Below are 113,262 nucleotides of genomic sequence, written 5' to 3'. Positions count from 1 at the left end.
TCCGCGTCGAAATCGCCCGTGTGGACGACGTGGTCGGCGTCGCGAACGAGGTCCGTGACCCACTCCGGGATGCTGCTCGCGCGAGACGGCACGTGCGTATCGCCGAAGACGACGAGTCGCATACCCGGACCTACGGCGAGTCGGAACTAAGTTCCCCCGGGCGGTCGAACGGGCGCGTATGACCGACGAGGAGACCCACGTCGTCACCGCGTTCGTCCGGCACGACGGGTACGTCCTGTTGTGTCGACGGAGCGAACACGTCGGGACGTACACGGGCCGCTGGGGCGCCGTCTCGGGGTACGCCGAGGGCGACCCGGACGCGCAGGTGCTCGTCGAACTCGAGGAGGAAGCCGGGTTCGAGACCGACGCGGTCGACCTGGTGCGCGCCGGGTCGACCGTGGACGTTCACGACGACGACCTCGGCACGCACTGGGTCGTGCACCCGTACCTGTTCGACGTCGACGACCGCGACGTCACCGTGAGCGAGGAGCACGACGCCTGCGAGTGGGTGCACGCGACCGAGATGCTGCGCCGCGAGTGCGTTCCCAAGTTGTGGTCGGCGTACGACCGCGTCGCGCCGTCGGTACGGTCGGTCACGGCCGACGACGAGCACGGCGCGGCGACGCTGTCGGTTCGCGCACTGGAAGTGCTACGCGACCGAGCGGGCGTCCTGCGTGCCGAGGATGCGTCGCCGGACGCGGCCGTGGACGAGGTCGGCGACCTGGCGCGGCGGTTGCAGCGAGCGCGTCCGAGCATGGCGGTCGTCGAGAACCGCGTGAACCGCGCGATGGCGACCGCGGACGCGGATGCGGCGAGCCTGGAGACGGCGGCGATGGACGGCATCAACCGCGCGGTCCGCGTCGACGTCGACGCCGCCGGACGGGCCGCTTCGCTCGTCGGCGACCGGTCGGTCCTGACGCTCTCGCGCTCCGGAACCGTCCTTCGCGCGCTCCAGGACGCGAACCCGACCGAGGTGTTCGTCGCGGAGTCCCGCCCGGGCAACGAGGGCGTCGACGTCGTGGAGCGACTGCTGGCTGACGCCCCGACGACGCTGCACACGGACGCGGCGATCGGGCACGTGCTCGCGACCGAGGACGTGGACTGCGTGCTCGTCGGCGCGGACGCGGTGCTCGCGGACGGGCGCGTCGTGAACAAGACCGGGACGCGGCTGGCGGCGGTCGCGGCGGCGCACGAGGAGGTCCCGTTCTTCGTGGCGTGCGCGACGGACAAGGTACGGGCGGACGATACCGTGAACCTCGAAACCGGGCGGCGGTCCGCGGTCTACGACGGTGACGCACCGGTCGACGTGACGAACCCGACGTTCGACGTGACGCCCGCGCATCTCGTGGACGCGGTCGTCACCGAACGCGGCGAGTTGGACCCGAGCGACGTGCGCGAGATCGCGGACGAGTTCGCGACGCTCGCGGCGTGGCGCGAAGACGTCGACGGTGAGCTCGACGGCGGAACCGGAGCTAGCGGCAGGGCCGACAGCGACGACGGAACCGGAGCTAGCGGCAGGGCCGACAGCGACGACGGAACCGGAGCTAGCGGCAGGGCCGACAGCGACGGCGGAACCGGAGCTGGCGGGAGGGCTGACAACGACGACGCGTCGGGAGCGAGCCGACGGTAGCGGTCGGTTCGCGGGCGGTCGCGCGACGGGACGTCGTCGGGTTTCGCGAGGCCGTCGCGCGGCGAGCGTCAGCGCACGTCGTTCGTCGCCGCGGTATCCGACTTGAATCCGCGGTGCCGGGCGCTCGGTGGACGCGGGTGTGAGTCGAAACGGGGAAGACGCGGCCGGGTGAACGTGTCGATGGCGGCAGTGACGAAGCGTTACCCCCACCGAGCCCCGTCTGACGAGGGATTTTCATCCGAGCCGCCATTCCAATCGACCGCGAGCGACGGCGCTCTCGTCGTGTGGTTTCGAACGGTGTGACAGGTGTGACAGTCGCGACCTGTAGGACCGCCGCTGGTTCTTGTACGGGTGTCGTTCGTGTGGGTATGTACGTACGACGCATGACGGACCTGGACCGTGGCGCGGTCGCGAACCTGCATCGGCGGTCGGCGCGCGAACTCGGCGCCGAGGCGTACGACGAAGCGACGGCGAAGGCGTGGGCGGGCGACCGCTGTCGCTGCGACTACGACCTCGCGGACGCGGACGCCGCGTTCGTCGTCGCGGTGACGGACCCGGACGTGACACGCGCGCCGCGCGTCGAGCGCTCGCCTGGCGGTGGCGAGGGCGACGTCGCCGGATTCGGGCACGTCGACGTCGCCACGGGCGAGGTCGAAGCGGTCTACGTCAGTCCGACGTACGCCGGCGAGGGCGTCGGGTCCGCGCTCCTCTCGCACCTCGAATCGCGTGCCAGCGACGAGGGCGTCGACGCCCTCACGGTCGCGTCCTCGCTGAACGCGGTCGGGTTCTACGAGCACCACGACTACGCGGTCACGGACTCCGCGTCGTTCGAGACGACGGGGAACGGCGTCACCGCGACGCTCGACGCACGCGTGCTGGAGAAGTCACTCCTTCCGGGCGACGACACCGACGAACAGACCGGTTCGAGTATGACTCAAGCAAGCCACTCGTGACCGCCACGTCGTCTCGTTTTCGTCGCAGCCGTCACGGCGAGGCTCTCGCGGGTCGACGCCGTGAACGGATCGGCGGTCCGCGACCCCGTCCGCTTCCGGTTCTCAGAAGAACTTGAAGAGGTCGTCGCGCTTCGCCTCGTGGAGGTGCGTGCGGACGGCGTCGTTCAACGACTGGATCTGTCCGCGTTTGGCGGTGATGGGCGCGACCGTGTCCTGCCACTGCTGCCACGGCGGGAACAGCCCGAGGCGGTCGCAGAGGTCGTTCAGGCGTTCCTCCTCGTCGTCGACCTTGTCCATCTTGTTCACGGCGACGACCGTCGGCACGCCGAGGTCCTCGAGCACGTAGAACATCTCGACGACGTAGGGGATCTCGTCCTCGCCGCTGTGGCGGTCGATGATGTCGACGACGCTCTTTCCGTCGACGACGATGACCGCGACGAGGAAGTTGTCGGCGTACGCTTCGAGGTAGTGCACGATGTCGTCCTTGATCTGCTCGCGGTGGTCCTCGTGGACGCCGGACATGAACCCGAACCCGGGGAGGTCGGTGAGGACGAAGTCGTCGCCCGCCCAATCGTAGTGATTCGGCTCCCGGGTCACCCCCGGCTTCTGGCCGGTATCGAACGTGTGCCCCGTTATCTCCCGCATCAGCGTTGACTTCCCGACGTTCGACCGGCCGACGAGGACGACCTCGTCCGAACGGTCGGGACGCGTCTCGAACATACCACTCGTACCCGACCGACGGGGAAAAGCATGTCTCGTTCCGTCCGACCGGAAGCCGGGGGCGGCGGACGAGGGTTCAAGCGAGAGGCCGCGGCCACCATCGGGGCGTGCCGTGAGTCGACCCCGGTCGCCCGAGGCGGGAGCGTGGCACAGCACCGGGGCGCGGACCGTGCCACCTGCTCGCCACGACGCCCAGCCGTCGGCGTGACCCAGCCCCAGCGCGAGGTCAGCCGTGAGACGGCACTCGTCGAACGACGAGGGACGGAACCGACGGCGGTGACCGACTCCGTCGAGTATCCCCGACATATTTCTCCGCGGGTCGCGTCGCGTGACTCGTGCGACTCGTGCAAGTGATGGTGCCGGCCGGGAAACGCGAGACGGTCCTCGGCGTGCTGGACGACGAGGGCATCGATTACGCCGTCACCGACGAGACCAGCGGGCGCGAGTACACCGCGGTCGTGTCGTTCCCGCTCCCGACGTCCGCCGTCGAACCCGTCCTCGACTCGCTCCGCGACGCCGGCCTGGAGCGCGAATCCTACACCGTCGTCGTCGACGCCAAGACGGTGCTGTCGAAGAAGTTCGAGGCACTCGAGGCGACGTACGAGGCCGACGAGGACACGACCGGAGACCGAATCGCGCGCGAGGAGCTCGCGACACAGGCCCAAGAGCTCGCGCCCCAGTTCTCGACGTACGTCCTGATGACGGTCGTGAGCGTCGTCATCGCGACCGCGGGCATCCTCTTGGACTCGCCGGCGGTCGTCGTCGGGTCGATGGTGATAGCGCCGCTCATCGGACCGGCGATGGCGACCGCGGTCGGGAGCGTCATCGACGACGACGCCTTGTTCGGTCGCGGACTGAAACTCCAGGTGCTCGGGTTCGCGACCGCGATCGCGGCCGCGGCGGCGTTCGCGTGGTTCGTGAAGACCGTGAACCTCGTTCCGCCCGGTCTCGACCCGACGACGATCGAGCAGGTCTCCTCGCGGCTGACCCCCGGGTTCCTGTCGCTCGCGGTCGCGCTCGGTGCGGGTATCGCGGGCGCGGTCTCACTGCGGTCGGGGGTGTCCGCGAGCCTCGTCGGCGTGATGATCGCCGTGGCGCTCGTCCCACCGACGGCCGTCATCGGCATCGGTATCGCGTGGGGGCTTCCCGTGGTCGTGCTCGGCTCGAGCGTCCTCGTCGGCGTGAACGTCCTCTCGATAAATCTCGCCGCGATGACGACGCTGTGGTACTCGGGGTACCGGCCGGACAACTGGCTGCGCCGCGATCAGGCGCGGTCGGCGACGCTGTCCCGCATCGGCGTGCTCGTCGGCGCAATCGTCGTCCTGTCGGTGTTCCTCGGCGGGACGACGTACGTCACGTACGCGACCGCGATCGCAGAGCAGGACGTCCGCGAGGACCTCGACAGCGTTCTCGACGGCGCCGCGTACGACGACGTCGCGCTCGTCGAGCTAGAGTCGGTGCACACCGATCGGCTCTGGGAGCGACCACTGGACCCGATGCCCGAACGCGTCGTGGTGACGGTGTCGGTCCCACCGGACACGGCTCATCCGGGGCTGGCCGCCGCCGTCCGCGAGGCGATCGCCGGGGACGAGAACGGCGTCGACGTCGAGGTTCGGTTCGTCGAGACCCAGCACGCGCCCAGCCTGAGTTCGACCCCGGCGACGTCACCGTCACCGTCGTCGACACCGACGAGTGACGAACGGTATCGACAGCGAGAACACGACCGCACGGGACAGTCCTCGACACGAGTCGGATTGGCTCGGTCGTCGCGTCAGTTCTCCTCGTAGGGGATGCCGGGCTCGTAGTCGATTACGTCCACCGCCATGTCCAGAACCGCGTCGACGTTCTCGTCCTCGGTGATGCTCATGTACGCGTCCGCGTCCACGTCCGTGGACCGGTCGCTCTTGTTGCAGATCGTGAGGACGGGGACGTCGTCGAAGCGCGACTCGACCTCGCGGAGCAGTTCGAGCTGTGAGTCGAGCGGGTACCCGCAGTCACCGCTCGCGTCGACGACGAACAGCACGCAGTCGGCGAGGTGCGTGAGTGCCGACACGGCCTGCGCTTCGATGTCGTTGCGTTCCTCCTCCGGGCGGTCGAGCAATCCGGGCGTGTCGACGATCTGGTAGCGGAGGTGACCGCGTTTGAAGTGCCCGACGCCGATGCCTTTCGTCGTGAACGGGTAGCTCGCGGTCTCGCCGCGGGCGGCCGTGACCTCGTTCACGAACGAGGACTTCCCGACGTTCGGGTAGCCGGCGACGACGATGGCGGGTTCGTCGGGGTCGATGTCCGGGAGCGTCTTCAGGTCGTCGCGTGCCTCGCCGACCCGCAGGAGGTCGTCCTCGATCTCCTCGACGACGTCCGCCATCCGCGCGAACGCTTGCTTCCGGTGTTTGCGCGCCGTATCGGTGTCGGTCTTCCGGAGTTTCGACTGGTACTCGTCGCGGATTTCCGCGGTCTTCCGGCTCGCCCACGTCACCTCGTTGAGGCTCTGGCGGACCGCGTCGACGTCCACGATGGCGTCGGCGAGCTCGTAGTAGAACGGGTCGATCGTGGAGAAGTCCGGCCACGCGGTGACGACGTTCTCGAGGTTGTCCGAGAGGATGTTCGACGCGGTCGTCAGCATCGACTGCTGGGCTTCCAGCCCGGACTTCGCGCGTCCGGAGCGCGCCGCCCGCGAGAACGCTTTGTCGATGAGTTCCTCCGACCGTGGCGTCGTGGGGAGGTTCTCGAAAATCATGTGCAATCGTACACGACTGCGACGTAAAAGCGCGTCTATCGGGGCGTGGGCGTGTCACGCCGAGGCGTGGTTGGTCTCGGTCACGTCACGCTGGTGCGTGATCGGTGTCGGTCGCGCGGAGGATGTCTCGTCGAGACCCGCGTATGTGATGTCCTCACGTACCAAGGTGTGGTTGGTGAGTCTTTTCGAACGCCGAGCGACGGGTCGGAGGGGCCCAGTGGCCGTTTCTGTTGGAAACGAATCCGGGGACTACCGGCGCGATGCCAGCTCGTCGCGGAGCGCCTCCAGGGGAACGTCCTTCATCGCGAGCAGTACGAGGAGGTGGTAGACGATGTCCGCGCTCTCGTGCGCCATCTCGTCGTGGTCGTCGTCCTTCGCGGCGAGCACGAGCTCCGTCGTCTCCTCGCCCAGCTTCTCAAGGACCGCGTTCTCGCCCTTCTCGTGCGTGAACAACGACGCCGTGTACGAGCCCTCCGGGAGCTCGCGCTTGCGGTCCTCGATGACCGCGAACAGGTCCTCGATGATCTCGTCCGCGGACTCCGCGTCCCCACCCGCTTCGAGTGCTTCAGTTGTGTCGCTCGCGTCGTGCTCGGGGTCGGTCACGGGTGCTCGGTCACCTCGCGGACGTCGTCGAACTCGTCGAACTCCGCCGGGTCGCTCCGGCCGCTCTCGAAGACGGCCTCGGTCATCTCGATGGGGACGTTCGTGCGCGCAGCCAGCGCCAGGCAGTCGCTCGGCCGCGCGTCCACCACCGTCTCGCCGCGGGGCGTCGCCACGTGGAGGTCCGCGATGTACGTCTTGTCCTCCACGCGACTGACGACGACCTTCTCGACGCGCCCGCCGAGTTCCTCCATCACGTCGAGCAGGAGGTCGTGCGTGAGCGGTCGCCCGATATCCGCCGCATCCATCCCGCGGACGATGGCGAGCGCCTCCTCACCGCCGACGAAGATGGGGACGACGTCCTCCCGGTCGTCGACCGCGAGAAGGACCACTGGTGCCGGCCCGTCGTGGGTCGCCGCCACGCGAACCGAATCGATCGTCGCATGCATACCCGTCTCGAAGCCCGCCAGCGGGAAAAACACACCTACTCCGCGTTGGCGTCCCGCCTCGTCGCCGCGTTCGATACCGCGAGGGCGTGCTCGAGCTCAGGCGTCGACCGCGACCGAGTCGAAGAACGCGAGGTCGTGGACCCGCGAGTCCGTCGTCAGCTCGGGGTGGAAGCTCGTGCCGACGACCGCGCCCTGCCGGACCGCGACGGGGTCGTCGTCCCAGGACGCGAGCACCTCGACGTCGTCGCCGACCGCGTCGATGACGGGTGCGCGGATGAACACCGCCGGGAACGGGTCGTCGAGCCCCGCGACCGAGAGCGGCGCCTCGAAGGAGTCCTTCTGGCGGCCGAACGCGTTCCGGTCGACGGACACGTCGAGCACGTCGAGCACGTCGACGCGGTCGTCCTTCGCGTCCCGCGACGCGACGATGAGGCCCGCGCACGTCGCCAGCAGGGGCTTCCCGGCGTCGACGTGCGCGATTATCTCCGGCGCGATACCCTCGTCGTGCAGGAGCCGCGAGATGGCGGTCGACTCGCCACCGGGGAGGAGGAGGACGTCGCAGTCCGGGACGGTCCCGGACTGTCTGATCTCGTGGACGACCACGTCCTCGTCGTGCGCACGACCCGCGCGGCGGATGGCGTCGGCGTGCTCGGAGACGTCGCCCTGAACGGCGACGACGCCCGCAGTCAGTGTCATGGTCGGCGCTAGGCGACGTGAGAACAAAAACGGACGGCATCCGTCGTCGACGGCCTCGACGGCAGGCGGGCGCGTCGGAGTGCGGCCGGCGGGCGCGTCAGAGTGCGGCCGACAGGACGAGGACGAAGACGCCGAAGAGCGCGCCGACGGCGACGACGGTGCGTGGGTCGATGCGGATTGCGTTACGGTCCTCGGCGTCGAAGTACCGGACGAGACCCGCACTGGACATCAGGCCGCCGGAGTTCTGACCACTGCTCATGGACGTTCCTCGGCGGCGGGACCCACTAAACCTTTCGACCCGTGGATGGGCGCGGTCGCGTCGCGTTCGACCGCGAGGCGGCAACGAGTGGGCCTTCCGAGCCGGTATCCGCGGTCGCCTGGACGGTGGAAGCACCCGTCAACCAAACCCTTAACCGGTCCGGTGGGCAAGGTCGTATAGACAGCATGACGGTTACGCTCAAGGACTTCTACGCCGATTGGTGTGGCCCCTGCAAGACCCAGGACCCCATCCTGGAGGAACTCGAGGAGGACTGGGAGGGGCGCTTCCAGGTCGAGAAGGTCAACGTCGACGAGGAGCAGGACGTCGCGAACGAGTATCAGGTCCGGTCGCTCCCGACGCTCGTCGTCGAGAACGACGACGGTATCGTCGAGCGGTTCGTCGGCGTCACGCAGCGCGATGACCTCGAGGACGCGCTCGAGCAGGCGGGCGCCTGAACGACTCGGCACGGACTCCTTCCGTTCTTCGCGTTCGGCGAGCGACGGCGTCGAGTCGTTCGTCGCCGGAACGGTCGCGACGGGGCGCTACTGGAACTTCACGCCGACGTCGTGCATGCCGTCGTTGTGGCGGGCGATGTTGATGACGAGCGGCGTCACCGATTCGACCTCGCTCGCGTTCGCGATGGGGCCGGCGTCGAGCGGCCGGAGGCCGTCGATAGCGGCGGCGAGCTGGGTGACGGTGTCCTTCGCGTCCGGGTCGTCGCCGACGAGGAGCGTGTCCAGGTCGAGGTCGACGTCGAGGTTCGCGAGCCGGTCCGCGCTGAGGTTGTGGAACGCGCCGACGACGGGGACGTCGTCGGGGGCGGCGCGCGCCGCGAGCGCGGTGACGCTCCCCGCGCTCGGCGCGTGATAGTGCATCCCGTCCTCGTCGCCCTTCATGCCGACCGCCGGTGAGACGAGGACCGTCTCCTCGTCGAGCTTGTCGGCGACGGCGTCGACGGTGTCGCCGACGTGATACGGTGGGACGGCGAGGACGACGACGTCCGCGCGGTCGGCGGCCATCGCGTTCTCGAAGCCGTTCACGGTGACGTCGCGGCCGCGCGAGTCGAGTTCGGTCTCGTACTCTTCGGCCTTCGTTCGCGCCTTCTCGGGGTCCCTGGAGCCGATGAGGACCTCGTGGTCGGTGTGGTACGCCCAGCGGAGCGCGAGCCCTTGCCCGATGTCGCCGGTACCGCCGAGTAGTGCGATTCGCATGAGTCCCCCTGCGTGTGGCGTGCGATTAAGCGTTTGGAACACGGTCGTCTCGTCCGCTGGCGTCCGGCCGGCGTCGCGTTCGCAGCTGTCGGGGTGTCGTTCGCGGCTGCCGGTGCGTCGACCCGACCGACGATGTCGGCAGCTGCCGGTACCCGGCCACTACCTCCCGGTAGATGACACCTAAAGTACTGGTTTAGGCTGGTCGGTGGTGTACGTTCGTCATGGAATCACCTCGAAACCCGGCCGTACGGGTGCTGCACGTCGAGACGACGACAAGCGTCGACGACGCCATCGACGCGCTCGAGGACGACGTCGATTGCATCGTCACCGACTACCGGATGCCGGGCGACGACGGCGTGTCCGTGTTCATCGCGGACGTCACCGACGAGCACGCCGCGAAGCGCGGTCGCGGCGCTCTCGGAGGAACTGGACGCCGCGAACAGCCAGTTCCGCCAGCTCCAGTCGCGGGTCGCGCGCCCGCCGCTCAAGTTCTAGCGACCGAGAGTCACTCCGCGTCGCCGTCGGCAGCGGAACGGTGCCAGGCGTACGCGTCGCGGTCGTACCAGTCGTACGCGTCGACCGCGCGCTCGCCGACGTGGACGGTCCCGTAGTACGCGACGGCGGCCGCGAGGGCGACCCAGACGACGGTCAGCGTCGGGGCGAGGTCGACGAGCGCGTCCGCCGCGAGGACGGCGATGGCGGCGACGGCGAGCTCTAACGTCCATCGTCGGCCTTCGACGGGGACGAGGAGGAGCGCGTAGCCGTCGCCGAGGACGAGCACGAGGGTGGCGACGGCGCCGACGGTCGCGCCCGGGAGGAGCGGGTCGACGTCGGTCGCGGCGGTGGGGTCGGTCGCGAGCGTCGTGACGGCGACCGTGGCGAGGACGCTGGTCGCGAAGAACGTGAGCGCAGCCCCCAGTGCGCGGTCGACGGGTGGCACCGGGGCGGCGTCGGACGACTGCACACGAGGACTCGCCCGAGCGCGAGTTATCAATCTTCCCGTCTCGGCGGTAGCGTTGAGGCTGACGACCACCGGTCGTGCTCAGCTGTCTCCCTCCCGGTAGTAGGCGTCGCGGTCGTACCAGTCGCGGGCGTCGGCGACGGCGTCGCCGAGCCAGCGCGTGCCGAGGAGCGAGCACGCGACGAGCGCGAGGACGAGGAGGTCGCTCGCGACGTCGGCGGTCTCCGCGATCCAGAGGGCGGCGACGACGAGCACGAGTGCTGCGGCGAGTTCGACCGTCCAGCGTCGGCCTTCGACCGGTATCAGGAGCCGGTCGTAGCCGCCGGCGACCACGAGGACGCCGGTCAGGACGGCGCCGGCGAGCGCGCTAGCGAGCGGGACGACGAGCGAGGTCGGGTCCGGTGCGAGGAGGATGCCGAGGACGAACCCGAGGACGGCGCCGGCGACGAACGTGACGAGCGCGCCGAGGACGCGGTCGACGCGAGGGACGGGCGCGACGGACGAGGTGGGGGACATACGCATCACTCGCGGCCACTGTGGCGTAAACCTTGTCCGAGAGTGACGCTTCCAGCGCGTCAGTCCTCGAGGAACGCGGGGAGGTCCTCGATGGAGTCGAGGACGGCGCTCGCCCCCGCGCGCTCGTACTTCTCGCGGCCCGAGTCGCCGGTGAGGCCGCCCGTGAGGACGCCGATACCGTAGTAGTCGCGGGTCGGGTCGGTCTCGGCGGCGTTCACGGCGGTCTCGACGTCGTCGAGCGTGTCGCCGACGAACGCGACAGAGTCGGCGGCGAAGCGCTCGGCGAGCGTCGTGAGCGCGTACGGATGGGGCTTCCCCTCCTCCCAGTCGTCCATCGTGAACCGGTGCTCGGGGGAGAGGTCGAGGCCGACGCGGTCGAGCGCGATGCCGGCCTCGGCGGCGGGGCGGCCGGTGACGACGCCGACGTCGAACCGCCGCGTCAGGTCGTCGATCGTCGCCCGCGACGCGAGGACGGGTTCGTCGTGGATGAACCCCTCGCCCGCGATATCGGGGTCGGGTTCGGCGTCCTCGATGCCGCGGTAGAGGTCCGCGCCGAGGTACAGCTGCTGGAAGACCTCGCGGAGGCGCTCGCGGTCCCACTCGCGGCGCACGCGCTCGGTCGCGTTCCCGCCCAGTTCCGCGCGCACGACGCGCTCGGCGGCGTCGACGCCACCGCCCTCGCCCGCGATGCGGTCCGTGTACTCGTCCATCGACAGGTCGAGGCCTTCGCCCTTCGCGAGCACGAACAGGGCGGCGGCGTCCGTCAGCTCCCAGTCGTTGTTGAACCCGCCGGCGTCCTTGAACCGCTGGATGTCGTCCTTCCGGATGGTGCGCCCGTACACCGTCTCGATGCTCTCGACGATGGCGCGCCGGTACGAGTCCGCGACGTCCACCAGCACGCCGTCCACGTCCAGCACGACCGCGTCCACGTTCATGCGCGGGACGACGCGGGGCGAGGCAAAGAGCGTCCCGACTCTGGGCGAGCGCGCGACCCCCTGATGGACGCACTTAACGGCGGTCACGACGCACCCGCCAGTCGTGCCACTCCAGATACGCGAGGGCGTCTGGCAGATCGACTGTCGGACGCTAGACCAGCCGAACCCGTACGTCGTCGACGACGGTGACGTGACGCTCGTCGACGCCGGCTGGCCCGGCGACGCCGACACGGTGCGGGCGGGGGTTCGCGACGCGGGCTTCGAACTCGCGGACGTCGACCGCGTCCTCCTGACGCACTTCGACGCCGACCACGTCGGCTCGCTCTCGAGGCTGACCCCGGAACTCGACGCGCCCGTCTACGTCCACCGGCTGGAGGCGCCGTACGTCGCCGGGGAGCGACTACCGCCGTGGACGGGACGTTCCGTGATCGAAGCCCTCCACCGACTCTACTACCGGCGACTCATGCTCCCGGACCTCCCGATCCGCGCGTTGGAAGACGGCGACACAGTCGGCGGGTTCCGGGTGCATCACACGCCCGGGCACACGCCCGGTCACCTCGCCTACGTCCACGACGCTCGGTCGGCGGTGTTCCTCGGCGACCTCGCGTACGGGCTCGGCGAGTCGCTGCGCGCGTCCGGGCGATTCCAGAGCTACGACCGCGGCCAGGTCACGGAGAGCGTCCGGTCGCTCCGCGACCGGATCGACGACGTCCGCTACGTCTGCCCGGGCCACGGCCCGCATCTCGAAGACGCCCACGACCGACTGTCCGAGTTACTCGACTGAGCAGCGACACGGGAGCGGCAGCGAGCGTAGTCGTCTGCGAGAACGGAACCGCCGACCTGGCGGTCGGCGGATGCTCGTGCGGCCAGTTCACTCCGCGGTCCTTTTGCCCGAGCGCGGCCTCGCTCGCGGTATGGAGGTCACGGAGGGTGCGGTGACGGTCGAGGTGCCCGAACAGGAGGGCGAGGGGAAGACGGACGCGGTGTTCTTCAATCCCGTCCAGGAGCTGAACCGCGACCTCACCGTCGCGGCCCTTTCCGCGTACCGAGAGCGCGAGGAGCGCGCGGAGACGTACCTGGACGCGATGACCGCGACCGGCGTCCGCGGCGCTCGGGCGGCGGCGCAGGGGTGGGACGTGACGTGCGCGGACGTCGACCCGGACGCGGTCGCGCTCGCCGAGTCGAACCTCGACCGGAACGACCTGGACGGGCGCGTCGTCGAACGCGACGTGAACGCCTTGCTGTGGGACGAGTACGTCGACGTCGTCGACGTCGACCCGTTCGGGTCGCCGATGCCGTTCGCGGACGCGGCGTTCGCGAACACCAGGGACCTCGTCTGCATCACCGCGACCGACACCGCGCCGCTGTGCGGCGCGCACTTCGACTCCGGCGTCCGCTCGTACAGCGCGACGCCGCGGAACACGGACTACCACGCCGAGATGGGGCTGCGCATCCTCCTGGGCGCGCTCGCGCGGACCGCCGGCCGGTTCGACGTCGGCGTCGACCCCATCTTCACGCACGCCACCAGTCACTACGTCCGCACCTACCTGGACTGCACGCACACCGCGACCGCCGCGAACGCGAGCGTGCAGGACGCCCAGGGGCACCTGTATCACTGCGAGGACTGCCTCTACCGGGAGGCCGACCGCGGCCTCGTCGCGCACCCCCCGGAGACGTGCCCGCGCTGCGAGGGCAACCGGATCTCGGCGGCGGGCCCGCTCTGGCTGGACTCGTACGTCGACCGCGAGTTCGCCGCGAGCGTCCGCGACCACGTCACCGACGACATGGGGACCGCCGAGGACGCCCGCGAGCTCTGTACGACGCTCGAACGCGAACTCGACGAGCCGAGTCACTACGACCAGCACCGCCTCTGCAAGCAGTGGGGCGTCGGCGCGCCCGCGATGGACGCGTTCCTGGACGCCGTCCGCGACGCCGGGCACGACGCCTCGCCGGCGCACTACGGCGGGACGACGTTCAAGACCACCGCGAGCATCGACGCGATGGAAGCGGCCGCCAGCGACCTCGGGCCCTGACCGCTCGACCCCGCCAGTAGCGCCGTCGGCCGTGCACCACCGCGACCCCGTCACGTCGGGCGGACCCTTTTTACCGTCGTCGTCGAACGATACCGCGTGCTCTCGATGCCACGCATCCGTCGGACCGTCGACGTCGGGCGGGCGACGGTCTCGCTCGCCCAGAGCGAGCAGATCACGTTCCTCGCCGCCGCCATCGCGTACTACGCGTTCGCGTCGATCGTGCCGCTCTTCGTCCTGACCGCGGTCGTCGCGAGCGTCGTCGGCGGCGACGCGCTCGCGACCGACCTCGTCGAGTTCCTCGGTTCCACCCTCACGCCCGCGAGCCAGGACGTCCTCCTGTCGACGCTCACGACCACCACGGGCCGCGGGAGCGCGACGCTCGTCGGCGTGGTCGCGCTCGCGTGGAGTTCCCTGAAGGTGTTCCGTGCGCTCGACACCGCGTTCTCGATCGTCTACGGGACCGAGGAGACGCCCGGCTTCCTCGAAGCGGTCGTGGACGGCGTCGTCGCGTTCGGCGCGGTCGCGCTCGCGATCGGCGTGAGCGTCGGCGTCGTCGCGGCGCTCACGGTCGTCGACCTGCCGTTCCTCGACGAGGTCGGGTTCGTCATCGAGGTGTTCGTGCTCGCCGCCGCGTTCTACCCGCTCTACTACCTGTTCCCGGGGGTCGAGATGACGTTTCGCGAGGCCGTCCCCGGAGCGGTGCTGGCGGCCCTCGGCTGGACGACCCTCTCCGGACTCTTCCAGTTGTACGCCGAGAACGCGGAGACCCTCGCCGTGTGGGGCGTCCTCGGCGCCGCACTCGTCGTCGTCACGTGGCTGTACGTCGGGTCGCTGCTCCTCCTCGTCGGCGCCACGGTCAACGCGGTGCTCGCGGACAGACCGCTTCCGGCGGTCGGATCGGACGACGCCGCAGCCGTCGACCGGCACCTTCAAAGTGCGGGCTTGCGACACACCGAACCAGCAATGGGGGACGACGACCGCGACGACTCTCGGGACGTCGGCACGACCGACGAGCCACAGGACGACGTCGATACCGGTGTCACCGACGAGCCACGCGACGGCGTTGAGGACGCCGACGCGGCCGGCGACCAGCAGGACGGCGGGGACGGTGGCGCGTCTGCCGCCGCGTCGAGCACGTCAGGCGACGAGCCGGACCCCGAGGCGTTACGCGAGGAGATAGAGGAGCTCCGCCAGGAGCTCGAGGCGTTCGAGGACGACGTCGACGACCGGACCCTCCACCGGGACGATATCGAGCGCGACCTGAAGCGGTACGTCCGCCGGCGCGTCCGCCGCGGGAAGGCCCGCGGCTGGGGCCCGTACCTCGTCCTCCTGTACGGGACCGTGATGACGCTCGGCGCGTTCTACACGGAGTTCCTGACGGACGGCTGGGCGATATTCGCGATGATCGTCATCTGGCTGTCGACGCTCGGGCTGTACGCGCTCATGCTCCTCGTCGGGCTCGGCGTGAACGCCGTCCGCGTCCCGGGACGGCTGCGGGACGCCATCGGCGACTGGCGCTCATGAGTCGGGGCGTCGGCGTCGCGGAGTTCCTCGCCGGACTCGTCCCGGCGTGGGCGCTCCCCGTCGTCCTGCTCGCGACGACCCTCGCCGAGGCACCCATCGTGCTCGCGGTCGTCCTCGGCAGGTACTGGTTCCGGGAGCGCCGCGCGGGGATGCGGCTCGCGATAATCGCGGCGACCGCGTTCGCGGCGATGCTCGCCCTCAAGCACGCGTTCGCGCTCCCGCGACCGCCGGCGTCGATACGCGCTCCCGTCTCCGCGGTCCCCGCGCCGTTCGACCAGATATATCAGAGTTTGCTCGACACGGACGAGTCCGGGTTCCCGAGCGGGCACACCACCATCGCGGCGGCGGTGTACGGTGGCGCGGCCCTGGACGCAGAGAACCGGCGGCGGTGGCTCGGCGTCGCGGCCGTCCTCGTCGCGCTCGTCGGCGGGTCGCGGCTGTTCCTCGGCGTGCACCACCTCGCGGACGTCGCGGGCGGTATCGCGCTCGCCGCGGCCGTCATCGGCGCCACCCGGTTCGCCGACGGGTGGCTCGACGCGCCGAAGGGCGCGGTCGCGGTCGGGGCCGTCGGCGTCCTGCTGTCGGTCGCCGTCGTCCCCGGGTCCACCGCCGCGGTCGCCGCGGCGGGCGTGGTCGTCGGCGTCGGCCTCATGTGGTTGAGCGTCGACGTTCCCGAGGAACCGTGGGCGATGTCCGTGACGACCATGGAGCGCGGGCTCGTCCCCGTCGGTATCACCGCGCTCGCTGCGACGCCGATGTTCGTCTTCGGGAATACGCCGGTGCTCGCGTTCGTCGTCGCGGTCGTCGGGACGGGCGCCGCCGTCGCCGTGCCGGCGTTCGACGACCTGGAGCGCTAGGCGCGGTCGGTGTCCTCGTCGCGCGACCCCGCTCGCCGAGCACGCGGCGTGGTGCCGCTACCCAAACGACGATGGCGGTCCGTGGCGCTGGTTCCCGCATGAGCGCGTACGACGACCTCCTCGACCGGTATCGACGGTACTCGAACCTCGGGAACGCCGCGTCCCTACTGAGCTGGGACCAGCAGGTGACGATGCCCGAGGGCGGAGCGCCCGCGCGCGCCGAGCAGTCCGCGGCGCTGTCGGCGGTCCGCCACGAGCACTTCACGGACGACGAGACCGGGCGCCTCCTCGACGCGGTCGACGAGCGCGACCTGGACGACGCCGAACGGGCGACCGTCCGCGAGATCAGGCGCGACTACGAGCGCAACGCCGAGGTGCCGAGCGACCTCGTCGACGACCTGACGCAACTGCAGAGCGAGGCCCAGGAGACGTGGCAGGACGCGAAACGCGACGACGACTTCGAGGCGTTCGCGCCCTCGCTCGTCGAACTCAGGGAGCTGCATCGGGAGCGCGCCGCGCACATCGACCCCGGGAAGTCCGCGTACGAGGTCATGTTCGAGGACGGCGAACCGTACCTCCCCTTGGAGCGCGTCGAGACCGTGTTCGACGAGCTCCGCGAGGGCCTCGTCCCGCTCATCGACGCCATCCGCGAGAGCGACGCCGCGGTCGCGTGGCCGTTCGACGGCGAGTACGACCCAGAGGCTCAGGAAGCGCTGTCGCGGGACGTCCTCGACTTCCTCGGGTACGACTGGAGTCGGGGACGGCTCGACGAGGCCCCGCATCCGTTCATGTCCGGCACGCAGTTCGACGCGCGCATCACGACGCGGTACAGCGACGACGAGCCCCTGGACGCGCTCACCGCGACCGTCCACGAGTTCGGACACGCGACCTACCAGCTCGGCCTGCGCGACGACGCGTACGCCACCCCCCTGGGCGAACCGCGGTCCTCGGGCGTTCACGAGTCCCAGAGTCGGTTCTACGAGAACCACATCGGTCGCACGAAGGCGTTCTGGGACGCGAACCGGGACCTGTTCGTCGAGCACTTCCCGCGCCACGACGGCGTCTCCGCGCGCGAACTCTACGAGGCCGCGAACAAGGTCCGGCCGGACAACCTGATCCGCGTCGAGGCGGACGAACTCACGTACCACATGCACATCATCCTGCGCGCCGAGATCGACCGCGCGTTCGTCGACGGCGAGATCGCGGTCGACGAGATACCGCAGGTGTGGAACGAGAAGATGGACGACTACCTCGGCGTCGTCCCCGAGACCGACCGCGAGGGCTGCCTGCAGGACGTCCACTGGAGCTACGGGTTCGCCGGGTTCCAGAACTACACCGTCGGGAGCGTGCTCGCCGCGCAACTCGACCACGCGATGCGAGAGGACCTCCTCGTCGACGCGCTCGTCCGCGACGGCGACCTCGAACCTATCCACGACTGGCTCACCGAGCACGTCCACGCGCACGGCCGCCGGTACACGACGCCGGAGCTCGTCGAGGAGGCGACGGGCGAACCGCTCACCGCCGAGTACTTCCTCGACCACGTCACCGAGAAGTACACCGACCTCTACGACATCTAGAGTCGTCGCGAGCGACCGCCCTACAGGAGTCGGTCGATGCCGACCGCGAGCAGGAGCAGGCCGCTCGCACCGACGATGGCGGCGACGATCTCCGGACCGTGCTCGCCGAACGGCGACGCCGCCCAGTCGGTGTGCTCGTGGCCGGTCCCGACCTGGACCGCGACCACCGCGAGCATCACCGCGGCCGTCGCCTCCGACGCCGCGAACGCGAGCGACCCCGCCGGGTCGAGGACGTTCGCGAGTGCGAGCACGAGGTTCGCGACCGCCGCGAGCGCGAGCGTCCCACCGAGCACCTGGTACCTGTTCACGCCGAGACCCGAGACGCCCCCCGGACAAAAACCCCACGCGACGACGCCACCCGACGGCCTACTCGTCGACGACCGTCACCGTGAACACGAGCAGTTCCATGTCGCCGTCGTCGTCGTACAGCGGTGCGCCGTTGACCGACACCGTCAGTCGTTCCCCGTCGTCGCGCACCACCGAATGCAGGATCTCCTCGACGTGGACGTCGTCGCCGGGACTCGACCCAACCGCCTTCGACCTGAGCCGCTCGAACGCGGTCCGCTCCGCCGGAAGCGGCTCGCCGTCCGGCGTCTGGAGCGCCCACTCGTCGTCGTCGTACGTCCGGTCCAGCGCCACCTCGCGGGTCGTCCCGAGGATGTCGAGCGCGCGGTCGTTGATGAGACGGTACGTTCCGTCGAGCTCGTTCACCATGATACCGACCGGGCTCGTCTCCAGGAGCTGCCGGGTGAGGTCGCGCTCGCGACGCAGCTCCTCGCGGAGCTCGCGTTCCTCGGTCACGTCCGTGATGACGCCCTCGAGCGCCTGCAGCTCGCCGTTCCCGAACACGCCACGGCCGCGTTCCCACACCCACTTGCGTTCGCCGTCGGCCGTCCGAATCTCGTACTCGACCTGGAACGGCTCGCGCGCGTCCACGGCCGCCTGCACGGTCTCCCAGATGTCGTCGCGTTCGCCTTCGACGATGACGTCCTGCTCCCAGTTCACGGCGTCGGCCTTCAGTTCCGCGGCCGTGTACCCCGTCAGTTCCTCGGCGCCGTCGCTCACGAACGTCATCGGCCACCCGCGCTCGTTCGCGCAGCGGTACACCATCCCGGGGAGGTTCGAGACGAGCGTCCGGAACCGCCGCTCGCTCTCGCGGAGCTGGTCGACGCGACGTTCCAGCTCCCGCTCGGTGCGATACCCGTCGACGGCGTTCTCGATGCGGTTCGCGAGCACCGCGTACTGCTCGGTTCCCGTCTCCTTCTGGAGGTAGTCCGTGACGCCCTTCGAGATGGCGTCGCTCGCCACCTCCTCGCTTCCCTTCCCCGTGAAGAGGATGAACGGCAGGTCCGGGTACTCCTCGCGGACCGCGTCGAGGAACTCGAGCCCGGTCATCCCCGGCATGTCGTAGTCGCTGACGACGCACTCGAACTCCTCGGCAGCGAGCCGGTCGAGCGCGCACGCCGCGTCCTCGACGTGCGTCACGGACAGCTCGCCCGCGCGCTCCAGGAACTCGCCGGCGAGCGCACCGAGTTGCGCGTCGTCCTCGGCGTGCAACACCCGGACGATGTCACCCCGATCGCGCTCGGTCCCAACGGTCATCGCTCCGTGATTGACGGACGAACCGTGTAAGTGTTCTGTCCAGGGGCATCGTCGTCCCTGACGCCAGCTTAGAGGAATTCACGGACCTCGGAGTACCACATGTCGTGGTACTCGGCCGCGTCGACGGCGTCCGCGATGACGGCGGCGAGCGCGTGCCAGCAGCGCTCGGTCGGGTCCTCCGGGTCGAGGTTGTACTCCGCGTCCTTGCACGTGCAGCCGTCGCCCTCGACGACGTACTCCTCGCGATGGCCGACGACGACGACGAAGTCCCGGTACTCCTTCACCCGCCCCTCGCTGACCGCTTCGATCGCTCGCTGCCCGCGGTCGCCGTGGACGTCCACGATGCGACCGACGACGTCCGGCGTCAGCTCGCCGGCTGCGTCGAGGTCGCGACGCCACTCGTCGAAGGGATTCGTCATGACAACCACCCGACGCGGGCACTCACGCCCGAATCGTAGGCCGTCCATCGCCAAGTACGGTTCGGTCCGCCGACACCTCCACGCCCCGAAGTGGGCGGGACGGCGACGCGAACGGACGGGCCGGCGGCTCGACCGGACTCGGTCGCGGTCACTCGTCGGGATTACAGACCGACATCGCCTCGCGGACGCCCTCGCGGCGCCCGAGGAGCGTTATCGAGTCGCCGCGTTGGAGCGTGAAGTCCGCACCCGGAACTTCCGTGTTCCCGTCGCGTTCGACGAGCGCGATGAGACAGCCATCGGGGAGTTCCGGCCCGATCTCGCGGACGGTACGGCCGGCGAGTCGTTCGCTCGTGATCTGGACCTCCTGAACGTCGCCGTTGTCGCCGATGTGCGTCATCCAGTTCGCGAGCGCCGGCCGCTCGATCTGGTTGTCGAGCGCCCACGCGGTCGCCATCGTCGAGGAGATGGTGCGGACGCCCAGGTCCTCGAACGCCTCGACGTTGTCCGGGTTGTTCGCGCGAGCGAGCACCTTCTCAACGTCGAACTTCGACGCTGCGAGCTGGGCGACGAGCAGGTTCACGTCGTCGTCGCCGGTCGCGGCGACGACGGTCTTCGCGTTCTCGGCGCCCGCAGCGCGCAGGACGTCCGTGCTGGTACCGTCACCCCTGTGCACGGTGAACCCGGCGTCGCGAGCGGTCTCGATGACTGGTTCGTCGTTCTCGATGAGGACGACGTTCTCTCCACGGTCTTCGAGGCGTTCGGCGAGCGTCCGACCCACCTTGCCGCCTCCGACGACGAGTACACGCATTGGTATCACATCTAGGTATTCCGCGATCTGCCTGGCGAGGCCGCCCTGGAACACGACCGTGACGAGGATGACGAGGAAGACGGTGCCGACGAGCACCTCGGAGCTCTGCGCGAGCAGGTCCGCCTCCGCGAGGAGCGCCTGCGCCTCCGCACCGGACGCCGACTCCGCGGCGGTGCGTGCTTCCTCGGCGAGGTTCTCGAGTTCGAGCGCGAACAGCGTCGCGACCGAAGCCGGGATGATGCCGCGCGGCCCGACGAGACTCACGAACATGCGTTCGCCGAACGACAGGCGGTCGCCGGTCGTCGAGGCGAACACGAGCAGGGGCCGGAGGACGAGCGCGACGACGAGGACGACCACGAGCCCCTGCCAGCCGAGGGCGAGCAGCTGGTCGAAGTCGAGGAGTGCGGCGAGCGCGATGAAGACGAACGAGAGGACGAGCAGCGTCACGTCGCCCTTGAACTCCTCTATCTGTTCCTCGTAGGGGATGTCGAGGTTCCCGAGGACGAGCCCGGCGGTCGCGACGGCGGCGACGCCGGCTTCGGTGAATATCTGGTTCGCGGCGGCGAACGCGACGATGGCGCCCGCGATGGTGAGCAGGCGCGCGTTCTGCGGTGCGTTGTCCGGCGACAGGTCGACGTATCGGATGAGGTAGTAGAGCGCGCCGGCGACGATGAGTCCGACGAGCACGCCCGTGCCGAGGCGTTCGGCGAACAGGCGGACGTAGTCGGTGACGGTCGGGTCGTCGAGCCGCAGGGTCTCGAAGATGACGACCGCCATGATAGCGGCGGTGACGTCGTTCACGATACCTTCGGTCTCCAGCGCGGCGGCGACGCGGTCCCGGACGGGGACGACGGCGAGGATCGGCGTGATGACGGTCGGCCCGGTCGCGACCAGGAGTGCGCCGATGAGGAAGGAGATGCGCCAGGAGACGTCGAGGAGGAAGTGGACGGTGACGCCGGTCCCGACGAACGCGATGATGGCGCCGACGGTCACCAGTCGGAGCGTCGCGGTCGGGGCCTCCTGTAACTTCTCTATCTTCAGGTGGAACGCGCCCTCGAAGACGATGATGGCGACGGCGAGCCCGACGATGGTCGAGAGCGGGCCGGCGCCGCCGAACGTCTCGAGCGTGATGATGCCGAGGACGGACGGCCCGACGATGATGCCGGCCGTGATGAGGAACAGGACGCTGGGGACGCGAAAGCGTGCGCCGAGCACCTGCGCGCCGACACCGAGCGCGACGATGATGGCGACGAAGGTCAGGAGGTTCACGCCCTCGCTGCCCGCGGCGAGCACCGGCGCGATCTCGAAGCCGAGCATGTATCGCCGACAAACAGCGCCGGCCTCTTAAAGGGGTCGTTTGCGGACGCAGTGATACCAACGATTAGTGGACGTTCGTCCAGTTATACCTGTTTGGGGAGGGGTGCGTCTATGTTCGACAGCAGTATCCGGCAAAACTGGCCGAGCGACTGGTTGTGACGCCTGCCAGTCAGTCGTCCGCGGCGACCTGCGACCGCCGGTCGGCGTCACCGTATATCTCCTCGACGAGCGCGTCGTACCGGTTCTCGATGTTCCGACGCTTCTTCTTCATCGTCGGCGTCAACAGGTCGTTGTCCTCCGTGAACTCCTCCGTGACGAGCCGGAACTCCTTGATCCGCTCGTGCTTCTCGAAGCGCTCGTTCACCTCGTCGACCTCCTCCTGGACGACCTCGACGACCCGCTCGTGGCGCACCATCTCCTCCGGGTCCGCCGGCAGGTCGACACCCTCCCGTCCGGCCGCCTCGCGGAGGAACTCGAAGTTCGGGACGACGAGCGCGCCGATGAACTTCTCCCCGTCGCCCGTCACCATCACCTGCTCAACGACCTGCGAGGAGGCGAACGCGTCCTCGATGGGCGCCGGCGCCACGTTCTTCCCCGTCGACAGCACGAGGATCTGTTTGGCGCGCTCCCGGAACACGATGTAGTCGTCCGGCCGCTGCTGGACGATGTCGCCCGTCCGGAAGTAGCCGTCCTCCGTGAACGCCTCGTCGGTCTCCGTGGGCTTGTTCCAGTACCCGTCCGTGACGTTCGGCCCCTTCACGAGCAACTCGCCGAGTGTCCCGAGCGCGTCCACGGACGTGTCCTCCGGAACGACGCTCGTGTCTATCTTCACGTCGATGTCCACCAGCCGCCGACCGATCGTCCCGATCTTCACGTCCTCCGGCGGGTTCGTGCTGACGACCGGCGCCGCCTCCGTCAGCCCGTACCCCTCGAAGATCGGGAGTCCCATGCCGTGGTACAGCGTGCAGAGTTCGTCGCTGAGCGTGCCACCGCCGGAGATGAGGAACTCGATGTTCCCGCCGAGCGCCCCCCGGACGTCGCTGAACACGAGTTTGTCCGCGAGCCAGTACCGCGTCTTCAGTCCGGCGCCCGGGCGGTCCGCGCGGTAGTACTGGCGTGACACGTCCGTCGCCCAGTTGAACACGCGTTCCTTGAAACTCGACTCCTGGGCTTGCTCGCGGATCGCTTCGTAGATCTTCTCGTACACGCGCGGAACGCTCGTCGCCATCGTCGGCTCGACGGCCTGGAAGTCCTCCTGGAGGGTGTCGACGCTCTCCGCGTACCCGACGCAGGTGCCGACGCCGAACTGGAGGAAGTGCCCCGTGAGGCGCTCGAACACGTGCGCGAGCGGCAGGTACGACACCGTCTGCATGTCCGGCGTCACGGTCGGCGTGCTCGCGTCCTTGTCCGGCCGGTCGGCGAACCGCTTGTACGTCTGGTTGACGTTCGCGCGGAAGTTCCGGTGCGTGAGCTTCACGCCCTTCGGTTGTCCCGTCGTCCCGCTCGTGTACACGAGGCTCGCGAGGTCCTCGGGGTCGCAGTCGTCCAGCCAGGACTGGTACTCGGCCTCGTCGAACCGTCGTTTCCCTTGCTCGTAGACGTCCGCGAGCTCGTACACGCCTTCGGTGTCGTCGTACTCGGCGGAGAGTTCGTCGAGCGAGACGACGAAGCGAACGTCGAGCGAGTCCGATACCTCGAGCACGCGCTCCAGGAGCTCCTCGTTCTCGACCACGACGCCCGTCGCGCTCGGGTCCCCGAGCAGGTACTGCACCTGCGCCGGCGAGGAGGACTTGTACACGGTCGTGACGACCGCGCCCGCGGACAGCAGTCCGAAGTCGCACTGCGCCCACTCCATGCGTGTCCCGGCGAACATCCCGACGCGCTGGCCCGCTTCGAGACCGAGCGCGCGAAAGCCCGCGGCGAGATGCTTGACGACGTCGTGCATCTCCGCGTACGTCAGCGTCGCGTACTCGCCGTCGGGCGCCGCGTCGACCGCGTCCGTGTCCGTCAGGGACCGCGCGTACACGCCGCCCTTGTACTTCTGTGCGGGTTCGTCCGGTTGGCGTCTGGCCGTCGCGTCGAACATCTCCCCGAGCGTGTTCGTCCCCACCACCTCGTCCTCGAACTCCCGTTCTGCCTCCACCCAACTCATGTTCGATAGGAACAGTATGCCCGCGCTCATAAATCAAACCCCTCGTTACCAACTCGCATGGTCGAAAGAAATCGCAAGGTGACGCCGCGGCCACAACCATCAAGTCGCACGCCACCGCGCCAGATAACCGATTCGAGAGCGCTGACGCGGACGCCGACCGGTCAGGCCGCTCCCCGGGGGCTACCCGACCACCGTCAGTCCTCGACGTACATCGAGTCGATCTCGTCCGCGTACCGCTCCTTGATGTTCCGACGCTTCTTCTTCATCGTCGGCGTCAACATGTCGTTGTCCTCCGTGAACTCCTCGTGGACGACCCGGAACTTCTTGATCTGCTCGTAGGACTCGAACGCCGGATTCACGTCGTCGACCTCCGCCTCGATGCGGTCGCGTACGAACTCGTGCTCGGCCGCCTCCGCGTCCTCCGCCGGCAACTCGACGCCCTCCTGTTCGGCGGCCTCTCGCAGGAACGCGAGGTTCGGCACCATCAACGCCCCGACGAACTTCTCGCTGTCGCCGACGACCATGCACTGCTCGACGACCTGCGAGGAGGCGAACGCGTCCTCGATCGGTGCCGGCGCCAGGTTCTTCCCCGTCGACAGCACGAGGATCTGCTTCGAGCGCTCGCGGAACTCCACGTACCCGTCCTCGCGCATGTGCACGACGTCACCCGTCCGGAACCACGGGTCGCCGCCGTCCTCGGCCTCGGTGAACGCCGCATCCGTCTCCTCGGGCTTGTTCCAGTACCCGTCCGTGACGTTCGGCCCGCGCGCCAACAGTTCTCCGACGTCACCCGGGTCGTCCGCGAACGGCTCCTGGTCGACCGCGTCCTCGTCCACCCGTAGCTCCACGCCAGGAAGCGGATACCCGATCGTCCCGATCTCGGGTTGCTCGGGGGGATTCACCGTCAGCACCGGCGACGTCTCCGTCAACCCGTACCCCTCAAGGATCGGGAGCCCCATCCCGTGATAGAGCGCGCAGAGTTCCGCGGAGAGACTCCCACCACCCGAGATGAGCATCTCGACGTTCCCGCCGAGCGCATCCCGGACCTGCTGGAAGACGAGCCGGTCCGCGACGCTCGCCTTCGCGCGCAACGCGACCCCGGGATCGTCCGTCGTATGGTACTCGACGCCGACGTCCGTCGCCCACTCGAAGATGCGTTCCTTCACGCTCGACTCCGTCGCCTGCTCGCGGATGGCGTCGTAGATCTTCTCGTAGACCCGCGGGACGCTCGTCGCCGCCGTCGGCGATACGAGCGAGAAGTCCTCCTGGAGCGTGTCCGGGTTCTCCGCGTAGGCGACACACGCCCCGGACCCGAACATCAGGAAGTGCCCGGCGAGTCGCTCGAAGACGTGCGCCAACGGCAGGTACGACACAGCTCGCGTGTTCGCGTCGATACACGGCTCGCCCTCGCGGTCCGGTCGCGGCCCGAACCGCTTCCGGATCATGTTCACGTTCGACCGGAAGTTCCCGTGCGTGAGCTCGACGCCCTTGGGCTGGCCGGTCGTCCCGCTCGTGTAGATGAGACTCGCGAGGTCGTCGAACTCGCGGTCGTCCACCCACTCCAGGTACGCGTCCTCGTCGAACTGCTTCGCCCCGAGGTCGTGGACCTCGTCGAGCGTGTAGACGTCGTCCCGGCGCTGATGCCGGCGTTCCTCGAGCGTGCTCATCGACACGATGAACTCGAGGTCGAGGTCCTCCTCGACCGAGAGCACGCGCTGGAGCATGTCCTCGTTCTCGACGACGACCGACGTCGCGTCCGGGTCCGAGAGGAGGTACCGGACCTGGCTCTTCGAGGACCCCGCGTACACGGTCGTGACGACCGCGCCCGCCGACAGGAGCGCGAAGTCGCACTGCGCCCACTCCATCCGCGTATGCGAGAACAATCCGACGCGGTCGTCCGGTCCGACGCCGAGCTCGCGGAATCCGGTCGCGAGGTGCGCGACGATCGTCCGCATGTCCTCGTAGCTGATCGCGCGGAACTCGCCGTCGGGCGCCCCCGGCAGCACCGATTGCGTCATCGCACGGTCGTACACGCCGCCCTTGTACATCTGCGCCGGACGGTTCGCGTTCCGCTGCGCGCTGTCCTCGAACAATCGTGCGAGGTTCGTCTCTCCGATGACCTCGTCCTCGTACTCCGTCTCCGCGTCCCGCCAGTCCATACCACACGATTATCCACCCAGGTACGATAAAACCCCTGAACCGAACGACCGTTTACGCACCGGGCTTCAAGACGGAAGCCGCGGCGAACGCCGTGTATGCGCTGACCGGTCACCGCGCGTCGACAACACCCCCTGCCGCGAGGCGAGCGAACGCGACCCTCGACGCCCACCCGGGCCAGTGCGACCGCTCGACGCGCGACCACAGCACGCGACACGACGGTCGCCCGCACGCCACCATCAGTCAGCGACAGCGGCGGCGTCGAGGACCGGCCACGCTTCCTTTCAGGGAGAATCGGTCACTCCTCGTCCGCGAGTCGCTCCTGCCACGCCTGCACTCGCGACAGCAACTCCACCGGCGCCGTCTCCGCCACGTCGACGTCCGCGAGCTCCGCGAGCACCTCGCGCTCGCGGTCGGTGACCCCTTGGTCGCCGTCGCCGACGGCACCGGCAGCGACCGGGTCGTCGCCGGCGTCTCCATCGCTCGCACTGCCGGCCGTCGCCCCACCGTCGGCGGACGCCGGCGCTTCCCCGGCCCCGTCGTCGCTCGCACGGAGCCGCGCGTCGTCCAGGTCGAACACGACCTGCTGGGTGCCACCGCCAGCGTCGGCACCGTCGCTCCCGCGCGCTTCGATGGCCTCGTCCTCGCGCAACCGGTCCAGCACCTCCCGGGACCGGTCGACGACCGGCCCCGGAACGCCGGCGAGGTCCGCGACGTGCACGCCGTACGACCGGTCCGTCGGCCCCTCGCGGACCGTCCGGAGGAACGTCACGTCCCCGTCGCGTTCGTCCGCGGCGACGTGCACGTTCACCACGCGCTCCAGATGGTCTGCGAGCGTCGTCAGCTCGTGGTAGTGCGTCGCGAACAGCGTCTTCGCGCGCACCTCGTTGTGGAGGTACTCGGTGGCCGCCCACGCGATACTGATGCCGTCGTACGTCGCCGTGCCACGCCCGACCTCGTCGAGGATGACCAGCGAGTCCTCGGTCGCGGTGTGGAGGATGTTCGCGAGCTCGGTCATCTCGACCATGAACGTCGACCGGCCCTGCGCGAGTTCGTCGAGCGCGCCGACCCTGGTGAAGACGCCGTCGACGACGCCCACCGTCGCCGCGTCCGCCGGCACGAAGCTCCCCACCTGTGCGAGCAGCACAATCAACGCGGTCTGCCGCATGTACGTGGACTTCCCGCTCATGTTCGGGCCGGTGACGACCGCGAACCGCCGGTCGTCGTCCAGCTGGAGGTCGTTCGGGACGAACTCGGTGGTCTGTTCGACGACCGGATGTCGGCCGGCGTCGACGTCGAGCACGTCGTCGGTGGTGAGTTCGGGGCGCGTCCAGTCGTTCGCGACGGCGTGCTCGGCGAAGCTCGCGAACGCGTCGACGCGCGCGAACGCTCGCCCGACGTCCTGGAGGAGGGCCGCGTGGTCGGCGACGTCGGCGCGCAGTTGAGCGAATCGGTCGCGTTCCAGGTCGCTCCGACGGTCCTCGAGCTGGACGAGGTCGCGCTCGCGCTCCTCGAGTTCGTCGGTGACGAACCGCCGCGAGTTCTTCAGGGTCTTCACCTCCCGGAACCGCTCGGGCATCCCGTCGGCCTCGCTCTTCCCGACCTGGACGTACCAGCCGTCGGTCTTGTTCCGGTCGACGGTGACGTGCGTGAGCCCTGTCTCTCGTTTGACGGTCTCCTCCAGGGTGTCGAAGTACTCCTGGGCGGCCTCGTGGCGGTCGCGGGCGTCGTCGATGGCGTCGTCGTAGCCGCGAGCGAAGATGCCACCCTGTGTCGTGGTCTGTGGTGGGTCGTCGACGAGTGCGGCGTCGAGTTCGTCGCGGAGAGCGGCGGCGCGTTCGCGCGTGTCGGCGTCGAGAACCGATGCGAGCGGGCTGTCGGCGAGCGTCGGGTCGTCGGCGACCCGCTCGTGGACGACGGGAACGAGCGAGAGGGTGTCGCGGACGCGTGCGAGGTCGCGCGGGTCGGCGCTCGCGCTCGTCGCCTTCGACGCGAGCCGTTCCAGGTCGTACGCGTCGCCGAGTGACTCGCGGAGGCCGTCGCGTGCGAGTGCGGCGGTCGCGAGTGCGTCGACGGCGGCCTGGCGGTCGCGGAGAGCGTGGACGTCCCGCCGAGGCCGCTGGAGCCACGCGGCGAGGCGGCGCCGGCCGGCGCTCGTGACGGTGTGGTCGACGGTCGCGAGCAGCGACCCGTCGGCGTCGCCCTGCATCGTCTCGGTGAGTTCCAGGTTCCGCTGGGTGGTGGCGTCGAGCGTGACGCGGTCGTCGTCGGCGAGCGTCCGCACTCTGGTCATCGAGGCGAGGACGCCGGCGTCGGTCGCGTCGACGTACGCGAGGACGGCGCCGGCGGCGCGGACGGCGGCGTCGGTGGCGCCGACGCTGTCGAACGTCTCCCGGCCGAAGTGCTCGCGGGCGACGTGGGTCGCTCGCCCGGGTGCGAACGCGTCGTCGTCGTGGAGCGTGAGGCGGGCGTCGGTGTGGTCGCGGAGGCGGTCGAGGGCGTCGTCGTCCCTGATGTCGGGGCCGGGGATGACCTCGGCGGGGTCGAACCGGTAGCATTCCGAGAGGGCGGCGTCGACGTCGTCAGTGCTGGTGACGACGAACTGTCCGGTGGTGACGTCGGCGAACGCGAGGCCGTACGCGTCGCCGTCGTCGACTATCGCGGCGAGGTAGCGCGCGTCCGCGTCGGTCGTCTCGAGGAGCGTTCCGGGCGTGACGACGCGCGTGATGGCGCGTTCCGGGCCGTCCGCGCCGTCGTGTTGGTCCGCGACCGCGACGCGGTAGCCGCGTTCGACGAGGCCCTTGAGGTACGGCGTGAGGTCGGCGACGGGGACGCCAGCCATCGGGTACGAGCCGCCCTGGCTTGACTTCTCGCTGGTCTTCAGGTCGAGTTCGTCCGCGACGAGTTCCGCGTCGTCGCCGAAGAACTCGTAGAAGTCACCGACCTGCATCGCGAGCACGTCCGCGTCGGTTTCGTCCTTGAGCGCGAGGAACTCGCCGACGATTCCCGTCGCCGCTGGCATACGCGTCCCTGAATCCCGCCGCGCGTAAAACCGCTCCGTTCCGCGGGACGCCCGTTCGCGCTGTGGTTGGGGCGTGCACGAGCCCGTGCGAAGTAGTCACAGGAGTTAACGCGGGTTCGAGCCCCGGGGGGAGGTCGGTATCTCGGTCCTGATGGGGGATGCGCTCGGTATCCGTCTGGTGGTGACGACGTTCGTGCTCGCGTCGACCGGCTCTGAGGCGGTCCGCTCGCGTGCGCCTGCGCCGGTCGGGATAGCTGCGGTGCTAGAGGGAGTCGGCGAGCGTGGTGAGTCGGTCGAGGAGCGCGTCGGGCGTCTCGGTCGCGAGTTTCGTCATCGGTTCCTTGCCGTGTGCGCCGCGGTCGACGACGGCGACGGGCCGGTCGTCGCCCCGGTAGGCCTGGTCGGCGCCCCAGTCCATCGTCCCGGGCGCGTCGTCGGGTTCGTCGCCGCGGTCGTACGCGGTGACGGGCCAGTCGAGCGCGTCGAGTGCGTCGGCGACGCGGTCGTCGTAGCGGACGTTGACGGCGTACCGGAGCTCGGGGTGGTGTTCGCGGGCGGCGAGCAGGTATCGTGCGACGTGACTGGAGGCACCGGGGCGGACGCCGCCGGTCGCGCGGACGCCGCTGTGGGTGGTCGCGAGCCGGCCGTCGACGGCGACGGTGTCGGCGACGCGGTCGGCGTGCGGTGGGGCGCCGACGACGTTCGTGCCGACCTCGGGGAGGAGTGCCGCGACGGGCGCGGTCGCGTTCTCGAGCGTGGCGACGACGCGGGAGACGTCCCGAGCGACCGTGGAGACGTCCCTGCTGGTCCGGGCGTCGACGAGATGCTGGACGCATCCCGGGCCCTGGCCGACGTCGTGGTGGTAGCGGACGGCGCGCTCCATGTGGTCGGTCGCTGCGTCGACCGCGTCGACGAGTGCGCTCTCGGGGACGTCGTCGGTGGCGTGCCGTGCGAGGTGTGCGGTGATGGCGGCGGAGAGCGTGCAGCCGGAGCCGTGGGTCGCCGCGGCCGCGACGCGTGGGTGCTCGAACGTGTGGACGTCGCCATCCGTGACGAGGACGTCGGTGACGGTGTCGGTCCCGTCGCTCCGACCGCCGCTGTCCTCGCTCCGACCGTCGCTGTCGTGGAGGTGGCCGCCGGTGACGAGGACGGCGTCGACGCCGGTGTCGCGGACGGCGAGTGCGGCGTCGCGGGCGTCGGCGAGGGTGTCGACGTCGCGGCCGGCGAGCACCTCGGCCTCGTCGACGTTCGGCGTGGCGACGGTGGCGTCCGCGAGGAGGTCGTCGTACGCGCGTTCGGCGGCGCGGTCGAGGAGGCGGTCGCCGCTGGTCGCGACCATCACGGGGTCGACGACGACGGGCGCGGACAGCGCCGCGAGCCGGTCGTGGGCGGTCTCGACGACGTCGGCGGTCGCGAGCATCCCGGTCTTCGCCGCGCCGACGGCGAAGTCGTCGATGACGGCGTCTAGCTGCGCGGCGACCTCGTCGGTCGGGAGGACGTGCGTCGATTCCACGCCGCGGGTGTGCTGGGCGGTCGCCGCCGTGACGGCGCTCGTGCCGTGGACGTCGTTGGCGGCGAACGTCTGGAGGTCCGCCTGGACGCCGGCGCCGCCGCCGGAGTCGCTGCCGGCGACCGTGAGAGCGACCGGTCGGGTGACTGGTGCGGGCGTACGCATACGTTGAACACTGAGTGGTACCACCTTGTCATTACCGGTTCCGGTGGTGGTGCGCCGACCGGTGACGTGGCCACTCGCAGACGTCCCTGACCGTCCCAGGAGCGACGAGAACGCCGACGGTCGTGAAGACCGGCACCGCAGCCCGTGCTTTCGACAATCCGGTAACGGCGCGCCCGACCCGCCCTCGCGCTCGCTAGCCGTCGCCGTGCTCGGCCGCGAGCGCCTCGAACGCCGCCCAGGACGGGTCGACGTCGGGATGTTCGAGGCGCTCGTCGTCGACGTAGACGCCCGCGCCCTCGCTGATGCGCCCGACGTCCGCCGCGGTCGCGCCCTGCTCGCGGAGCGCCGCGAGCGCGTCGTCGACCGCGTCCGGGGGGACGGTCGCGACGAGCGTCCCAGAGGACGTACACGCCCACGGGTCGACGGCGAGGTCGCGACACGCCGCCTCGACGCCGGGCATGAACGGAACGCGGTCGCGGTCGACGTCGATGCGGACGCCAGCCCCCGCCGCCATCTCGTTCAACGCACCCGCGAGTCCGCCCTCGGTCGCGTCGTGCATCGCGTGCACGTCCGTCGCCGCGGCGAGTCGAAGGGCTTCGCGGACGCACGACGCGTCGTCGAGCCGGGACTGCGCCGCCGCGAGCGTCGCGTCGTCGAGGTCGAACCCGTCCGGGTAGAGCGTCGTGAGGAGCCCCGTCGCCTCGGCCGCCGGCCCGTTCGTCACGACCACGCGGTCGCCCGGACGAGCGCCGTCGGGCCGGACGACGTCGTCGTGCTCGCCGACCGCCATCGCGGTCGCCGCCCCGACCCACGGGAACGAACAGTCCCCGTACCGCGCGGTATGCCCGGTGAGGATGCTCACCCCGAGGTCACGGCACTCCGCGTCGATGGTCTCCCAGACCGCCGCGAACGCCTCGTCGGTCATCTCCGGCGGGAGCGAGAACGATATCGCGAGGTGACTCGGCGGGATACCGGAGACGGCGACGTCCGCGAGCACGACCGAGAGCGCGAACTTCGCGGCGCGCTCCCAGCCGAGCGCGGGCAGTATCGACACGGGGTCCGTCGCGGCGACCAGCGCCGTCCCGTCCACGTCGAGCACGCCGAAGTCCACGCCGTGAGTCGGGCCGCGCGCGACGTCGTCGCGCTCGGCACCGAGGTGGTCGAGGACGTGAGCGTCGAGGAACGCGCGGTCGACCTTCCCGAGGTCCATGCACGCACTCGAACCGGCGGCCCGATAGCCGTGGCGGTTCCCACGCACGCAGAGAACCGTCCGGAAATCACGGGAACGCGACCGTCTTCGACCTCGTAAGGGGGAATACGTATCACGCCACGACTCCTCACTCTAGGAATGAGCGTCATCGCAGAGTTCACGGCCGGCGACGACGACTTCGTCGTCGGTCGGGCGCTCGCCGTCTCGCACGGCTCGACCGTCGACCTGGAACGCATCGTCCCCATCGACGACGGACTGTTCCCGTACTGTCGCGTTCGCGGCGAAGCCGACCCAGCGGCGTTCGCCGAGACGGTCGCCGCGAACCCCGCGGTCCAGTCGGTCGTGCACGTCCCGGACGCGGACGACGGCGAGCTCTACCACGTCACGTGGACGGGAGCCGCCGTCGACGACCTCCTGAAGGTCCTCGTCGAGCACGAGGGACAGGTGCTCGCCGCGAGCGCGCGCGCCGGCCGCTGGCGCTTCCGCCTCCGCTTCCCGTCCACGGGACTGCTCGCGGACTTCCAGCGGACGACGACGGCCGCCGACCTCCCGCTCGAGGTCGGTCGGGTCTACGCCGCGACGGAGTCGCTGGACCCCGAGTTCGGGTTGACGACCGCGCAGGTGGACGCGCTCGTCACCGCCGTCGAGACCGGGTACTTCCGCGTTCCGCGAGGCATCTCGACCGCGGACCTCGGCGTCCTCCTCGGTATCAGCGACCAGGCGGTGTCCGAACGCATCCGCCGCGGCGTCGAGACCCTCGCGCGGAACGCGCTGAACGTCGACGAACGCCGACGGAACGCCGACCGCTGACCGCGCGACCCCCGCGGGTCTCGGCCGCAGTTCAGGGCGCGGTTTCGAGCTCGTCGAACAGCGCTGCGACTCGCGCCGCTATCTCGTCGCGGATCGCGACGGCCTCCTCGCGCGTCGCGTCGTCCGGGTCGTCCAGCCCCCAGTCGCGGTTCTCGCCGGCCCACGACGCCGGGCAGACGTCTTCGGCCGCACACCCCATCGTGACGACGTAATCGCACGACTGGATCTCGTCGAACGTCACCGCTCGCGGCACGCGGTCGGCCATATCGACCCCGACGTCGGTCATGACGTCCACGACGACGTCGTGCACGTGGTCGGCGGGGTCGGTGCCGCCGGTGACGAGTTCGACGTCGTCGAGGCCGCGTTCGTCGCGTTCGCGCTCGGCGAACGCGGTCGCCATCTGACTCCGGCCGGCGTTCTGCACGCAGACGAACCCGACCGTCGTCCGGGCCGCCGCTTCCTCGGTGTCCGACTCGCTGGCGCTCGCGTCGTCGCTCATCGGTCGCCCGCCGCGGTCGCGTCCAGCGCGGACAACAGGGCCGTCGCGCGCTCGGTCGGCTCGTAGTACCGCCACCGGCCGTCCTTCCGGCGCGTCACCAGTCCGGCGGTCGTGAGGTCCCCGAGCGCGTGGCTCACCGCGCTCTCGCTCACCGAGAGGAACGGCGCGAACTCGCAGACGCAGAGCTCGCCGTCGGCCGCGTCCAGGATGCGGACGATGCGGTAGCGCGTGTCGTCCGCGAGCGTCCGGAGCACGTCGAGGTCCCGCGCTCGCGAGCGCTCGTCCGCCGTCGCCGCGAGCTCCGACAGTTCGCGACGGCGCTCCTCGACGTCCGCCGGACAACAGTCGTCGTCGGCCGCCGCCACGAACCGCTCCAACCTCCCTGAGGACATACCTAAACACTTGCACAGTCGTTCAATCAAGCTGCCGGTTCGCCGTCACCCACAGTCGCACCCACAGCCTTCCACGCCTCCGAGCCAGTGCGACGCAGACTCCCGCAACCCTCAACTCCCGAGGACGCCTCCAGGACTCGAAGGAGGTGAAGCAACCAATGACGTGTCTCCGATGCACCCATCCCGCCGACCAGACGGGCGGGTCCACACACTGCACGCGCTGCGGCTGGCGCGAATCCGCCGGCGCCGACTGACGACCATCTTTTTATTGCGGGGGTCGCCAGAGGCGACCCTCCGCGGCAAAGAGATGGGTGGAAAACGACCCGGGCCTCGCAGGGCTCGGCCCGGCGAACCGGCGGCCGACGGCCGCCGGACGCTTCTCCACTACCGCAACCGCCCAGCGACCGCTTAGCGACCGCACCTTGACCGCTCAGCCACCGTACCACACCAATCAGCGACCGCACAGGTTTACGTCTCGTGTAAACCTCGCGGTCGGGGACGCGTCACGGGCGCGGAATGCCGGGGGCGGTCACTTCTCGGGCCCGGACGGGTCACGCTTCGGGGTCGACGACCTCGGTCGCGTCGTCGAGCGGCGTGCGTCGGCCCGTCACGCGCTCCGCGTCGAACCGGTACAGCGCCGCGTCGAGGTCCTGGACAGTCTCCCCGAAGATACGCATCGGGCCGAACCGTTCGTTGATCGCCGTCGCGGACGCTTCGCCCTCGCGGACGAGGTCACCGCGGAGGAGCACGCTCCAGGACTCCGCCGCACCCGCGTCGTACACCACCAGTGACGCCGACGTCGTCGACTCGAGGAACGCGAGCTTCTCGCTCCCCTCGTGCTCGCCGAGTCGCACGAACACGTCCTCGCCGTCGTAGTGCACGTGCACGGGGACCCCGTAGGCCTCCCCGTCCCGAGCGAGCGACAGCACGCCCGTCTCCGCTCGCGACAGATACGTCTCGACCTCCGACTCGTCCATCCCGAGCGTGTACACGTACTCGACGTTCTGCATGCCACTCGATACGCTCGCCACGACCATAGCACCACCCCACGACCCCACCTCGCGAGAACCATCGACCGGACGGGAACCACCGCACGAACCCGACCGAACACACGAAGCCGCAGGAGAAGGAATCGCGCCACACGAAACCGCACCGCAAGGAAGCTGGTCGGCAGAAACGGCTGCCTGACGGCGGCCGGACGCTTGGACCGGAAACGGCCGCCTGACGGCGGCCGTATGCTTGGAGAGTCAGTTACCGCTCGTCGAGCGCGACGAAGTCCTCGTGCTCGCTGCCGACGTAGCGGGCGCGCGGCCGGATGAGGCGGTTGTCCTCGTACTGTTCGAGGACGTGCGCGACCCACCCGCCGACGCGACTCATCACGAAGATGGGCGTGTAGATGTCGATGGGAATCCCCATCTGGTAGTACGTCGAACTCGAGTAGAAGTCGACGTTCGGCGCCAGGCCCTTCTCGCTCATGATGTACTCCTCGATGCTCGACGAGTACTCGTACCACTTCAGGTCGCCGGCGGCCTCGCCGAGTTCCTTCGAGCGCTCGCCGAGGATTTTCGCGCGCGGGTCCTTCACGTTGTACACGCGATGCCCGAACCCGGGGACGCGCCGGCCCTCGTCGAGGAGGTGCTCGACCCACTCCACGGGCTCCATGTCCGTATCGTCGAGTTCGAGGAGCGCCTCCATGACGTCCTGGTTCGCGCCACCGTGCAGGCTCCCCGAGAGCGCGCCGATGGCGCCCGGGACCGCCGAGTGGAGGTCCGCGAGCGTCGACGAGATGACCATCGACGTGAACGTCGACGCGTTCAGGCCGTGGTCCGCGTGCAGGACGAGCGCCATGTCGAACGTCTCCGCGAGCACCTCGTTGGGCTCCTCGCCGTTCAGCATGTACAGGAAGTTCGCGGCGTGGCTGAGGTCCTCGCGGGGCTCGACGACCTCGTTCCCGTTCCGCACGCGGTCGTACGCCGCGAGGATGGTCGGGATCTTCGCGGTGATGCGCCGTCCCTTCCGGAGGTTCGCCTCCCGGTCCGTCGGGTCCGCGGCCGCGTCCGGGTCGTACGCGGACAGCTGCGAGACGCCTGTGCGAAGGGCCGCCATCGGCTCCTCGTCCTGCTCCGCGAGCTCGCGGACGGTCTCGATGACGCCGTCGTCCACGTGGCGTTCCGTCGCCATCGTATCACGGAACTCGTCGTACTGCTCCCGATTCGGGAGCTCCCCGTGCCAGAGGAGGTAGAGCACTTCCTCGTAGCTGGCGCCGCGAGCGAGATCCTCGATCTCGTAGCCGCGGTAGATGAGTCGCCCCTCGTCGCCGTCGATGAAGCTCAGCGCCGATTCAGCGACCAAGACGCCCTCCAGCCCCTTCTTCAGGTCGTCAGACATACCGTGAACCTTGACGGGGGTGGCCGAAAAGGGTTGTCGTTCACGACGTAAGCCCCGCGAAGTCGGTTGTTCTGGGTTTCACTACGAACCCAGTTCTCGCTCGTTCGTCGCGGTCGCCGACCGCTCGACGCGCGGGCGAACGCTTTTTTCGCGGCCCGGCGTTGGTCCACGTATGACGGGGAGCGTCGAGTACGAGCCGGTGAGCGTGAAGGCGGTGCTCGCGGAGATGAAGGACACCGCCGAGCTCATGATAGACCTGTCGTACTCGGCGGTCCTGTTCGGGAGTCCGGCGGTCGCCGAGGAGGTCCTGGCGCTCGAGGACCGGATGGACGTCCTCCAGATGCGAGCGCGGATGAGCCTGCTCGTTGCGGCGCGGAGCCCGGAGGACGCGGAGGCGCTCGCGCCGGTGCTCGCGGTCGTCGGGGCGACGGAGAAGATCAGTGACGCGGCCGGCGACATCGCGAAGGTCGTCCTCGAGGAGATCGGGCTCCCGGACGCGCTCCGGTCGGTGCTCCCGGAAGCGGTGGAGACGGTCGCGCGTACGGACCTCGTCGCGGGGTCGGAGTACGTGGACCGGTCGCTCGCGGACGTGAACCTGGAGACGGAGACCGGCGTGCGCATCATCGCCATCCGGCGTGGTGGCGGGCGAGCGCACGAGAACGACGGTGCGTCGACGACCGCCGAGGGCGAGGTGGCGTCGACGACGCGGGAGGCGGCGAGACACCGGGGTGCGCGCGGGGAGTGGCTCCTGAACCCGGACCGCGATACCGTCCTCCAGGCGGGGGACGTGCTCGTGCTCCGGGGGCAGGACGACCAGGTCGCGGCGGTGTCGGAGACGGCCTCGGGCGAGGCGTACGAACCGCCGGGTGACGTCGAAGCCGGTATCGCGGACCTGGAGCGAGCGGTGGACGCCATCGTCCTGATGAAGAACGTGAGCGAGGTCGCGGTGGATCTGGCGTACGGCGCGGTCCTGTACGACAGCACGGCGCTCGCGGAGGAGGTCGCGGAGCTGGAGGCGGAGGTCGACGCGCTGGAGTCGCGGTTCGAGGCGTGGACGCTCCGCGCGGCGGCGCGCGTCGACGACCCCGTGTCGCTCCGCGGGCTCGTGCACCTCGCGGGGTCGACGGAGGTCATCAGCGACGCGGCCCTGGAGATAGCGGAGGGCGTCCTCCGCGGGCTCGGCACGCATCCCGTGGTCGCGGAGGCGGTGTTCGAGAGCGACGAGGTCGTCGTTCGCCTCGAAGTGGCGCCGGGGAGCGCGCTCGCCGGGGCGTCCCTCGGCGAACGCGAGGTGGCGACGGAGACCGGGATGCGCGTCATCGCGGTCCGCCATCAGGACGCCGACGGCGACGAGTGGGAGCCCTCGCCCGGCCCGAAGACGGTCCTGCACGCCGGCGACGTGGTCGTCGCGAAGGGCACGCGAGCGGGCGCGGACCGGCTCGCGTCGCTCGCCGGCGACGAGTCGCTTGACGTGGACGACTAGACGGGGCGTTCGGGGTACGTTCCGGGGTCACGAGCGATGGTGACGCCGAGCGCGAGCCACGCGAGACCCGGGAGGACGAGGACCGCGATGGCGGTGAGCAGTGGTTCCGTCGCGACGAGGCCCGCGAGTCCGACCGACGCGCCGGCGAGGGCGCTCGCGCCGGTCGTGAGCGCCCTCGCGTCGGTCGTGCGGTGGACCGCGAGCGCGAGGGCGGCGGTGCCGGCGGCGAGCGCGAGCGCACCGCCGACCAAGAACCCGCTCCCGGTCACGTTCCCGGGAACCGTTCCGAGGAACGCGTCCGTCTGGAGGAACGTCGCGGTGTGGACGGCAGCGATACCGGCGAGCGCGAGCGCGGCGCCGACGTTCGCGACTCGCGGGCGGGCGTGGACGTGGTCGAACGCGTCGCCGTCGGTCGCGTCGGCTTCGGTCGCGCCGCTCCGGGCGAGCGCGCTCCACGCGCCGACGGCGAGGACGAGCACGGGCAAGGGGAGGGTCACGAGGACGAGCGGTTCCGCACTCGCCGGAACGCCCGTCTCGGTCGCGATTCCGAGGGCGAGCACGCCGGTGACCGCCCACCACGCGCCCCCGACCGCGCTCGCGACGGCGCCGCGGCGAACCCACTTCGCGTAGGCCATCACGCGCCCGGCGACCGCCCGAACGGCGAGTGCGCTCGCGACGAGGAGCGTCGCGGCGGTCGCGGCGACGAACGCGAGCGCGAGGTACAGCAGCGGCGACTCCGCGCGCGCCGGCGTCCCGGGGTCGACGAGCGGGAGGACGACGAAGAACCCGAACACGACCGCCGCGAGCGCGAGCCCGACGACGAGCCCGCGCTTGGCGTGGTCGACCACGCCGAGCGCGTCGATGAGGCGCGCACTCGGCGGTCGTTCCGGACGGTCGTCGACCGAATCGGTCCCGCCGTCGCTCGCCGCCGTCTCCCCCACGTCCGTCCCGCCGTCGCTCGCAGCCGGGTCCTCGGCGTCCGACGACGACGTCGACGAAGCGTCTGGCACGCGCGACGGTAGGACTGGCGCGCACAAAGCCCCGACGATTCCCGAGCCCCCGACGACCGCGCGACGCACGCCCCCGACGCCCCCAGGGCATCCGAACAATAAAGACGCGTCGTGCGTTCCGTTCCGGTAATGACGACGCTGGGCAGCGCGACGGCCGGCCCGGGCGAGGTCGACACCGGGCGGTTGACCGTCGGCGAGACGCGGGACGGGAGCCCCATCGGACTCCCCGTCTGCGTCATCAACGGCGCCGACGACGGACGAACGCTCTACATGCAAGCGGCGAGCGACGGCGACGAACTCAACGGCGTCGGCGTCCTCCGCGAGGTCGTCCCCCGAGTCGACCCGAACGAGCTCGCGGGCGAGATACGCATCGTCGGAATCGTGAACTATCACGCGTTCCAGGTCGCGAAGCACCGGAATCCCATCGACGACACGAAGATGAATCGCGCGTACCCCGGCGACACCGAGGGCTCCTCGAGCGAGCGCATCGCCGCGGCGACGTTCGACGTCGCTCGCGACGCGGACCTCGCGCTCGACCTCCACCAGGGGTCGACGAGCCGGATGATAAACGAGGCGCGCGTTCGCTGCGGTCGCCGACATCGCCTCCATCAGGAGTGCCTGGAGCTCGCGAAGGTGTTCGGCGCCGGCCACATCCTCGACCAGAAGGGCCCGGACGGCCAGCTCGCTCGCGCCGCGCCCGACGAGGGCGTGCCCACCATCGACCCGGAGCTCGGCGGGAGCGTCGGGTTCGACGAGCACTCAGTCCAGGTCGGGGTCGACGGCGTGTTCAACGTCCTCCACCACTACGACTTCCTCGACGGCGGCGCCGAGCAGGTCTCGCAGACGCGCGCGAAGCGCTTCGACCAGTACGGGTCGCCGGCCGGCGGCCTCGTCGACTTCCACGTCGACCTCGGCGAGGACGTCTCTCGGGGCGACCGGCTGTTCACCGTCACCGACCCGTTCGGGACGCGGAAGGCCGAAGTGACCGCCGACTCCGCCGGCGTGTTCTGGCGGACGCGACGCCTCCCACAGGTCGCGTCCGGCGAGTACGTCTGCTCGGTCGGCACCGACATCGACTCCTACTAGCCATGGTACGCGACCTCATCTGTCCGAGCTGCGACGCGACGTACGACGCCGGCGTCGACGAACCCTGGCGGTGCTCGTGCGGGCACAGCCTGGACCTCGTCGACCAACCGATTCCGGGTGGCGACCCGCTTCCGATCTCGCAACTGGACACGCGCCGCGGCCTGTGGACGTTCCACGAGTTCCTGCCCGTCGAACGCCGCGTGAGCTTCGACGAGGGGTTCACGCCGCTCGTCGACGCACCCGAGTGGGGCGCCGACTTCAAGCTCGAGTACCTGTTCCCGTCGGGGTCGTTCAAGGACCGCGGCGCCACCACCACGCTCTCGCGCGCCGTCGACCTCGGCGTCGAGAAGGTCGTCGAGGACTCCTCGGGGAACGCGGGCGCCGCGATCGCGACGTACGCCGCCCGCGCCGGTATCGAGGCGGACATCTACGTGCCGGCGGACGTCAAGCAGTCGAAGCTGATGGCGATCCAGCGCGCCGGCGCCCGCCCGGTACGCATCGAGGGCAGTCGCGAAGACGTCACGGCCGCCGCCGTCGACGCCGTGGAGGACGGCGACGGCTGGTACGCGAGTCACGCGTGGAACCCGGCGTTCTACGCGGGGACGATGACGTTCGCGCTCGAGGTCGTCGCACAGCGCGACTGGGAGGCACCGGACGCGGTCGTCCTCCCCTGCGGGCACGGCACGCTCTTGCTCGGCGCGTACCGCGGGTTCGACGTCCTCGCGAAGGCGGGGATAATCGACGAGATACCGCCCCTGTTCGCCGCCCAAGCCGCGGGATACGCGCCCGTCGTGGAGGCGCGTCACGGCGGGCTCGGGACGACCGAGGTCCACGACGACGACGAACCCGAAACCCCGAACGAGATCGCGGACGGCATCCAGATCCGCGAGCCGGCGCGCGTGGACGAAATCCAGCACGCCATCGAGACGTCCGGTGGGGACGCCATCGCCCTCGGCGAGAACATCGTCGAGAACACGCTCGACGACCTCCACCGCGACGGGTTCTACGTCGAGCCGACGTGCGCGGTCGCGCCCGCCGCCCTCCGGAAGCTCCAGGACGCCGAGGTCCTCCACCCCGACCACGACGTCGTCGTCCCGCTCACGGGAAGCGGCCTGAAGACGCTGTGAGTCGCGATCGAGCCCGGTCTATTCATCGATGACGACCTATCAAGCGACGTACTGTCCGCGCTGTGGCACCGAACTCGGAGCGAAGCACGTGGACGGCCGCGACCGCCAGTACTGCGCGTCCTGCGACCGCGTCGAGTGGCGTAACCCCGTGCCGTGCGCTGGCGTCGCCGTCGTCGACCCCGAGCGCGGCGCGCTCCTCACGCGCCGCGACGTGGAACCGGGCGTCGGGAAGTGGACGCTCGCCGGCGGCCACATGGAGGTCGACGAATCACCTCCGGAGGCTGCCGCCCGCGAACTCGAAGAGGAGACGAACGTCCGCGTCGACCCCGCCGACCTCCACCTGCTCGACGCGTACACGATATCGCGAACGACGGAGAAGCACGTCGTCTCCATCGGGTACGTGGTCCCGGCGGACGCGACGGCCGGGACGCCCGAACCCGGACCCGAGGTCCAGACGGTCGAGTGGCTGACGCCGGGCGAGTTCGCCGCCAGCGACCGCGTCTACCTGGAACCGCACGACCAGCGGTTCGAGCGCGCCTGGACGCACGTCACCGCGGACTGACCGACCGCGAGTTCAAATAGCGGGACGCAGCCAGCGTCGGCATGCACTGACGAGTTGCTCGCGTCGCCCACGACGGGAGCGTGAACCAGCGACGCGACACCACGCCACGGTTCGCCTGCACGCCAACGACGAGAGACGATGGACAGCGACGCGCTCGCACACCTAGCGCTCGGGGTGCGTGGGTGCGTCGAACCCGCCCCTGACGAGTGGCTTCGCCAGGTGGCGGCGAGCGCACGGCGGGACCTCGTACCAGCCGCGTTCGAGGTCGCGTTCGATGGGAACCTCGACCTTCCCGGGTGCGCTCGTCGAGCAGTCCCGACAGCGATACCCCTGGTCGCGGCCAGCGGACTTCATCGACCGACCGCAGTCCGGACAGTCCGGGGTCGCAAGCGTCGTCTCGACGCGCTCGCGGAGTGCGAACTTCTCCAGTTTCAGCGTCCCGTCGCTCACCTCACCGCAGACCGTCACGCGGTCGCCCGGCATCAGCGACCGCACGCGATCACGGAAGTGCTTCGTCGGCTCGAACGCCGCCGCCTCGCGGCCCACCGACTCGTCCGCACCAGTACCCACGGCCGCGTCTGTCTCCGCGAGGCCGACGAAGACGTGGCCGCCACGGCGCGTCTCCGGCTCGCCCGCGACCGTCGCCTGGACGCGATACGCGCGGTCGTCGTCCAGGTCCGCGAGCGACGCCACCGACCGCAGGTGCGCGTCCGTCCCCTGGTTCGTGACGAACGTCTCCCGCGACCGCACGGGCTCGGTCCCGTCGGCAGCGACGGTATCGTCGACGACGCGCCGGCACGCCCCGGGGTCGTCGCCACGGACCGCGAGCAGGATGGGACAGGGCGTCCGCGGGACCGCCACGAGGTCGCCCGTCACGCCGTCGACCGTATCCCACGCGCCGGGGTAGGCATCGTCTGCGGCCGCGAACAGCGCGTCGGCGTCCACGTCGCGGTCGGTCCCCCAGCGGCCGCGCTCGCGGTACGCGATGTGCTCGGTCGTCCACTCGTCGAACGCTCGCCACGCACCGACCGACGCGAGCGCGCCGACGACGCCACGGCCGTTCCCCCACGACTCGACGAGGTATCCGGCGTCGGTCGCGAGTCCCCGAGCGTGCTCGGGGTCGTGGAACTCGCGGACCGCGTCGCTCGCGAACGCCGCGACCGCGTCCGGGACCGCAGCAGCGGCACCGGGTCCGCCAGCGGCAACGACGACGCCCGGGTTCGTGCCGTCCGCACCGACCTGCGCGAGCCGCTCGACGACGTCGCGAGCGGCGTCGCGAGCGACCGCGGCCGGTGCGTCCGTGTGCACGGCCAGCGCCGCGTTCCCGCGCGTCTTGTGCGGGACCGCCGGATTCAATCGAACGAGCACCACGCGAGCGACGTCGAACTCGCGCTCGCGCAACGCGGTCGCTAGCCGATGCGCGACGTACGTCGTGCACATCCCGGTGACCCGCGAGTCCGTATCGTCCACGCCGACGACCGTCATCGCGAGACCGTACGGGCCCGCGCCGACAAACCCGTTTCGGGCCGGAGTCGCCCATCGCGCTCGATCCACCACCAGCCCGCACGACCCTATTTAAATGATTCGCCGTCTCGAACCGGGAATCGCCCGACTGGACGCGTCTGCACGCGTCACAACGCATATATGCCATCGCCAGCTTACGTATGGGTATGTCCCGGGAGGCACTACTGGGGAACATCACCGCGATGCTCGGCGACGCCGGATTCGTCGTGAGCGACCGGTGCGCGGTCCGCCCCAAGAGCTTCGACCTGGTCGCCCGACGCGGCGAGGAGATCCTCCTGGTGAAGGTGCTCGCGAACGTGGACGCGCTGGACGCCGCGACGGGCGCGGAGCTGCGTCGTCTCGGCGCGTACCTGAACGCGACACCGATTGTCGTCGGGTTACGGACGCGCGACGAGGACCTGAAGCCGGACGTGACGTACTTCCGGCACGGCGTCCCCGTCATCTCGCCGGACACCGCCGTCCAGTTGTTCGTCGACGGTATCCCGCCACTCATCTACGCCGCACCGGGCGGGTTGTACGTGACGCTGGACGGTGATCTGCTCGCTGACGAACGCCAGGAGGCGGAGATGAGTCTCGGCCAGCTCGCGAAGGAACTCGGCGTCTCCCGCCGGACCGTCTCGAAGTACGAGGACGGGATGAACGCGAGCGTGGAGATCGCGCAGCGCCTCGAGGAACTGTTCGACGCGCCGTTGACGGCGCCGGTGGACGTGATGGACGGTGCGGAGGAGGTCCGCGAGGCCGATCCGATGCCGGATGACCCGGAGGCGGACCCAGACGATGCACCGGTCGTCGCGGTCCTGCGTCGTGCCGGGTTCAGCGTGCATCCGACGGTCCGCGCCCCGTTCAAGGCCGTGAGCGAGGACGAGGAGCGCACCGGTAGCGACGACGTGGAGTCGACGGTCCTGACGGGCCACAGCGAGTTCAATCGAACCGCGGAGAAACGCGCTCGCATCATGGCGTCCATCGGGAACGTGACGCGGACGCGTTCGGTGTACTTCGTCGACCGGTCGAAGCGCGAGAGCGTCGAGGGCACTGCCATCATCGAGATGGACGAAGTCGAGAACGTGGACGACACTGACACGCTCCGTGACATCATCCGGGAGCGCTCGGACGTCGAGGAGCCTGCCTGACTCGCGGCCGGTTCCGGTGTTTCTCGTGAGTCGCTTCGCTCGTCGAGAGCGGTCGCTGTCGCGCGAACCGTCTCGCTGAGAACGCTGTGGTCGACGCGTCAGGCGGACGCCTGGCCGTAGGTCTTCTCGAGGTACGCGACGATGTCGTCGGACTCGGGCATCCCGTCGACGTCGTGCTCGGTGTCGACGAGCACCGGCACGCCCGTCTGGCCGCTGATGGCTTCGACCTCGTCGCGCTGCCCGTGCGAGCTCGGGACCTCGTGACTGACGTAGTCGAGGTCGAGTTCGTCGAGCTTCGTCTTCACTTTCGCGCAGTACGGGCAGCCGGGGAGTTCGTAGAGTTCGAGCGTCATGCTCGAAGCCACGGGTTCCGGAGACAAGAGGAGCGTGGTCGCGTGCGTCGGGCGTGCCCGAGCGCTGGAACTCGACGCGGTCAGCTCGCGAGCCGGGTCCGGATGCGGGCGAGGCGCGCGCGCTGCCAGTACGCGAGTTCGCCGACGGTCCACGCGACGCCGAGGACGCCGGCGACCGCGAGGCCGACGAACGCCCACGGGTCGAGCCAGACGGGCCGCACCCACTCGGAGACGACGTCCCACTGGTCGGCGAACGCGTCCGCCGGTCCGCCGACGACCGGGAGGCCGCCGAACGTCCGCGACACCCAGTCGGCGAAGCTCAGCGACCCGCCGGTGCCGGGGACGAGGCCGGCGCTCCCGGACAGTCGGTGCGACCCGCTCGCGTTCATGTCGCGGATGGTGGGGCGCGACGCGTTCATCGCTTCGTCGCCGTACGCGGCGCGTTCGACGTCGTACGGCGCCCACGGCGCGAGCGTCTCCCAGACGATCTCGCCGCTCGGCGTCACCTCGACGACGCGGTGGTTCTGGGTGTCGACGACGAGCGTGTTCCCGTTCGGGAGGCGGTCGGCGTCTCGCGGCCAGTCGAACTGGCCGTTCCCGACCTCCCAGACCTGGTTCCAGTCGCAGGTGCCGTTCGCGTGTCGGGACTCGCAGGCGTACTCGACGACGCGGTCGTTCTCGGAGTCGGCGACCAGTATCGTGGGCGTGCCGTTCTCGCTCTCGAGGTACGTCGGGTTGTGCTGTTCGTCCATGACGTCGTGGTTCCCGTCGGCCCCGAGGCGCATCGTGACGTTCTTCGTGGACTTGTTCACGACGATGACCTGGTCGAAGTTCCGCGGGGAGAGCATGTACTCGCCGGGCGCGACCTCGTCGATGTCGTTGACGTGCGACCAGTCGCCGGTGTTCGAGACGCCTTCGTCGGTGCTTTCGGGGTAGTGGTCGGCGAACTTCCACTCCCAGGTGCGTTCGTCGGTCGTGAGGTTGTAGATGAACGCGCCTTCGTCGCTCGTCGAGCCCTCCGACGCGCGGAGGTGCGCGACGAGGAGCTGGTCGCCGTTGATGAGGTCGACGTCGTGCGTGTCCGTGATGTTCAGGGTCTCCTGCCAGACGCGCTCTCTGGTCTCTGGGTCGAGTTCGTAGACGAGCGTCTTCCCGGGTTTGGTGTTGACGGCGAGGAGGTTCCCGTTCGGGAGCGGGTCGACGTCGTAGAACCACGAGACGCTCTGGCCGCCGTCGTACACCCACTTCGTGCTGGCGCGTTCGTCGAACGCGACGAGGCGCGCGGGCTTCTTCCGGTTGCCTTCGCCGTCGAAGTGGAAACCTTGCACGGCGACGTACGTGGTGCCGTTCGCCTCGCTGTCGACGGTTCCGGCTTCGAGTTCGGGGGGTTCGTAGTTCGCGCTCGTGACGCCGGCGCCGACGACGAGGGCGAGGACGACGACGGCGAGGAGCGCCCTGAGCTTGTGGCGGCGTGGCGCGTCCACGAGGGCGGAGCGGGCGGACATTAGGCGAAGGAAGCGGTACGGTCGGTATAAGCCTCGTGGTATCCGGTGACGGTGACGGGAAACGGGGCGTCCGCGGCGGTGTTCTCAGGCGAGCGTGTTCGTGCGGACGACGTAGTACGCGACGACGGCGACGGCGAGCAGCCACTGGCCGAGCTGGACGTCCTCGAACTCGCCCTGTGCGGTCTTGACGAGCGGGTACGAGAGGAGGCCGGCGGCGATGCCGGTGGCGATGGAGTGCGTGAGCGGCATGAGGATGATGGTGAGTGCGCCGGGGATGGCGTGGGCGTTGTCGTCCCACGCGATGTCGGTGACGTTCCGGAGCATGAAGACGGCGACGACGAGGAGGGCGACGTACGGCGCGTACGAGGGGAGGAGGCCGAGCAGGGGGATGAGCGGGAGCGTGAGGAGGAAGAGGCCGGCGACGACGAGCGTCGTGAACCCGGTGCGGCCGCCTTCCTCGATGCCTGTCGAGGATTCGATGAACGTGGTGACGGTCGAGGTGCCGAGGATGCCGCCGACGGTGGTGCCGACTGCGTCCGCCATGAGTGGCTTGTCCATCTCGGGGACCTCGTCGTTCTCGTCGGTCATGTCCGCGGCGCGGGAGAGGCCGACGAGCGTGCCGGCGGTGTCGAAGAAGTCGACGAAGAAGAACGTGAACAGCACCATCGCGAACGTGAGGCCGGTGACGTCACCGAACCCGTCGAGGAACGCGCCGGCGAGCGGCGTGATGTCGTAGGACGCGGCGTCGAACGCGAGCGCGCTATCGATGATGCCGCCGACGTCGCTCGGTGCGAGTGCTTGCGGTTGGAGGTCGTAGGTGTCGCCGACCTCGTTGGCGGCGGCTTCGAGGCCGGCGGCCGCTGCGACGTAGCCGAGGGCGCTCGTGCCGAGGACGCCGATGACGATGGAGCCGCGCGTGCCGCGAGCGTAGAGGACGAACGTGAGGAGGATGCCGAGGACGGAGACGACGGCGACGGGGTCCTTCGCGAGGATGGGGTTGAACGAGAGGATGTCGCTCGTGTCGAACGCGGTGATGCGCATGAACTGGAGGCCGATGATGGCGAGGAACAGTCCGATGCCGGGGCCGACGCCGGCTTTGACGGGTTCGGGGAAGAGGTTGATGACGTACTCGCGAGCGCCGACGGCGGTCAGCGCGATGAACAGGACGCCTTCGAGGAAGACGGCGGCGAGCGCGGTCTGCCACGAGATGCCGAGCCCGGGCGAGAGGACGACGCTCACGAAGAACGCGTTGAGGCCCATGCCGGACGCGAGCCCGAACGGCCGGTTCGCGTAGAGCCCCATGACGAGCATCCCGGCGACCGCGGAGAGGATGGTGGTGACGGCGAGCAGCTGGACCGCCATGCCGTCGCCGACGCCGAGTTTCGCGTCGGTGATCGCGATGTTGAGGATGTACGGGTTGACGACGATGATGTAGCTCATCGTGAGGAACGTCGTCAGGCCCGCGAGCAGTTCGGTCGAGTAGTCTGTCCCGTGGTCGTCGAAGCCGAAGAACGCGGCGACGCTATCACCCGGAGCCATGATTCACGTTCGACCAACTCAAGACCATTATCTTAAATACTTTCGATTAGGATGCGGTTGTTATATGCACGTATCTGCATAGAAGTGGGTTATCGGACAGATTCCGCTTCGAGACGTGTCTGAGGAATCGGAAGTGACGGCAGGAACTCGCGTGCGGGTGGTTCGGAGACCGGTCAGTCCACGCGCCGGCTTCCGGTCGCGGTGACGTCGACGCCGGGACTGTAGTAGTGCGGGCCCTCGCGGTCGGGGACCGGGAAACCGTTCGCCTCGAACACCCAGTTCTGGCGGACGTCGACGTCGACGGTCGCGAGCGGCCAGCGCGGGTGCTGGATGCCCGCGGAGCGGAGGTCGCCGCCGGGCGTCTCGGTGTAGTACCGGTACCGTTCGGTGAGGAACTCCGCGAGCGTCCCCGGGCGCGCGTCGAGCGGGTCGTCGGGGTCGCCGCCGAGGCCCGCCGCGGGCTCGCTCGTCGGGCGGTACGTCGCGTCGAACGTCGCCGGGCGAGCGCCGGGATGCGTGCGGCGGGACGCGAAGCGAACGCCGCCCGTACCGTCGGTGTCGAGCGAGACGTCCGCGCGGTAGTACGGGAGCTTATGGAATATCCTGGCCGCGGCGACGCCGAGGTCGCCGTCCGCGTCCAGGCTGTAGAAGTACACGCCGGGTGCACCATCGCCGTCCGCGTCCGTCCGCCGGACGTACGTCCGCAGGTTCAACTCGGGGAGTGCGAACCCGAACTGGCTCGGGAGGCCCTTCGGGCGGACCGCGACGTTCGTGAACGGCACCACCGACAGCCACGCGTCGCCGTCGTACGTGTCCACGGCGAGCGCGTCCGGGAGGCGGTCCGCCACCGTCGCCGGCTCCACCGGGTAGTTCAGGAACGCGAGGTTCCGCCACCCCATCGCCACCGGCAGGTCGGGGAACATAATCGACGGTAGGGGCCGGAGGCCCGTAAGGAGGCCGCCCACCGAACCCGGCCCAGACGACTCTTTATACGTGACGACGCCGAATTCGCGGCCAGATGGACGTCGCCGACCTCCCGCTCGCCGACGAGTTCGTCGCGCACTTCCAGTCCCAGGGCGTCGAGGCGCTGTACCCGACGCAGGTCGCGGCCGTCGAGGCGGGCGTCTGCGACGGCGATCGCGTGCTCGCGGCGATTCCGACGGCGAGCGGGAAGACCCTCGTCGCGCAGCTCGCGATGCTGACCGCGGACGGCCCCGCGCTCTACGTCGTGCCGCTGCGAGCGCTCGCGAGCGAGAAGTTCGAGGAGTTCGACGCGCTCCCGGGAGTGAGCGTCGGGATGGCGACCGGCGACTTCGACGCGACCGACGAGGACCTCGCCGAGCACGACGTCGTGGTCGCGACGAGCGAGAAGGTGGATTCCGCCATCCGGAACGGCGCGAGCTGGGTCGAGCCGCTGTCGTGCGTCGTCGTCGACGAGATACACCTCCTAGACGCCGAGGGCAGGGGGCCGACGCTGGAGGTGACCATCGCGAAGCTCCGGCGGTTGACGCCGGACGTGCAGCTCGTCGGGCTGTCGGCGACCGTCGGGAACGCGCGCGCGATTGCGAACTGGCTGGACGCCGAACTCGTCGCGTCGGACTGGCGGCCCGTGGACCTGAAGACGGGCGTGTACGCCGACGACGCGATGCGGTTCTCGGACGGCGAGGTCCGGCGGGTGCCGGCCGGCGAGGACGGGGCGGCGCGGGCGCTCGCGACGGACGTGGTGGAGGGCGAGGACGGGCAGTGTCTCGTGTTCGTGAACTCGCGTCGCGGCGCGCAGGACCTCGCGAGCACGCTCGTCGACGAGTTCTACGCGACGCCGGCGGCGGTCGCGGAGGAACTGCAGTCGACGGCGCGGACCGCGACCGGCGTGGAGCTGGCGCGGTGTGCCGCACACGGCGTCGCGTTCCACCACGCGGGGTTGGCGAGCGAGCAGCGTCGGGTCGTCGAGCGCGCGTTCCGCGACCGCGAGCTGAAGGCGATCGTCGCGACGCCGACGCTCGCCGCGGGCGTGAACGTCCCCGCGCGACGGGTCGTGGTGCGCGACCACGAGCGCTGGAACGGCGCGGAGATGGAGCCGCTGTCGGTGCTCGAGGTCCACCAGATGTTCGGTCGCGCCGGCCGCCCGCACCTCGACCCGTACGGCGAGGCGGTCGTCGTCGCGGACGCCCGCGAGGTCGACGCGGTCCGCGAGCGCTACGTCGAGGCCGAGCCCGAGCCCGTGCGGTCGAAGCTCCGGAGTCAACGCGCGCTCCGCACGCACGTCCTCGCGAGCGTCGCGTCCGGGTTCGCGGACTCCCGGGCGGCCATCCTGGAGCTCCTAGACGAGACGTTCTACGCGCACCAGCGGCGCGAAGGCGTCGAACGCGACCCAGTCGGCGATGACGAGGACGGCACCGCCGAGGGCGAGACCGCTGACGATGGTATCGACGACGTCGTCGACGACGTGCTGACGTACCTGGACGCGGTCGGGATGCTGGCGCGGACCGGGCAGTCCGTGGAGGCGACGCCGCTGGGCGACCTCGTGTCGCGCGTGTACGTCGACCCGGTCACGGGCGCGAGCGTCGTCGAGGCGCTGGAGCGGGCGTCGGCGCTCCCGCACGTCACCGCGCTCACCGTCCTCGAACTCGTCTGTGACACGCGAGACATGCCGACGGTGTACGTGCGAGACGACGAGGCCGGGCAGGTGAGCGACGCGGCGATGCGGCGTCGCGACGAGCTCGCGCGGGACGTGATGGACTTCGACGGCGAGTTCAACGCGTGGTTGGACTCCCTGAAGACCGCGCTCCTCCTAGAGGACGTCGCCGACGGCATGGACGTGGAGGGAATCAGCGAGCAGTACGGCGTCGAGCCGGGTGACGTCCGGCGGTCGGTCGAGCGCGCCGAGTGGTTGTTGACGGCGACGGAGTCCCTCACGGAGCACGTGGACGCGGACCTGTCGAACGTGGCGGCGGTCATCCGCGAGACGCGCGACGAGCTCGTCGCCGTCGACGTCTGAGTCACCGTTCAGCCCGCGCTAGTCCGCACTCGCGCGCTCAGAACCGCGTGAGGGCGCCGACGGGCGCGTCGGTGTGCTCGCGGGCGCGGTCGACGCCATCGTCGCCGACGGCGATGAGCGCGAACACCCCAACGACGTCCGCGTTCGCGGTGTGCGCGATGTCGAGGAGGAGTTCCTGGGTCTCGCCCGAGCGGATGAGGTCGTCGACGACGAGCACCGAGTCGCCGTCGTCGAGCGCGCGCTCGGGGAGGTAGTACGTGAGTTCGATGCCGGACTGGAGGCGCTGGCGCGCTTCGACGAACTCCTCGACGGCGGTCTCCTTCGTCTTCTTCGCGTACGCGCAGCGGGCGCCGAAGTAGCTCGCCATCGCCGCGGCGAGCGTGATGCCGTCGGTCGCCGCCGTCAGGACGACGTCGGGCGCTTCGAAGTCGAACGCGTCGGCGGCGACGGGCGCTGCGAGGTCCAGAAAGGACTGGTCGAAGACGGCGGCGGAGTTGTCGACGTACCCCTCGTCGTCGACGCGCACGCGCTCCTCGAGTTCGGCGGCGAGTTCGTCGCGGCCGACGCCCTCGACGACCTCGCGGGCGCGGTCGGCGCTCGGGAGGACGTGCCCGTTCACGTACCGGTTCAGGTCGCCGGCGGGCAGGTCGGTGAGGGCCGCGAGCTCGTCGTACGTGCGGGTCTCCTTGAGCATGCGGAGGACGGAGACCGCGCGGAGCTGCAGTGCGGCCTTCTCTGCTCGATTCATGCCGGATATGCGCGGTTGCACAACTATGAATACATCGAATCGAAGAGCGGCGTCTGTACGCACGTCCGTGCACGCTCCTTGCCGGGTCGGGTGCCGCGTGGGGTCGGGGTCGACGCGCTCGCCGTGGTCGTCGGTCGCGGTCGTCAGTCGAGGACGAGCGCGAGGACGAGCGCGACGGCCGCGACCGCGGCGACGCCCGCGACGACGGGAGCGCCGCCGGCACCGGCGAGGAACGCTGTGGCGGCGACCGCGAGTCCGGCCGCGCCGACGAGCGTCGCGTCCCGGACGTGCGCGAGCGCGACGCCGCGGTCCACGACGGCGCCGACCTGGGCGTCGACCGCGAGCGCGTACGTCGCGGCGTCCCACGCGACGAGCGCCGCCCACGCACCCAGCGCCGTCGCGACCGGCGTTGCGCCGCCGAGCCCCGCCAGTGGCGACCCGGCGGCGAGCGCGACGCTCCCGGCGCTGACCAGCGGTCGGCTGCCGCGGCGAGCGCCCGCAACGAGCACCAGCGTACCGCTGCCCGCGGCCGTCGTCGCGAGCCACGACGCCGGTGCGACCGCCGCGAACGCCACGACCGCGGTCAGGGCCGCCACCACGAACCCCGGGTTCGTCGCCGCGAGCCCCCTAGTCTCGCCCGGCGGTGCGACGGCCCCTTCGACTGGAGCGGTCGACTCCTCGCCGGTCATCGACCGTCACCTCGGACGGAGGTCCGCGAGAGCGCGACGCCGAGGGGTTCGTCCCACGCCCAGTCGACGACGCGGACGCCCGACCCCCGGAGTCCGATGACGCGGAGGCGTCGGCCGACGCGCGCGAGCCGGTGACTCGGCGTCCGCGCGAGCGTCGGGTCCGGACTCAGCACCGTCACCGCGCGCCCGCCGGCCTCGAACCGGCGCGCGATGGTCGCGGCGCGGTCGTCGCACAGCGGCGTCAGGAAGAACACCTGCGCGCCGTCCGGGATGCGACGCCGAAGGCGGTCGACGGACTGGGTCACGCGGAGGTTCCGGTCCGCCGGAACCGGCGACAGCGCGGGGTTCGTCGCGAGGAGGTCGCGGACGCGCTCGCGGTGCCCGCGCCCCGACCCCGGCGGAAGCCAGCACTCGCTCGTCGACACCGCCGCGACGCCGACGCGGTTCCCGCTCGCGACGAGCGCGTCGTAGAGCGACCCCGCGGCGTCGACCGCCCGGTCGAGCGCGTGCGGGCCGCTCGAATCCGGCGCGACGTACCCCGCGGCGCGCCCGTCGACGACGAGCACCACGGACGCGGCGCGTTCCTCGCGGAACTCGACCGTCGAGAGCGCGCCGGTGCGCGCGAACCGGTTCCAGTCGACCCGGGAGAGCGGGTCGCCGCGGCGGTACTCGCGCGTCTGGAAGAACTCCAGGCCCGACCCGCCCTCGTTCGTGTCGACGTTCCCCGCGTACCGCGTCGTGTGTTCGCGGAGCGGGACGTCGCGGGTCGCGTCGCCGAGCGCCGGGACGCACGCGAGCTGGTCCGGCGCGTGGAGGACGTGGCGTTCCTCGACCGCGCCGGCGCGGTCTGCGACGACCGCGAGCGCGCCCTCGTACGCGTGGACGCCGCGGCGCGCCGCGACGACGTACTCGAACTCGACGCTGTCGCCGGGAGCGAGCGAGCAGTGCGCGCGCGCCGTCCCGTCGACGACCGAGAGCGCCGCCGGGACGCCGTCGACGACCCGACACTCGCGGAGGGCGTCGTCGCCGACGTTCTCCACGGTCACCGCGACGCGGACGCGCTCGCCGGGGTCGGGGTCGGTCGTCGAGAGCGAGCGCGACACCGCCAGGTCGACGGTCGGCACCGACGCGGCCGCACCCCACGCGACGTACGCGGCGGCGACGGCGCCCGCGAACGCGGTCGCGGGGGACCCCGCGAACGCGCCGGCGGCGAGTGCGACCAGCGCGAACGCACCCGCCCCGCGGAACCGGCCGGTTCGAGCGCGCTCACGGCGCACCGACCGCCCCTCGACCAGCCCCCCCTCGTCGCCGCCGTCCGCGACGCCCGCGGGCAGCGAGACGGTGTGCGGGACCGCGCCCAGGCCGGCCGCGGGCGGGAACCACGACGACGCCGGCGCGTCTTCGTCACCACGAATCCCGGCACGCGCGGCGACCGCGTCCGCCGCGTGCCGCGCCGCGACCACCACCGGCCGGTCGCCGCCGACGCCGACCGCGTTCCGGACGCGGTCGCCGAACGACGCCGCCGGGAGCGACCACTCGCTCGCGAGGAATCGCGCGGCGACGCCGTCGTCCGTCCACGAGCCGTCGTCGACGCGGTCGCGCGCCACCGCGCCCGGAACGCCCTCGCGGACGGAGACGACCGCCGTCGCCGCCCGCCGGAGCGCGTCCCGCACACCACGCGGCGTCAACTCGACGTGCGCTCGGCCGACGAGCGACCCGAGCGCGACGTTCAGCCGCGCGCCCGGCGGGTCGCTCGCGACCGAGGACTCGACCGCCGGCAGCGGCCCGAGCCGGTCACCACCGCCGGCGTACGCGACCCACGCCGCCGCCACCACCGCCACCGCCGCCGCGACCGGAGCGAGCACGCTCCCGGCGGTCGACTCGCCGACGGTCGCCGCGACGACGACCGCGGTCGCGAACGCGCCGACGCCGACCGCGACCAGCCACCGCCTCACGACGACCCACCCCACCCATCGCCCCGGTCGCGCTCGGACACCGCCGGCGTGGCCACGTCGGGGTCGCTCCCCGCGTGTTCGGCCTCGATGCGTTCGAGCGCCGCGACGGCGCGCGCCGCACGCTCCCCGCTCGCGTCGCGGTCGCCGTACCGGACCGCCTCGAACAGCGCGGTGAGTTCCGCGACCGCCTCCGGGTCGACGCCGGCGGCCGTCGCCGCGTCCGCGAACTCGCGGGGCGTCGACGTCGCCGGCCGGGCGACCGGGAGGACCGCCGCGAGCTCGCGCCACGCACGCACCACGTCGTTCTCCGGCGGCGACCCTCCGTCGTCGAGGTGCGCGGCCGCCCGTCCCGCCGCCGACCCCAGCGCGGTCCCGTCCACCGCGTCCGATTCCACCTCGTCGTCCTCGTCGGCCCCGGACGGTGACGGCGCCTCGGTCGCGTCCTCGTCCGACCCCCGCCCGCGGAGCCGGCGTACCGCGACCCAGCCACCGACGACCAACGCGAGCGCGACGAGCACCGCCAGAATCAGGTCCGGCCCCGGGCCACCCGTCGCCGGCACGCGCTCGGGCGACCCCTGCACGAGCGGCCCGCCGACGCCGTCCGGTCCACCGGGCCCCTCGCCGTCCTCGAACACGCGCACCGCAACGAGCAGGACGCCCGCAACCACGACCGCCACCGCGAGCACGAGCGCGACGAACCGCCGCCGCATCCGCCGCCCGCCACCACCCGACCGCAGTCGCTCGACGAGCAACCACGCGCCGCCCGCGACCAGCGCCACGAGCACCACCAGCCAGAGCACGCCACCGAGCGCACCGCTACCACCGCTCGCCCCCGCGCCGAACGTCACACCACCGCCCGTAGCGGGCGCTGTCGACGGCGACACCGCACCAGCCGCGAACGCCACCGACGCGACCGCCAACACGCCCACGACCACCCCGCGTCGCTCCATCACCCGCCGCTACGCCCGCCGCACACGAAAACCCTTCAACTCCCGGCACTCGCGACCGACTCCTCGACCCACGACCTCACCCACCCCAGCGCCACCGCTCACCGAGAGCGAGCGAGTGAACCGTCGCAGAATCCGCCCGTCGACCACACCGAGCCGAACCGCATCGAATCGAACCAGGCCGAACCGCATCGAACCGGGACCCGTCGGTCGCGGCCGCGGGTCAGTCCGCGAGGAAGTCCGGGTCCAGTCGCTTCTCGGCGTTCTCCGCCTGGAGATGCTCGAGGAACGCCTCGCGCGCCACGTCGTACTCCTGGCGCTCCATCCGGTCGCGCACCGAGATGTTGCCCGCTTCCTCCTCGTCGTCACCGACGATGATCTGGTACGGCACGCGGTCGTCGTGCGCCTGCCGGATCTTCCGCTCCAGGGTCGCGTCCCGCGTCGACACCTCCACGCGGAACTCGTCGAACTGCTCCGCGACGTCGTACGCGTAGTCGAGGTTGTCGTCGCTGATCGGGAGGACGCGAACCTGCTCGGGCGCCAGCCAGAACGGGAACTTCCCCTCGAAATGCTCGATGAGCACCATGAAGAACCGCTCGTAGCTCCCGTAGATACCGCGGTGGATGACGACCGGCCGATGCTCCTCGTTGTCCTCGCCCACGTAGGAGAGGTCGAAGCGCTCGGGCATGTTGAAGTCCAGCTGGACCGTCGGCCCGTCCCACTTCCGCCCCAGCGCGTCCTCGAACGCGAAGTCGATCTTCGGGCCGTAGAACGCCCCGTCGCCTTCCTCGATGACGTACTCGTCCTCGTGCTCGCTGAGGACGCGCTCGAGGATGGACTCCGCGCGTTCCCAGATATCGTCGCTCCCCATCGACTTGTCCGGCCGCGTCGCCAAGGCGACCTCGTAGTCGAGCTCGAACGTCTCCAGGACGACGTCGATGGCCTCCATAATCTGCTCGACCTCCTGCTCGATCTGGTCCGGGCGCACGAACAGGTGCCCGTCGTCGATCGTGAACGACCACACCCGCGACAGGCCCGACAGCTCGCCGCGCTGCTCCTTGCGGTACACCTTCCCGTCCTCCGCGTACCGCACCGGGAGCTCGCGGTAGCTCCACGAGTGGTTCTGGAAGATGGCGGCGTGGCCCGGACAGTTCATCGGCTTCAGGCCGTACTCGTCGTCGCCGACGTCGAAGAGGAACATGTCGTCCTCGTAGTTGTCGTAGTGCCCGGACTGCTTCCAGAGGTCCGTCTTGAAGACGTGCGGCGTCTCCACGTACTCGTAGCCCGCGTCGAGGTTCAGGTCCTCGATGAACGCGGAGAGCTCGCGGAGCACCGTCTTCCCCGGCGGATGATACAGCGGGAGCCCTGGCCCCGTGACCTCCTGAATGGAGAACAGGTTCATGTCGCGACCGATCTTCCGATGGTCGCGGCGCTCAGCCTCCGCCTTGCGCTCCAGGAACGACTCGAGCTTGCTCTCCTTCTCGAACGCCGTCCCGTACACGCGCGTCAGCATCTCGTTCTCCTCGTCACCGCGCCAGTACGCCGCGGCTATCTCGCGGAGGTCGAACGCCTCGACGGCGCCCGTCGACGCGACGTGCGGGCCCGCGCAGAGGTCCTCGAAGTCGCCCTGCGAGTAGAACGTCACCGTCTCGTCCTCCGCGGCGAGGTCCTCGAGGAGCTCGAGCTTGTACGGCTGGTCCGCCAACCGCTCCTCGGCCTCCGCGACGCTCACGACCTCGCGCTCGATGTCGTAGTCCGCCTCGACGATCGCCTCCATCTCCTCGACGATACCCGGGAGGTCGCCCTCGTCGATGTCGACGTCGTCGAAGTCGTAGTAGAACCCCTCGTCGGTCGGCGGGCCGATAGCGAGCTCCGCCTCCGGATACTCGCGGAGCACCGCCTGCGCGAGGACGTGCGCCGCCGAGTGCCGGAGGACAGTCCGGTACTCGTCGCTCCCGTCGGTGACGATCTCTATCTCGGCGCCGTCGTGTACCGGTGCCTCCTTCGCGACCAGGTCGCCGTCGATCTTCCCGGCGACCGTGTCTCGGCCGAGACCCGGCCCGATCTCGTACGCGACGTCCTCGACGGACGCGTCCGCGTCGACCGCGAGCTCCGTGCCGTCCGGGAGGACGACCGTTATCTGTGACTCTGATTCTGATTGTGACATTGTTGTGACTGGGAATCCACGAGCTGGTTGGCGTCTGCGAACGCGGAGAACGGTAGAGTGGGGGAGTTAGCGGGCGAAAGCCCGGCGTGTAAAGCAGACACCTACCATCGTGACTCAACGTATCCGCGGTGCCAGCAAAAGGGTTGCGATGCCTCTTGAACGAGTTACGTCCTTCGCGTCGCGCCGTCAGACGTCCGAGCCGTACTCGCGGCGGAGGCTCTCGATGCGCTTCTCCGTGGACGGATGCGTCGCATACAGGCGTTCGAGGATGCCGTCGTGTTCGCCGTACACGCACAGTGCCTGGACGTGCTCGGACACCTGGTCGTCGCTAGGGGTGTCCTGAGTGGCGACCGTGTCGAGTGCGCTCGTCATGGCGTCCACGTCACCGGTATGTTCGACTGCTTTCGAGTCCGCGAAGTACTCACGGTGCCGGGAGAGCATGCGCTGGAAGAGCGCGAGGACGTTCGTGACGAGGAACACGGAGACGCCGACGAGAACGAACTGTAGTCGCGCCCACTTCTGGGACCGGTCCCCCTTTCCGAGGCCAACGAACGAGAGCGCGAACTCGACCGAGAACGCGAACACGGAGACGAACAGCGCGATCGTGTACCGTACGAGCAGCGCCACCATCACGATGGCGCTCTGGGCTGCCGCCATGACGACGACGTCGTAGCTGTCGAGATGCGCAAGTTCGTGCGCGAGGATGCCCTCCATTTCGTCCATCGTCAGCGCCTGGATGAGCTGCGGGGTCAGTACGACGAAACCGTTCCCCGGGCGACCGAGCGCGAACGCGTTCATCATCCCGACATCACCGACGAGAAGCGTCGGTTTCGGGAGGTCCATGCGGTCGCAGAGCACTTCGACGCGCTCGTGAATCTCGGGGTGCTCGTCGGCCGAGAGTTCCTGCGCGTCGATCAATTGCAGGATGATCTGTCTGCTCCCGACGTACTGGAGCGCGACGAATCCCGTCGTTATCACCGCCGCGAGGAGGAGTGCAAGCAGGTCGTTCCCCCCGACGAGTCCGACGACGAGAGATGCGACGATCACGACTACGAACAGGTAGACAGCGAGAAGGACCCCGCCAGTCAACGCCATGCGGAGTTTCAGGCCTTTCTTCTCCATACCATCGAACACACTGTTCAGAGGATTAAAATTACCTGTTTCTCTCTGAATTATATCCAAGTGGTCAGTCGTCGACGTGCGCGAGGAGTTCGTCCGCGGTGACGAGCGCCTCCAGCTCCACGCCGGCGTCGGCGAGGTTCTCGGTCCCGCCCTCCTGGCGGTCGACGACGACGAGTGCACGATTCACCTCGGCGCCCGCCTCGCGGAGCGCCTCCACGGCGTCCACCGCGGACTGCCCGGTCGTCGCGATGTCCTCGACGACGACGACCTCCTCGCCCTCGTCGAGTCGGCCCTCGACGAGGTTCGCCGTCCCGTACTCCTTCTGGCTCTTCCGCGCGATGACGTACGGCACCTCGGCCTCCAGCGCGGTCGCCACCACCAGCGGCACCCCGCCGAGCGCGACGCCAGCGGGCTTCTCGCCGTCGAGCCGCTCCGCGAACGCCTCGCCGATGAGCGCGAGCGGCTCCGGGTTCGTCTCGAACAGGTACTTGTCGACGTAGTACTCGCTCGTGCCGCCGTGCGCGAGCTCGAACTCCCCGAACTGTACCGCGTCCGCCGCCACCAGCGCCTCGATGAGGTCGTCGTTCGTCATTGCGAGAACTCCCGCCGCGGACCAGTATAAGCGAACTGGAATCCGCGTCGCCGACGGCACGAACCCGACCCCGACGGTTCAAGTACGAGAGCGCGGCGAGGCCCGGCGTGACGTAGTCACGGCCTCGTCGCGGCCGAGACCGGAGCGCGACCACCCGCACGAGGCAGCAGTCGGGTCGCCTGTCAGCAATTCCGGTCAGCGACGCGACCACCACGAGCTGCTGGATACGCGACGGCGACGGGACCTACCAGGGTTCGTCCTTCAGCCCGAGCTGGTACGCGATCGCGTTCGTCCCGACGTGCAGGAGCGGCGTCAGGACGACGACCACGGCGAGCACCGGGAGCGTGAACCACGTCCCGAACCACTCGGGCGCGACGAGCGCCGCGAGCGCGAGCGCCACCACGACGAAGTCCAGTTGATCGACGAGCGGGAACGCCGCACCGCGCTCGCGGCCCGTTCGACGCTTCAGGAACGACGCGAGGACGTCGCCGAGCATCGCACCGAACGCGAGCGCGACCGCTGCCGCGAGCGGGAACGTCGGGACCGCGACACCGAGCGCGTCCCCGACCGTCGGTGCGACCGCGGACAGCGCGAACGCCACCACCACGCCCGTCGCCGTCCCACCGGCCGTCCCGCGCCACGTCTTCCCGTCGCCGAGCAGTCGCCGGTCCCCCCACGTCCGCCCGCCGTCGATCGGCACCCCACCACCGAACAGGACGGCCGCGTTGTTCGGGACGTACGCCGGCAGCATCGCCCAGAACGCCACGGCGACCGTCGGAACCAGGTCCATGCTCGGGGAGATTCGGCCCGGGTTCTTAACGCCCCGTGATTTCGGCGAGGCGGCCGGGGACGGACGTCGACGCCGCATCGGTCGCGACCGAGACGCCTTCCGCGTCGAGGAGGTCTACCTCGCGTTCGACGGTCGTGTTCGACGACGGGACGAGCACGCCGAGTCTCGTGTGGTGTTCGGGCACCATCACACCTTGTCGTCCGCGCGGTCGAGTTCGCGCGCCGCCTCGTCGCGGTCCGCGGGGTCGCCGTGGCCGCCGCCGCCCGGCGTCCGGACGGTGACGGTCGTTCCGGCTGGGACGTCGCGCGTCGTCTTCGCGGGGACGTCCTCGTCGTCGATGCGGTTCTCGCCGGTCGCTCCGGGGTCGCCACCGGCGACCCCCTTGGGTGGGTGTCGGCGCCGTTCGGTGAGCAGCGACACGGTCGCGTCCGTCTCGACGGTCACGGAGCGCACGATTCCGAGGCCGCCGCGGTGCTCGCCGTCCCCGCCGCTGCCGTCGCGGAGTCCGTACGCCTCGACGCGCAACGGGTATTCGGCTTCGAGCGCCTCCACGGGCGTGTTCAGCGTGTTCGTCATGCCGACGTGCACGCCGTCGGTGCCGTCGCCGGTCGGGCGACCGCCGGCGCCGCCGCCGATGGTCTCGTAGTAACTGAAGCCGTCGGCGTCCCGGCTTCCGACGACGAGGTTGTTCATCGTCCCCTGGCCCTGCGCGGGGATGCGTTCGGGTGCGGCGTCGGCGAACGCGGCGAGGACGACGTCGGTGACGCGTTGACTCGTCTCGACGTTCCCGCCGACGACCGCCGCCGGTGCGGACGGGTTCAACAGCGACCCGTCGGGCGCGTGCACGTGGATTGGGTCGTAGCAGCCCTGGTTCGGGGGGATGTCGGGGTCGGTGACGCAGCGGACGACGAAGTACACCGCGCTCGTCGCGACGGCGAGCGGCGCGTTCACGTTCCCGTCGACCTGGTCGGCGGTCCCCGCGAAGTCGACGGTGACGCCGGCGCCGTCGACGGTGACGGTCGCCTCGATGGGGACGTCCTCGTCGGTCTGTCCGTCGCCTTCGAGGACGTCTCGCGCGTGATATTCGCCGTCGGGGAGCGCGTCGAGTTCGGCGGTGATGCGGTCGCGCGAGTACGCCATGACGGCGTCGAACGCGCTCTCGATGCGGTCGCGGCCGTGTTCGGCGACGAGGTCGCGGACGCGGTCCTCGGCGCGGTCGTTCGCGGCGAGTTGCGCGCGGACGTCGGCCTTCCGTTCACCGGCGTTCCGGACGTTCGCGAGGATGACGTCCATGACGTCGTCGTTCACCTCGTCGTCGACGACGAGCCGCACGGGTGGGAGCCGTAGCCCTTCCTGGTATATCTCGCGTGCGCCCGCCGGCATGCTTCCGGGGCTCTGTCCGCCGACGTCGGCGTGATGCGCTCGAGAGACGGCGTACCCGAGGACGTCGTCGGCGTCGTCGTCGGTCGTGATCGGCGAGACCATCGTGACGTCGGGGAGGTGCGTCCCGCCCTGGAACGGGTCGTTGAGCACCCAGACGTCGCCGGGTTCCGGGTCCTTCGCGAGGACGGCATCGACGGCTGCGGGCATCGCGCCGAGATGCACGGGGATGTGTTCGGCTTGCCCGACGAGCCGACCGTCGGCGTCGAAGAGCGCGGTCGAGCAGTCCCGGCGCTCCTTGATGTTCGGCGAGTACGCGCCGGTGACGAGGACCTGCCCCATCTCCTCGGCGACGCCCTCGAACTGGTTCCGGAGTATCTCGAGCGTGACCGCGTCGAGGGACTGCTCGCCGTCGACGTCGGCGTCGGTCACTGCTCGTCACCTCCGTTCGTCATGACGAACGTCCCGTCCGGCTGCACGGTCCCGGTCCAGGCCGGTGGGACGACGACCGTGCTCTCGTGCTGTTCGAGGATCGCGGGCCCGTCGACGGTCTCGCCGACAGGGAGTGCTTCGCGGTCGTACACGGGCGTCTCGTGGTAGGCGTCGTCGAAGAACGCCTGCCGTCGGCCTTTGAGTGGGTCGCCGCGGGATTCGTAGTGAACGGTGACGTCGGCGCGGTCGACGACGGCGGTCGTCCGGGCGTTCACGAGTTCGAGCGGGTCGTCCATCCGGTACCCGTACGTGGATTCGTGCGCGTCGTGGAACCGTTCGGCGACCGCGTCCGCGTCGAAGTCGTCGGCGACGGGAACGGTGAGTTCGAAGCTCTGGCCGGCGTACCGGACGTCCGCGGCGCGTTCGACGGTCGCGTCGTCGCGCGTGCCGTCGTCGCTCGCCCCGTCGGTGACGTCCGCGCGGACGTCCGCGGCGAGGTCGTCGTAGGCGGCTTCGACGCGGTCGTGGTCGAGCGAGTCGAACGGTTCCCGGAGCGTGCGGACGGCGTCGTGCTTCTCGTCGGCCGCGAGGAGACCGTACGCGGAGAGGACGCCGCACGCCCGTGGGACGACGACTGTCTCGACGTCGAGGCGGTCGGCGAGCGCGGCGGCGTGCATCGGGCCGGCGCCGCCGAACGCGACGAGACCGAACTCGCGGGGGTCGTGGCCGCGTTCGACGGTGACGGCGCGGATGGCGCGGGTCATGTTCGCGTTCGCGACGCGGTAGACGCCGCGGGCCGCGTCGAGCGCGTCGTCGAGACCGGCGGTTCCGGCGAGGCCCGCGAGCACGTCCTCGGCGGCGGCTTCGTCGAGCGAGAGTTCGCCGCCGAGTGCGGAGGACGCGCCGATGTACCCGAGGACGACGTTCGCGTCCGTCACCGTCGGGTCCGTGCCGCCACGGCCGTAACAGGCCGGGCCGGGTCGGGCGCCCGCGGACGCGGGGCCGACGCGGAGTGCGCCGCCGTCGTCGACCCAGGCCTTCGAGCCGCCGCCGGCGCCGACGGTGTTGACGTCCACCATCGGGACCTTGATCGGGCGACCGTTGATCTCGGCGTCCGTGGTGCGTTCCGCGTCGCCGTCGCGGACGAGACTGACGTCGCTGCTCGTCCCACCCATGTCGAACGTGACGAGGCCCGCGAGGTCGTCGCGTGCGTCGCTCGCCGTCGCCGCGGCACCGACGACGCCCGCCGCCGGCCCGGACATCGACGTGGTGACGGGGCGGTCGCGGACCGTTCGGGCCGCCGCGATACCGCCGTTCGCCTGCATGATGCGCGGCGCGGGGACGTCGAGGTCGGCGGCGCGCTCCTCGAGCCGACCGAGGTACGCGTCTATCGCGGGTTTGACGTACGCGTCAACGACGGTCGTCGACGTGCGCTCGTACTCGCGGAACTCCGCGAGGACCTCGTGGCTCGCCGACACCGGCACGTCCAGTTCCTCGCGGAGGACGTCCGTGACGCGGCGCTCGTTCTCCGGGTGCTGGTACGCGTGCAGGAGCGAGACGGCGACGCTCTCCGCGTCGCTCGCGCGGATCTCGTCGACGACGTCGCGCACGTCCGCTTCGTCGACGGCGTCCTCGACGCCGTCGTTCGTCGTGCGTTCGGGCACCTCGAACCGGCGGCGGCGCGGGACGAGCGGGTCGGGTCGCGTCTCGTCGAAGTCGTAGAGGCTCGGGCGGTCCTGTCTGGCTATCTCGAGGACGTCCCGGAAGCCGTCGGTCGCGACGAGCGCCGTCTCCGCGCCCGCCTCCTCGAGGAGCGCGTTCACCGAGACCGTCATCGCGTGCGTGAACTCGTCGACGTCGCTCGGATCGAGGCCGGCTTCGGCGCAGGCCTTCTCGATGCCGTCGACGACGCCGACGCTCTGGTCGGCCGTCGTCGGCACCTTCGCGGTGACGAGGTCATCGTCGGTCGTCGACAGCGCGACGTCGGTGAACGTCCCGCCGACGTCGACGCCGACGTGCGTCCGGTCGGTCATCGTCCGTCACTCGGGCACGTCCCGGCAAAGGACTTCCCCCGGTCGCCCCGCGTTCGCGCGGCGAACCATCAATCCATTAGTACTCGCGCTCCGGAGTTCCGGACATGATTCCCCCCATCGCCTCGCGGTTCGTCGCGGGCGAGACGCCAGCGGAGGCGATCGACCACGCGCGAGCGCTGAACGACGACGGTGTGTCCGCCATCCTGAACCTCCTCGGCGAGCACTACGACGACCGCGCCCCCGCCGCCGCCGACGCGGACGCGTACGTCGAACTCGTCGCCGACGTCGGCGCGAGCGACGTCGACGCGTGCGTCTCCGTGAAACCCAGTCAGATCGGGCTGGACGTCGGCGAGGACGTCTTCCGTGACCTCCTCGAACGGGTCGTCGAGGCGGGCGACGAGCACGACGTCTTCGTGTGGGTGGACATGGAGGACCGCCACACGACGGACGCGACGCTCGACGCGTTCGAGGACTTCGCCCGCAAGTACGAGGGCGACGTCGGCCTCTGCGTGCAGGCGAACCTGAAGCGCACGCCCGAGGACATCGAACGGCTCGCCGACGTCCCCGGGAAGGTCCGGCTCGTGAAGGGCGCGTACGACGAACCCGAGGACGTCTCCTACAAGCAGAAGTCGAAGGTCAACGAGCAGTACCGCGAGCTCCTCGAGTTCATGTTCCGGGAGTTCGAGGACGGCGTCGCGGTCGGCAGTCACGACCCCGCGATGATCGAGTACGCGAGCGAGCTCCACGACGAGTACGGGACGCCGTACGAGGTCCAGATGCTCATGGGCGTCCGCGAGGACGCCCAGCGCGACCTCACCGACGACGACGTCGAGGTCTGGCAGTACGCGCCCTACGGCGGCAAGTGGCTCCAGTACTTCTACCGGCGGGTGCGAGAGCGCAAGGAGAACGTCCTGTTCGCGGCGCGCGCCGTCCTCGGCGTCTAAGCGAACGACCGTCGTCGTACCGTCGGTTCGAGGGGCCGCCGTCGCGACTCGTCACACCCAAGACCCCGCCCCTACATTCGTCGGGCATGTCCTCCTGGAAGCGCGACTTCGCGTCGGGCCTCATCGTCATCGTGCCCGTCCTCGTCACCGCGTTCGTCATCGCGTACCTCTACAATAGAGTGTCGGCAGTCACGCCGAGCTTCGTCACGGTGGAGCTCCTCACGGAGCTCGGCGTCCCCTACCCCGAGACCGCCCAGCAGCCGATCCTGGTGCTGTTGGTCATCATGGTGTTCCTCGTGCTCGTCCTCGCCGTCGGGTACCTGATGCGGACGACCGCCGGCGGCCTCTTCGAGGGCGTCATCGACGACCTCGCGAACAGCGTGCCCGGGCTGCGCGTCATCTACAACGCGTCGAAGATGGCCGCGGAGACCGCGCTCGGCGGCACCGACTCCCTCCAGACCCCGGTGAAGATAACGATGTGGGGCGACAAGCGGATGACGGCGTTCAAGACCGGGAAGACGACCGACGACGGCCGCGAGGTCCTCTTCCTCCCGACCGCACCGAACATCACCACCGGGTTCGTCCTCGAACTCGAACCCGAGGACATCACGGAGACCGACGAGAAGGTCGAGGACGCGCTCACGCGCATCCTCTCCGCCGGCTTCGGCGACTCGGAGACGATGGGGAACACCGTCGACGTCGAGGAGCTCACCGGTGGCAGCGACGACGAGGACGAGAAGTGACCGCCGCCGGGAGCGCCGGCTGGCGTCGCGGACGGTCGATAGCTCTCCGAGCGCTCGCGTGAACGCTCCTCGAACCGGCTAGTTCGGAACGCTGACGTTGATCGACGTCCCGTCCTGGACGACCCGGACCTCGTAGCTGTCAGACGGCGGGAGCAGCCAGATACGTCCGTTCTCGCCCGTCCGACCCACCGTGTGGTCGTTCACGCGAACGACCGCGTCGAGCGGCGTCGCGGACCCGTTCCCGACAGCGGGCCGCGTGACGTTCACCAGGACCGGGCCGTCCCCGAGCGTCGACGTCACGCTCACCGAGACGTTCTCTCGTATCGCACGAACGCTCTCGGCTCGCGGCACGCGATCCAAGAGCAGAATCTGGTTCTCCCGGTAGACGTCTCGCGTCCCACCGTCGGCGTACGCCGTGAGCGACCCCTGCGGGTGTCGTCCGGTCGCTCGGTAGAGGTTCCAGCCCGGGTAGACGTCGATATTGATACCGCCCTGGAACTTCGGTTGCGACCACGTGTAGAGTTCGCTGATCCGGTTCTGGAAGTCGACGTAGTCCTCGAACTGGTCGACGGCACCGGGAGCGCGGTTGTCGAACCGGATGGCGTTCCGATGGTACTGGCCGCCGTCGAGCATCTCGACGACCACGCCGTCGGTCGACGCGGCGACGTGCAGCGGGTTGACGCCGCCTTTGAGTTCGCCGGTCACAGCCATCGCGACGTGCTCTCGGACCGGCGTCTTGAAGCTATCCAGTCCCAGTCCGACGTTCCGGATGCGGTCGCGCGTCGACCGCCCGAGCGGGGTGCCGGCGTTCTCGATGCGCGTGAGGCTGTCGTCTATCGCTCGTGCACGCCGGTCGATCATCGCGAGTTTCACGAGCAGCGTCTCCGCGGTGATGGCACCGCTTCGGTACCGTTCCACGGTGCGTTCCTCGGCCGCGCTCAGTGCAGTGAGTTCCTCGGCGGTGGCGTCGAGGTACCTGCCGACGATAGCGTCACGAGCACGCTCCGTCTGCACTGCTTCGAGTTGCAGTTCGACGAGCGACACCTGGTACTGGCTCGCGACGCGCTCGGCGGAGAGCGCCATCGACGCACCGAAGTCGAGGCCGACGGTCGTGTAGTTCTCCGTGACCGGGCCGTCGATCTGGAGTCGTCGCGTGGTGTTGTTCGACGGCGACGCCGTGTCGTCTTCGGGTGTCCGTTCAGTGAGAGCGGTTGCGTCACCGGCTGCTGGCGTCGAGGGCCCAACGGATGTGGCCGTCGACGCGTCGGCCGCGACGGCCGGTGCGACACCGGCCGTGAGGAGGAGGGCGGCGACGGCGAGAGCGGCGGAGCGACTCATTACCGGATGGTTACGCGTGCCGATACAAAAACCGGTCGACGTTACGTGCTCGCCCGAGAGCGCCCCCGAGACGTCCCGATATCGTTCATAACGTCCGCTGACGTTTTATCGGGATGGAAAGCGTTTTTTCCTCGGGGGGTGCAAGGTCGGGATATGCGGTTTCGCCCCGCGTTGGTCGGAATCCTCCTCCTGTTGGTCGTGTCAGGGGCCGTGGTCGCCGCTGGAACGACCCGTAGCGACGGGGTCGGGTCGACTGCGACGGTCGACTCGACCGGGTTCGAGCGCGCGGACCCCGGGCTCGTCGTGACGGTACAGTTACGGGAGGACGGCGACGCGAGGTGGCACGTCACGCACCGGTTCCTGGTGAACGGGACGAACGAGACGCGAGCGTTCGACCGGTTCGTTGACGACGTGCGGTCCGGAGACCGCGACCTCGGGGTGGGGCGTGACACGTTCGCGCGGTTCGCGGCCGCGGCGAGCGAGACGACGGACCGCGAGATGCAGATCCGGAACGCGAACTGGACGGAGTCGACCGTCGAGAACGGGACGGGGACCGTGACGTACTCGTTCACGTGGACGAACTTCGGGCGCGTGGAGGACGATTCGTTGTTCGTCGGGGACGCGTTCCAGAGTCCGGAGGGGACGTGGTTCCCGCGGCTCTACGACGGCCAGCGGCTCGTCATCCGCCCACCGGAGGGGTTGAACATCGTCGGGACGCCGCCGGACAAGGGACTCGATCAGCGAGCGCTCGTGTGGGACGGCTACCGCGAGTTCGAACCCGGATACCTCTCGGTCGCCCTGGAGCGTCCGTCGGACCCAACGACCACGACGACGTCGGTGAACACGTCGACGGCGGAGCCGGTCCAGCCGGACGATTCGTTCCTGCTGGGCGTCGGGTTCGCGCTCCTGCTGGTGTTCGTCGGCGCGGGGAGCTACTTCTTCGCGCGCTGGCAGACCCAGCAGGACGACGGTGACGACGCCGGTGGTGTCCCGGAGGCGTCCGACGGCGGTAGTCCACCGGGCGGTGGTGGGACGGCGGACGCGGGGTCGGCGACGGCGGCGGGGTCGGACGCTGCGTCGACACCGCCCGACGCCGACGCGACCGGTTCGAGTGCGTCGACGGCGGAGCCGGACGTCGGCGACGCGACCGGTGGGGCGACTGCGGCGGCGGGCTCCGCCGGCGCGACGGTCGACGACGCCGAGAGCGACGACGGTATCGACGAGGCGTTGCTCTCCGACGAGGAGCGCGTGCTTCGACTGCTCGAGGGGAACGGCGGTCGGATGAAGCAGGCGAACATCGTCACCGAGACGGGCTGGTCGAACGCGAAGGTCTCCCAGCTCCTGTCGGGGATGCACGACGACGACGAGATACAGAAGCTCCGTATCGGCCGGGAGAACCTCATCGCGCTCCCCGAGGAGAACGTCGCCGACTTCGGCGACGACGAGTGACGAGCCGGCCGGGGTCGTCGGGCGTGCTCGGCCCCGAGTCAACGGTTCTCGTAGCAACACGTGTTTCCGTAACTATTACCCTGACTGCGGGGTAACGCTCGGACGATGAAGGTTCTCGTCACCGTCAAGGAGGTGGCTGCCGTCGAAGATGAATTCGAGATCGACGGAACGGCCATCGACGAGGCGTACCTCGAGTACGACCTCAACGAGTGGGACGACTACGCCGTCGAGGAAGGCGTACAGATAAGCGAGTCCGAGGACGACGTGGAGGTCGTCTCGGTCACGATCGGCCCGGAGCGCTCCGAGGAGACGATCCGGATGGCGCTCGCGAAGGGCGCGGACCGCGCGGTCCGCGTGTGGGACGATTCGCTCGAGGACGCGGAGATGCTCGACGTGGAGGCGAAGACGAAGCTGCTCGCGGCGGTCGTCGAGGAGGAGGACCCGGACCTCGTGCTGTCGGGCGTGCAGGCGGACGACGACGGGTTCGGTGCGACGGGCGTGTCGCTCGCGGACGAGGTCGGGTTCGAGTGGGCGGCGGTCGTGAACGGCCTCGACCTGGACGTGGAGGAGCGCGTTGCGAGCGTGCGCCGCGAGCTCGAGGGTGGCGTCGAGGAGCTGACGGACGTGGAGCTCCCGGCGGTCCTGACGATCCAGACGGGTATCAACGAGCCGCGGTACGCGAGCTTGCGCGGTATCCGGCAGGCGCAGCGGAAGGAGATCAAGCCGCAGACGCTCGACGACCTCGGCCTGTCGGCCGACGTCGCCGAGTCCGATCTCGAGATTGTGGACATGTACGAGCCCGAGACGGAAAGCGATGCGACGCTGTTCGAAGGGAGCGCGGAGGAGACGGCGGGACAGCTTGCGGAGGTTCTCCGTGACGGAGGTGTCGGGCAATGAGTGACGTGCTCGCGGTCGCCGAGCATCGCCGTGGGGAGCTCCGTGACGTCTCCTACGAGCTGGTGACGGTCGGGAGCGAGGTGACGGATGCGACGGGTGGCGACCTCCATCTGGCGGTCGTCTCGGGTGACGTGGACGCGCACGCCGAGGCGCTGAACCTCGAGGGCGTCGACGCGATTCATACGGTCGAGTACGGCGAGGAGTTCAATCACGACGTGTACGCGCAGGTCGTCGAGCAGCTCTACGACGCGGTCGACCCGCAGGTGCTCTTGACGCCGAACAGCGTGAACGGCCTGGATTACGGGCCGGCGGTCGCGAACGCGCTCAACCTGACGTACGTGAGTGACGCGGTGGACGTCGAGTTCGACGGGTCGACGTTGACGGCGACGCGAGAGATGTACGGTGGGAAGGTCGAGACGACGACGGAGGTCGAGGCGGAGTCGGTCGCGGTCTCCATCCGGAGTGCGGAGTGGCCAGTGACGGAGTCGCCGGGTGACGCTGCGGTCGAGGCGTTCGATGCGACGGTCGACGAGGCCGCGGTGAAGTCGACGGTGAAGGGCTTCGAGGAGGTCGGTGGCGGTGACGTCGACATCACGGAGGCGGACGTGCTCGTCTCGGTGGGCCGTGGTATCGAGGAGGAGGAGAACCTCGATCTCGTGCGTGATCTGGCGGATGCGCTCGATGCGACGTTGTCGTCGTCGCGGCCGATCGTTGACAACGGCTGGCTCCCGAAGAACCGGCAGGTCGGGCAGTCGGGGAAGGTCGTGACGCCGGACTTCTACATCGCTATCGGTATCTCCGGTGCCGTCCAGCACGTCGCTGGGATGAAGGGCGCGGAGAACATCGTGGCGATCAACACGGACCCGAACGCGCCGATCTACGACATCGCGGATTACGGTATCGTGGACGACCTCTTCGAGGTCGTGCCGGCGCTCATCGAGGAGTTCGAGGGCTGACGCGACGCGGGCTGCCGTGGTCGGCGTTTCGCTCACGTTTTGCGGTGGTCGAGGTGCGAGCGAAACGAGCGACTGCGTCGACTCGGTGGAGAACGGGTCCCGTCCGTGAGCCGAAGCGAGCACCGAGGCCGGCGGGAGAAGGTGGTCGCAGGTCGTGCCGGCGCTCGTCGAGGAGTTCGAGGGTGAGCGGCCGTCTGACGTGGGGGGGTCGGTTGTGGTTTCTGGTGGTCGTTGCGATGGTGGCGTTTCGTTTTCGATTTCGTACATTTCTTGGAAGGTCCCGGAGGATGTTGCCGGCTAATGCAGCCGATGTAACAGTTCTTTGTTTCTAACCATTCCGACTACAGAAGAGGTCGAGGCCGACGCTTGCGTCCGGTTCCGTCCACTCAGCACGTCGACAAAAACCATGGGTGAGGATGTCCCACACCGTCGGTCGCGGCGAGTAATCTTAAGTGATACACTTGTATAGCATGCTCCGTCATGAAGTCCAGACGGGCCGTCCTGGCAGGAAGCGGAACTGTCAGTGCAGCCGCATTGGCGGGGTGTGCGTCGCGGCTACCCGGGGTGGGTGCTGGCGGCGACGACGAGGTACCGACGACGACGACCGAACAGTTCGACGACGGCGACACCTACGTGGGGATGGTGTACGCGACCGGTGGCCTCGGTGACGATTCGTTCAACGACATGGCCAACCGCGGCATCAAGCGCTCGCGCGTCGAGTACGGCGTCGAGTACAGGAACGAGGTGCCGGACTCCCCCGGCCAGATGCAGGCCCTCCAGAGCGAGTACGCGTCCTCGTCGAACCCGAGCTTCGACCTCGCGGTCTGCGTCGGGTTCCTCCAGACGGACGCGCTCAAGCAGACCGCGGAGGCCCACGGCGACCAGCAGTTCATGCTCATCGACTCGGTCGTCGACCGCGACAACGTCGCGAACTACGTGTTCAAGGAGCACGAAGGGTCGTTCCTCGTCGGCCACCTGTCGGCGCTGCTCACCACGCGCGAGTTCGCCGCGGGCGCCGGGAGCACGAACCCCGACGCGACGACCGTCGGGTTCGTCGGCGGCATCGAGTCCGACCTCATCAGGAAGTTCGAGGCCGGGTTCAGGGCCGGCGTCGACCGGGTCGACGAGCAGGTCGACGTGCAGACCGCGTACGTCGGTGCGTTCGACGACGTCGAGGGCGGGAAGGAGGCGGCCGCGGCGATGTACGACGACGGCGCGGACGTCGTCTACCACGCCGCCGGTGGCGCCGGCCTCGGCGTGTTCCAGGCCGCGCAGGAACGCGGACGGTTCGCGATGGGCGTCGACTCCGACCAGTCCGAGAGCGACCCGCGGTACGCGAACGTCATCCCCGCGAGCATGGTCAAGCGAGTCGACACCGCCGTCTTCCAGGCGGTCGGGAACGTCGTCGACGGGAGCTTCCAAGGCGGGAGCGTGAACTCGCTCGGACTCGCCGAGAACGGCGTCGAGCTCGTCTACGGCAGTGCGCTCGGGGACGAGATGCCGAACGACGTGACCGACGCGGTCGCGGCGTCCCGGGAGAGCATCGTGAACGGCGACATCAGCGTCCCGACGACGCCGGAGGGGAACTGACATGGGAGACGACGACAGCGGTTCCATCGCGGCGACGGTGACGCCGGAGTTCGTCCGGCGGCGGTACTCGGTGAAGTTCGCGGTGTCCATCCTCATCGTCGTGCTCGTCATCGGCGCGGCCGGGTTCTACGGCTACCAGCAGACGAAGGACACCGTCGAGACGAACACGAAGTCCCAGCTCCGCGAGGCGAGCGACCTGCGGGCGGCGGCGCTCTCCGGGTGGACGGAGAGCATCCGCGACCAGACGCGGTCGGTGTCCGCCGGTGAGTCGCTCCGGGCGAGCGGCGACGCGGACTCGTACCTGCAGACCGAGCAGTCGCGGTTGTCCGACGACATCCTCGGCATCCACCTCGTGAACAGCTCCACGAACAGCGTGATGGCGAGCACCGACCCGATAGCCGGGTTCGAGCTGTCGAAGCTCGGGGTGCCGTGGGCGAACGCGCAGGTGACGTCGGGGTCGGCGGAGGCCTCGGACCGCGTGTGGGTGTCGAGCAGTTCGTACGAGTCGCCGCTGATGCCGTACACGCGCGGCCAGGTGGTGGCGTTCGCGAGCGCGGTCCCGAACGCGGACGACCGGTACGTGGTCGTCGTGACGCGCATCCAGTCTCGCCTCGATACGGTGAAGGGCGGTGAGACGGCGGGACGGACGCAGATCGTGAACGCGAGCGGTGGGACGGTACTGGACTCCGGCAGTCAGGTCGACGGGTCGCTGCACGAGAGCGCGCTGTCGGCCGCTCGCGAGTCCGGCGACCCGCAGTTCCAAGAGGCCGGCGGGGAGGTGCACGCGTACTCGCGCGTCGACGGCACCGACTGGGTGGCGATGACGAGCGTCGACACGGCGCAGGCGTTCCAGGTGCGGAACGCGGTCCTGCAGTACGTGGCGTTCATCGTGCTGTCGGCGCTCGGGATGCTCGCGGTCGGCGCGGTCGTGCTCGGCCGGCAGACGGTGACGCCGCTGGCGCGACTCCGCGACCGGGCGAGCGAGATGGAGGACGGCGAGTTGAACGTCGACCTCCAGTCGAACCGGGTCGACGAGATCGGGCGGTTGTACGGGGCGTTCGCGTCGATGCGGGACTCGCTCCGCGACCAGATCCAGGAGGCGGAGATGGCTCGCGAGCGCGCCGAGACGGCGCGCGAAGAGGCCGAGCAGCTGAACCGGCATCTGGAGCGGAAGGCCGACGAGTACAGCGACGTCATGGGCGCGGTCAGTGACGGCAATCTGACCGCGCGGATGGACACCGCGTCGGAGAACGAGGCGATGACGGAGATCGCTCGGGAGTTCAACGAGATGATTGCGGAGATCGACCGGACGGTCGCGAACCTCCGGACGTTCGCGACGGAGGTCGCGGGGTCGAGCGAGGAGGTGACGGCGTCCAGCGAGGAGGTCCAGAGCGCCAGTCGCCAGGTCAGCGAGTCCGTGCAGTCCATCAGTGACGGTGCGGAGCGCCAGAACGAGCAGTTCCAGGCGGTCAGCGGCGAGATGGAGTCGCTGTCGACGACGACCGAGGAGATCGCGGCGACGACGAACGAGGTCGCTGACATCGCCGAACGCACCGCCGAGACGGGTCGCGAGGGGCGTGCGGCCGCGGAGGCGGCGATCGACGGGATGACCGAGCTGGAGTCCGGGTCGAAGTCCGCGGTCTCGGCCATCGAGGACCTGGAGGCGGAGATGGCGCAGATCGACGAGCTCATCGAGTTCATCGCCGACATCGCGAAGGAGACGAACATGCTCGCGTTGAACGCGAACATCGAGGCGTCCCGCGGTGGGAGCGAGGCGGCGGCCGAGGACGAGGGGTTCGCGGTGGTCGCGCAGGAGGTCAAGGAGCTCGCGAGCGAGACGAAGGAGGCAGCGGACGACATCGAGGCGCGCCTGGAGAGCATCCAGCATCAGACCGACGAGACGGTCTCGGAGGTCCAGTGGACGGCGAATCAGGTCGCGGCGAACACGGAGCGCGTGGAGGAGGCGGCGAGCGCGCTCGACGAGATCGCCGAGTACGCTGCGGAGACGAACCGGGGCGTGCAGGAGATCAGTGCGACGACCGAGCAGCAGGCGGCGAGCACGCAGGAGGTCGTCGCGATGGTGTCGGAGGCGGCGACGATCAGCGAGGAGACGACGTCGGAGGCGGAGAACGTCGCGGCGGCCGCCGAGGAGCAGACGGCGTCGCTCTCGGAGGTCACGGAGAGCGCGGGGCATCTCGCGCAGCGTGCCTCGCAGTTGAGTCGGGCGCTCGACCGGTTCGACACGCAGTCCTCGGAGTCGGCCGACGACGGGTTCGTCGCGGAGACGGAGGCTGCGGTCGAGTTCGACACGGACGCGGTTGCGGCCGACGATGCTGACGGCGACGGGGCGTTCCCGGACGACGGCGAGCGCTCCGACGCGAGCGCGCTGGCGGACGCCGCCGGCGACGCAAGCGCGGACGGCAGTGACGCGACGGTCGAGAACGACGACGACGCGACCAGCGACGACGACGCGTCGGCCGAGGACGGCGACGCGCTCGACGACGACGCGTTCGAGTTCGGCACCGGCAACGACGCCTGAACGTCGGCGTTCCGACCGCGTAGCGGCTTCGGTTCTGTTTTCTTCGCGCACCCTGCGAGCGACGACGGTCGTGCTGCGACGTGCGCATCCGCGGGTTGGTCCGGGGACTGACGCGCTCAAGTCCAGTAGCGTGGGGACTGCCGCGTTCAGGTCCGACTGAGTCGGGGAGCGACGAGGAGCTGGATGCGTCCGTCGCCGTCGGCGACGTCGTACGAGAACGCGACGGGGGCGTCCTCGTCGAGGTGGACGTCGACGGGTGCGTCGTCGGGGAGGACCGGTGTGAGTGCGGTGAGGTAGCCGACGGAGAACAGCGACCCGCCGGGTGCGGGGTCGAAGGCGTGGCAGTCGCTCGCTGCACGGTCGAAGTCGACGGTGTCGGCGTCGCCGTCGGCGTGGGCGTACAGGCGGTCGGGGTCGGTCGCGAGCCCGAGTTCGAGGGTGTCGGCGACCATGTCGGCGGCGTCGATGGCGCGCGCGAGGACGCGGCCGTCGACGGTGACGGTTCCGTCGAGGTCGGCGGCGATGGCGACGGTGTCCGGTGGGGAGCGGACGGCGTCGGGGTCGATGAGCGCGAGCTGATAGGCGAGTTCGCCGATGCGGACGTGGAGTGTTCGGGTGGTCGCGTCGACGGCGAGTTCGACGGGGTCGTCGCGGTCGGCGAGCGCGAGGACGTCCTGGAGGCGGTCGAGGGCGACGCCGAACCGCATGGCCGTGGCGTCGTAGGCGTCGAACGCGTCGGCGCGGAGTTCGAGGTCGACCATGCCGACGGTCGCGGCGTCGATGGCGGTTATCGCGAGGCCGTCCGCGGAGACGTCGACGATGCACTCGTCGACGACGACGCTCGCGGCGTCGAGGACTGCTGCGAGCGTGCTCGCTGGGGCGATAGCGTGGAGAGCGACGTCCTCGACGTCGAGTCGACTGAGTGGGTCGTCCTCTGGTCGGGCAGTCGGGTCGTCGCCCGCGAGTCGGCTGGTCGGTCGGTCGCTGTCGGTGCTCGGGCTGCCGTCGGGTGCTGTGTCGGGTTGCATGTGCGTGTTCCGTGGGTCGCGTCGACGCGGCGTGAGGGCGGGGCGGGCGGCGGCTGCCGCCCTGCTTGGGTAAGCGATAAGCCGACGGCTACGGGAGTCACGCACGTGGTGCGGGACTCGGCTCGTACCACGACGGCCGGTCGTGCACTCGCGAGCCTGCCAGGGTGGGCGAGTGCGCGACGACGGTTCGGTGCCGCGCTCGTCCGCGCCGACCGCGACCTGTACGGTCACGAACGGGAACTCACGCATAAGGATTACCTAGCCGCGCCGATACGAACCGAGACAGATAATCGGTATCGAATTATATTTCTACCCAGGCGCATAAATTCGTAATCGGTTATTAGTTATGTCTGATTCGTCGGCTCGCGACCGAGGCGTCCTCACGAGCGCGGACCGCGCGTACCTCCGCGGCGACCGCGAGTTCGGAAGCGTACAGGCCGAACGGAACGCTCGCGCCCGCATCCGCCAGCGACTTCTCGACGCCCTGCTCGACTTCGAGGTGCTCGTCGAGGGACTCGAGGACCGGGACCTCGACCTCGTCTTCGAGTCGTCGTTCGCGGACCGCGACGGCACCGAGGCGTTCGACGCGCTCGTCTCCGCCGTCGCCTTCCTCTACCGCGGCGTCGATCGCACCGACCTCGACTTCGAGACCGTCCTCCGGGAGGGCGTGAACCTCGCCGAGGCCGCCGACGACCGCGCCGCCACCGTCTCCCTCGACGTCACCAACCACGACCTGGACGTCGACCACCTCACCGGGAAGCTCGACGCCGGCGAGTCGCTATCGCTCACCGAGATCGCGTACCTCTACGAGTCCACCGAGGTCGGCCGCGACGAGCTCGCGACGTACTTCGACGACGACGCGGGCGAGCTCGACGACGGCCGCGTCCAGGCGAAGGTCACCGACTACTGACCGGAACGACCGCTGCCGGTCGAGCGACCGGGTCGGTCGCCCACGAGACGGGCTCGACCGCCCGCGAGCGGGACTCGGCCGAAGTAGAGGGGGAAGACACTTTCCGGTGGGCGTCGCGCGTCCGACCGTCGGATGGTCGCCGCGCAGGTCTCCCTCCCGTCGAGCGTCGAGCGGGCGGTCGCCGCGGTCGCGAGCGCGCAGCGACGCGTCGACGTCGCCCTCGCGGGGCGCTGGCGCGTCCTCGTCGTCGCCCTCGCGGCGCTCGCACAGACCGTCTCCGCGCTCCGCGTGCTCTCGCGGCCGGGGTATCCGCGGCTGCGGGACTCGCGAATCTTCGAGTACGTCGGCTGGCAGCTCGCGCGCGGCACGACGCTGTACGTGGAGACGTTCGAGGTGAAGCCACCGCTGTCGTTCGAGACGACCGCCGCCCTCTCCATCCTCGCGGGCGACGACCAGTTGCTGTACCACCACCTGAACGTTGCCCTGACGTGCGTCGCCGCGGTGGTCGCGGTCGCGCTCGTCGCGGAGTTCGCGTACGCGTTCACCGGCGAGCCGGCGGCCGCGGTCGCCGCGGGACTGACGCCGTACGTCCTCCCGCAGTTCGCGCTCCGCTCCGGCTTCGGGTTCAAGGCGAAGTACCTCGTGCTCGCCGCCGGGCTGCTCGCGCTCTGGCTGGCCCACGACGAGGGCGACGGGCTCGGTCGGGTCACGGGCGGCGCGCTCGGTCGCTCCGCGAGCGACGTCCTCGCGGGCGCGGCCGCGGCCGCCGCTGTCGGCTACTGGCAGCTCGCCGCCGTCGTCCCGCTCGTGGTGCTCGGGATGGCGGCGCGGCGCGGTCGCGGCGCGGTCGCGCGCGTCGTCGCCGGCGGCGCCCTCGCCAGCCTGGTCGTGCTCGCGCCCGTGCTCGCCGCGGGCGTCGACGGCGTCGTCGCGATGCTGAACCAGACCGTCCTCGTCTCGCAGTACGCCGCCCAAGGCGGGAGCGCGCTCGACCGAGCGGTCCGCGCACCGAACATGCTGCACTGGGGTCGCGGGCTGTTCGCCGCGGGGCTCGTCGGACTCGCGGTCGCGGGATGGCGGGAGCGAGGGCGGGACGGCGCGTGGCCGGTGGCGGCGTGTGGCGCGTGGTTCCTCGCCGTCGTCGTCGCGTTCGACCTGGACGCCGCCCCGGACCTGTTCCCGACGCTCGCGTTCGTCGCGGTCGGCATCGGCCTCGTCGCCGGCCGTCGCGGGCCCGCCGTCCGCGGCGTCGTCCTGGCGGTCGCGGTCTGGGCCGCGGTCGTGAACGTCGCCTTCCTCGGCGGGTTCGGCGTCGTCGTCGAGCCGTTCGACCTCGCCGACGGGCCGCCGCCGGTCGCCGACCCCGGCGACGTCGAGGCGCCGTACTCGACCGCCGAGCACCACGCGCTCCTGTGGTACGGCATCCCCGCGGAGACGTGCCACGTCTTCTACGGGCCGACCCAGCAGGCGTGGGTCGAAGCCGTCGACGGCGACCCGCTCGCGGAGCGCTGCCGGACGACGTTCCCCTGACCGCCGCCGCGGGACTCTCCCGATTCGTCACCTACTTGCCGAGGACGCGCCTACGCGCTGGCAATGGAGTTTCTGGAGCGGCGTCAGGGGCTCGTGAACGACCGGCTCCGCGAGGTGCTGTCGGGCGTGGAGCCGGGAGCGCTCCGCGAGCAGGTCGAGCACGTGTCGCTCTCGGGTGGGAAGCGCGTGCGACCGGTCGTGACCGTGCTCGCGTGCGAGGCCGCGGGCGGGACCGCGGAGGACGCCGTCGATTACGGCGTCGGCATCGAGCTCGTGCACAACGCGTCGCTCGTCATCGACGACATCATCGACAAGTCCGACCTCCGGCGGGGGACGGGGTCGGCGTGGACCGAGTACGGGCACGGGCCGGCTATCGTCGCGAGCGACGGCCTGCTCGGGGAGGCGTTCGCGCTCTTCAGTCAGGACCCGCAGGCGACGCAGGTGGTCGCGGAGGCGATGGTGGAGCTCGGCGAGGGCGAGGCGACCGAGCTGGCGGCGATGCCGACGAACGAGGAGGAGTACATGGAGCTGGCGCGCCGGAAGACCGGGGCGTTGTTCCGTGCGGCCGCGGAGCTCGGGGCCATCGCGGCGGACGCGGACCCGTACACGGTCGAGAAGCTCGGGGAGTACGCCGAGCGCGTCGGCGTCGCGTTCCAGATCCGGGACGACGTCCTCGACGAGACGGCGGACGCGGACGACCTCGGGAAGCCGACCGGGATCGACGAGGCGATGGAGCGGCCGTCGGTCGTGCAGGTCACCGAGCTGTCGCCGGCGGAGGCGACCGAGCGCGCGGAGGCGGAGTCGGAGGCGGCGCTCGACGCGCTCGCGGCGGTGGACGCGGACGACACGGAGGCCGGCCAGTACCTCCGGGACCTGGCGCGGTTCGTGGTCGTCCGCGAGCGCTGACCGCGCGGTTCGTCGACGTCCGCGACAGACGACTGGCGGCGACAGCGTCGAGTAGCACGCCGTTCCCGAAACGCGAGGGAGCGCGTCGGTCTCGAACCGCTGTCAGTTCGCGGGGTCGACGCGTTCGGGGTCGTCCTCGGCGTCGCTCCCGAAGTGCGTCTCGGCGACCGCGAACGCGAGCGTCGACGCGAGCCCGAGCAGCGTCCCGCCGAGGAGCGTCACCGCGAGGAACGGGAGCGAGACGAACTCGAGGAAGTACGCGCTCACGCCGTACAGCACCATCCCCATCGCGACGACGTAGAACGGCGCGTTCAGGTACCGCCACTCCAGGCGGCCCGCGATGTACTCGTCCGTTATCTGGCCGAGGCTGGTGGTGACGCCGGCGGCGGCGAACCACTGGACTGCGCCGTAGACGAGCGCGGCGAGCACCTGGAGGACGCCGAGTTCTCCCGCGGTCCGCGCACGGACTGCGTCGAGCGTCTCCACGCCCGTGACGCCGCCGACGCCGAGCAGCGCGGCGGCGACGACGTAACTCAGGATGGTCATCCGGCCGGCGTACAGCGACGACCGGACGCGTCGAACTGCCTCGTCGAGGCGGTCGCCGACGCCGAGGCCGCGACCGAGGACGTAGAAGCCGATGGCGGCCGAGGACAGCCCGAGGACCTCGCCCGGTAGCTCGAGGAGGTCCGCGAGGATGGCGAGCGGGTAGATGAGCAGCAGGATTCCGAGCGGGACGAGGATGGTCCCGCGGGTCTCGGGGTCGTTCATCACCTGCTTGAGCGTGTAGTACATCGACTCCAGGTCCTGTGCCTGGCGGACGACGACGCGTCGGACGCCGTCGACGGTGACGCGCGAGCGGATGACGGGGATGACGGACTCGTCCTGCGCACCGTCGGTGACGATGAGCGCCTTCACCTCCTCGCTCGTCGCGAGGCTCGCGAGCACCTCGTCGACCTCGTCGCCGACCGCGCGGTTCGCGCGGACGTCGCCCTTCTCGTTGCCCGTGACCGCCGCCACCTCCACGCGCTGGTCCGTGATGGTGTCCGCGAGGTGGACGCCCTGGAAGAGCACGTTCACGTCGGAGTCCTCGGGGTCGGCGGTCGCGAGCTTGACGGCGGCGTCCTCGACCGCGTCGCGTCCGACGACCGGCGTCTCCACGTCGGTCTTCCGACCGACGTCGTCGTCCAGGTCGACGCAGACCACGAGCAGCATCGTCGGTACCTTCGCCACCGCCGTTTATCTGCTTTTGGTTGCTACGAGGTCGACGGAACCGCGTCGCGTTCGCGATTCCCGGGACCGTGGCGGGTGAACCGCGTCCCGTTCGCGACCCACTGTCCATGGCGGGTCGTGACCGCCAGGAGCCGGGATTCCGACGCGTTCATGGCGCCGCAGGCCCGACCACTCGCGCATGAGCACCGGCGTCGCGAGCGGACGAGACGAACTGGCCGGCGGCGACGTGATCCGGCTCTTCGAGCAGGCTCGCGTGGAGCGCCGCATCGAGAACGGGACGCTGCCGGCGTGGGCACGACGCCAGTACGAGGCGTTCGACGAGAAGCTCCTCGGCGACCGCAACGGCACGGACTTTCCGTGTCACTTCGGCGTCGAAGCCCAGCAGAACGGCGGCGCGCTCTACACGTTCGTCCCGCTCGACGGGGACACGGACGCGGCCGGCGCCGACGCGTTCGACGTGACCGCCCTCGACGCGCTCGCCGACGTCGTCGAGGCGTACCTGGCGACGCGCGAGATGCACGGAACGCGCACGAGCCTCGTGACGTTCTTCGAACCGCCCGCCGACTCCGACGCGTGGACCGAAGCGGACTACCGCGAGGCGTTCTGGGGCGTCCTCCAGCACCTCCACGACGTCGACACCGCGCCGTGGCCGGCGGACATCGCTACCGACCCCGCCCACCCGCAGTTCGAGTTCTGTTACGCGAACGAGCCGATGTTCGTCACGGGTGCCGCACCGTTCTACGGCGAGCGCGCGAGCCGGTACAACGGCGTCGGCCTCGAGGTGACGTTCCAGCCGCGGAGCGTGTTCGCGGGCATCACCGGCGACACCGACGCCGGCCAGCGCGCCCGCGAGCAGATACAGGACCGCATCGACGGCTACGACGACGTCCCACCCCATCACCACATCGGCGACTGGGAGGACGACGACAGCCACGAGTGGAAGCAGTACCTCCTCCCCGCCGGCGACGAGACGTTCGCGGACGACGCCTGCCCGCTCGACGTCCACCCCGTCGCGGTCGACGAGGACCCGGACGAGTCATCGACCGGCGGTGAGGAGGCGTGACGATGGACGCGACCGAGAGCGAGGAACGACGCCGCCCGGACCGCGGGACCGCGCTCGTCCTCGTCGACGTCCAGGAGGGGTTCGACGACCCGGCGTGGGGCGAGCGGAACAACCCGAACGCGGAGGCGCGCATCGGCGACCTCCTGTCGGCGTGGCGGCGACGCGGCTGGCCGGTCGTCCACGTCAAGCACGACTCGACCGAACCGGACTCGCCGCTCCGCCCGGACGCCCCCGGGAACGCGTTCAAGAGCGAGGCGGAGCCGACCGACGGCGAGCCCGTCCTCCACAAGTCCGTCAACGGCGCGTTCGTCGACACCGACCTCCAGGGTTGGCTCGAGGACCGCGGCATCGACCGGATCGTCTGCTGCGGGCTCACGACCGACCACTGCGTGTCCACGACCGCGCGGATGGCCGAGAACCGCGGGTTCGACGTCACCGTCGTCGCGGACGCCACCGCGGCGTTCGACCGCACCGCGCACGACGGCGACGCGCTCCCCGCCGAGGACTCCCATCGCGCCGCGCTCGCGCACCTCCGCGGCGAGTTCGCGACCGTCGTCGACGCCGCAGCGCTCCTCGACTGACCGGCGACCGCACCGTCGGCAACCGGTCTCTCCGGCAGTACGGCTACAACCGTGGAGCACGTCGTCCACTCGCATGGACGGCATCAGCGGGAAGACCGCGCTCGTCACCGGCGCAGGGTCGGGTATCGGCCGCGCATCGGCGTATCGGTTCGCGGAGGAAGGTGCGAACGTCGTCGTCGCCGACGTCACCGAGGACGCCGGCCGGGAGACCGTCGCGCGAATCGAGGCCGCCGGTGGCGACGCCACGTTCGTCCCCGTCGACGTCGCCGACGTCGCGTCCGTCGAGTGGATGGTCGAGACGACCGTCGAGACGTACGGGAGCCTGGACTTCGCGCACAACAACGCCGGCATCCTCACCGACTTCGTCGAGACGACCGGCATCAGCGAGGAGAACTGGGACCGCATCATCGACGTGAACCTGAAGGGAATCTGGGCCTGCATGAAGGCGGAGCTCCCCGTGATGGAGGCTCAGGGGCACGGTGCGATAGTCAACACCGCGTCCGAGGCCGGCCTCGTCGGCATGGGCGGGCTCTCGAGTTACTCGGCGAGCAAGCACGGCGTCGTCGGGTTGACGAAGTCCGTCGCGCTCGAGTACGCGAACCGCGGCGTCCGCGTCAACGGTATCGCGCCCGGGCCGACGGAGACGAACATCCAGTCCGGGATGCTCGGCGGCCAGGGCGGGTCGTCGTCGCTCCTCGGTCGCCTGCGGTCGGCGTATCGGTCGCTCCGGCTGGTCGTCCGGACGATGCGCGCCGAGTACGACACGTCCGCGATGCGGGACGTCCCGATGGACCGCATCGCGGACCCCGAGGAGATGGCGGGTGCCGTCGCCTTCCTCTGCTCGTCGGACGCCTCCTACATCACCGGGCACACGATACCGGTCGACGGTGGACAGGCCGCCGACTGACCGCCGCCGCGACCCCGTCGAGCGCGTTCGGGGCGCGACGACCGCGTTCCGCACGCTTTTTCCCGCTCGACGCGGTCCCTAGGTACAACGAATGATATCGAAGGGCTGCGAGCAGTGCGCCAAGGGCGGCAAGATGGTGATGTTCGTCTACGGGTACTGCGACCAGCGCGATTGCTTCTACTGTCCGCTCGGCGAGAACCGGAAGAACGTCACGGACGTGTACGCGAACGAACGGCTCGTCGAGGACGACGAGGACGTCATCGAGGAGGCAAATCGCATGGACGCGCTCGGGACGTCCATCACGGGCGGCGAGCCCCAGGAGGCGATGGACCGGACCTGTCACTACCTTTCGCTACTGAAGGACGAGTTCGGCGAGGACCACCACACCCACCTCTACACGGGCATCACGGGCGGTCGCGAGAACATGCGGCGGCTCTCGGAGGCTGGCCTGGACGAGATACGGTTCCATCCGCCCGTCGAACTCTGGGGCGACATGCACGGCACCGAGTGGGAGGACATCCTCTACGTCGCTCGCGAGGAGGGCCTGACGCCCGCGTTCGAGATTCCCGGTATCTACGCCGAACCGGAGTTCCTCGAGTTCCTCGACGAGGGCGCCGCCGACTTCTGTAACATCAACGAGTTCGAGATGAGCGACGGGAACTACCGCCGCATGCAGGAGGAGGGCTTCGAGCTGAAGGACGGCCACATGAGCGCCGTCGAGGGCTCGCGCGAGGACATCTTGGACGTGATGGGCGACCACGAGAAGGTGTACTTCTGCACGAGCGTCTTCAAGGACGCCGCCCAGCATCGCCGCCGGTTGAAGCGGATGGCGCGGAACATCCGCCGGGAGTTCGACGAGGTCACCGACGACGGCACGCTCGTCTACGGGAAGACCACCGTTCCGCCGGAGCGCTTCGAGGCGCTCGGCGTCCCCGAGGAGTTCTACACGGTCAAGTCCGACCACGTGGAGGTCGCGTGGTGGCTCTTGGAGGAGATGATCGAGGACGGCGACGTGGACGAGGGCGAGATCGTCGAGCAGTACCCGACCGTGAACGGCACGGTCGTCGAACGCACGCCGTTAGCCTGAGAGCGTCCGGCGGCCGCCAGGCCGCCGGTTCTTCGTTGTCTGCTCGCGGTCGCTCTTTCTCGCGGTCGTCGCGATTCACACCGGATGCGAGCGGCGTCGCCGTTCGCGGGTGCGGAAGGCAAGTCCGACGGCGGCGAGACCGCTGACGGCGGTCGCGATGGACGCGACGCCGAGGTCGGTCCCGGCGTCGAAGTACGTGCGGCGCGTGAACGCGTGGTGCTCGCCGGCGTAGAAGACGGCGATGGAGCCACGACCGGGCCCGGGGAGTGCGCCGAGGCTGTCGGTGACGAAGGCGTCGCCGGCGATGGCGGCGGTGACGAGCTCCTTATCGGCCGACGTGAGGTCGCCGTAGGAGAGCACCCAGTCGGCGTCCCCGGGCGTCGCGGTGACGCCGACGTACGCGAACTCGAAGCGGACGGCGCCGACGCCGAGGACGACGGCGGCGACGACGAGGCAGACGCCGAGGGCGAACGCGAGCGAGGGGACGTGCGGCGGGGGACGCATGCGACATGTAGGCGTCGCGGAACGATAAGGACTGCGTGCGGGCGGCGGAATCGGCGCGGAGCGGGGTCGACGTTCGTGCGCGCGGCGGTCGAATCGGTCGGCCAGCGGTTTCATGTGCGTCTCTCACCACGAATCCGTATGAGCAGGCGACGTCGATTCCTGGCGGCGCTGGGCGGGGGACTGTCGCTCGCGGGCTGCCTTCGACTGGAGGGCGGCGAGGGGACGACCGTCGAGCGGACCACGGGGACGGCGGGACCGTCCCCGTCGTCGACCGCGGCCCCGACGACGGAGGCACCGACCGAGGAGCCGACCGACGAACCGACCGAGGGGGACCCAGAGCCGGTGACGGCGCTATCGGGGACGTGGGAGCAGTTCCGTGGTGACGCGCGCAACACCGGCGTCTCCGGGGAAGCGTCGGGGTTCTCGGGCGAACCCGCGGAGACGTGGCGAGCGCCGGCCGGGAACCACACGCTGCTGAACTCGTCGCCGGTCGTCGCGGACGGCCTTGCGTACGTCGAGGTGGACACGGGGATACTGCGGGCGTACGACACGGCCGACGGGTCGGTCGCCTGGGAGCAACCGTACCCCGATGGCGACGCGGAGGGCCTCGGGTCGGTCGCGGTCCGGGACGGGCTCGTGTACGGTGGGCCGATCGACGACGACGTGTTCTACGCGTTCGACGCCGCGTCGGGCGCGTACCAGTGGCGGGCGTCGCTGTCGACGGGGACGTTCGCGTCGCCGACCGTCGCCGGCGACGCGGTGTACGTCGCGTCGACCGACGGCGTCGTGTACGCGCTCGACGCCGAGGACGGCGGCGAACGCTGGCGGTACGACACCGGCGGCGAGACCGTGCTGGGGACGCCGGCGGTCACGGACGGGTCGGTGTACGTCGCGAGCACCACGCCCCAGGAGCGACCGGACGGCGTCTCCGACCTCGTCGACGAGTACTTCTACTACGACCAGTTCTACCAGTGGGGTGACCTCGAGGAGGACCCGCTCGCGACCGTCGTCGACCTCGACGCGTCGGGGACGGTGCACGCTGTCGACGCCGCCACCGGCGACGTCCGTTGGTCGACGACGCTCCCGGACTTCGTGGTGTCGTCGCCGGCGGTCGTGAACGGCACGGTGTACGTCGGGTGCTGGGACGGGAACGTGTACGCGCTCGACGGCGCGAACGGGAGCGAGCGGTGGCGTGCGGCCGCTGACGCGCCGGTGAGTTCGTCGCCCGCGGTCGCGGACGGGTCCGTGTACGTCGGCGACTGGAGCGGGTCGCTGCACGCGTTCGACGCCGCGTCGGGCGACCGCGAGTGGTTCCTGCCCGTCGGAAGCCACGTCGGGTCGTCGCCGGCAGTCGTCGACGACACGGTATACGTGGTCGGCGACAACAGCGCCGTCGTCGCCGCGTCCACGAGCGGCCGCGTCGAGTGGCGGTTCGAGGGGCCGCGCGGGGACTTCAACGCCTCGTCGCCCGCGGTCGTCGACGAGAGCGTGCTCGTCTGCGGTGACTATCCGGACCCGGACGCGCCCGACGACCGCGACGAGAGCGGCGCGCTCTTCCGGCTCGACGCCGCGTGACGGCGTCGAGGCGGGCCGCCTGGGGTGTCGGCGCTGTCGACGCGTGGTGCGGTCAGTCGACGAGGAACTCGCGGACGGCGTCGCGAGCCTTCGTGGTCGGTTCGAGCCACGGCGTGTGGCCGTGGTCGTCGAGCACGACCATCTCGCCGTCGGGCATGGCGTCCGCGACCGGACGGCCGACGGCTGGCGGCCAGAAGAAGTCCTCGGTCCCCCAGACGAACCGCGTCGGTATCGCGCTCGCGGCCACCTGGTCGCGGACGACGAACCGTTCGTGCATCCCGCCGCGGAGCGTCCCCGCGTTCGTGTTCAGCGAGACGAGGCTGTCGGTCTGTCCGGGGACGCGCTCGCCGGCGAGTCCGACCTCGAGGAGCGCGTCGTCGAGCGCGCCGTCGTCCTCGACGTTGATGAGGGTCCACTGCTCGCGGGCGTCAGCGAGCGAGTCCGCTATCGACCGTCGGAACAGCCACGGGCCGACCTTCGGGGCGTACGTCGCGCGGAACGTCCAGGGGACCTTCCGTGAGAGTCCGCCGGGGGCGCCGACGAGGCACGTCCGCTCGACGCGCTCGGGGTGGTCGACCTGGAGGTGCAGCGCCTGCATCCCGCCCAGGGAGTTCCCGAGGACGCGCGTCGCGTCGACGTCGAGCGCGTCCAGGAGGCCGGTGACGTAGTCGACGCCGAACTCGCGGAGGTCGACGGTTGCGTAGTCGACGGGCGCCGACAGGCCGCGACCGGGCCTGTCGGGCGCGACGACGCGGAAGTGCTCGGCGAGCGCGTCGAACAGCGGGAGCCACGTCGCGGCGGTCGTGCTGAGACCGTGCAGGCAGAGCAGCGGTGGGCCGTCACCCGCTTCGAGGTAATGGACGCGGTCACCGTCCACGGTCGCGGTCCGGGACGCGACGTCGACGTCGACCGTCGCCGCGTACCCCTCCAGCGCGTCGACGAACGCGCGTTCGGCGGGCGCTGGCCGCTCGAGCGGAGTGGTCGTGAGTGGCATACGCGGACCGACCCGCGCCGCGGCAAAAACGCTACCGGCGACGTTCGTCCTCGGTTCGAGGCGTGGAGCGAGACGACGCAGCCGGTAGCGAGGACGAACGCGGGAGTGCGAGCGCGGGAGCACGACCTGGCGAGCCAGAACGCAGTCACGAGTCGCTTCGGACGGGTGTTTGACGTGCGTATCCCATATTTCATTCATTCTTGTATCGTCCGGATTCAGCTGTCGTCGTGTTCGAGAACTACGGGAGTGGTCGTCGTGGAGGCGCGTCACTGACGTCGGCCGCCTCAACGCAAGCGTTTAGGCCTGCGGCCCGCTACACGGTTGCATGGCGGACTGTCCACTGGCCGACGACTGCCCTCGATTCAGCGAACGAGTCGAGGGGATGGGGTGCCAGTCCTACGGCGACCGGAGCGGTATGGAGTGGTGTAAGGACTACGACCAGCCAATATCCGACCTGAAGACCCAGCCGGTGAAGGTCGGCGAGGAGGTCGTCGTCGAGGTGACGGACATCCACGAGAGCGGTGCTGGCGTGGGACGCACGGAGGACGGGTTCATCATCATGGTCGACGGCGTCCTTCCGGACGCGAGGTCGAAGGTGAAGGTGACGAACGTCCACTCGAACCACGCTCGCGCCGACGAGATCGAACGCCTCCCGATGGACGAGGAACTCGACGACGACGACGGCGACGATGCGGAGCTCGGGTACGACGACCCCGACGACCCGGACGACGCCGGTGACGAGGACGAGGACGACGACAGCGGCCGGCGCGTCGACCGCGAGCGCCTCGGGAGTCGCGAGAACTTCTGGGGGAACTAGCCGCCCACCGCGGGCAGCCCATCGACCTGGACAGTCCAACTGCCATCCGTCGTTTCTGCGGACGTCTCTCGAACCGCCACGAGTCGCGATTCTGGCGACCGTCGGTCGCGTCCAGCGCTGCTGCCGACTCGTCGTCCCGGTTCCCGTCCAGCGCTGCCGCCGGCACATCGTATTAGTTCGCGCCGGCCGATGCCTCCGGCATGGACCTGCATCTTGACGGTGACGTGGCGCTGGTGACGGCGAGTTCGAGCGGGCTCGGGTACGCGAGCGCCGAAGCGCTCGCCCGGGAGGGCGCGGACGTGGCAATCTGCGGTCGGGACGAGGAACGGCTCGCGGCCGCGGAGACCGAGCTCGAGGCCGTCGGGGACGGTCGCGTGCTCGCACGGTCCGCCGACCTGACCGACGCCGCGGCGGTGACGGCGCTCGTGGAGGCGACCGTCGACGCGTTCGGCGGTATCGACCACCTCGTCACGTCCGCGGGCGGCCCGCCCTCCGGTGGGTTCCGGGACATGAGCGACGAGGACTGGTACGGCGCGTACGACACGCTCGTGATGAGCGCCGTCTGGACGCTCCGGGAGGCGTCCCCGCACCTCGACGCGAGCGAGCAGGGGACGTGGACAGCCATCACCTCGCGGAGCGTGCGCGAGGTCATCGACGACCTCGTCCTCTCGAACGCCGTGCGTCGCGCGGTCATCGGGCTCGTGAAGTCCGTGAGTCACGAGTTCGGCCCGAGCGTCCGCGCGAACGCCGTCCTCCCCGGCGCGCACGAGACGAGCCGCATCGAGGAGCTCGTCGAGGACGCGGTCGAGCGCGGCGACCACGACACCTACGACGAGGGGCTCGCCGAGTGGGGCGAGGGCGTCCCGCTCGAACGCATCGGCGACCCCCGGGAGCTCGGGGACGTCGTCGCGTTCCTCGCCAGCGACCGCGCGAGCTACGTGAACGGCGTGAGCGTCCCCGTCGACGGCGGGAGCCTCCGGAGCTGAGGAGCCGGGGGCGCTCGGTCGGGAGACTGGCGCACCCGGTCAGAACAGGTCGCGGTCGCGGAGGTCGCTGACGACGTCGCGGACGCGCTGACTGGATTCTCGCGGGAGAACGAGGACGCGGTCGTCGAACGCGGCGACGACGACGCCCTCGCAGTCGACGACCGCGACGTGCGTGTCGTCGGTCGCGACGACGCTGTTCGTCGTGTCGACGAGCGTCGGCGCACTCGCCGGCCCGCCGGCGTCGCCGTCGGACCCCGTGGCGAGCACGGCGTTCCCGGCGTCGTCGGTGTCGAGGATGCGCGCGATGGCGTCCCACGACCCGAGGTCGTCCCACGCGAAGTCTGCGGGGACGACGTACGCGTCGTCGGTGCGTTCGAGGACCGCGTAGTCGACGCTCACCGCGGGCGCGGCGTCGAACGCCGATTCGAGGTCGAGCGCGTCGTCCGCGAGCGGTTCCAGGGGCGTGCCCTCGCACTCGCGGAGGAAGGCCGTGGGCGTCCACGCGAACACGCCGGCGTTCCAGAGACAGCCGAGGTCGACGAGTTGCTCGGCGGTCTCGCGGTCGGGTTTCTCGCGGAACGCCGCGACCGGCGCGTACTCGCCGCCAGCGGGTTCGTCGGGGGCGTCGGCGGCCGCGTACTCGCCGCCTGCTCGCTCCCGGAACTCGCCGGGTTCGACGTACCCGTACCCGGTCGCCGGCCGCGTCGGCTCGACGCCCATCGTCACCAGCCCGTCCGTCTCGACCGCGACCGCCGTCGCGTGACGCGCGACCGCCGCGAACTCGCCGTCGACGTGGTGGTCAGCGGGCACGCAGAGCAACGCGCATTCGCCGAACGCCTCGCGAGCGCGTCGCGCCGCGTACGCGAGCGCCGGTCCAGTGTCCTTCGCCTCCGGTTCGACGAACACCGCGGCGTCGGGCGCGTGCTCGCGGACCGCGTCCGCGTGCTCGCTCCCCGTGAGGACCACGGTCTCGTCGGCGAACGCGACGCGGTCGACCGTCTCGCGGAGGAGCGAGCGCTCGCCGTCGAGCGCGAGGAACTGCTTCGGGCGGTCGCGCCGGCTCGCCGGATACAACCGCGTGCCGGTACCGCCAGCGAGCACGCACGCGACCGTCGTCACCACGTCTCTATCCGACCTTCCTCGATGTCCTCGAGGCAGCCTTGGCAGTCCACCCGTTCCGGGTCGAAGCACGCGGGCGCGCCGTTCTCGTCCAACCGAACCGCACGCTTCTCTGCTTGCAGACGGCAGACGATGCGCACGCGGCCGTGTTCGTCGCGGGGTAGCTTACTCGCCTGCTTGCCCGTGGCGAAGTTCCGCCGGGTCTTGGCGTACTTGCGGCCCGCCGACCGGAGCGTCTTGCGGACGAACTGTCCGATAGAGTCGTCTCTCTCGTCGCTCACTGCGGGCACCTCTCGGAGACGAACGCTCCCATTGTCGTTCGGTTGTAACGGCGCAAACCACTAAGGTACGTTGGTGCAACCGGTCCGTCCTCGGTCCCGGCCGAAACCGGAACGACGTCGAGGTCACCACCCAGAGAGTTGGCAGCTCGAGAACCAATAAAAATCGAGTGACAGAAACACCATGACCACTAGATTCGATAGATTATGAACTTATTTAAGAAGCAGAAACCGAGGATATATCACGATCAGTATGTGGTCCCCAATCGAACGATGGCGAGAACCCATCGACGGTCGACTGGAATCGACGCTCCCTCCCACGATGACCGACGAGTTCCTTCGGGAATGCATCGGCCCGCCACGCGAGCAGTACGACGTGACGGCCGTCCAGGAGACCCTCGCCGACCCCGTCTGGGACCTCCTCGACCGCGGTGGGAAGCGCTGGCGCGCGGTGCTCGCTCTCGTCTGCTTCGAGGCGTTCCGGGCTGACCCGCACGCGCACCTCGACTACGCGTGCATTCCGGAACTCGTTCACAACGGCTCGCTCCTGGTCGACGACGTCGAGGACGAAGCCGCGCTGCGGCGTGGAGGTCCGGCGATCCACCGCGAGTACGGACGGGACGTCGCTCTCAACGCCGGCAACGCACTCTACTTCCTCCCGTTCCACCTGCTCGAACGGACCGCCACCGACCTGCCCTCGGCGACCCAGTGCGAGCTCTACCGGCGTCTGACGACTGAGATACTGAGTCTTCACCTCGGACAGGGGATGGACATCCACTGGCACTCGTCGACACACCCCGAGGTATCGCCGGCGACCTACCTTGAGATGACCGTCCGGAAGACGGGGAGCCTCGCCCGACTCTCGACCGAGATTCCGGCCATCGTCACGAACCAGCCGCCGGCCGTCCGCGAGACCCTCCGGGCGTACGCGACCGACATCGCCATCGCGTTCCAGATAAGCGACGACGTCCTCGACGTCGAGACGGCCGCCGAGCACGGAGGGGACTTCGGGAAAGAGTTCGGGAACGACATCAAGGAAGGGAAGGTGACGCTGTTGACGATTGCGGCACTGGCGGAGGCGGGTCCGGCCGACGCGCGCTTCCTTCGCGAGGTACTGGCCGACGACGACCCGAACCGCGACGACATCGACGACGCGATCGCGGTGCTGCGCGAGACGGGGAGCGTCGAGTACGCCCGCGACCAGGCAATCACGTTCAGCGACCGGGCCTGTAGCCATCTCGAGGAAATCGATCTGCCGGCGGAGTCGCGAGCGGAACTCGAGTCGTTCGCGGCCTTTGCCGTCGAACGCGTCGTCTGAGATCATCAGTCGGCGTTCTGGGCGATGGAGGCGTCGACCTCGAACGTCCCCTGCTGGCGGTAGAGGACGACGAGTGCGACCATCCCGGTTCCGGCGAGTACCGTCCCAGCACCGAGGAACAGCTTCGCGATGCCCGTTGCGCTGCTCAGTACGCCCATCACCGCCATCGCGACGATCTGCCCGATCTTGTTGATGCTCCGGTAGATCCCGATGAGCCGACCGGTGAACTCCGAGCCGCCGTACCGCTGGACGATGGTCGTCCCGCACGACACGACGATGGCGATGGCGACACCGAGGACCGTACTCGCGGCGACCGCCACGGGGACCGTCTGGGCGACGACGAGCGACAGGAAGCTCACTCCAGCGACCGGGAGCGTCAGCGTGAGTGCAAGCGTCTCCGTGATCGACTCCTCGTAGTGCGACATCGCGAGACCGCCCGCGACCGCGCCGAACGAGGTCACCGCGGTAAGGACGCCGTAGGTGGCCTGGCCGAGCGCGAGGACGTCTCTGACGTAGAGCGGCAGTAGTGTCTTGTACGCGTCGATGGTCCCGTACCCGAGGGTACTGACCGCGGTGACCAAGAGCAAGACCGGGGCGGTGTAGAACTGCTGGAGACCGTTCTTGAACTCCACGGAGAATCTGGTCGACGGGTCGGTGTCGACGGTCGACGTCGGCAGTCCGAGGAGGACGAACGCCGTCGCTCCGTAGAGCACGGCCACGGTCCCGAGGAGGAGCTGCCGGGAGAGGGCGGCGAGCGCGACACCGGCGACGCCGGGAGCAATCATCGAGGTGAGTTTGAGGACGACGTTGGCCCTGAGCAGGCGCGAGTTCGGGACGAGTTCGGTCACCATCGCACGCTGTGCCGGCTTGAACACCTCTGCGAACAGCGCGAGGCAGAAGAACGCGAGGTACAGCGCCGGCAAGGACTCGAGGACGAGGAAGCTGGCGGCGACGACGGCGCTGAGCAGTTGCGTGACGACCATCAGCAGGCGCCGGTCGACGCGGTCAGCCAGCGCGCCGGAGAGGGGACTCACGACGACGGTCGGCACGAGACCGATGATGGTGATGCCCGCGACCGGGAGTGCGCTGATTCCATCTTCGAAGACGAATCGGCTGCTGAGTGTTACGAACGAGAACCACCAGCCGAGCGACACTGAAATATTTCCGAGTACAAGCCGGCCGAACTTCGCCGAATGTCGCCGACAGAGTACAGAGGAGACCATGTAATAGAATCACCATCCTCATAATTTAAGTATTTATATATAGTAATCAGTTACTGATTATAGGTTGAATTGAAGTCGGGCGATACCATTTCAGCCACCATGATCGACAGTGCACCATCGACGATGTGGAACAGAGAAGCAGGGGCGGATGAGTCGGCTATCGACAGTGAAGGCGACCCACGCGAGTGTTCGACGCTGATGTGACCGCGGAGGCGTGGCATATCGCCCGTCGTCCTAGGGACGACCGATTCGAGAGGACGGCGAGTTCCGACACCACCCGGAGGACGCCACCCCGTGACACGCCCGCCACTCGACGTTCGACCCGGCAGCCGATGCGTCCTTCACTAGACGAACCGGTACTGGCGCTCGCCCATCGGCCCCCAACCGTCGAAGACGAACTCCGATGAAGGCGTGGTGAATCGAGTTCGCGGAACGTCCTTGTCGTAGTTGTGGACGTCGTGAATCGCTTCGTACTCTTCGAAGGAGAGATCGTGCCGGTCCGCGATCTGATCGTCGATAGTCAACTGCCGGATTTCGTTCTGCCATCCGTCCATCACGGTCTCGGCGTGCATCTCCGCCTGTGCGCCGCTCCCGTACGAACCGACGAGCAGGTGGTCCCCAGCGAGGTCCTTCCCGGCCGAGTACGCGTCGAGGAGTGCGCTTACGCGGGCGATGTGAACCGAGCCGGTGTACCAGTTGCCCACCTTCCGCGAGAGCGCGAGGGTCGGTTCGATGCGGTCTGCGTACCACCCCTCGTACTCGTCCGTCTGCCGTAGATCGTCCATGTAGTCGCGGATGGCCGCCTCGTACGCATCCCGGTCGTCGAACTCCGTCTCGCGGGGCTGGAGACCGATGTCGTCAGCGAGATGTTCCTCCATCGGCGTCCCGCGGACAGTGTGCCGAAAGCCGAGCAACGCCACCTTCCGGACCATCCCCGGGAACGGCGTGTGGAAGGGAATGTACGCGAAGTCCGTCGGGTGGACGGACGACGTCTGCGTCTCGAACTGCTGACCGGCCTCAAGCATGCGGTCGAGGTACACCTGTATCGACCGCTTGCCGTCGACGCTCGGGAACTGCTGGTTGGGCTTCAGGAAGTCCGTCTCGTCCGCGCTCCCGTACCCTTGCTCGGGTGAGAGCGCCACCAAGGACGGGTCCTCGTCGACGAGCATCGCGATGGCGCCCGCACCCTGGGTCGCCTCGCCGGCGTCGCCGCGCGCGTACAGCGCCGTGTCCGTCGCCACGACCAGTGCGGCCCGTCCGCGGTTCCGGCCCGCACGGATCCAGTTGTACGCGTCGTTGAGGCTCTGGGTGCCCGCGATGCACGCGAACTTCCGCTCGCCCTTGTTCGCGTGATGGAAATCCCCGTCGTACACCTGCTCCAGACATCCCGCGATGTACGTGGAGACCGGCTTCGAGTTGTCGAAACTCGACTCCGTCGCCACGTCGATCCGACCGACGTCCTCGGGCGCCAATTCCTTCCGGTCCATGAGTCGCTGGGCGGCGTTCGCACCCATGGTCACGATGTCTTCGTACGCGTCCGGGAGAGAGCTAGCGTGCAGTCCGAGTCCCTTCGCGTACTTCTCGGGGTCGTCTCCCTTCTCGTCGGCGAAGGTCGTCGTGAGGTCGAGTTCGAGGTTTCCACTCCAGATCTCGACTGCATCAATACCGATGGAGGACATGAATCAGCAATTCATATGCTGAATTAAATACTTTTTCCTGTCTATGCCGTTTCCGTCTCCTGAGAAAGACATATAGACTTCCAATCATGTGAGAGCCACACTTTCCAAATACCGTTGACATTTCGGCCGCTGGATGGTGGCGACGACCCAGACGGTGCAGTTTCACTTTCACTCCGCCACCGGCAATTTAAATACCATCACGCGCGAAGGTCGATGCGTCTCCCACGAAACACACGCGGAGACAGGAACCCACAATGAGCGATCTGCGAGACCACGCCGAAGACATACACGAACAGTTCTCGGACCACATCGAAATCAGCGTCGACGACGTCGAGGAGCGCCTCAGCACGCTCGTCGACGAGTACAAGGTGCCCGTCGACGAGGCGCGGCGCTCCGTCACGAGTCACTACCTCGACGAAGCCGGCATGGAGCGCGACGCGCTCGGTGGCGGCAGCGGCTCGAACGACCACGTCCAGGTCGCCGACGTCGAGGAGGACGAACAGTGGATCGACGTCACCGCGAAGGTCGTCGACCTCTGGGACCCCCGGAGCGACGCCGTCGCCCAGGTCGGCCTGCTCGGCGACGAGTCCGGCACCATCAAGTTCACCGCGTTCGCGTCCAGCGACCTCCCGAAGCTCGAAGAGGGCGCAGTGTACGCGCTCGGGAACCTCGTCACCGACGAGTACGAGGGCAACTACTCGGTGAAACTGAACCGCACCACGACCATCGAGGAACTCGACGAGGACATCGAGGTCGGCGACGACTCGACGACCGTCGAGGGCGCGCTCGTCGCGATGCAGTCCGGTTCCGGGCTCATCAAGCGCTGCCCCGAGGAGGACTGCACGCGCGTCCTCCAGAACGGCCGCTGCAGCGAGCACGGCGAGGTCGAAGGCGAGTTCGACCTCCGCATCAAGGGCGTCGTCGACGACGGCATCGACGCGCACGAGGTCATCTTCGACAAGGAGACGACCGAAGCCATCACCGGCATCTCGCTGGAGGAAGCGAAGGACATGGCGATGGACGCGCTCGACACGACCGTCGTCGCCGACGAGATCCGCGACCTCGTCATCGGCACGTACTACCGCGTGACCGGCCCGACGTTCGGGCGGTACGTGCTCGCCGACGACGTCGAACAGTGCAGCGAGCCGGTCGATGCGACCGCGGCGCTGGAACGAGCGAGGTCGATGTGACATGAGTCAGGCACCCACTCGCGAAGTCGCAAAGCGCGTCTTCGCACGCGAGTTCAACGACGCAACGTTCACCTTCAAGGAGTCCGACGACGAGCGGGCACCGAACTTCGCGCTGCTCCCCACGGGGGACCGCGCGAACCGCGTGTTCGTCGTCGGCACCCTGACGGAGACCGAGGACATCGGTGACGAATCCGAGTACTGGCGTGGTCGCGTGGTCGGTCCGACGGGGACCTTCTTCGTGTACGCCGGGCAGTACCAGCCGGACGCGACCGCGTTCCTCCGGGACGCCGAGGCACCGGAGTACGTCGCGGTCGTCGGGAAGCCGTCGACGTTCGAGACGGACGACGGCACGGTGAACGTCTCGCTGCGACCGGAGTCCATCTCGGCGAGCGACGAGAACGCGCGCGAGCGCTGGATCGTCGAGACCGCCGAGCGGACGCTCGACCGCATCGAGGCGTTCGAGGACGAGACCAACGAGTACGCGGAGATGGCGCGCGACGAGTACGATACCGCCGTGGAGACGTACCGCCGCGAGGCCGCCGCGGCGCTCGACTCCATCGTCGCGGACGACGCCGACGAGGCCGAGCCGGAAGCGGCGCCCTGACCGCGGGGCGTTCACCCCGCTACGGCGTCGACCGCCCACAGCGTCGATGAGTAGCCGCGTCGACGTCCGCCGCGTCGGCCAGCGACCACGTCGATATTCGTCGTCGCCCTCGTCCGTGCGAGCGTCTGACAAATACTTAAGTGCGTGAGTGCGATAGTACGCGTCTAGGATGGGGAACAAGAACAAGACGATCTCCTTCCGCGTGAACGAGGACGCGTTCGAGACGCTCCAGGAGATCGCCGAGGAACGAGACATCTCGCTGTCGGCGGTGTTCCGCGACTACGTCGACATGCTGGTCGCGCACGACGGCCAGGTCGCGGTGATGCCCGAACACGAGATCAGCGATGAGGACACCGACGAGGAGGAGTGGCCGCCGAAGGTGAAAGTCCCGAAGAGCTTCGTGCGCGAGCACGAACGCCTGGAACTGGAAGCCGATCACCTCCGCGACCAGCTCGACGAGTACAAGCAGTACGTCACGAAACTCCGCGAGGAGGTCGACGACGACCCCGGCGAGGACGTCATCCACCTCGAGGATCTCGACGGGAGCGAGACCGAGGACGAGGACGAGGATACCCCGTACGTCGGCTGAGTCGACGTCGCTTCGACGGTCGCTACCCGGAGAGGTTTCGTTTCGCGGACCGCATGCGGTCTCTCGCTTCTTGTCGGCCGTCGACGTCGGCGAGTTCCTCGGCGGCTTCGAGCGTGCGGACGCTCTGGTCGAGGAACGAGAGGATGTCGCCTTCGTACGCGTAGAGCATGTAGTCGTCGCTCATGACGTCGACGATGGCGCTCGGACCGAGGCCTTGGGCGCGGAGTTCGAGGAGGTACCGCATGAACTTCCGCTCGGGGTGCCCGCAGTAGGGGTTGTTGTCGCACGCGCAGTCGAGGAAGTCCGTCGCGAAGTCGAGGACGCGGTCGCGGGTCGCTTCGTCGAGTTTCTCGAGCCCACCGCCCTGGAAGAGGATGTCGAGCGTCGCGCCTTTGAACGCTCCTTTGGGGATGTTCGTGTCCAGCTGCGAGGAGAGCTGGCGGTGGTTCTTGACGTAGATCTTGTCCGTGATGGCCACTGCTGGGAGGAGGGTACTCGGTGTACGAGCAAAAGTCGTTCGTATTCGCGCTAGCAGGCCGCACGCGACCGCTCGCAGGTGTCGGAACCACGCGCTGCCACCCCGGGTAGCCGCGTGGACCCCACGAGAACGCGGGTGGTCGCTCGCTCCAGCCGCCCATCCCGATAGCGACCCCTCGACTGGGGTGGGTGGCGCGCGGGCCGTCGCCGCGCCGCCAAGCGGCGGCGCGAGCGGCGACCGCGTGCGAGGGACGACGAGCGAAGCGAGGAGTCGGATGGGGAGGACGTGGCTGCGGGGCGGTGGCGAGTGGCGGGCGTCGAGGAGTCCGATTCCGCCACCGTCGACCGGCGCGACGGGTATGCGACCGACCGACGCAGCCGCATCGAGTCGTAACGTATATCCATCACAGCCACCGTATCATCGAATGCAACGTGTCCGGGGTAGGGTAGTGGACTATCCTTCAGCCTTGTGGAGGCTGAGACGCGGGTTCGATTCTCGCCCCTGGACCTTCTCCGAACGACTCCGCGAACAGCCACCGCCGTGCGCGGCCGCTGTGAGCACTCCGAGTGAGTACGTTCGACCGTGGTTCGAATCGACGTGGCTCTCGGGGGTAGCGTCGTGGTGTCCAGAAGCGGTTTGTGTCTGTACACCGAGGCGTCCGGTATGGCGCTCGACGACAACGACCACGCGGTGCTGCACGACGTGGTGGAGATGGGCGAGGTGCAGGATACGGAGTACGTGGATTCGCCGATTGACGGCGAACCGTCGCGGCTGTACGTGCTGTTCGACTCGGACGTGGACGTGCTGTCGGCTGACTTCCAGCAGTGGATGGTCGAGAGGAACGTGGCGGCGATGAACGTCGGGTTCGAGTCCGACGCCGTCCTCGACCAGTTGTTCGTGGAACTGCAAGACGTGGAGGAACTGATTTGACCAGCATACGGCGGCCCCCAGGCCGCCGTTTCTCCGGTCGGACGCTCTCGAACTGGTGTAACGAGCGTACGGCGCGCTCCAGCGCGCCGTTTCTGTGGTGACGCGTCGACACCGCGTGTTTTTCCCTGCTGGGCGTGCTCGGGAGGTGTATGAGCGATAGCGAGGACGCGGAGGGCGGGCCGATGCAGGTGTCGGACCCGAGCTATCATAGCGTGAATCACACGGCTGCGCAGACGTGTGGGTGGACGAAGAACGCGCTTGAGGGCGAGGGGAAGTGCTACAAGTACGCGTTCTACGGGATCGAGTCGCATCGGTGTATGCAGATGACGCCGGTGGTGAAGTGCAACGAGCGGTGCGTGTTCTGTTGGCGCGATCATGCCGGGCACGCGTACGAGTTGGGGGACGTGGAGTGGGACGATCCGGCGGCGGTCGCGGATGCGACGGTGGAGCTCCAGCGGAAGCTCCTGTCGGGGTACGGTGGGAACGAGAACGTGCCGCGGGAGGTGTTCGAGCAGGCGATGGAGCCGCGTCACGTCGCGATCAGTCTGGACGGCGAGCCGACGCTGTATCCCTACTTGCCGGAGCTCATCGACGAGTTCCACGAGCGGTCGATTACGACGTTCCTCGTCTCGAACGGGACGAAGCCGGAGATGTTGGCGCGCTGTGAGCCGACGCAGTTGTACGTGAGCGTGGACGCGCCGGAGCGGGCGACGTTCGATTCGACGGTGAAGGCGGTGGACGACGACGCGTGGGAGCGCCTCGTCGACACGATGGACGTCCTCGCGCGGAAGGACGAGACGCGGACGGTGCTGCGGACGACGCTCGTGAACGGCGAGAACATGCATAGTCCGGACTGGTACGCCGCGTTCTATCGGCGCGCGAACCCGGACTTCGTGGAGCTGAAGGCGTACATGCACGTCGGACACTCCAGGGGCCGCCTCGACCGGTCGGCGATGCCGGACCACGAGGACGTGCTCGCGTTCACGGAGGACGTGCAGGCGCACATGCCCGAGCACGACCACCTCGCGGACGTCCCGCAGTCCCGGGTCGCGCTGCTCGCGCGCGACTCGGATACGTGGGTGCCGAAGCTCCGGAAGGATAGCGACTTCTGGACCGACGACCCCCTCGCGGACGCCTGACCTGCTCGAGAGTCGTTCAAGGGTCTCGCACGCGACTCGCCGCATCCAGGGAGCCGCCCGTCAGTCGGTGGCGTCCTCGTCGACCGGCGGAACGTCCCCGGGCGGTTCGGCGGCCCCGCGGTCGACGGTGACCCGGACCTTCTGGATGCGAGTGTTCTCCACCTGTTCGGCTCGCATCGTCACGTTCTCGTAGTCGAACGCCTCGCCCTGCTCGACGAGGCGACCCGCGCGGTTGAACAGGAACCCAGCGATGGTCTCGAACTCCTCGCCCTCCGGCAGGACGATGTCGAGCGCCTCGTTGACCGCGTCGATGTTCACCGAACCGTTCGCCACGACCGTGTCGTCGTCGACGAGCTCTATCGGGTGGTCCTCGTCGCCGACGAGTATCTCACCGACGATCTCCTCGGTCATGTCCTCCATGGTGATGAGGCCCTCGGTGGCGCCGAACTCGTCGATGACGATGACCATGTGCATGCGGTTCTCGCGCATCTCCGTGAGGAGGTCGTCCACGTTCTTGGACTCGGGGACGTGCAGCGTCGGGTTGACGACGTCCGCGACCGCGAGGTCGCCGAAGTCGTCGTACTTCGAGCCGTCGAGCTCGCGAACGTCGAAGACGCCGACGACGTTGTCGAGCGAGTTGTCGTACGCCGGCAGGCGGGCGTGGCCCGACCGGATGCACTGCTCGATACCCTCCTCGACGGTCGCGTCGGTGGAGATGGCCGCCATGTCGAGGCGGGGCGTCATCACCTCCTTGGCGGTGGCGTCGGTGAACCGGAGGGTGCGCTGGAGCATCTGGCGTTCCTCCTCGTCGAGGATGCCCTCGCGCTCGCCGGTCTTTATCATGTTCTGTATCTCGTCGCGCGTGACGTAGGAGGACTCGATGGACGAGTCACCGCCGGTTATCTTGTTCACGACGCTGGTCAGGTAGTAGAACAGCGTGATGAGCGGCCACAGGACTTTCCCGACGAACTTCAGGGGCGGCGCGACGGTTCGCGCCCACGAGTCGGTGTTCTCGACCGCGTAGGACTTCGGTGCGCTCTCGCCGAACAGCAGCACCATCGACGTGATGCCGAACGACGACACGAGGACCGCCGCACCCGGGTCGAAGTAGAACTGGACGATGGTCGTCGAGATGGAGGACATCGTGATGTTCACCATGTTGTTCCCGACGAGTATCGTCACGAGCAGGCGATGCGGGTCCTCCTTCAGCGACTGGACGGTGCGCGCGCCACGCTTGCCCTGCTCGACCATCGCGTCGATCTGGTGGGTCGGCAGGGAGAACAGCGCGATCTCGGACGAGGAGAAGAACCCCGAGCCCATGAGGAGCAGAAGGATGAGGAAGCCGCCGACGATGGTGAGGCCCGTCTGTCCGAGTTCGATGCCGACGAACGGGACGGTGTACTGTGAGGCGCTTGCCGCGGCCGGTGCTGCGAGCATGGATGTCCCCATCGTCGTCACGTTTCCGGCATGGAAAACTAACTCTTGCGCAACGGGACGAGTAGTCCGGCACTTACACTCGCATCTGACGCCCGATACATGGACGAATGTTCGATAATATTCGTAGAATCCAGCTGTTCGGACAGCGCCTCTAAGTCGTTCGGGCGTTCGTCGCCGGGGTCACACGGGCCGACGGCCGTCGAACCCGGTCAGTCCTCGGTGGCGTTCGCGGAGCCGTCCCGTTCGGCGGCGACCGCCGGGTGCGCGTCGCCGTGGGCGCGCGGGACGACGGCGACGACGGTACTGGCGTCGTCCTCGAACCGGAGGTCGCCGTCGAACGCGTCCAGGAGCCACGTCGCGATCCAGAGCCCGAGTCCGCTGCCGTGTTCGAGCTGGGTGATGTCGCGGTCGCCGGTGACGAGTTCGCGCTCGAACTCGGGGATGCCGGGCCCGCCGTCGCCGACGCGTATCTCGACGGTCGTGTCCGTGGTGGCGACGGAGACGGCGACGTCGCCGCCGCCGTGCTCGAACGCGTTCTCGACGAGGTTCTTGACGACGATCTCGAGGCGATAGTCGGCGATCACGGTCGCCGGCTCGGCGTCGAACGCGACCTCGCGGTCGGCGCGTCCGCTCGTCGCGTCCGCGATCGCGTTCCGGACGTGCGAGACGACGTCGACGAGTCTCGGGTCGGGCGTCCCCTCGAGTGCGCGTTCGAGTTCGCGGGCCTTGTCGCTGAGTGCGACGACCTCGTCGACCGCGTCCCGGATCCGGTCCGCGTACTCCTCGGCGTCGCTGTTCGCGGCGAGCTGGTCGACGTACCCGGAGACGAGCGTCATCTCCGTCCGGAGGTTGTGCCTGAGGATGGTGTTGAGGACCTGGAGGCGGCGTTCGCGCTCGTGCTGGGGCGTGATGTCCGTGTAGATACCGTACCCGCGGTGGACGTCGCCGTCGAGGTACGAGATACCCCGGAAGAGGAAGTGCCGCGTCCCCTGACTCGTCTGGCGGACGATCTCGCTGGAGACGACGGTCGCGTCCCCGGGTTCGACGTCGAGGGTGCTGGCGTCGAGCCGCCCGGCTTCCTCGCTGCGGTCCTCGGGGACGATGAAGTCGTTGATGCATTCGCCGGCGAGTTCGCGCTCGTCGTACCCGAAGACGTCTTCGAACGCCGGGTTGACGCGTTCGACGAGCGGTTCCCCGTCGACGAACCGGTTCTCGACGACGGGGTCGGGGAGGGACTCGAACAGCTGGCGGAATCGAGCGTTCTCGGTCTCGAGGCGAGCGCGCGTCTCCGTGAGGTCGCTGATGTCGTGGACGACGCCGACGGTGGCGTCCTCGTCGTCCGCGGGGAGGGCGGTCACGTCGACGCGGACGGGGAACGGTCGGGGTGCCTGGAGGACGGTCTCGAGCGTGGTCTCGCCGTCGGCGTCCGCGCGACTGTCGGCGAGCGCCGCGTCGACGGTGTCCGTTCCCGCGTCGAGGATCGCGCCGAGATGCGTTCCTTCGAGGAGTTTCCGGGGGACGTCGACGGCGGCCGCGAGCGGCGAGCTGAGGAACACGAACCGGCCGGCGTCGTCGAGCACGAACACCATGTCCTGGACGTTCTCGAGCACGGTCTCGTAGCGTTCGAGGACCTGCTTGCGTTCGGCGTCGGTGAACGCGACGGTGGCGTTCGTGACGAGTATCTCGGTGAGTCGGCGTTCGGTCTCGGTGACGGGGCGTTCGTCGAAGCGGGAGGCGACGGTGAGGACGCCGTGGTCGCCGATGGGGTAGTAGCGGGCGGCGGTCAGCGGGCCGATGGCGTCGTCGCCCTCGACGTCGCGTTCGAGGACCTCGCCGCGTTCGAACGTCCGGCCGGGGCCGCCCTCGCCGACGTCGTACGTGGGGCGGTCGGGGAGGTCCGCGTCGAGTTCGTCCGTGCTCGCCGCGACCGGGAGCGTGTCCGTCTCGGGGTCGTGGAGGCGGAAGGCGACGTAGTCGTAGCCGAGGATGTCCTGCGTGGCGTCGACGACGGCGTTCGCGATGGCGTCGGGGTCGGTCTCCGCGAAGAGGTTCCGCATCGTGTCGAGGAGGTCCGTCAGTTGCTGTTCCCGGTGCTTGCGGTCGCTGACGTCCCTGAAGAAGACGGACACGCCGTCCGGGGCGGGGTACGCCGACACCTCGAGCCAGACGTCGAGCGGGCCGTAGTACTCCTCGAACACGACCGGGGTCTGTTCGGTCATCGCGCGTTCGTAGTGCTCGCGGAACCGCGCGGCGTCCGCGTCGTCGTACAGGTCCCAGACGAGTTCGCCGACGAGCGCGTCCGGGTCGGCGTCGAGGAGCGCGCCGGCGCGCTGGTTGACGTACGTGAACGTCCAGTCGTCGTCGAGCGCGAAGAACGCGTCGTCGATGCGTTCGACGAGGCGCTCGTAGCGTTCGCGCGTGGCCTCGAGGTCGTTGCGGTGCCGGCGGCGTTCGAGTTCGTGCTCGCAGAGTTCGACGGTGAACTCGACGAACGTCCGGTCGGCGTCGTCGAACGAGTCGGTGCGGGCGGTGTCGCCAGCGAAGCAGAGGCTCCCGTAGCGTTCGCCGTCGAGTTCGACGGTCCCGCCGACGTAGCAGCCGAGACCGAAGCGGTTGTGTGGGGCGCTGTCGGGGAGTTCGGCCTCGGCGTCGGCCAGCGGGAGGAAGCCGTCGTCGGTCGCGGCGGTGTACTGGCAGTAGGATTCGGGGAGGGGCGCGACCGCGTCGGTCTGGAGGTCGGGGTGGTTCCCGATGCCGGTCGTGACGTGCTGCTGGTCGCCGGCGAACCTGGTGAGGAAGCCGTACGGGAGGTCGAGGCGTTCGCAGCCGACGTCGAGGAGGCGTTCGACGACGGTCTCGAAGTCGTCCGCCGGTTCGGAGACGGCGTCGTGGAGCCGGCGATACCACGCCTGGTCGGCGGTCGGGCGTCTGTCGAGGTGGTCGGCGATGCGCGCCGCGAGGTCGTCGTCGTGCGTGCAGTAGGCGGTGGCGCCGTGCGCGCTTGCGGCGCTCGCGAACTCGCCGTCGGGGTCGGGCGTCCGGGCGATGACGGGGGCGTCGGTGGCGTTCGCGACGGCGTCGAGGACGTCGAGCTGCCACGCGTCGCGGGTGGCGTCGTGGACGACCACGTCGACGTCGACGGCGTCGAGGACGTCGAGCGCGGACGCCGCGTCGGTCGCGTGCTGGACGTCGTACGCCGCGCTCTCGAGGGCCGTCTCGTGCTCGTCTGTCGCTGCGTGGAGGACGTTTACTGTCGTCGATTGCACCGTCTGTCACCCGACCCAGGCGGCGTGACGGGTGCCTGTGTCGTTGGGTCTACTGACGCGCCGACGGTATTAAACGCTCTTGCCAACGGCGGGACGGTCTGGGGCTGACCGACGCGTTTAAGCGCCCGTCGGACAAACTATCAACTCGACCCTCGTTCCTGCGGTCGCGTCACGCTCCCGTGACAGTGCATAACAGATTCGAGACGCATACCGTATTCGTTATGCTTATCCGGGGTGGGTTCGAACCACCGTTCATGCAAGAGACCACGTCCGACGTCGGGCACGACGAGGTCGCCGTCGCCAAACGCCTCGCGATGGACGGCGCCATCACCGGCGAGGTCAAGACGACCTGCACGGCCCTCGCCGAGGACCTCGACGCGTCCACGCAGACCGCCTCGCGGCGCCTGCAGCGCCTCGAGACGGCGGGGTGGGTGACCCGCGAGACCGTCAGCGACGGTCAGTGGGTCGCGCTCACCGACGCGGGCGAACGCGGCCTCCGCGGCGAGTACGAGGACTACCGCAGCATCTTCGAAGGCCACAGCACGATCGCGCTCGACGGCCGCGTCACGAGCGGGATGGGCGAAGGCCGCCACTACATCACCCTCCCCGGGTACATGGCGCAGTTCGAGGACCGCCTCGGCTACGAGCCGTTCCCCGGGACGCTGAACGTCGACCTCACCGAGGCGAGCGTCCGCCGTCGCCGCGCGCTCGACGCGATGGAGCCCGTCCCGATCGACGGCTGGGAGGACGACGACCGCACGTACGGCCCCGCGGTCTGCTATCCGGCGACCGTCGAGACCGGCGACGGCGACGTCTACGAGGACGTCCACACCATCGCGCCCGAGCGAACGCACCACGACGACGACCAGCTGGAGCTCATCGCCCCCGAGAAGCTCCGGGACGTCCTCGCGCTCGCGGACGACGATCACGTCACCGTCACCGTGGAGGGCACGGGATGACCCACACCGACCACGCGACGCCGAGCGCGGAGGACGCCGGCGACGACGCCGCTGCCGGCGACGCGGACGCGACCGCGACCGACGACGCGAGTGGCGCCGTCGACGCGGCCGTCGCGGCGTTCGCGCGCGGCGACCCGGTCTGCATCCACGACGCCGCCGACCGCGAGGGCGAGACCGACATCGTCTATCCAGCGAGCGGCGTCGACAGCGACGCGGTCCGCCGGATGCGCAACGACGCCGGCGGCCTCGTCTGCGTCGCGCTCGCCGACGACGTCGCCGCCGCGTACGACCTGCCGTTCGCGCAGGACGTCATCGACCACGACCTCGCCGCCGACCACGACCTCGCGTACGACGAACGCTCGTCGTTCTCGCTCACCGTGAACCACGTCGACACCTTCACCGGCATCACCGACGACGACCGCGCGCTCACCATCTCCCGGCTCGGCGACGCCGCCGCGAGCGCCCGCGCCGGCGACGCCACCGCGTTCGACTTCGCCGGCGAGTTCCGCGCCCCCGGCCACGTCCACCTCCTCCGCGCCGCCCCCGACCTCACCGTCCAACGCGAAGGCCACACCGAACTCGCGCTCGAACTCGCCGACGCCGCCGACGTCGCCCCCGCCGCCGTCGTCTGCGAGATGCTCGACGACGCGACCGGCGGCGCCACCAGCCCCACCGACGCCCGCGCGTACGCCGACCGCGAAGGCATCCCGTACGTCGAAGGCAGCGACCTCGTCGCTCGGTTCCGTTGACATCCTCCCCGCGCTGAAGGGCGAGGATTCCCGAGCGTTGGGATATTAGGGTTTGCAACCCACCTGTTCGCTCGGTGCGAAACGCCCCGAGGTTTGATCGAACAGGTAGGCTACTGGCCGTGCCAAACGACCGTTACTCATATCCCCTGTCGGGGGACTCTGAGTTATCTTTCTCTGAATGTTCACCGCACCGTTCACGTCCGCGTTCATCGTCGCCCCGCACGACTCACAGACGTACAGGCCACGCTCCACACGGTTCGCGTCCCGCTTCCGCCCACAGCACGAACACGTCTTGCTCGTGTCTCGCTCACCCGTTCGGTCAACGAGAATGCCGTGTTCCTCGGCTTTGTATTCGAGCAGGCGAGTGAAGCGGTCGAACTCCCAGCCGTGGAGTTTCTTGTTCCCACTTCGACCCCAATTCCGAGCCTCGCCGTTCGCGTCTTCTCGAATCTCACTCAGATCACCGATGGCGACGCGACCGACCTCGTGGTCGATGCACCGCTCTACGATGTGTTTGGCGAGCGCGTGCAGGAAGTGCGCTTTCCGCCGAGAGACCACAGTTGCGGATGGCGACGACACTGCTGTCGAGACCAGTCAGTTGGAAAGTACGGAGACACGTCAAGAAGAGGAACGGAACGAGTCGTCGCGATCAGCGGACCTCCCTATCAACGTCTCGTCGATTTTCGAGCGTGCCGAGCGACTGCTCGACGCCGAGTTCCGTGAGCCGGCCGTCGGCGTGCGACGGTACTCCGCGCCAACGAACGTCACGGACACGCCACGGTCCGCGTTCGCCGGGCGACTTGGCGTGCCGAATTCGACTGCCGAGAACGAGCTGGCAACCCGCGGCGATAGCGGACCGAACTACCAGATCACGCTCAGTGTCTCGAACCGGTCGACGAGCGAGAAGCTGACGACCGTCCTCGTTCACGAGTACACTCACGCAACCAACGTACAGCGACCGGACTTCGAGAGCGTTCTCAAGCTCGATGGAGCGCAGAAACGAGTCGAGGCCGCGGTCTCGGAGGGGTCGGCGACGTACGTCGCGCAGGAGTACGCTGACCGGTACGGGGACGCGTGGCCGAACCAGGAACGCTTCTGCGAGTCCTACGACGACGGGAGTGCGGCCGCGCGACTGTGGCTCGGCCAGTACTGCGTCGGCGCTCGCTACGTCGACGACCGCATCGACGACCCCGCGAACCTCGCCACTGTCTACCGGAATCCACCGAACACGACCGAGCAGGTGCGGCACGGCTACCTGCCAGACGAGGAGCCGCCGATGTCGATGCCGGTGAACGCGACCACGACCGACTCGTGGGACGTCGTCGAACGACACCGGCAGGGCGAACTCTGGACGTACGCCGTCCTCTCGACGCATCTCGCCGACGCCAGAGCGGACGCGGCCGCGACCGGTTGGGGGAACGACACGCGACTGACGTACCGGAACTTCGACCGCGACGGCTACGTCTGGGTGACGCGATGGGACTCACCGGACGATGCCGACGAGTTCGAGACCGCGATGACCGCCCACGTCGAGAACGCGACCGACGGAGCGACGACGAACGCGAACTTCCGGGTCGTCCGCGTCGACCCGGTGTCGGTCGTCGTCCTGGTCGGTGACGAGGGGTTCGTCGACGGAGCTACTGCGACCGCTACCGACGACGGTGTGGTCGTTCACCCACCGAACGCAACGCACTTCTCCGCGTCCGCGAATCCTGTCGCGTGAACTCGTCCGCGGCCGATGCTCCGTCCGACGCCGTGGCCGCTGCGAGCGAGTTCGCTCGCGACCGCCGCATCCACCTGGTCGTGGCCTGGCACGTTCTCGCGCTCGCGCTCGCACTCGTCGTCGAGCTCGCGTGAGAACAGGGTGTCGGCGTCGCACTCGCTGGACGAGCGCGGCGAGCGGCGCGCTCGGGCGCTACGACCCGCGCGGTGCGACCGGCCGTCCGGCGACGTACACCAGGCCGTCGTCGGCGGGTTCTTCGACCGGTTCGGTCGCCGCACCGCTCACGAACACGTGTTCAACTTCTTCTGAGTTTTCCATCGTTCATTCTCGTGTGTCTCCCGCGTCGAGATAAACCTTCTCAGCGGACACCCAGCCTACTCTCGGACTCACTCCCGAACTCACTCCCCGACTCACGCCCGAACTCACTCGCGAGACCGACAACGGCGCACCGCTGGCACCTCCTCGTTCCATCGCTGGCGACGTTTGCGCGAACCGAAACCGGGTACACTCTTAACCTAGGCAGTCGATTCGTCCCGTATGGCTGGCTTCGACGAGATGGACGTCGACACGATCTGGATGGACGGCGAGTACGTGGACTGGGACGACGCACAGATCCACGTCCTCACGCACGGACTCCACTACGGGACCGGCGTCTTCGAGGGCGCGCGCTGTTACGACACCGAGAAGGGTCCGGCGCTGTTCCGCTGGGAGGAGCACGTCGACCGACTCTACGAGTCCTGCAAGCCGTACGACATGGAGATCGACCACGAGCCCGCGGAGATCACGGAGGCGACGAAGACCCTCATCCGCGAGCAGGAACTCCCGTCGTGCTACGTCCGCCCGATCGCGTTCTACGGCTACGAGAGCCTCGGCGTGTCGCCCGGCGACTGCCCGACGCGGACCGCGATCGCGGTCTGGCCGTGGGGGACGTACCTCGGCGAGAACGCGCTCGAGAACGGTATCGAGGTCATGGTGTCCTCGTGGCGCAAGCACTCCTCGAGCCAGGTCCCGACGAACGCGAAGACCACGGGCCTGTACGTGAACAGTCTCCTCGCGGGCGAGGAGGCGCGCCGGAACGGCTACCGGGAGGCCATCGTCCTGAACAAGGAGGGGAACGTCGCGGAAGGCCCCGGCGAGAACATCTTCATGGTGAACGACGGCGAGCTCTACACGCCCGGACTCTCCGAGAGCATCCTCGACGGCATCACTCGCGACACCGTCATCACGCTCGCCGAGGAGCGCGGCTACACGGTCCACGACAACGTCTCGATCTCGCGCGGCGAACTCAACACCGCCGACGAGCTGTTCTTCACCGGGTCCGCGGCGGAGGTCACGCCTATCCGCCAGGTCGACAACGTCACCATCGGGAACGGCTCGCGCGGCCCCGTCACCGAGGAACTCCAGAAGGCGTACTTCGACCTCGTCGAAGGCCGTACCGACGACCACGAAGAGTGGTTCACGTACGTCGACATGGAGTAACTGACTCCCCGAGTGTACGGCGGCCTCACCGACTCAACGAGCATACGGCGGCCTCCAGGCCGCCGTTTCTGACGGCTGATTGGGTTCGTGCTGTGGGGACGACGCGGCGAGTGGTTGTTTTCCGGACCGAACCGGGCGATTTTTTGTCGTTCGGGTGACGCGTGGGGGCATGGATGGTCGTCGTCTCGCTGTCGTGCTCGTCCTGGTGAGTCTTCCGTTGTTCGCGTTCGCGGTCACCTACCAGCCGGCGGACGAGCGGGTGCATCGGACGTCGGTCCGGCAGGGGCAGCCGGGGGTGGACGCGCCGACGCCGTACTTCGAGGACGTCGCGGATGCGAGAGCGCAGAACTTCACCGTCCGGTACTACGAGAATCTCACGGAGCGCGGCCAGGAGCTCTACGTGAACGCGCTCGAGAATGCCGGGACGTACGCCGTGCCCGTCGGCGAGGGCGCGTCCGATTACGCGTATCCGAGCGACGCCGAGTTGCCCGAGAGCGACGCGGCGGCGTTGCGCGCGTCCACCGTCGTCGTCGTTCGCCCGGAGAACGCGTCGCTCCCGTCAGCCGACGAGGGCAGCCCGGACGTCCGACTGGACATGATGCAGACTCAGACCGCGAGCCCGCCGCTGAGTTCGAGCGCGTACCTTCCGAACTACCTCGCCGCGCTCGCCGGCGTCGTCGCGCTCGCCGTCGCCGGCCACCGCTACCGCCGGGAGAGCCTCGCCGAGCCCGACGTCTCCGTCGACGGCCCGTTCTAGCCGCGAAGGTTCTTCAGGGAGGCCGGGGCGAGAGTCGCCGTGTCTTCCAGCCCGCCGCCGAGCGGACCCGCCAGGCCTCCCGCCGCGAGCGACTGCGAGACGACCGGTCGTGTGACGTCGGACCGCGCGGTCAGTCCAGTCGTGGGCGTCGTGCTCGTCGTCGCGTTGACGGTCGTCCTCGCGAGTGGCGTCGCAGTCGCGTTCGCCGTCGGCGTCGCCCCCCGAGAGCCGGCGCCGAGCGCGCGCGTCGCCCTCAGCGTCGACGCCGGTACCGACGCGCTCGTCCTCGAGCACCGCGGCGGTGACGCGCTCGACGTCGCCAGCCTCCGGGTGGTCGTCACCGTCGACGGCACCCGTCTCCGCCACCAGCCGCCCGTCCCGTTCTTCGCCGCGACCGGGTTCGAGCCCGGCCCGACGGGACCGTTCAACCGCGAGTACGACGGCACGTGGACCGCCGGCACGACCGCGTCGGTCGCGCTCGCGAGCACGAACGACCCCGGGATAGCGCCCGGCGACCGCGTCGTCGTCGCGGTCTACGCGCACGACGCGCTCGTCGCCCGCGCCAGCGCCACCGCTCGCCGGGCGAACGAACGGGAGAACCGCGTCGCTGGCCGGCGCGCTCAGGCGTCGACCTCGACCTCTGACGTCGCCGTCGCGTCCGCGTCAGCGTCGTCGTCGGGGACGCGCGCGACCGTCGTGATGGCGATGTCCGGGTCGTACGACGGCCCCATCAACCGGTGCGTGACGTCCTCGAACCCGGCGTCGTGGAACATCCGGTCAGCCTCGTCCTCGTCGTAGAACAGCATGATGGCGTCCGCGAGCTTCTGGAACACGCCCGACTTCGGGTAGTTCGGGCCGACGACGAGCACCTGCCCGCCGGGCTTGCAGACCCGCCGGAACTCCCGGAGCGTCTCGACGGGGTTCGGCCAGTACTCGATCGAGCCGCTCGACCACACAACGTCGAACGCGTCGTCCTCGAACGGCAAGCGCTCCGCGTCACCGAGGTGGAAGCGCACGTCCCCGTGCTTCCCGAACTTCGCGTACGCCTTCTCCAACTGGTGGGGGCTCTGGTCGAGTCCGACGACCTCGTCGACGACCCCCAGCAGGCCCTCGGTCGCGAACCCCGTCCCGCAGCCGACGTCCAGCACGCGGTCGTCGGGCTCGACGTCGAGCATCCCGATCGCCTCCGTCCGCATCTCCTCGTTCCAGATGAACGGGTTGATCGTGTCGTACACCTTCGAGAGGTACTTGTAGAACAACCGCGCTCGCGCCTTGTCTTCGAGGACTCCCATTGCTCGCGCTTCGGGCGGCGCGAACAAAGTATTGCTGATTCCGGCGGCAACGCGACCGTCGAAGTCCCCGCGAGACGACCGCTGCGGCGGAATCCCGCGACTGCCTTTCGCAACTACCAAATAGGCGCTGTTGTAACTCTCCCACGTTCATACCATGCCGAGGCCAGAGGTTCTCGAACGCATCAAGACGGCCGAAGGAGAGGCCGACGACATCATCGCGGAGGCCGAGGCCGACCGCGAGGAACGGATCTCCGACGCCCGCGAACGTGCCGAAGACATCCGAGAGGAGGCCGAAGAAGAGGCGCGAGCGCTCGAGGCGGACCGCCTCGAGGACGCCCGCGAGGAGATAGCGACCGAGCGCGAGCGCATCCTCGAAGACGGCGAGGACGAACGCGAGCGCCTCCGGTCTCGCGCCGAGGGCAGAGTCGACGACGTCGTCGACTTCGTCCTCGAGCGCTTCACGGAGGAGGTACATGCTCAGACCTGAGCGGATGAGTAAGGTCTCGGTGACGGGGTCCAAGGCGGTCATGGACGACGTCATCGAGACGGTGCACGAACTGAACCTCGTCCACCTCAGCGACTACGACGGTTCCTGGGAGGGCTTCGACAACGGCGACCCGGTCGAGGGCGCCGAGGAAGCCTCCAAGAAGCTCGTGACGGTCCGGTCGCTCGAGAACATCCTCGAGGTCGACAAGGCCGACGCGGGCCCGAGTCGCATCGTCACCGAGGACGCGCTCGACGAGGAGCTCGAGGAGGTCCGCCAGGAGGCGAACCGGCTCGACGACCGACGCGACGAGCTCGAGGACGAGCTCCGCGACGTCGAGGAACAGATCGATTCGATGGCGCCGTTCGCGACGCTCGGGACGCCCCTGCATCTCCTCTCGGGGTACGACAGTCTCGAGGTCCGCGTCGGCGAAGGGAACGCGGACGCCATCCGAGAGGCGCTCCGTGGTGCAGCCGTCGTCCGCGAGTTCGAGGTCGAGGAGGCCGACGACGTCGTCGCGGCGTACGTCTACCCCGAGTCGAACGCGCGCGAGGACTTCCTCGACGACCTCCTCGTCGGCGTCGACTTCACGACCATCGACGTGCCCGAGGACGGGGAAGGCGACCCCTCGGAGTACGTCGAGGAGCTCCGTCATCGCAAGCAGCGACTCGGTTCGAAGCTGGAGACGGTCGAGGACGAGCTCGACGACCTGCGCCTGGAGGTCGCGAGCTTCCTGCTCGCCGCCGAGGAGCGCCTCAGTATCGACGTCCAGCGGTCCGAAGCGCCCCTGCAGTTCGCGACCACGGAGAACGCGTTCATCGCCGAGGGGTGGATTCCGACCGAACGCGTCGACTCGCTGCGTGCGGCGGTCGGTGACGCCGTCGGTGACCGCGCGGACGTCGAGGAACTGGAGCGCGCGGACTACGACCAGCACGGCGAACCAGAGCACACCGAAGCCGTCACGGACGGCGGGATGGTGTCGATGGACGAGCAGCCGCCGACGGTGATGCAGAACGACTCGCTCTCGAAGCCGTTCGAGCCGCTGACGAAGATGGTCGGCGTCCCGAAGTACTCCGAGATCGACCCGACGATGATCATCATGCTGACGTTCCCGTTCTTCTACGGGTTCATGATCGGGGACCTCGGGTACGGCCTCCTCTACACGGCCGCCGGGTACGGTATCTACAGCAAGTTCGACGCGGAGATCGTCAAGGGCATCGGCGCCATCGCGATGTTCGCTGGCGGGTTCACGATGCTGTTCGGCGTGCTGTACGGCGAGATATTCGGGATGCACGTCCTCGGCGAGGTCCTGTTCGGCGAGGCCGGACCGCCGCTGCACAAGGGACTCCAGCCCGCGTTCGGCTACTACGCACGGTCGTTCCTCGTGCTGAGCCTGCTCGCCGGCATCGTCCACATGACCGTCGGCTTCTGGTTCGGGTTCTGGAACGACCGGAGCCACGGGCTCGTGGACGCGTTCACGCACAACCTCGCGTGGTGGTTCCTGATGCTCGGCGTCTGGGGCTGGATCTTCAGTGACGTCGCGCTCGACCAGAAGCAGGACATCCTGTTCGCCCCGCTGAAGAAGGCGCACATCCTCTCGTCGGCGCACGGCCTGCCGGAGGTCGTCGGCTGGGGGAGCCTGTTCGTGTTCGGGTTCATCGGACTCGCGGGCATCCTCTACGGCGAGTACCAGGAGTACGGCTTCATCGGTATCATCATCGGTGGCCTGGAGACGCCGAACGCGCTCGTGAACGTCCTGTCGTACATCCGGATCGCGGGCGTGCTGCTCGCGAAGGCCGGGATGGCGCTCGTCGTCAACCTCCTGTTCTGGGGGGCGTACCAGCACGACGGCGAGATCCACTACCTGACGGGGCACGGTCCCGAAGCCGTCGAGCACGGCGAGGTCCTGTTCGGTGGGCTCGTCCACGGCGGCGTGGCGTTCGCCGTCCTCGGCGTCCTCATCTTCGTCGTCGGGCACCTGCTCGTCCTCATCCTCGGCGTGACGAGCGCCGGCCTGCAGGGCGTGCGTCTCGAGTTCGTCGAGTTCTTCAACAAGTTCTACGAGGGCGGCGGTCGCGCGTTCGAGGCGTTCGGCTACGACCGCGAGTACACGACCGAGGACTGACCGCTCCCCCGTTTCGTTCGTTCGAGCGACACGTTCCGGCGGCCTCACCGTTCGAGACCGAAAACGTCTTTATATCTGCCTCCGGTTTTTCACGGTTATACAGCCGGTACCGGCCGATTTCTTTGGGAAGTTTTATGGGTGCGCTGTGGCCAGTACGACCTGTCTGGTAGACACGGAGGACTACGCAAACTATGATGGAATTCGCAGAACACGTACTCAATCTCGGTGTTGCACTGCAGGAGACAACGGGTAGCTCGTCGCCCGCTCTCGAAAAGCCCGCCGCTGCCGCGATCGGCATCGGCCTCGCCGCCCTCGGCTCCGGGTACGCCGAGCGTGGGATCGGCGCAGCCGCTATCGGCGCGCTCGCCGAGGACTCGATCTCCACTGGTATCGCTATCCTGATGACGGTCCTGCCCGAGACGCTCGTCATCCTGGCGCTCGTCCCGCTGTTCGTCGGGTAATCAACCGCTTCGTTTTCCCACAATGAGTCTGGATACAGTCGTTGAGGACATCCGGGACGAAGCCCGCGCGCGTGCGGAAGAGATACGAGCCGAAGGCGAAGCCGAGGCCGAGGAGATCGTCGAACAGG

Annotated in this window: 105 protein-coding genes, 1 tRNA gene and 2 pseudogenes (2 of these 108 only partly in view); 51 read left to right on the top strand and 57 right to left on the bottom strand. The window is 69.3% G+C overall.

Translation table 11 applies throughout. From position 1 onward, the window contains the following. Positions 1–122: the 5' end (the start) of a YfcE family phosphodiesterase gene (locus tag SM754_RS01880; RefSeq protein WP_323674520.1), read on the bottom strand. Its footprint begins 364 nt before the window's first position; only the first 122 of its 486 coding nucleotides appear in the window; the start codon lies at positions 120–122; its stop codon lies off the left edge, out of view. A gap of 56 nt (positions 123–178) precedes the next feature. On the opposite strand from SM754_RS01880, the gene SM754_RS01875 reads away from it, so the two are divergent. Together SM754_RS01875 and SM754_RS01870 are read left to right on the top strand one after the other, a co-directional pair. Continuing rightward, a complete protein-coding gene (locus SM754_RS01875) occupies positions 179–1,630 on the top strand; it encodes an eIF2B alpha/beta/delta subunit family protein (RefSeq protein WP_323674519.1) in 1,452 nt (483 codons plus the stop codon). A gap of 368 nt (positions 1,631–1,998) precedes the next feature. Beyond that, positions 1,999–2,583: a GNAT family N-acetyltransferase gene (locus tag SM754_RS01870; RefSeq protein ID WP_323674518.1), complete on the top strand. Its 585-nt coding sequence runs from the start codon at positions 1,999–2,001 to the stop codon at positions 2,581–2,583. 102 nt (positions 2,584–2,685) lie between these two features. Here SM754_RS01870 and engB read toward each other — a convergent pair whose 3' ends face one another. Beyond that, positions 2,686–3,303, bottom strand: a complete 618-nt coding sequence (engB, locus tag SM754_RS01865; protein WP_323674517.1) for a GTP-binding protein EngB — start codon at positions 3,301–3,303, stop codon at positions 2,686–2,688. Between the two features lie 335 nt (positions 3,304–3,638). On the opposite strand from engB, the gene SM754_RS01860 reads away from it, so the two are divergent. Next, positions 3,639–5,090, top strand: a complete 1,452-nt coding sequence (locus SM754_RS01860; RefSeq protein WP_323674516.1) for a TIGR00341 family protein — start codon at positions 3,639–3,641, stop codon at positions 5,088–5,090. Here the strand turns inward: SM754_RS01860 and SM754_RS01855 are convergent. From SM754_RS01855 to SM754_RS01835, 5 genes are all read right to left on the bottom strand, one after another. Next, complete coding sequence (locus tag SM754_RS01855) at positions 5,075–6,040, bottom strand: NOG1 family protein (RefSeq protein ID WP_323674515.1); 966 nt, start codon at positions 6,038–6,040, stop codon at positions 5,075–5,077. The genes SM754_RS01860 and SM754_RS01855 overlap by 16 nt on opposite strands. A gap of 249 nt (positions 6,041–6,289) precedes the next feature. Next, positions 6,290–6,565, bottom strand: a complete 276-nt coding sequence (gene hisE / locus SM754_RS01850) for a phosphoribosyl-ATP diphosphatase (RefSeq protein ID WP_323675239.1) — start codon at positions 6,563–6,565, stop codon at positions 6,290–6,292. A gap of 74 nt (positions 6,566–6,639) precedes the next feature. Then, positions 6,640–7,089 carry a bifunctional nuclease family protein gene (locus SM754_RS01845; protein ID WP_323674514.1) on the bottom strand — a complete coding sequence of 150 codons (450 nt, stop codon included), beginning with the start codon at positions 7,087–7,089 and terminating at the stop codon, positions 6,640–6,642. 96 nt (positions 7,090–7,185) lie between these two features. After that, the gene (pdxT, locus tag SM754_RS01840) at positions 7,186–7,785 is read right to left on the bottom strand and encodes a pyridoxal 5'-phosphate synthase glutaminase subunit PdxT (RefSeq protein WP_323674513.1); all 600 of its coding nucleotides are present in this window, start codon (positions 7,783–7,785) and stop codon (positions 7,186–7,188) included. Positions 7,786–7,882: 97 nt separating this feature from the next. Then, complete coding sequence (locus SM754_RS01835; RefSeq protein WP_323674512.1) at positions 7,883–8,044, bottom strand: preprotein translocase subunit Sec61beta; 162 nt, start codon at positions 8,042–8,044, stop codon at positions 7,883–7,885. A gap of 185 nt (positions 8,045–8,229) precedes the next feature. Between SM754_RS01835 and SM754_RS01830 the strand changes: the two genes are divergently transcribed. Continuing rightward, a complete protein-coding gene (locus SM754_RS01830; RefSeq protein WP_323674511.1) occupies positions 8,230–8,499 on the top strand; it encodes a thioredoxin family protein in 270 nt (89 codons plus the stop codon). Positions 8,500–8,586: 87 nt separating this feature from the next. Here the strand turns inward: SM754_RS01830 and npdG are convergent, their stop codons facing one another. The 5 genes from npdG to SM754_RS01805 form a co-directional block, all read right to left on the bottom strand. After that, complete coding sequence (gene npdG / locus SM754_RS01825; RefSeq protein WP_323674510.1) at positions 8,587–9,255, bottom strand: NADPH-dependent F420 reductase; 669 nt, start codon at positions 9,253–9,255, stop codon at positions 8,587–8,589. A gap of 227 nt (positions 9,256–9,482) precedes the next feature. Beyond that, on the bottom strand, positions 9,483–9,743 hold the full coding sequence (locus SM754_RS01820) for a hypothetical protein (protein ID WP_323674509.1): 261 nt from the start codon (positions 9,741–9,743) through the stop codon (positions 9,483–9,485). 17 nt (positions 9,744–9,760) lie between these two features. Then, positions 9,761–10,219, bottom strand: coding sequence for a hypothetical protein (locus SM754_RS01815; protein ID WP_323674508.1), 459 nt, complete (start codon positions 10,217–10,219; stop codon positions 9,761–9,763). Positions 10,220–10,297: 78 nt separating this feature from the next. Continuing rightward, positions 10,298–10,732, bottom strand: a complete 435-nt coding sequence (locus SM754_RS01810) for a hypothetical protein (RefSeq protein WP_323674507.1) — start codon at positions 10,730–10,732, stop codon at positions 10,298–10,300. A gap of 59 nt (positions 10,733–10,791) precedes the next feature. Then, positions 10,792–11,667: a TIGR01548 family HAD-type hydrolase gene (locus tag SM754_RS01805; RefSeq protein ID WP_323674506.1), complete on the bottom strand. Its 876-nt coding sequence runs from the start codon at positions 11,665–11,667 to the stop codon at positions 10,792–10,794. Positions 11,668–11,770: 103 nt separating this feature from the next. Here SM754_RS01805 and SM754_RS01800 point away from each other — a divergent pair, with 103 nt between their 5' ends. The 5 genes from SM754_RS01800 (at position 11,771) to SM754_RS01780 (ending at position 17,658) form a co-directional block, all read left to right on the top strand. Continuing rightward, positions 11,771–12,451 carry an MBL fold metallo-hydrolase gene (locus tag SM754_RS01800; protein WP_323674505.1) on the top strand — a complete coding sequence of 227 codons (681 nt, stop codon included), beginning with the start codon at positions 11,771–11,773 and terminating at the stop codon, positions 12,449–12,451. Between the two features lie 130 nt (positions 12,452–12,581). Beyond that, entirely contained in the window at positions 12,582–13,700 is a 1,119-nt protein-coding gene (locus SM754_RS01795) for a tRNA (guanine(26)-N(2))-dimethyltransferase (RefSeq protein WP_323674504.1), read from the top strand. Positions 13,701–13,805: 105 nt separating this feature from the next. Then, positions 13,806–15,224 (top strand): YhjD/YihY/BrkB family envelope integrity protein, encoded by a 1,419-nt coding sequence (locus tag SM754_RS01790; RefSeq protein WP_323675238.1) that lies wholly within the window; start codon positions 13,806–13,808, stop codon positions 15,222–15,224. Beyond that, entirely contained in the window at positions 15,221–16,081 is an 861-nt protein-coding gene (locus SM754_RS01785) for a phosphatase PAP2 family protein (RefSeq protein WP_323674503.1), read from the top strand. The genes SM754_RS01790 and SM754_RS01785 overlap by 4 nt, the downstream gene beginning before the upstream one ends. Positions 16,082–16,179: 98 nt before the next feature. Further along, on the top strand, positions 16,180–17,658 hold the full coding sequence (locus SM754_RS01780) for a carboxypeptidase M32 (protein WP_323674502.1): 1,479 nt from the start codon (positions 16,180–16,182) through the stop codon (positions 17,656–17,658). Between the two features lie 20 nt (positions 17,659–17,678). Here the strand turns inward: SM754_RS01780 and SM754_RS01775 are convergent, their stop codons facing one another. From SM754_RS01775 to SM754_RS01735, 9 genes are all read right to left on the bottom strand, one after another. Next, on the bottom strand, positions 17,679–17,966 hold the full coding sequence (locus SM754_RS01775) for a hypothetical protein (RefSeq protein ID WP_323674501.1): 288 nt from the start codon (positions 17,964–17,966) through the stop codon (positions 17,679–17,681). Between the two features lie 58 nt (positions 17,967–18,024). Then, positions 18,025–19,260, bottom strand: coding sequence for a PAS domain-containing response regulator (locus SM754_RS01770; RefSeq protein ID WP_323674500.1), 1,236 nt, complete (start codon positions 19,258–19,260; stop codon positions 18,025–18,027). Positions 19,261–19,328: 68 nt separating this feature from the next. Continuing rightward, positions 19,329–19,679 (bottom strand): hypothetical protein, encoded by a 351-nt coding sequence (locus SM754_RS01765; RefSeq protein WP_323674499.1) that lies wholly within the window; start codon positions 19,677–19,679, stop codon positions 19,329–19,331. 148 nt (positions 19,680–19,827) lie between these two features. Beyond that, entirely contained in the window at positions 19,828–21,804 is a 1,977-nt protein-coding gene (locus SM754_RS01760; RefSeq protein ID WP_323674498.1) for a cation:proton antiporter domain-containing protein, read from the bottom strand. A gap of 169 nt (positions 21,805–21,973) precedes the next feature. After that, entirely contained in the window at positions 21,974–23,956 is a 1,983-nt protein-coding gene (locus SM754_RS01755) for an AMP-dependent synthetase/ligase (protein ID WP_501993744.1), read from the bottom strand. Positions 23,957–24,150: 194 nt separating this feature from the next. Continuing rightward, on the bottom strand, positions 24,151–26,115 hold the full coding sequence (locus tag SM754_RS01750) for an AMP-dependent synthetase/ligase (protein ID WP_323674496.1): 1,965 nt from the start codon (positions 26,113–26,115) through the stop codon (positions 24,151–24,153). Between the two features lie 296 nt (positions 26,116–26,411). Then, a complete protein-coding gene (mutS, locus tag SM754_RS01745; RefSeq protein ID WP_323674495.1) occupies positions 26,412–29,135 on the bottom strand; it encodes a DNA mismatch repair protein MutS in 2,724 nt (907 codons plus the stop codon). Between the two features lie 262 nt (positions 29,136–29,397). Beyond that, a complete protein-coding gene (gene thiD, locus SM754_RS01740) occupies positions 29,398–30,810 on the bottom strand; it encodes a bifunctional hydroxymethylpyrimidine kinase/phosphomethylpyrimidine kinase (RefSeq protein WP_323674494.1) in 1,413 nt (470 codons plus the stop codon). 193 nt (positions 30,811–31,003) lie between these two features. Further along, positions 31,004–32,020: an AIR synthase family protein gene (locus SM754_RS01735; protein WP_323675237.1), complete on the bottom strand. Its 1,017-nt coding sequence runs from the start codon at positions 32,018–32,020 to the stop codon at positions 31,004–31,006. A gap of 138 nt (positions 32,021–32,158) precedes the next feature. On the opposite strand from SM754_RS01735, the gene SM754_RS01730 reads away from it, so the two are divergent. Further along, positions 32,159–32,830, top strand: a complete 672-nt coding sequence (locus SM754_RS01730; protein WP_323674493.1) for a bacterio-opsin activator domain-containing protein — start codon at positions 32,159–32,161, stop codon at positions 32,828–32,830. Positions 32,831–32,861: 31 nt separating this feature from the next. Here the strand turns inward: SM754_RS01730 and SM754_RS01725 are convergent, their stop codons facing one another. From SM754_RS01725 to citZ, 4 genes are all read right to left on the bottom strand, one after another. Then, a complete protein-coding gene (locus SM754_RS01725; protein WP_323674492.1) occupies positions 32,862–33,329 on the bottom strand; it encodes an arsenate reductase/protein-tyrosine-phosphatase family protein in 468 nt (155 codons plus the stop codon). Beyond that, on the bottom strand, positions 33,326–33,721 hold the full coding sequence (locus SM754_RS01720) for an ArsR/SmtB family transcription factor (protein WP_323674491.1): 396 nt from the start codon (positions 33,719–33,721) through the stop codon (positions 33,326–33,328). Before SM754_RS01720 ends, SM754_RS01725 begins: the two co-directional genes overlap by 4 nt. A 551-nt stretch (positions 33,722–34,272) precedes the next feature. After that, positions 34,273–34,731 (bottom strand): pyridoxamine 5'-phosphate oxidase family protein, encoded by a 459-nt coding sequence (locus SM754_RS01715; RefSeq protein WP_323674490.1) that lies wholly within the window; start codon positions 34,729–34,731, stop codon positions 34,273–34,275. Positions 34,732–34,972: 241 nt separating this feature from the next. Then, positions 34,973–36,109: a citrate synthase gene (gene citZ, locus SM754_RS01710; RefSeq protein ID WP_323674489.1), complete on the bottom strand. Its 1,137-nt coding sequence runs from the start codon at positions 36,107–36,109 to the stop codon at positions 34,973–34,975. Positions 36,110–36,281: 172 nt separating this feature from the next. Between citZ and SM754_RS01705 the strand changes: the two genes are divergently transcribed. Continuing rightward, complete coding sequence (locus SM754_RS01705) at positions 36,282–37,592, top strand: potassium channel family protein (protein WP_323674488.1); 1,311 nt, start codon at positions 36,282–36,284, stop codon at positions 37,590–37,592. Here the strand turns inward: SM754_RS01705 and SM754_RS01700 are convergent. Then, positions 37,589–38,602, bottom strand: coding sequence for a DUF7536 family protein (locus tag SM754_RS01700; protein ID WP_323674487.1), 1,014 nt, complete (start codon positions 38,600–38,602; stop codon positions 37,589–37,591). The two genes, SM754_RS01705 and SM754_RS01700, sit on opposite strands and share 4 nt — an antisense overlap. A 129-nt stretch (positions 38,603–38,731) precedes the next feature. On the opposite strand from SM754_RS01700, the gene SM754_RS01695 reads away from it, so the two are divergent. The 3 genes from SM754_RS01695 to SM754_RS01685 are packed head-to-tail and all read left to right on the top strand — an operon-like array spanning position 38,732 to position 41,377. Next, positions 38,732–39,688 carry a succinylglutamate desuccinylase/aspartoacylase family protein gene (locus tag SM754_RS01695; protein WP_323674486.1) on the top strand — a complete coding sequence of 319 codons (957 nt, stop codon included), beginning with the start codon at positions 38,732–38,734 and terminating at the stop codon, positions 39,686–39,688. Between the two features lie 2 nt (positions 39,689–39,690). Continuing rightward, positions 39,691–40,815 (top strand): pyridoxal-phosphate dependent enzyme, encoded by a 1,125-nt coding sequence (locus SM754_RS01690; protein ID WP_323674485.1) that lies wholly within the window; start codon positions 39,691–39,693, stop codon positions 40,813–40,815. A 28-nt stretch (positions 40,816–40,843) separates the two neighbouring features. Further along, entirely contained in the window at positions 40,844–41,377 is a 534-nt protein-coding gene (locus tag SM754_RS01685) for an NUDIX hydrolase (RefSeq protein WP_323674484.1), read from the top strand. Between the two features lie 162 nt (positions 41,378–41,539). Here the strand turns inward: SM754_RS01685 and SM754_RS01680 are convergent, their stop codons facing one another. Further along, positions 41,540–42,862 (bottom strand): TiaS agmantine-binding domain-containing protein, encoded by a 1,323-nt coding sequence (locus tag SM754_RS01680; RefSeq protein ID WP_323674483.1) that lies wholly within the window; start codon positions 42,860–42,862, stop codon positions 41,540–41,542. 185 nt (positions 42,863–43,047) lie between these two features. On the opposite strand from SM754_RS01680, the gene SM754_RS01675 reads away from it, so the two are divergent. Then, a complete protein-coding gene (locus SM754_RS01675) occupies positions 43,048–44,031 on the top strand; it encodes a transcriptional regulator (protein WP_323674482.1) in 984 nt (327 codons plus the stop codon). Positions 44,032–44,129: 98 nt separating this feature from the next. Here SM754_RS01675 and SM754_RS01670 read toward each other — a convergent pair whose 3' ends face one another. The 4 genes from SM754_RS01670 to SM754_RS01655 all read right to left on the bottom strand — a co-directional run bounded on the left by SM754_RS01670 (position 44,130) and on the right by SM754_RS01655 (position 48,351). Continuing rightward, the gene (locus SM754_RS01670) at positions 44,130–44,384 is read right to left on the bottom strand and encodes a glutathione S-transferase N-terminal domain-containing protein (RefSeq protein WP_323674481.1); all 255 of its coding nucleotides are present in this window, start codon (positions 44,382–44,384) and stop codon (positions 44,130–44,132) included. An 80-nt stretch (positions 44,385–44,464) separates the two neighbouring features. Next, positions 44,465–45,889: an arylsulfotransferase family protein gene (locus SM754_RS01665; protein WP_323674480.1), complete on the bottom strand. Its 1,425-nt coding sequence runs from the start codon at positions 45,887–45,889 to the stop codon at positions 44,465–44,467. Between the two features lie 84 nt (positions 45,890–45,973). Continuing rightward, entirely contained in the window at positions 45,974–47,428 is a 1,455-nt protein-coding gene (locus SM754_RS01660) for an NCS2 family permease (protein WP_323674479.1), read from the bottom strand. A gap of 173 nt (positions 47,429–47,601) precedes the next feature. Beyond that, complete coding sequence (locus SM754_RS01655) at positions 47,602–48,351, bottom strand: YqjF family protein (RefSeq protein ID WP_323674478.1); 750 nt, start codon at positions 48,349–48,351, stop codon at positions 47,602–47,604. A 95-nt stretch (positions 48,352–48,446) separates the two neighbouring features. On the opposite strand from SM754_RS01655, the gene SM754_RS01650 reads away from it, so the two are divergent. After that, entirely contained in the window at positions 48,447–50,426 is a 1,980-nt protein-coding gene (locus SM754_RS01650) for a DEAD/DEAH box helicase (RefSeq protein WP_323674477.1), read from the top strand. A 37-nt stretch (positions 50,427–50,463) separates the two neighbouring features. Here the strand turns inward: SM754_RS01650 and SM754_RS01645 are convergent, their stop codons facing one another. The 11 genes from SM754_RS01645 to SM754_RS01595 all read right to left on the bottom strand — a co-directional run bounded on the left by SM754_RS01645 (position 50,464) and on the right by SM754_RS01595 (position 63,281). Beyond that, the gene (locus tag SM754_RS01645) at positions 50,464–51,174 is read right to left on the bottom strand and encodes a phosphoribosyltransferase family protein (protein WP_323674476.1); all 711 of its coding nucleotides are present in this window, start codon (positions 51,172–51,174) and stop codon (positions 50,464–50,466) included. 143 nt (positions 51,175–51,317) lie between these two features. Beyond that, the gene (locus SM754_RS01640; protein ID WP_323674475.1) at positions 51,318–51,863 is read right to left on the bottom strand and encodes a DUF7519 family protein; all 546 of its coding nucleotides are present in this window, start codon (positions 51,861–51,863) and stop codon (positions 51,318–51,320) included. Next, positions 51,860–53,818: a DUF7269 family protein gene (locus SM754_RS01635; RefSeq protein ID WP_323674474.1), complete on the bottom strand. Its 1,959-nt coding sequence runs from the start codon at positions 53,816–53,818 to the stop codon at positions 51,860–51,862. The genes SM754_RS01640 and SM754_RS01635 overlap by 4 nt, the downstream gene beginning before the upstream one ends. Further along, positions 53,815–54,768 carry a DUF4129 domain-containing protein gene (locus SM754_RS01630; protein WP_323674473.1) on the bottom strand — a complete coding sequence of 318 codons (954 nt, stop codon included), beginning with the start codon at positions 54,766–54,768 and terminating at the stop codon, positions 53,815–53,817. The genes SM754_RS01635 and SM754_RS01630 overlap by 4 nt, the downstream gene beginning before the upstream one ends. Before the next feature lie 220 nt (positions 54,769–54,988). Next, on the bottom strand, positions 54,989–56,932 hold the full coding sequence (gene thrS / locus SM754_RS01625) for a threonine--tRNA ligase (protein WP_323674472.1): 1,944 nt from the start codon (positions 56,930–56,932) through the stop codon (positions 54,989–54,991). Positions 56,933–57,118: 186 nt separating this feature from the next. After that, positions 57,119–58,054 (bottom strand): M48 family metalloprotease, encoded by a 936-nt coding sequence (locus SM754_RS01620; protein WP_323674471.1) that lies wholly within the window; start codon positions 58,052–58,054, stop codon positions 57,119–57,121. Between the two features lie 64 nt (positions 58,055–58,118). After that, complete coding sequence (gene pyrE, locus SM754_RS01615; protein ID WP_323674470.1) at positions 58,119–58,646, bottom strand: orotate phosphoribosyltransferase; 528 nt, start codon at positions 58,644–58,646, stop codon at positions 58,119–58,121. Between the two features lie 244 nt (positions 58,647–58,890). Then, a complete protein-coding gene (locus tag SM754_RS01610) occupies positions 58,891–59,436 on the bottom strand; it encodes a CDP-2,3-bis-(O-geranylgeranyl)-sn-glycerol synthase (protein ID WP_323674469.1) in 546 nt (181 codons plus the stop codon). A gap of 25 nt (positions 59,437–59,461) precedes the next feature. Then, complete coding sequence (locus SM754_RS01605; protein ID WP_323674468.1) at positions 59,462–59,623, bottom strand: hypothetical protein; 162 nt, start codon at positions 59,621–59,623, stop codon at positions 59,462–59,464. Beyond that, entirely contained in the window at positions 59,623–61,248 is a 1,626-nt protein-coding gene (locus SM754_RS01600) for a hydantoinase B/oxoprolinase family protein (RefSeq protein WP_323674467.1), read from the bottom strand. Before SM754_RS01600 ends, SM754_RS01605 begins: the two co-directional genes overlap by 1 nt. After that, complete coding sequence (locus tag SM754_RS01595; RefSeq protein ID WP_323674466.1) at positions 61,245–63,281, bottom strand: hydantoinase/oxoprolinase family protein; 2,037 nt, start codon at positions 63,279–63,281, stop codon at positions 61,245–61,247. The genes SM754_RS01600 and SM754_RS01595 overlap by 4 nt, the downstream gene beginning before the upstream one ends. 104 nt (positions 63,282–63,385) lie before the next feature. Here SM754_RS01595 and SM754_RS01590 point away from each other — a divergent pair, with 104 nt between their 5' ends. Both SM754_RS01590 and SM754_RS01585 read left to right on the top strand, forming a co-directional pair. Beyond that, positions 63,386–64,225 (top strand): proline dehydrogenase family protein, encoded by an 840-nt coding sequence (locus SM754_RS01590; protein ID WP_323674465.1) that lies wholly within the window; start codon positions 63,386–63,388, stop codon positions 64,223–64,225. Positions 64,226–64,311: 86 nt separating this feature from the next. After that, on the top strand, positions 64,312–64,968 hold the full coding sequence (locus SM754_RS01585; protein WP_323674464.1) for a DUF502 domain-containing protein: 657 nt from the start codon (positions 64,312–64,314) through the stop codon (positions 64,966–64,968). A 78-nt stretch (positions 64,969–65,046) separates the two neighbouring features. Here SM754_RS01585 and SM754_RS01580 read toward each other — a convergent pair whose 3' ends face one another. Continuing rightward, a complete protein-coding gene (locus tag SM754_RS01580; RefSeq protein WP_323674463.1) occupies positions 65,047–66,306 on the bottom strand; it encodes a DUF7094 domain-containing protein in 1,260 nt (419 codons plus the stop codon). Positions 66,307–66,459: 153 nt separating this feature from the next. On the opposite strand from SM754_RS01580, the gene SM754_RS01575 reads away from it, so the two are divergent. The 5 genes from SM754_RS01575 (at position 66,460) to SM754_RS01555 (ending at position 73,737) form a co-directional block, all read left to right on the top strand. Continuing rightward, positions 66,460–67,755 carry a helix-turn-helix transcriptional regulator gene (locus tag SM754_RS01575; RefSeq protein ID WP_323674462.1) on the top strand — a complete coding sequence of 432 codons (1,296 nt, stop codon included), beginning with the start codon at positions 66,460–66,462 and terminating at the stop codon, positions 67,753–67,755. Between the two features lie 105 nt (positions 67,756–67,860). Then, a complete protein-coding gene (locus tag SM754_RS01570; protein ID WP_323674461.1) occupies positions 67,861–68,652 on the top strand; it encodes an electron transfer flavoprotein subunit beta/FixA family protein in 792 nt (263 codons plus the stop codon). Next, positions 68,649–69,608, top strand: a complete 960-nt coding sequence (locus SM754_RS01565) for an electron transfer flavoprotein subunit alpha/FixB family protein (RefSeq protein WP_323674460.1) — start codon at positions 68,649–68,651, stop codon at positions 69,606–69,608. Before SM754_RS01570 ends, SM754_RS01565 begins: the two co-directional genes overlap by 4 nt. Before the next feature lie 480 nt (positions 69,609–70,088). Next, positions 70,089–71,198, top strand: coding sequence for a BMP family lipoprotein (locus SM754_RS01560; protein WP_323674459.1), 1,110 nt, complete (start codon positions 70,089–70,091; stop codon positions 71,196–71,198). A 1-nt stretch (position 71,199) separates the two neighbouring features. Continuing rightward, complete coding sequence (locus SM754_RS01555; RefSeq protein ID WP_323674458.1) at positions 71,200–73,737, top strand: methyl-accepting chemotaxis protein; 2,538 nt, start codon at positions 71,200–71,202, stop codon at positions 73,735–73,737. Between the two features lie 146 nt (positions 73,738–73,883). Here the strand turns inward: SM754_RS01555 and SM754_RS01550 are convergent, their stop codons facing one another. After that, positions 73,884–74,765, bottom strand: coding sequence for a DNA polymerase sliding clamp (locus tag SM754_RS01550; protein ID WP_323674457.1), 882 nt, complete (start codon positions 74,763–74,765; stop codon positions 73,884–73,886). A 346-nt stretch (positions 74,766–75,111) separates the two neighbouring features. Here SM754_RS01550 and SM754_RS01545 point away from each other — a divergent pair, with 346 nt between their 5' ends. The 3 genes from SM754_RS01545 (at position 75,112) to SM754_RS01535 (ending at position 78,111) form a co-directional block, all read left to right on the top strand. Beyond that, positions 75,112–75,675, top strand: a complete 564-nt coding sequence (locus SM754_RS01545) for a DUF8102 family protein (protein WP_323674456.1) — start codon at positions 75,112–75,114, stop codon at positions 75,673–75,675. Between the two features lie 132 nt (positions 75,676–75,807). Further along, on the top strand, positions 75,808–77,205 hold the full coding sequence (locus tag SM754_RS01540) for a DolP-mannose mannosyltransferase (protein WP_323674455.1): 1,398 nt from the start codon (positions 75,808–75,810) through the stop codon (positions 77,203–77,205). 63 nt (positions 77,206–77,268) lie between these two features. Continuing rightward, on the top strand, positions 77,269–78,111 hold the full coding sequence (locus SM754_RS01535) for a polyprenyl synthetase family protein (protein ID WP_323674454.1): 843 nt from the start codon (positions 77,269–77,271) through the stop codon (positions 78,109–78,111). A gap of 102 nt (positions 78,112–78,213) precedes the next feature. Here SM754_RS01535 and SM754_RS01530 read toward each other — a convergent pair whose 3' ends face one another. Then, positions 78,214–79,323 carry a DUF373 family protein gene (locus SM754_RS01530; protein WP_323674453.1) on the bottom strand — a complete coding sequence of 370 codons (1,110 nt, stop codon included), beginning with the start codon at positions 79,321–79,323 and terminating at the stop codon, positions 78,214–78,216. 196 nt (positions 79,324–79,519) lie between these two features. On the opposite strand from SM754_RS01530, the gene SM754_RS01525 reads away from it, so the two are divergent. The 4 genes from SM754_RS01525 (at position 79,520) to SM754_RS01510 (ending at position 82,979) form a co-directional block, all read left to right on the top strand. Next, a complete protein-coding gene (locus tag SM754_RS01525) occupies positions 79,520–80,404 on the top strand; it encodes a YqcI/YcgG family protein (protein ID WP_323674452.1) in 885 nt (294 codons plus the stop codon). Positions 80,405–80,406: 2 nt separating this feature from the next. Beyond that, positions 80,407–80,985 carry a cysteine hydrolase family protein gene (locus SM754_RS01520; RefSeq protein WP_323674451.1) on the top strand — a complete coding sequence of 193 codons (579 nt, stop codon included), beginning with the start codon at positions 80,407–80,409 and terminating at the stop codon, positions 80,983–80,985. A gap of 73 nt (positions 80,986–81,058) precedes the next feature. Beyond that, positions 81,059–81,892: an SDR family NAD(P)-dependent oxidoreductase gene (locus SM754_RS01515; RefSeq protein WP_323674450.1), complete on the top strand. Its 834-nt coding sequence runs from the start codon at positions 81,059–81,061 to the stop codon at positions 81,890–81,892. A gap of 91 nt (positions 81,893–81,983) precedes the next feature. After that, the gene (locus SM754_RS01510) at positions 81,984–82,979 is read left to right on the top strand and encodes a radical SAM protein (protein ID WP_323674449.1); all 996 of its coding nucleotides are present in this window, start codon (positions 81,984–81,986) and stop codon (positions 82,977–82,979) included. A gap of 75 nt (positions 82,980–83,054) precedes the next feature. On the opposite strand, the gene SM754_RS01505 is transcribed toward SM754_RS01510, so the two are convergent. Continuing rightward, positions 83,055–83,483 carry a DUF7979 domain-containing protein gene (locus SM754_RS01505; RefSeq protein WP_323674448.1) on the bottom strand — a complete coding sequence of 143 codons (429 nt, stop codon included), beginning with the start codon at positions 83,481–83,483 and terminating at the stop codon, positions 83,055–83,057. Between the two features lie 138 nt (positions 83,484–83,621). On the opposite strand from SM754_RS01505, the gene SM754_RS01500 reads away from it, so the two are divergent. Beyond that, on the top strand, positions 83,622–85,058 hold the full coding sequence (locus SM754_RS01500) for an outer membrane protein assembly factor BamB family protein (RefSeq protein ID WP_323674447.1): 1,437 nt from the start codon (positions 83,622–83,624) through the stop codon (positions 85,056–85,058). 52 nt (positions 85,059–85,110) lie between these two features. On the opposite strand, the gene SM754_RS01495 is transcribed toward SM754_RS01500, so the two are convergent. Further along, positions 85,111–86,052, bottom strand: a complete 942-nt coding sequence (locus SM754_RS01495; RefSeq protein WP_323674446.1) for an alpha/beta fold hydrolase — start codon at positions 86,050–86,052, stop codon at positions 85,111–85,113. A 325-nt stretch (positions 86,053–86,377) separates the two neighbouring features. Between SM754_RS01495 and SM754_RS01490 the strand changes: the two genes are divergently transcribed. Together SM754_RS01490 and SM754_RS01485 are read left to right on the top strand one after the other, a co-directional pair. Next, entirely contained in the window at positions 86,378–86,869 is a 492-nt protein-coding gene (locus tag SM754_RS01490) for a TRAM domain-containing protein (RefSeq protein WP_323674445.1), read from the top strand. A 200-nt stretch (positions 86,870–87,069) separates the two neighbouring features. Further along, the gene (locus SM754_RS01485; protein WP_323674444.1) at positions 87,070–87,855 is read left to right on the top strand and encodes an SDR family oxidoreductase; all 786 of its coding nucleotides are present in this window, start codon (positions 87,070–87,072) and stop codon (positions 87,853–87,855) included. A 39-nt stretch (positions 87,856–87,894) separates the two neighbouring features. Here SM754_RS01485 and SM754_RS01480 read toward each other — a convergent pair whose 3' ends face one another. Both SM754_RS01480 and SM754_RS01475 read right to left on the bottom strand, forming a co-directional pair. Then, positions 87,895–88,974, bottom strand: coding sequence for a mannose-1-phosphate guanylyltransferase (locus SM754_RS01480; RefSeq protein WP_501993727.1), 1,080 nt, complete (start codon positions 88,972–88,974; stop codon positions 87,895–87,897). Then, complete coding sequence (locus SM754_RS01475) at positions 88,971–89,255, bottom strand: DUF7091 family protein (protein WP_323674442.1); 285 nt, start codon at positions 89,253–89,255, stop codon at positions 88,971–88,973. The genes SM754_RS01480 and SM754_RS01475 overlap by 4 nt, the downstream gene beginning before the upstream one ends. A gap of 319 nt (positions 89,256–89,574) precedes the next feature. On the opposite strand from SM754_RS01475, the gene SM754_RS01470 reads away from it, so the two are divergent. After that, the gene (locus SM754_RS01470; protein WP_323674441.1) at positions 89,575–90,570 is read left to right on the top strand and encodes a polyprenyl synthetase family protein; all 996 of its coding nucleotides are present in this window, start codon (positions 89,575–89,577) and stop codon (positions 90,568–90,570) included. A 5-nt stretch (positions 90,571–90,575) separates the two neighbouring features. Here the strand turns inward: SM754_RS01470 and SM754_RS01465 are convergent, their stop codons facing one another. After that, a complete protein-coding gene (locus tag SM754_RS01465; protein ID WP_323674440.1) occupies positions 90,576–91,793 on the bottom strand; it encodes an MFS transporter in 1,218 nt (405 codons plus the stop codon). A 344-nt stretch (positions 91,794–92,137) separates the two neighbouring features. Then, positions 92,138–93,472: a hydroxymethylglutaryl-CoA synthase gene (gene hmgB, locus SM754_RS01460; RefSeq protein ID WP_323674439.1), complete on the bottom strand. Its 1,335-nt coding sequence runs from the start codon at positions 93,470–93,472 to the stop codon at positions 92,138–92,140. 254 nt (positions 93,473–93,726) lie between these two features. On the opposite strand from hmgB, the gene SM754_RS01455 reads away from it, so the two are divergent. The 3 genes from SM754_RS01455 (at position 93,727) to SM754_RS01445 (ending at position 95,855) form a co-directional block, all read left to right on the top strand. After that, entirely contained in the window at positions 93,727–94,662 is a 936-nt protein-coding gene (locus tag SM754_RS01455; protein WP_323674438.1) for a replication factor A, read from the top strand. Position 94,663: 1 nt separating this feature from the next. Further along, entirely contained in the window at positions 94,664–95,266 is a 603-nt protein-coding gene (locus SM754_RS01450; RefSeq protein WP_323674437.1) for an RPA family protein, read from the top strand. Positions 95,267–95,435: 169 nt separating this feature from the next. Continuing rightward, positions 95,436–95,855 (top strand): DUF8146 domain-containing protein, encoded by a 420-nt coding sequence (locus tag SM754_RS01445; RefSeq protein WP_323674436.1) that lies wholly within the window; start codon positions 95,436–95,438, stop codon positions 95,853–95,855. Between the two features lie 22 nt (positions 95,856–95,877). On the opposite strand, the gene SM754_RS01440 is transcribed toward SM754_RS01445, so the two are convergent. Beyond that, the gene (locus SM754_RS01440) at positions 95,878–96,333 is read right to left on the bottom strand and encodes a DUF5814 domain-containing protein (protein ID WP_323674435.1); all 456 of its coding nucleotides are present in this window, start codon (positions 96,331–96,333) and stop codon (positions 95,878–95,880) included. Between the two features lie 434 nt (positions 96,334–96,767). On the opposite strand from SM754_RS01440, the gene SM754_RS01435 reads away from it, so the two are divergent. The 3 genes from SM754_RS01435 (at position 96,768) to twy1 (ending at position 98,402) form a co-directional block, all read left to right on the top strand. Beyond that, positions 96,768–96,840 (top strand) — tRNA-His (locus SM754_RS01435). A gap of 156 nt (positions 96,841–96,996) precedes the next feature. Further along, the gene (locus SM754_RS01430; RefSeq protein WP_323674434.1) at positions 96,997–97,263 is read left to right on the top strand and encodes a hypothetical protein; all 267 of its coding nucleotides are present in this window, start codon (positions 96,997–96,999) and stop codon (positions 97,261–97,263) included. A 149-nt stretch (positions 97,264–97,412) separates the two neighbouring features. Continuing rightward, the gene (gene twy1 / locus SM754_RS01425) at positions 97,413–98,402 is read left to right on the top strand and encodes a 4-demethylwyosine synthase TYW1 (protein ID WP_323674433.1); all 990 of its coding nucleotides are present in this window, start codon (positions 97,413–97,415) and stop codon (positions 98,400–98,402) included. Positions 98,403–98,462: 60 nt separating this feature from the next. Here twy1 and SM754_RS01420 read toward each other — a convergent pair whose 3' ends face one another. Both SM754_RS01420 and SM754_RS01415 read right to left on the bottom strand, forming a co-directional pair. Beyond that, positions 98,463–99,839 carry a hemolysin family protein gene (locus SM754_RS01420; protein WP_323674432.1) on the bottom strand — a complete coding sequence of 459 codons (1,377 nt, stop codon included), beginning with the start codon at positions 99,837–99,839 and terminating at the stop codon, positions 98,463–98,465. A gap of 209 nt (positions 99,840–100,048) precedes the next feature. After that, on the bottom strand, positions 100,049–103,105 hold the full coding sequence (locus SM754_RS01415) for a PAS domain S-box protein (protein ID WP_323674431.1): 3,057 nt from the start codon (positions 103,103–103,105) through the stop codon (positions 100,049–100,051). A gap of 254 nt (positions 103,106–103,359) precedes the next feature. On the opposite strand from SM754_RS01415, the gene SM754_RS01410 reads away from it, so the two are divergent. Both SM754_RS01410 and ribB read left to right on the top strand, forming a co-directional pair. Continuing rightward, on the top strand, positions 103,360–104,064 hold the full coding sequence (locus SM754_RS01410) for a DUF120 domain-containing protein (RefSeq protein WP_323674430.1): 705 nt from the start codon (positions 103,360–103,362) through the stop codon (positions 104,062–104,064). Next, a complete protein-coding gene (gene ribB, locus SM754_RS01405) occupies positions 104,061–104,813 on the top strand; it encodes a 3,4-dihydroxy-2-butanone-4-phosphate synthase (RefSeq protein WP_323674429.1) in 753 nt (250 codons plus the stop codon). The genes SM754_RS01410 and ribB overlap by 4 nt, the downstream gene beginning before the upstream one ends. A gap of 45 nt (positions 104,814–104,858) precedes the next feature. Here ribB and SM754_RS01400 read toward each other — a convergent pair. Next, a pseudogene (locus SM754_RS01400) lies at positions 104,859–105,368 on the bottom strand (RNA-guided endonuclease InsQ/TnpB family protein); the annotation flags it as partial. A gap of 250 nt (positions 105,369–105,618) precedes the next feature. On the opposite strand from SM754_RS01400, the gene SM754_RS01395 reads away from it, so the two are divergent. Continuing rightward, positions 105,619–106,536, top strand: a complete 918-nt coding sequence (locus SM754_RS01395) for a hypothetical protein (protein ID WP_323674428.1) — start codon at positions 105,619–105,621, stop codon at positions 106,534–106,536. Continuing rightward, entirely contained in the window at positions 106,533–106,670 is a 138-nt protein-coding gene (locus tag SM754_RS01390) for a hypothetical protein (RefSeq protein WP_323674427.1), read from the top strand. Before SM754_RS01395 ends, SM754_RS01390 begins: the two co-directional genes overlap by 4 nt. A gap of 58 nt (positions 106,671–106,728) precedes the next feature. Here the strand turns inward: SM754_RS01390 and SM754_RS01385 are convergent, their stop codons facing one another. Beyond that, a complete protein-coding gene (locus tag SM754_RS01385) occupies positions 106,729–106,854 on the bottom strand; it encodes a hypothetical protein (RefSeq protein ID WP_323674426.1) in 126 nt (41 codons plus the stop codon). Positions 106,855–107,073: 219 nt separating this feature from the next. Here SM754_RS01385 and SM754_RS01380 point away from each other — a divergent pair, with 219 nt between their 5' ends. The 3 genes and pseudogenes from SM754_RS01380 to SM754_RS01370 all read left to right on the top strand — a co-directional run. Then, on the top strand, positions 107,074–108,015 hold the full coding sequence (locus SM754_RS01380) for a branched-chain amino acid transaminase (RefSeq protein WP_323674425.1): 942 nt from the start codon (positions 107,074–107,076) through the stop codon (positions 108,013–108,015). A 169-nt stretch (positions 108,016–108,184) separates the two neighbouring features. Next, positions 108,185–108,772: a hypothetical protein gene (locus SM754_RS01375; RefSeq protein WP_323674424.1), complete on the top strand. Its 588-nt coding sequence runs from the start codon at positions 108,185–108,187 to the stop codon at positions 108,770–108,772. Between the two features lie 39 nt (positions 108,773–108,811). Next, positions 108,812–109,009 (top strand): annotated as a pseudogene (locus SM754_RS01370) (type IV pilin domain-containing protein); the annotation flags it as partial. Positions 109,010–109,392: 383 nt separating this feature from the next. Here the strand turns inward: SM754_RS01370 and SM754_RS01365 are convergent. Continuing rightward, positions 109,393–110,064, bottom strand: coding sequence for a methyltransferase domain-containing protein (locus tag SM754_RS01365; protein ID WP_323674423.1), 672 nt, complete (start codon positions 110,062–110,064; stop codon positions 109,393–109,395). A 154-nt stretch (positions 110,065–110,218) separates the two neighbouring features. Here SM754_RS01365 and ahaH point away from each other — a divergent pair, with 154 nt between their 5' ends. From ahaH to SM754_RS01345, 4 genes are all read left to right on the top strand, one after another. Then, positions 110,219–110,551 (top strand): ATP synthase archaeal subunit H, encoded by a 333-nt coding sequence (gene ahaH / locus SM754_RS01360; protein ID WP_323674422.1) that lies wholly within the window; start codon positions 110,219–110,221, stop codon positions 110,549–110,551. Continuing rightward, positions 110,538–112,673 carry a V-type ATP synthase subunit I gene (locus SM754_RS01355; RefSeq protein WP_323674421.1) on the top strand — a complete coding sequence of 712 codons (2,136 nt, stop codon included), beginning with the start codon at positions 110,538–110,540 and terminating at the stop codon, positions 112,671–112,673. The genes ahaH and SM754_RS01355 overlap by 14 nt, the downstream gene beginning before the upstream one ends. Positions 112,674–112,867: 194 nt before the next feature. Continuing rightward, positions 112,868–113,134 carry an ATP synthase subunit C-like protein gene (locus SM754_RS01350; RefSeq protein ID WP_501993726.1) on the top strand — a complete coding sequence of 89 codons (267 nt, stop codon included), beginning with the start codon at positions 112,868–112,870 and terminating at the stop codon, positions 113,132–113,134. A gap of 22 nt (positions 113,135–113,156) precedes the next feature. Beyond that, a protein-coding gene (locus SM754_RS01345; protein WP_323674419.1) for a V-type ATP synthase subunit E crosses the window boundary here: on the top strand, positions 113,157–113,262 show its beginning. Its footprint extends 482 nt past the window's final position; only the first 106 of its 588 coding nucleotides appear in the window; its start codon is at positions 113,157–113,159; its stop codon lies off the right edge, out of view.

It is taken from the genome of Halorubellus amylolyticus, from assembly GCF_034808145.1.
GTDB lineage: Archaea > Halobacteriota > Halobacteria > Halobacteriales > Natrialbaceae > Halorubellus.
Note: the sequence above shows the minus strand (reverse complement) of the source record. Positions and strands in the feature narration are given on the sequence as shown.

Excerpts from the sequence above, each read along its gene's own strand:
- ribB (WP_323674429.1), top strand. The coding sequence starts at position 104,061 with ATGACCCACACCGACCACGCGACGCCGAGCGCGGAGGACGCCGGCGAC.
- SM754_RS01650 (WP_323674477.1), top strand. The coding sequence starts at position 48,447 with ATGGACGTCGCCGACCTCCCGCTCGCCGACGAGTTCGTCGCGCACTTC.
- SM754_RS01490 (WP_323674445.1), top strand. The coding sequence starts at position 86,378 with ATGGCGGACTGTCCACTGGCCGACGACTGCCCTCGATTCAGCGAACGA.
- SM754_RS01770 (WP_323674500.1), bottom strand. The coding sequence starts at position 19,260 with ATGACCGTTGGGACCGAGCGCGATCGGGGTGACATCGTCCGGGTGTTG.
- SM754_RS01445 (WP_323674436.1), top strand. The coding sequence starts at position 95,436 with ATGGGGAACAAGAACAAGACGATCTCCTTCCGCGTGAACGAGGACGCG.
- SM754_RS01585 (WP_323674464.1), top strand. The coding sequence starts at position 64,312 with ATGTCCTCCTGGAAGCGCGACTTCGCGTCGGGCCTCATCGTCATCGTG.
- SM754_RS01430 (WP_323674434.1), top strand. The coding sequence starts at position 96,997 with ATGGCGCTCGACGACAACGACCACGCGGTGCTGCACGACGTGGTGGAG.
- SM754_RS01630 (WP_323674473.1), bottom strand. The coding sequence starts at position 54,768 with ATGGAGCGACGCGGGGTGGTCGTGGGCGTGTTGGCGGTCGCGTCGGTG.
- SM754_RS01870 (WP_323674518.1), top strand. The coding sequence starts at position 1,999 with ATGTACGTACGACGCATGACGGACCTGGACCGTGGCGCGGTCGCGAAC.
- SM754_RS01350 (WP_501993726.1), top strand. The coding sequence starts at position 112,868 with ATGGAATTCGCAGAACACGTACTCAATCTCGGTGTTGCACTGCAGGAG.
- SM754_RS01680 (WP_323674483.1), bottom strand. The coding sequence starts at position 42,862 with ATGACGGTCGTCGGCGTGGACGATACGGACTCGCGGGTCACCGGGATG.
- SM754_RS01575 (WP_323674462.1), top strand. The coding sequence starts at position 66,460 with ATGCGGTTTCGCCCCGCGTTGGTCGGAATCCTCCTCCTGTTGGTCGTG.
- SM754_RS01485 (WP_323674444.1), top strand. The coding sequence starts at position 87,070 with ATGGACCTGCATCTTGACGGTGACGTGGCGCTGGTGACGGCGAGTTCG.
- SM754_RS01810 (WP_323674507.1), bottom strand. The coding sequence starts at position 10,732 with ATGTCCCCCACCTCGTCCGTCGCGCCCGTCCCTCGCGTCGACCGCGTC.
- SM754_RS01690 (WP_323674485.1), top strand. The coding sequence starts at position 39,691 with ATGGTACGCGACCTCATCTGTCCGAGCTGCGACGCGACGTACGACGCC.
- citZ (WP_323674489.1), bottom strand. The coding sequence starts at position 36,109 with ATGTCTGACGACCTGAAGAAGGGGCTGGAGGGCGTCTTGGTCGCTGAA.
- SM754_RS01830 (WP_323674511.1), top strand. The coding sequence starts at position 8,230 with ATGACGGTTACGCTCAAGGACTTCTACGCCGATTGGTGTGGCCCCTGC.
- SM754_RS01715 (WP_323674490.1), bottom strand. The coding sequence starts at position 34,731 with ATGCAGAACGTCGAGTACGTGTACACGCTCGGGATGGACGAGTCGGAG.
- SM754_RS01470 (WP_323674441.1), top strand. The coding sequence starts at position 89,575 with ATGACCGACGAGTTCCTTCGGGAATGCATCGGCCCGCCACGCGAGCAG.
- SM754_RS01540 (WP_323674455.1), top strand. The coding sequence starts at position 75,808 with ATGGTCGCCGCGCAGGTCTCCCTCCCGTCGAGCGTCGAGCGGGCGGTC.
- SM754_RS01875 (WP_323674519.1), top strand. The coding sequence starts at position 179 with ATGACCGACGAGGAGACCCACGTCGTCACCGCGTTCGTCCGGCACGAC.
- SM754_RS01500 (WP_323674447.1), top strand. The coding sequence starts at position 83,622 with ATGAGCAGGCGACGTCGATTCCTGGCGGCGCTGGGCGGGGGACTGTCG.
- SM754_RS01595 (WP_323674466.1), bottom strand. The coding sequence starts at position 63,281 with ATGACCGACCGGACGCACGTCGGCGTCGACGTCGGCGGGACGTTCACC.
- mutS (WP_323674495.1), bottom strand. The coding sequence starts at position 29,135 with ATGCCAGCGGCGACGGGAATCGTCGGCGAGTTCCTCGCGCTCAAGGAC.
- twy1 (WP_323674433.1), top strand. The coding sequence starts at position 97,413 with ATGAGCGATAGCGAGGACGCGGAGGGCGGGCCGATGCAGGTGTCGGAC.
- SM754_RS01570 (WP_323674461.1), top strand. The coding sequence starts at position 67,861 with ATGAAGGTTCTCGTCACCGTCAAGGAGGTGGCTGCCGTCGAAGATGAA.
- SM754_RS01855 (WP_323674515.1), bottom strand. The coding sequence starts at position 6,040 with ATGATTTTCGAGAACCTCCCCACGACGCCACGGTCGGAGGAACTCATC.
- SM754_RS01550 (WP_323674457.1), bottom strand. The coding sequence starts at position 74,765 with ATGCAACCCGACACAGCACCCGACGGCAGCCCGAGCACCGACAGCGAC.
- SM754_RS01560 (WP_323674459.1), top strand. The coding sequence starts at position 70,089 with ATGAAGTCCAGACGGGCCGTCCTGGCAGGAAGCGGAACTGTCAGTGCA.
- SM754_RS01645 (WP_323674476.1), bottom strand. The coding sequence starts at position 51,174 with ATGAATCGAGCAGAGAAGGCCGCACTGCAGCTCCGCGCGGTCTCCGTC.
- SM754_RS01605 (WP_323674468.1), bottom strand. The coding sequence starts at position 59,623 with ATGGTGCCCGAACACCACACGAGACTCGGCGTGCTCGTCCCGTCGTCG.
- SM754_RS01530 (WP_323674453.1), bottom strand. The coding sequence starts at position 79,323 with ATGCTGCTCGTGGTCTGCGTCGACCTGGACGACGACGTCGGTCGGAAG.
- SM754_RS01515 (WP_323674450.1), top strand. The coding sequence starts at position 81,059 with ATGGACGGCATCAGCGGGAAGACCGCGCTCGTCACCGGCGCAGGGTCG.
- hmgB (WP_323674439.1), bottom strand. The coding sequence starts at position 93,472 with ATGTCCTCCATCGGTATTGATGCAGTCGAGATCTGGAGTGGAAACCTC.
- SM754_RS01465 (WP_323674440.1), bottom strand. The coding sequence starts at position 91,793 with ATGGTCTCCTCTGTACTCTGTCGGCGACATTCGGCGAAGTTCGGCCGG.
- SM754_RS01705 (WP_323674488.1), top strand. The coding sequence starts at position 36,282 with ATGACGGGGAGCGTCGAGTACGAGCCGGTGAGCGTGAAGGCGGTGCTC.
- SM754_RS01380 (WP_323674425.1), top strand. The coding sequence starts at position 107,074 with ATGGCTGGCTTCGACGAGATGGACGTCGACACGATCTGGATGGACGGC.
- SM754_RS01750 (WP_323674496.1), bottom strand. The coding sequence starts at position 26,115 with ATGGACTGGCGGGACGCGGAGACGGAGTACGAGGACGAGGTCATCGGA.
- SM754_RS01505 (WP_323674448.1), bottom strand. The coding sequence starts at position 83,483 with ATGCGTCCCCCGCCGCACGTCCCCTCGCTCGCGTTCGCCCTCGGCGTC.
- pyrE (WP_323674470.1), bottom strand. The coding sequence starts at position 58,646 with ATGACGAACGACGACCTCATCGAGGCGCTGGTGGCGGCGGACGCGGTA.
- SM754_RS01385 (WP_323674426.1), bottom strand. The coding sequence starts at position 106,854 with ATGGAAAACTCAGAAGAAGTTGAACACGTGTTCGTGAGCGGTGCGGCG.
- SM754_RS01805 (WP_323674506.1), bottom strand. The coding sequence starts at position 11,667 with ATGAACGTGGACGCGGTCGTGCTGGACGTGGACGGCGTGCTGGTGGAC.
- ahaH (WP_323674422.1), top strand. The coding sequence starts at position 110,219 with ATGCCGAGGCCAGAGGTTCTCGAACGCATCAAGACGGCCGAAGGAGAG.
- SM754_RS01735 (WP_323675237.1), bottom strand. The coding sequence starts at position 32,020 with ATGGACCTCGGGAAGGTCGACCGCGCGTTCCTCGACGCTCACGTCCTC.
- pdxT (WP_323674513.1), bottom strand. The coding sequence starts at position 7,785 with ATGACACTGACTGCGGGCGTCGTCGCCGTTCAGGGCGACGTCTCCGAG.
- SM754_RS01730 (WP_323674493.1), top strand. The coding sequence starts at position 32,159 with ATGAGCGTCATCGCAGAGTTCACGGCCGGCGACGACGACTTCGTCGTC.
- SM754_RS01765 (WP_323674499.1), bottom strand. The coding sequence starts at position 19,679 with ATGACGAATCCCTTCGACGAGTGGCGTCGCGACCTCGACGCAGCCGGC.
- SM754_RS01760 (WP_323674498.1), bottom strand. The coding sequence starts at position 21,804 with ATGCTCGGCTTCGAGATCGCGCCGGTGCTCGCCGCGGGCAGCGAGGGC.
- SM754_RS01720 (WP_323674491.1), bottom strand. The coding sequence starts at position 33,721 with ATGTCCTCAGGGAGGTTGGAGCGGTTCGTGGCGGCGGCCGACGACGAC.
- SM754_RS01365 (WP_323674423.1), bottom strand. The coding sequence starts at position 110,064 with ATGGGAGTCCTCGAAGACAAGGCGCGAGCGCGGTTGTTCTACAAGTAC.
- SM754_RS01375 (WP_323674424.1), top strand. The coding sequence starts at position 108,185 with ATGGATGGTCGTCGTCTCGCTGTCGTGCTCGTCCTGGTGAGTCTTCCG.
- SM754_RS01835 (WP_323674512.1), bottom strand. The coding sequence starts at position 8,044 with ATGAGCAGTGGTCAGAACTCCGGCGGCCTGATGTCCAGTGCGGGTCTC.
- SM754_RS01675 (WP_323674482.1), top strand. The coding sequence starts at position 43,048 with ATGTCCCGGGAGGCACTACTGGGGAACATCACCGCGATGCTCGGCGAC.
- SM754_RS01535 (WP_323674454.1), top strand. The coding sequence starts at position 77,269 with ATGGAGTTTCTGGAGCGGCGTCAGGGGCTCGTGAACGACCGGCTCCGC.
- SM754_RS01450 (WP_323674437.1), top strand. The coding sequence starts at position 94,664 with ATGAGTCAGGCACCCACTCGCGAAGTCGCAAAGCGCGTCTTCGCACGC.
- SM754_RS01795 (WP_323674504.1), top strand. The coding sequence starts at position 12,582 with ATGGAGGTCACGGAGGGTGCGGTGACGGTCGAGGTGCCCGAACAGGAG.
- SM754_RS01610 (WP_323674469.1), bottom strand. The coding sequence starts at position 59,436 with ATGGACCTGGTTCCGACGGTCGCCGTGGCGTTCTGGGCGATGCTGCCG.
- SM754_RS01780 (WP_323674502.1), top strand. The coding sequence starts at position 16,180 with ATGAGCGCGTACGACGACCTCCTCGACCGGTATCGACGGTACTCGAAC.
- SM754_RS01620 (WP_323674471.1), bottom strand. The coding sequence starts at position 58,054 with ATGGAGAAGAAAGGCCTGAAACTCCGCATGGCGTTGACTGGCGGGGTC.
- SM754_RS01410 (WP_323674430.1), top strand. The coding sequence starts at position 103,360 with ATGCAAGAGACCACGTCCGACGTCGGGCACGACGAGGTCGCCGTCGCC.
- SM754_RS01495 (WP_323674446.1), bottom strand. The coding sequence starts at position 86,052 with ATGCCACTCACGACCACTCCGCTCGAGCGGCCAGCGCCCGCCGAACGC.
- SM754_RS01555 (WP_323674458.1), top strand. The coding sequence starts at position 71,200 with ATGGGAGACGACGACAGCGGTTCCATCGCGGCGACGGTGACGCCGGAG.
- SM754_RS01590 (WP_323674465.1), top strand. The coding sequence starts at position 63,386 with ATGATTCCCCCCATCGCCTCGCGGTTCGTCGCGGGCGAGACGCCAGCG.
- SM754_RS01580 (WP_323674463.1), bottom strand. The coding sequence starts at position 66,306 with ATGAGTCGCTCCGCCGCTCTCGCCGTCGCCGCCCTCCTCCTCACGGCC.
- SM754_RS01845 (WP_323674514.1), bottom strand. The coding sequence starts at position 7,089 with ATGCATGCGACGATCGATTCGGTTCGCGTGGCGGCGACCCACGACGGG.
- SM754_RS01665 (WP_323674480.1), bottom strand. The coding sequence starts at position 45,889 with ATGTCCGCCCGCTCCGCCCTCGTGGACGCGCCACGCCGCCACAAGCTC.
- SM754_RS01420 (WP_323674432.1), bottom strand. The coding sequence starts at position 99,839 with ATGCTCGCAGCACCGGCCGCGGCAAGCGCCTCACAGTACACCGTCCCG.
- thiD (WP_323674494.1), bottom strand. The coding sequence starts at position 30,810 with ATGCGTACGCCCGCACCAGTCACCCGACCGGTCGCTCTCACGGTCGCC.
- SM754_RS01640 (WP_323674475.1), bottom strand. The coding sequence starts at position 51,863 with ATGACCGGCGAGGAGTCGACCGCTCCAGTCGAAGGGGCCGTCGCACCG.
- SM754_RS01725 (WP_323674492.1), bottom strand. The coding sequence starts at position 33,329 with ATGAGCGACGACGCGAGCGCCAGCGAGTCGGACACCGAGGAAGCGGCG.
- SM754_RS01565 (WP_323674460.1), top strand. The coding sequence starts at position 68,649 with ATGAGTGACGTGCTCGCGGTCGCCGAGCATCGCCGTGGGGAGCTCCGT.
- SM754_RS01785 (WP_323674503.1), top strand. The coding sequence starts at position 15,221 with ATGAGTCGGGGCGTCGGCGTCGCGGAGTTCCTCGCCGGACTCGTCCCG.
- SM754_RS01520 (WP_323674451.1), top strand. The coding sequence starts at position 80,407 with ATGGACGCGACCGAGAGCGAGGAACGACGCCGCCCGGACCGCGGGACC.
- SM754_RS01510 (WP_323674449.1), top strand. The coding sequence starts at position 81,984 with ATGATATCGAAGGGCTGCGAGCAGTGCGCCAAGGGCGGCAAGATGGTG.
- thrS (WP_323674472.1), bottom strand. The coding sequence starts at position 56,932 with ATGTCACAATCAGAATCAGAGTCACAGATAACGGTCGTCCTCCCGGAC.
- SM754_RS01655 (WP_323674478.1), bottom strand. The coding sequence starts at position 48,351 with ATGTTCCCCGACCTGCCGGTGGCGATGGGGTGGCGGAACCTCGCGTTC.
- npdG (WP_323674510.1), bottom strand. The coding sequence starts at position 9,255 with ATGCGAATCGCACTACTCGGCGGTACCGGCGACATCGGGCAAGGGCTC.
- SM754_RS01695 (WP_323674486.1), top strand. The coding sequence starts at position 38,732 with ATGACGACGCTGGGCAGCGCGACGGCCGGCCCGGGCGAGGTCGACACC.
- SM754_RS01455 (WP_323674438.1), top strand. The coding sequence starts at position 93,727 with ATGAGCGATCTGCGAGACCACGCCGAAGACATACACGAACAGTTCTCG.
- engB (WP_323674517.1), bottom strand. The coding sequence starts at position 3,303 with ATGTTCGAGACGCGTCCCGACCGTTCGGACGAGGTCGTCCTCGTCGGC.
- SM754_RS01755 (WP_501993744.1), bottom strand. The coding sequence starts at position 23,956 with ATGAGTTGGGTGGAGGCAGAACGGGAGTTCGAGGACGAGGTGGTGGGG.
- SM754_RS01670 (WP_323674481.1), bottom strand. The coding sequence starts at position 44,384 with ATGACGCTCGAACTCTACGAACTCCCCGGCTGCCCGTACTGCGCGAAA.
- SM754_RS01790 (WP_323675238.1), top strand. The coding sequence starts at position 13,806 with ATGCCACGCATCCGTCGGACCGTCGACGTCGGGCGGGCGACGGTCTCG.
- SM754_RS01525 (WP_323674452.1), top strand. The coding sequence starts at position 79,520 with ATGAGCACCGGCGTCGCGAGCGGACGAGACGAACTGGCCGGCGGCGAC.
- SM754_RS01685 (WP_323674484.1), top strand. The coding sequence starts at position 40,844 with ATGACGACCTATCAAGCGACGTACTGTCCGCGCTGTGGCACCGAACTC.
- SM754_RS01660 (WP_323674479.1), bottom strand. The coding sequence starts at position 47,428 with ATGGCTCCGGGTGATAGCGTCGCCGCGTTCTTCGGCTTCGACGACCAC.
- SM754_RS01355 (WP_323674421.1), top strand. The coding sequence starts at position 110,538 with ATGCTCAGACCTGAGCGGATGAGTAAGGTCTCGGTGACGGGGTCCAAG.
- SM754_RS01545 (WP_323674456.1), top strand. The coding sequence starts at position 75,112 with ATGTCTGATTCGTCGGCTCGCGACCGAGGCGTCCTCACGAGCGCGGAC.